We start from the raw sequence: 115,343 nt of genomic DNA, 5'->3' as shown, positions 1-115,343 counted from the left end.
ACTTTCAGGCACATCAGTTTCAATATACATATTACTCAAATTAATGATACGCATTAATTGAGATTGGCCAGGAGAAACCACCGTTCCTTGGTTGGTTATAATATCATCAATAATACCATCGAAAGGTGCTTTAATTAATGTTTTTGCTATTTGTTCTTCAAGCTGAATAATTGCTTTTTGCTGAGCTTCATAAGTAGATTTTGCTTGAAGATATTGCATTTCAGAACCAATTTTTTGATTCCATAAACGCGCCTGACGTTCAAAGGTAGTTTTAGCTAATTCTAGTTGAATATTTAATTGCGATAATTGTTGACTTAAACCACCATCATCAATTCTTGCTAAAATTTGCCCTTTTTTAACACTCTGTCCCTCAACAACATTTACTTCTTTTAAGATTCCTGCATATTCAGGGAAAATAACCAAATTACTTTTTGTTGTAACATTTCCTTGTAAATCTATATAATGCTTAAAAACACTTTCTTTAGCTGTAATAATTGTAGTTAAAGGGATTTTTTTGTTTGGTTGTAGTTCAGCAATTTTTTCATCAATTAAAAGTAGCTGCGCTGCAATTTCTTTTTGTTTTGTGGCAATTTCTGCTCTTTTAGATTTAATAGCTGCAATATCACCAGACTGAAGTATGGTGTCTAAATTTTGGTTTGTATCATGTCCTCCGCAAGAGGTAAATAAAAACGTTATTGCTAATATGGTGTAAAAATATTTCATTTTGATTGTTTTTTTAGTTGCTTATTGGTGTGTTTAATGCTTTATCTAAACCAGCTTTAGCAGCAATAACATTTAGCATTGCTTGTAAGTAGTTTTGTTGCATTGTGTATAATTGATTTTGTGCATTTGTTAAGTCGAAACTTGTTGAAATTCCTTCAAAAAATTTAATTTCTTGTTTCTTTTCAATACGTTCAGCTAATGCTAAATTTTGTTTAGAAGTTTCAAATTCTTCAACAGAATATTGATACGTTACCTTGGCAGTTTCTAATTCTAATAATATTTTTTGACTAGTTTCTTCAAAACTAGTTTTTGCTTTGTCGTATTCAACTTTTGCTTGTTGGGTTCTGGCACTTCTTGCTAAACCACTAAAAATAGGAACACTTAAATTAACGCCCAATAAAGAAGAGTCAAACCATTCTTGTTGACTTTCATGAAATGAAAAAGTATCACTGTAGCCTTGATAACCGAAATTTACAAAAGAGTTTAAGGTTGGCAATGCTTTGCTTTTTTCTAATTTTACCACAGCTTCTTTTCCTTCTACCTGATTTTCAGCGATTCTAAAATCAATATGGTCTTCAATATTAAAATCGTTTGATAGTAAACTAAATTGAATGTTTTCTTTTGTTAATTCGTCTAAATTATCAGTTAAAGTCGTGTTGGTGTTTATATCGGCGCCAATAGTAATATTAAACATTTTGTAATTGATGTTTTTTAACTTTTGACTTTTATTTAATGTTGTTTTTAATGAAGCTAATGTTAATTTAAGTTGCTCTACACTTTCTTCTTCAGCAAAACCATTTAAATAAATTTGATTGGTTTCAGTTAAGTTTTTTTCAAGTGTTTCAACGTTTTTTTTGAGTATTGAAATTCCTTCTTCAGTAAATAGTACATTTCCGTAGGCGTTAATAACAGCTTCTCTAATTGCTAGTTCTGTTTTTTCTTTAGAGTCTCTTGAAATTTGCATGTAGGTGTCAAGATACTTTAGACCAACAATATAAGAGCCGTCAAATATTACCTGCGATAATGTTGCTGATGCTGATAAACTATTTTTTGTTCCAAAAACAATTTCAATAAAATCACCTGAATTTCCACCTCCAAATTCAGCTGGGATTAACGAGACTTGTTGTTTTATCCAGTGCTGGTAATCAAAATTAGCATTAATTTGTGGCAATCCAAATGCAACAGTTTCCTTGTTTTTTTGTTTTGATAATTCAAGATCTCTAGTAGCATTTATGCTAGCGTAGCTATTTTCTAGGGCATAAGCAATGGCATCATCAAGCGATAAAGACAAGCTTTCCTGTGCATTTAATTGAATAGTTGCTATCCCTAATAATAGGATGAGGTATTTTTTCATTTTAAATATTGTTTAATTTTAATTGTTCTTCTAAAATCTTTATTCCTTTTTCAGTAGCAATTGCTCTTGTGTGGTATTCTAATACATTTAATTCTAACTTGTTAATGGTGTTTTTACTATAGGTGTATAAATTGGAATCATGCACGCTCATAATAAGTGAAAAGTAAAATTTTGTAACTTGATCTATCATTATTTCTTTTCTATATAACCCTTCTTTAATTCCCTTTTCAATATTACTTAGTAAACAATCCTTAAACAAACAGTATTCCTGAGACATTATTTTTTGGTGCGTTTCAGGATAGTATTTTTGTAATTGATATAGTGGCGAATCATCCAAATTTTGCATAAAGCCTTTAAAAACTTTATTTACTTCAAAATTTTCTTGAATGGCATTATAACCCAAATTATAGATCTTTAACGCTTCTTTATGCATTGCTTCGTGCATGTAAAACGTTGTTTCATCAACTAAATCGGCTTTGTTTTTAAAGTACTTATAAATTGTTTTTTTTGAAATACCTAATTCATTGGCAATATCATCCATTGTAACACTCTTAAAACCAAGTTTTAAAAATGTGTCTCCCGCTTTTTTTAAAATGACTTCCTTCATAAAATCTTGTTTTTTTATCAGATTTTGGCTGCAAATATATAAAAGGAAACTTTAGAAACAAAAAAAGTTTCCGTAGTTTAATAATTTGATAACATTATATTTTTACGATTTGTTTATAATATTTGTTGAAAGATGTATTTTTACATAAAATTTTATTGAATGATTAGCATTAATACTTATAAAGAAGATTTTTTATCTTATTTAAATGAACAAATTGAGGTAAAAGAGCCTTTAAATTTATACGAACCAATCCATTATATTTTACAATTAGGAGGAAAGCGTTTACGACCAATTTTAGCAATAATGACCTGTGATCTTTTTGGAGGTGATGCTAAAAAGGCTTTTGATGCTGCATTGGCTATTGAAGTATTTCATAATTTCACCTTAATTCATGACGATATTATGGATAGCGCCCCAATTAGAAGAGGTAAAGAGACCGTGCATATAAAATGGAATGAAAATACGGGAATTTTATCAGGTGATGCAATGATGATTATGGCTTACAAATGTCTTGAAAATTACGAACCAGTTATTTATAAGAAATTAATGTTGTTGTTTAATAAAACAGCTTTAGAGGTTTGTGAAGGACAACAATTAGATATAGATTTTGAAACTAGAAATGATGTTTCTATTCCTGAATATATAACAATGATAACTAATAAAACATCTGTTTTAGTTGCTGCAGCTATGAAAATGGGCGCTGATATTGCTGGAGTAGATGAAAAAGAAACTGAAAAAATATATAATTTTGGATTGAATTTAGGGTTGGCATTTCAGTTACAAGATGATTATTTAGATACGTTTGGAGATCAAGCAACATTTGGGAAACAAATAGGAGGTGATATAATTGAAGATAAAAAAACGTTTTTATACTTAAAAGCTTTGGAAGTTTGTAATGAAGTAGATAAACAACGATTATTAGAAATGTATAATTCAAATGATACTTCAAAAGAAAAAGTAGCAGAGGTTACTCATTTATTTAAGAGGAATAAAATTGAAGAAATCACTAAAGCTGAAATTGAAAAGTATTCTAACCAAGCTTTTGATGTTTTAAAGGAGTTAGCTATTTCAGAAGAAAAGAAAGCTGCACTACGGAATTTTGGATTCGATTTAATGAAAAGAACCATTTAATGTTGCAAGCAAATAATAGTGTTGAATTATTAACAAAACTTCAATCTGAAGATTTATATGTGCAGTTAATTCAGCAATTAAATAAAGATTTACACCTGTCTAACATTAATTTTGAATTTCAAGAGACGTTAACTTCATTAGAATTAAAGAGTTTGTTAATCGAATTTTTAATGAATTTAATAACCAATAATTACGACGATTATTTGAATTTGTTGTACAGGGTTGATGTTTCAGAGCGATCATTAATAAAACTAGCTTCGGAACGTTTACGGGACTCTATAGAACAAGTTGCTTTTTTAGTTTTAAAACGGGAAGCTCAAAAAGTTTGGCTGAAACAAAATTTTGGAAAGTAATTAAATTCCAATTTACAGGCTTAATTATTCGCTCTTAGAAAGTTAGGTTTGGTTTGATAAAACACAATAAATTAAATAAAGAAATATTTAGTAAAAAGTTCACAAAAGTATTGCTCATATAAAAAATAGTAGTAATTTTGCACCCAGTTTTAGGTCCCATAGCTCAGCTGGTTAGAGCATCTGACTCATAATCAGAGGGTCCTTGGTTCGAGCCCAAGTGGGACCACTTTTAAAACTCGTAAAGCCTTGCAGAAATGTAAGGCTTTTTTTATGCTGTTTTATTAGTAAGTTTTATATTAATATATAAAACATGCCCTTTTATTGTGTAAAAGTGTTTCGTTGTTTAATAAACGTAGTCAATTATCAAAGTTTTTTATATAAATATTAGGATATAATTTAAAATAGTATATTTGCAAGGTAAGTATATTAATACTATATTTTAAATTGAAACCCCAAAATATGAACATTAAGATTAACAGTGTATTGCTATCACTTTTTTTTATGCTCTTTACTTTTGTAGCATACGCTAAAGACCCACCTCTTCCAGGTCCACCGCCACCTCCTGGTAATCCAATTGATGGAGGCTTATCCTTTTTAATTATTTCAGGTGTTGCTTTTGGAGTATATAAACTTCGCAAAAAAAGCTAATTATTTTTCTAATAATTTAGCAACATATTTTCCAATTACATCAAATTCTAAATTTACAACTGTTCCTTTTTCAAAAGTATGGAAATTGGTATACTCATAAGTATAAGGAATAATAGCTACAGAAAAGCTATTCTTTTTTGAGTTAACAACAGTTAAACTGGTTCCGTTTACAGTAACAGATCCTTTTTCAATAGTTACATTGTTCAAGCTACTGTCGTATTCAAAATCAAAAACCCAACTACCATCTTCTTCTTTTACATTAGTACAAGTAGCAGTTTGATCAACATGACCTTGTACAATATGTCCGTCTAAGCGAGCTCCTAAAATCATGGCGCGTTCCAAGTTTATTTTATCGCCAATTTTTAAATGTTTAAAATTAGATTTATCTAAAGTTTCTTTAATAGCTGTAACAGTGTATTCATTTCCGTTAATTGCTACTGTTGTTAAGCATACGCCATTATGAGCTACACTTTGATCTATTTTTAACTCTGAAGTAAAATCACTTTCAATGGTAATATGAAAATTTTCACCTTCTTTAACTATATTTTTAACAATACCTAAAGTTTCTATTATACCTGTAAACATCTTTTTGTTAATTTATTTGATTACTTTTGAAGTCTCAAAATTAAGAATAATAAACCTGATTCATGAACAATTCTGAAAAAATAAAATTAGGAATTTCGATAGGAGATTTTAATGGTATTGGAATAGAAATTATATTAAAAACGTTTTTAGATAAAAGAATGCTAGATTTTTGTACTCCTGTAATATTTGGAAGCACAAAATTACTTTCAGCATATAAAAAATCAATGAATATTAATACACCGTTTAATGGGGTTAAGCAGATAGATAAAACAGTTCCAGGTAAATTAAATATTATAAATTTATGGAACGATGATATAAATGTTGAGTTAGGTAAGCATACAGAAATTGCGGGTAAATACGCATTTTTATCTTTGGAAGCAGCAACAAATTCTTTAATAAATAATGAAATTGATGTATTGGTAACCGCGCCAATTAATAAAGATAATATTCAATCTGAAGAATTTGTTTTCCCAGGACATACAGAATATTTAGAATCAAAATTAACAGGAGAGTCATTAATGATTTTAATGGCAGGTAATCTAAGAATAGGGTTGATTACGGGACATATTCCAGTTTCTGAAATTTCAAAAACCATTACTCCAGAATTAATTCAGCAGAAAGTTAGTATTATGCATAATACGTTAATACAAGATTTTGCTATTTCAAAACCAAAAATTGCAATTTTAGGGTTAAATCCACATTGTGGAGATAATGGAGTAATAGGTAAAGAAGATGATGATATTATAAGACCTACAATCGCTGAAATTCAAAAAGAAGGGAAGTTAGTGTACGGTCCTTATGCTGCAGATAGTTTTTTTGGTTCTGAGAATTATAAAAATTTTGACGCTATTTTAGCAATGTATCATGATCAAGGTTTAGCGCCATTTAAAACCCTTTCTTTTGGTGAGGGAGTTAATTTTACAGCTGGTTTAGATAAAGTTAGAACATCGCCAGATCACGGTACTGCTTATGAATTGGCAGGAAAAGGAAAAGCAAATATAAATTCTTTTAAAGAAGCGGTTTTTAGTGCTATTCAAGTATTTAAAAGTCGTGAAGAGTATAAGAGTTTGACTAAAAACACTTTAAAAAAACGCAGATAATAGCAAAACAATAAAAATTCAAAATTAATTTTATAATTAATAGAGATTATTTTATATCTTTGCACGCTCAAATTGAAGTTCTAAATGAAAGATTTAAAAGAGTTTGATATTTCTTTTATGGGTTTAAAAGATGGAATGCATCAATTTGAATATGAAATTGATAGCGAGTTCTTTGATTTTTTTGACTATGAAGAATTTAACAATTCGAACGTAAAAGTGGTTTTATCTTTTTTGAAAAAACCAACAATGTTTGAGTTAAATTTTAAATGCAACGGTTGGGTTGAAGTGCATTGCGATGTTACGGGTGAATTATTTCACCAACCAATTGATGCTAATTTAGATTTAATTGTAAAGTTTGGAAATGAATATAATGATGATAATGAAGAATTATTAATTATTCCCCATTCAGAATTTAAAATAAATGTAGCGCAATACATTTATGAGGAAATTGTTTTGGCAGTTCCTATTAAAAGAATTCATCCAGGGGTAGCTGATGGCTCATTAAAGTCAGAAGTTTTAGACAAGTTAAAAGAATTTGAGATAAAAGTTGAAGAACAACAAGAAGAAGAACAAAGCACTGATAAGGAAGTTGATCCTAGGTGGAATAAATTAAAGAATATACTAATAGAAAAAAATAAAAGTAATGGCACATCCTAAAAGAAAGATATCCAAAACAAGAAGAGATAAAAGAAGAACTCATTACAAAGCAGTAGCTCCTCAGGTTGCTGTTGATCCAACAACTGGTGAAGCTCACTTATATCACAGAGCACACTGGCATGAAGGAAAATTATATTACAGAGGTCAAATTGTTATTGATTCTGAAGAAGTTCAGGCGTAATATAAAAAAGTAAAAAATATATAAAAAACTCTCATTTTGAGGGTTTTTTGTGTTTTTTAGAGTCAAAATTGTTAATTTAGAACGATTTTAAGTCAAGAATTAAAATAATTTTCATTTCTTTGGCTCTCTTTTTTATCAAAAGATAAGAATAAATATGGCAAAAATTACTGCAGCGATAACAGCCGTTGGAAAATATCTTCCAGATTATATTTTAACAAATAAAATGTTAGAAGAAATGGTAGATACTAATGATGAATGGGTAACAGCAAGAACAGGTATTAAGGAGCGAAGAATTCTTAAAGGAGAAGGAAAGGGAACTTCATACATGGCAATTAAAGCAGCCCAAGAATTAATCGATAAAAAAGGGTTAGATCCTAAGGAAATTGATTTAGTATTAGTTGCAACAGCAACACCAGATATGCAAGCAGCAGCAACAGCAGCTTACGTGGCTTCTGAAATTGGAGCAACAAATGCTTTTGGTTTTGATATGGATGCAGCTTGTTCTAGTTTTTTATTCGGAATGTCTGTAGCTGCTCGTTACATCGAGTCAGGTAAGTACAAAAAGGTATTATTAATAGGTGCAGACAAATGCTCATCTATGATTGATTATACAGATAGAGCAACCTGTATAATTTTTGGAGATGGAGCAGGAGCTGTATTGTTTGAGCCTAATGAAGAAGAATTAGGGGTGCAAGATGAATATTTGAGAAGTGATGGTGTAGGAAGAGAATTTTTAGGAGCAAAAGCAGGAGGTTCGGCTTATCCTATTTCAGAAGATACTTTTGAAAAAGGAGAACATTTTGTGTATCAAGAAGGAAAAACAGTGTTTAAAAATGCAGTTTTTAATATGGCTGATGTTGCAGAGAAAATTTTGGTTAGAAATAACTTGAAAAAAGAGGATATTAATTGGCTTGCAGCGCATCAAGCAAATAAGCGTATTATTGAAGCTACAGCTAATAGAATTAAATTAGATAGTTCAAAGGTAATGATGAATATCCAAAAATACGGAAATACAACTTCAGCTACCTTGCCTTTGCTTTTAGCCGACTATGAAAAAGTACTTAAAAAAGGAGATAAAATAATTTTTGCTGCATTTGGAGGTGGATTCACATGGGGATCTATTTACCTAAAATGGGCATATAATTCATAAAATATTAACAACCAAAACTAAATGAATATGGAATTAAAGGATATTCAAAACCTGATAAAATTCGTTGCCAAATCTGGCGCAAGTGAAGTGAAGTTAGAAATGGAAGATATTAAAATCACCATTAAAACTGGATCTGAAAAAACAGAAACTACTATTTTGCAACAAGCACCAATGGGAATGCAGCAAATTCCTATGGCAGCAGCTGCTCCTGCTTCAGCTACTGAGGCTCCAAGTGCAGCTCCGGTTGCAACTGATGAGACTTCAAAATATATTGAAATAACATCACCAATTATTGGTACTTTTTATAGAAAACCTTCACCAGACAAACCAGTATTTGTTGAAGTAGGTGATACTGTAAGTGAAGATACTGTTGTTTGTATTGTTGAAGCTATGAAACTATTTAATGAAATAGAATCTGAAGTTTCAGGAAGAATAGTAAAAGTATTAGTAGAACATGGAACACCAGTTGAGTTTGGTCAGCCATTGTATTTAGTAGATCCATCGTAAAGTTTAACCCAAATTCAATTTAATTATTTCAATCAGCCATGGGTGAAATAAATAACATTGAATTTTTAACATCAAAAAGGTATGTTTAAAAAAATATTGATTGCCAATAGAGGGGAAATAGCATTACGAATTATTAGAACTTGTAAGGAAATTGGAATAAAAACTGTGGCGGTTTATTCTACTGCTGATGCTGAAAGTTTACATGTACGTTTTGCAGATGAAGCAGTATGTATAGGTCCACCACCAAGTACTGATTCTTATTTGAAAATGTCCGCAATTTTAGCTGCAGCTGAAATTACAAATGCTGACGCAATTCATCCCGGTTATGGATTTTTAGCCGAAAACGCTAAATTTTCAAAATTATGTGAAGAGCACGGTATAAAGTTTATTGGAGCTTCTGCCGAAATGATTAGTAGAATGGGAGATAAAGCTTCTGCTCGTGCTACTATGAAAGCTGCAGGTGTACCTACAATTCCAGGTTCTGACGGTTTATTAGAAACTTTTGAAGAAACTGAAGTTCTTGCAGACGAAATGGGGTACCCTGTTATGTTGAAAGCTACTGCAGGTGGTGGCGGTAAAGGAATGCGTGCTGTTTGGAAAAAAGAAAACCTAAAAGAATCTTGGGATTCTGCTCGTCAAGAAGCTTTTGCTTGTTTTGGAAACGACGGAATGTATATGGAGAAATTAATTGAAGAGCCTCGTCATATTGAAATTCAAATTATTGGAGATTCATTTGGTAAAGCTTGTCATTTATCAGAGAGAGATTGCTCTGTACAACGTCGTCATCAAAAATTAACTGAAGAAGCTCCTTCTCCATTTATGACTCCTCAATTAAGAAAAAAAATGGGAGAAGCTGCAGTAAAAGCTGCTGAATATATTGCTTATGAGGGTGCTGGTACAGTTGAATTTTTAGTTGATAAGCATAAGAATTTCTATTTTATGGAAATGAATACGCGTATTCAAGTAGAACATCCAATTACAGAGCAAGTTATAGACTACGATTTAATTTACGAACAAATTAAAGTAGCTTCAGGAATTCCTATTACGGGTAAAAATTACTTACCGAAATTACATTCTATTGAATGTCGAATTAATGCTGAAGACCCTTTTAATGATTTTAGGCCTTCACCAGGGAAAATTACAACATTGCATATTCCAGGTGGTCATGGAATTAGAGTTGATACACATGTGTATGCAGGTTACTCAATTCCGCCAAATTACGATTCAATGATTGCTAAATTAATTACGACGGCACAAACACGAGAAGAAGCTATTGCTAAAATGAAAAGAGCTTTAGATGAATTTGTGATTGAAGGAGTGAAAACAACTATTCCGTTTCATCGTCAATTAATGCAACACCCAGATTATTTAGCAGGTAATTATACAACTAAATTTATGGAAGATTTTGTTATTAAACCTGAAGAGGATTAATAAACTTTCAAATTATAATAAAAAATAAAGGATATGAGAAATCATATCCTTTATTTTTTATATTTACTTTCAAATTTAATGAGATGAAAGAAAAAGAGTTGCGTATTGATGGTATTGACAAGGTTATTTTGAAACATTTAATAAATGATGCCAGAACTCCTATTCTAAGTATTGCTCGAGAAATTGGTATTTCAGGAGCGGCAATTCATCAAAGGTTGCGAAAGTTAGAGGCTTCAGGTTTAGTTGCAGGTTCTAAATTTATGATAAATCCTAAAGTTTTAGGTTATGAAACACTAGCTTTTGTTGGAGTTCATTTGGATACAGCAAGTAAATATTCAGAAGTGATTAAACGATTAAATGAAATTTCAGAGGTAGTTGAAAGTCATTATACAACAGGAAATTGGGCGATTTTAATAAAAGTACTTTGTAAAAATAATGAACATTTATTAAGCTTGTTGAGTGATAAAGTTCAACAAATAAAAGGCATTTCAAAAACAGAAACATTTCTATCTTTAGATCAACATATAAATCGTCAAATAAAGTTATAAATAAAAGAGGCTGTTTTAAAAGTGAGTTTTTCGTCAAGATGAACTTGAATAGCTTTGCAGAACCTTAGATTTCAAAATGACGGATTTATGACTTTTTAGACAGCCTCTATGATGATATTAATCTCTATTGCCAAGAACTCTTAACCCCCAATATAATAGCATAGCTAAAGAAGATAGGGCGGCAACTAAATAAGTTCGAGCAGCCCATTTTAATGCGTCTTTAGCGCCATCTTGCTCACTATTGGTAAGCATATTGTTTGTTTTTAACCAAGCTAAAGCTCTATTACTTGCATCATATTCAACAGGTAAGGTTACAAAACTAAATAAGGTTGCAATAGCCATCATTCCTAATCCAATAACTGCAATTGTAAAGCCAATACCCGTATTTCCAGATGCGGCACCTAATATTAAACCTCCAATTACCAGCCATTGCGAAAATTTCGAAGAAATGCCCACAACTGGAACTAACTTAGATCGCATTGTTAACCATTCATAAGCAGTTGCGTGTTGTACTGCATGACCGCATTCATGCGCCGCAACAGCAGCGGCTGAAGCATTTGCTTGGTTATAGACAGACTCGCTTAAATTAACGGTTTTATTAATAGGATTGTAGTGGTCTGTTAATTGCCCAGGAGTTGAAATAACTTTTACATCATAAATACCATTATCTGCTAACATTTTTTGAGCAATTTCTCTTCCACTTAAACCATTTTGCAATCTAATTTTTGAATAGTATGTAAACTTATTCTTTAAACGTTGACTTACCAACCAACTTACAAGTGATATAACACCAATTAAAATATAAAATTCCATATATATCTTTTTTTAATACTGTATTTTTGTTTCCCTAGAATATAGCATAAATTATTCCAATTTTAAGTTTCAGACAAAATGACAAAAAAACCACACATACTTTTAATTTATACAGGGGGTACAATTGGAATGGTTAAAGATTTTAAAACAGGGGCTTTGAAAGCATTTAATTTTGATAAATTATTGAATCATATTCCCGAATTAAATCATTTAAATTGTTCAATTGAAACGGTTTCTTTTGAAGAACCTATAGACTCTTCTAATATGAATCCAGAAAAATGGGTAGCTTTAGTTGAAATAGTTGAAGATAATTATGAGCTGTTTGATGGTTTTGTAGTACTACATGGTTCAGATACAATGTCATACACATCTTCAGTAATTAGTTTTATGATAGAAAACTTATCGAAACCAATTATTTTTACAGGATCTCAATTACCAATTGGAGATTTAAGAACAGATGCTAAAGAAAATTTAATTACATCAATTGAAATTGCAGCAGCAAATGAAAATGGAAATCCAATAATTTCAGAAGTTTGTTTGTATTTTGAATACAAATTATATAGGGCCAATAGAACAAGTAAAATTAATGCAGAACACTTTCAGGCATTCACATCGTTTAATTTTCCACCTTTAGCAGAGAGTGGTGTGCACTTAAAATTTTTTAAAAATAATTTTCTTAGCCGTATAACGGATAATAAGTTTTTTACTCAAAAGAGTTTAGATGCCAACATTGTAGTACTTAAAATATTCCCTGGAATTACAAAACAAGTTGTTGAAAGTGTTTTGAAAATAAAAGGTCTTAAAGGAGTGGTTTTGGAAACTTTTGGATCTGGAAATGCACCTTCAGAAAGATGGTTTTTAGATTTATTAGAACAAGCAATAAATTCAGGAATACACATAGTAAATGTTTCGCAATGTGCAGGTGGGGGTGTTATTATGGGGCATTATGAAACAAGTATTATGCTTGAAAAAATGGGGGTAATTAGCGGGAAAGATAGCACAACAGAATCAGCTTTAGCTAAACTCATGTGCTTGATAGGACAAAATACTCCGAAAAGTGAATTTAAATTAATTTTTGAATCTTCATTACGTGGTGAAATTACAGTTGATTAATTTAGTTTATGATAATAAATAAATGAAAATTTAAAATATATTGAAATAATTAACAATTTTAGGAATAATTATAGACGATATATTAGATAATTTTAAAAAATCAAAAATTTGAGTTTTAGTCCACTTAAAATTTTCAGAATTCAACAATTTTTTGTTACTTGCGATTCGCAAATCGTAACAAATACGTTGAGTTATGTCTGAGTCAAAGACAATAAAATCTTTCTCTTCGCTGGGATTGTTTGTTTTGTGAAAATTATAATATATATTTAACCAGTAAAAAATTAATAAATTAACTATTACACGATGAAAAGAGTATTTACTATCCTTGCAATTACAGGATTATTGTTATTTGGAGCAGCACCTAAAGCAATTGCACAAGATGCAGCAAAAACTGAACAAGTTGCAGACGCAACAGAAGCAAAAACATTTCACCAAGAATTAAAACAACGTTTTATTGAAGGTGGACCATTCTTTATGGGAATTGTATTGGTAGCCTTAATTTTAGGTTTAGCAATTGCTATTGAAAGAATTATCTATCTTAATATGGCTACAACTAATACTAAGAAATTAGTAGCTAAAGTTGATGAGGCATTAAATTCAGGTGGAGTTGAAGCAGCTAAGGAAGTTTGTAGAAATACAAAAGGACCTGTAGCTTCTATTTTCTATCAAGGTTTAGATAGAATGGATGAAGGTGTTGAAGCAGCTGAAAAAGCAGTTGTTGGATACGGTGGAGTTCAAATGGGATTATTAGAGAAAAATATCTCTTGGTTATCATTATTTATTGCCTTAGCACCAATGCTTGGTTTCATGGGGACTGTAATTGGTATGATTAGTGCATTTGACTCTATTCAAGCTGCAGGAGATATTTCTCCAACGGTTGTTGCCGGAGGTATTAAAGTGGCATTATTAACTACTGTATTTGGTTTAGTAGTAGCAATTATTCTTCAAATTTTTTATAACTATATTATTTCTAAAGTAGATAGTATTGTTAACAATATGGAAGATGCTTCAATTTCACTTGTAGATCTATTAGTTAGATACAAAAAATAATTAGGACGATGAATAAGAAATTATCAGGAATATTAACAATTGTAGCTGGGATTATAGGGTTTGTAGCCTTCTATTTTTTCATTAGAATTGTTATGGAAGGAGATGATCCTATAGTAGAAAGTGCAGACTTGCAAGCTAGCATAGTTTCACCATTTATTAGTTTTGCTACATTTATTTTAATAGCAACAGCAGTAATAGCAGTTGTATTCTCAATTTGGAATTTAATTAAGAATCCAGAAGTTTTAAAAACATCATTGTTAGGTATTGGTGTAATGGTAGTACTTTTAGTAGTATCTTACGTTTTAGCCTCTGATGGAGCTGTTACTGATGGTATTGGGAATATTTTACCAGAAGGAGAAGCAGGAAGTGTTTCAAAATGGGTAAGTACATTAATTAACTATAGTTTTATATTAGGAGCAATTGGTTTAGTATTTGTTCTATTAGACTTTGTTAAAGGACTTGTAAAATAAGATAACTATGGCAAGAAGAGAAAATGCGGAGATTAATGCAGGATCAATGGCAGACATTGCGTTCTTGCTTTTAATATTTTTCTTAGTAACAACTACCATGGATGTTGACTCGGGTATTTCTCGTAAATTACCTGAAAAATCAGAAGATACTCCAGAAGTAACCATTAAAGAAAAAAATGTACTAGACATTACTGTAAACCGTTCAAATCAAATTTTGATTGAAGGTACAGATTTTGTTCAAGTTACAGATATTAAAGATATAGCAATGGCTTTTATTGATAATGGTGGTGGTGTTAGTGCTCCAAAAGGAGAACAACCAGGCGAACCTTGTGATTATTGTCAAGGAGCTAAAGATCCAGCATCATCAGATCATCCATCTAAAGCTATTATCTCTTTGCAAAGTGATAGAGGAACAACTTATGGAATGTACGTTTCAATTCAAAATGAAATTGAGTCAGCATATAATGAGTTAAGAAATAAACTAGCTTTGCAAAAATATGATAGAACTTATAACGATTTATTAAAAGATTATAAGGATAGTGGAAGTGCTGCTGTTAAAGAAAAAATTGATTTTTTGAAGGATAGCTATCCTCAAATTATCTCTGAACCAGAACCATTAAAATAGTATTACGATATGAGTAAGTTTAAAAAGAAGAAAAAAGGTTTACCAGCCATTTCTACGGCATCTTTACCTGATATTGTATTTATGTTACTATTCTTTTTCATGGTGTCAACTACAATGAGGGAAACTGATTTGTTAATTGCAAAACCTACCCTTCCACAAGCTACGGAAGTTAAGAAGTTAGAAATGAAAAGTTTGGTAAGTACTATTTATGTGGGTAAATCAAAAGATAAAAGAATTGGTGGAGATAAAATTCAGGTGAATGATAAAATTATTGACGTGAATGATGTACCTAGTTTTATATTTGCTGAAAGAGCTTTAAGAAAAGAAGAAGAGGTTAAATATATGACTACTTCTATTAAAGCTGACAAAGAGGCGAGTGTAGGTACAATTCTAGATATTAAAGAGCAATTAAGAGATATTAATGCTTTAAAAGTTAGTTTTTCTACAACTAAAGGAAGTGACTTAAAAAGTAATTATTAATATTTAATAGTTTCTAAAAAAATTAAATGGCAATCAAATTTATTTGATTGCCATTTTTGGTATAATAAAGTATATTTGTTCATATGAAAAAACTATGGTTAACTCTTATTTTTCTTATTTGTGTCTTTAGTTTAAGTGCACAAGTAGAGAATGACACCATTGACGCTCGTTATAGAGAGGATCATATATACGTTTCATTAAGTTATAATTTACTTAATAATAAACCAGATTCGGAAAGGAGTTCCCTTTTTTCTGGAGGTTTTTCATTAGGATATATATATGATATGCCAATTAATGAAAGACGAAATGTTGGAATAGGAGTAGGTTTTGGTTACGCATATAATTCATACAGCAGTAGTTTTTTATTGGATATTGAAGAAGAACGAAATTTATATGAAACTTCCCGGTTTAAAACACAATTAGTTGAAATTCCTATTGAATTTCGTTGGCGAACTTCTACAGCCTCAGATTATAGTTTTTGGAGAATTTATGGAGGTGTAAAAATATCTTATCTTTTTCACTCCAAATCAATTTTTATGTTTGAAGATGAAACTATTGAATTAAAAAACATATCAGAACTAGAAAAATTTCAATATGGCTTAATTCTATCAGCAGGATATGGAAGTTGGAATGTTTTTATTTATTACGGATTAAATCCTTTATTTAATAATGTTATTGTTGACAATAAAAAACTTAATTTAAAAGATTTTAGTTTAGGCTTGAAGTTCTATATACTTTAAATAAGTACCATACACAAGTAATTGCGTGGCTATACCTAAAATGTACCCTAAAACTACTTCAGCCATACTGTGAGCCTTTAATTCAAGTCTAGCGGTTGCTATGATACCGCTGAATATTAAAAACCCAATTAATAAGAGTATTAAATTAATCTTATAGTGGTAGCTAAAAAAAAGTAAAAAACCTATAAAACCACCAATTGCTGCTGTATGTAAACTTATTTTTTTATTAAAGTTAAGGAATATATAGGTAGTGATTAAGCATAGCCCAAATCCTATATAGTAAAGTGCTAATAAATTTACCACAGATGTTTTATAGAGCCATTGGCCAATAAAAATAGAGATTGAAATAAATAATAGGGTTGGAAATTTTCGTTCTTCAATTGTATTTAAATGATAGCTATTTATTAATTTAAATTGCTTCATTAAATACAATAGAAGTAAAGGGAAAATATAAGTTCCTATAAAAATTATCAATAAAATGATATACTCTTGTTCCTTAAAAATATATTTTGGGACAAATAAAAAATAGATTACAGCACCTATAATAGCAAAATTGATAGGGTGAAAAAAATAAGAGATAAATTTTGAAAATTTCATAGCTTTTTTAAAGGTGATTTTGCTAAATCTCTTTTCGTAATCTAGCAACGGGGATATCTAATTGTTCTCTATATTTTGCTACAGTTCTTCTTGCAATAGGGTACCCTTTTTCTTTTAATATTAAAGATAATTTATCATCAGTCAAAGGTTTTCTTTTGCTTTCTTCTTTAATTACTGTAGCTAATATATTTTTAATTTCTTTAGTTGAAACATCTTCTCCCTGAACATTTTTCATAGATTCTGAGAAAAAATCTTTAATTAATTTTGTTCCGTAAGGAGTAGTAACGTATTTACTGCTTGCAACTCTAGATACTGTAGAAACATCCATATTAATAACATCAGCTATGTCTTTTAGTATCATAGGTTTTAACTTACGTTCATCACCTGTTAAAAAGTATTCTTTTTGATGTTGCATAATAGCGTTCATATTCAACAATAAAGTTTGTTGGCGTTGTACTATAGCATCAATAAACCATTTTGCAGCATCTAATTTTTGTTTAATAAACATTACTGCATCTTTTTGAGATTTGGTTTTATCTTTAGAATCTTTATATCCTTTTAATAAATTGTTATACTCATTTGAAATATGTAGTTCTGGAGCGTTTCTAGCGTTTAAAGTAAGCTCTAGTTCACCTTCAATAATTCTTATAGTAAAATCAGGTACAATTTGTTCTGCAATTTTATTATTTCCAACAAACGAACCACCAGGTTTAGGATTTAATTTTTCAATTTCTTTGATAGCATCTTTTAACTCATCTTCTGAAATGTGAAATTTAAGTAATAGTTTAGCGTAATGTTTTTTTACAAAATGATCGAAAGAGTTTTCTAAAATGTCAATAGCTAAAAGAACACTTTTCTTCTCTTTTTTTCGCTTTAATTGCAATACAAGACATTCTTTTAAATCTCGAGCACCTACGCCTGCAGGATCTAAATGCTGTACTAATTTAAGTAGGCGTTCAAGTTCTTCAATATTGGTGAAAATGTTTTGTGTAAAAGCTAAATCATCTAAAACATCTAATAAATCTCGTCGTAAATAACCACTTTCATCAATACTTCCAATCAAAAAATCTGTGATTAATTCTTCTTCTTCGGTAAGTCTGTAAGTATTTATTTGATTTTTTAGCGTTTGTGTGAATGAAGTTCCTGAAGCATAAGGAATTTGTTTTTCCTCATCATCAGGAGAATAGTTATTGGCCTGTGTTTTATAACTTGGAATTTCATCATCACTTAAATACTCATCAATATTTATGTCATCAGCATTAATGTTTTCATTTCCAGTATCATCATATTCATCTTCAGAACTTTGGTACTCATCAGTATTTTCTTTGCCGCTTTCTAATGCAGGATTTTCTTCTAACTCTTGTTTTAATTTTTGTTCAAATGCTTGCGTAGGAAGTTGAATTAACTTCATCAACTGAATTTGTTGTGGAGATAATTTTTGTAATAATTTAAAATTTAAACTTTGTTTTAACATAGACTATTTGCAATAGCTTTTTATAAAAATACAAAAAAAACATATTACAGTAGCAATATGTTTTTCAAATTTATTATTTAAAATTCTGCATTTTGAGGTGTTCTAGGATACGGAATTACATCCCTAATATTCCCCATACCTGTGGTAAATTGTACTAAGCGTTCAAAACCTAATCCAAATCCGCTATGCACGGCCGTGCCAAATCTTCTCGTATCTAAATACCACCACAATTCTTTTTCATCAATATTTAACTCTTTTATTTTTTGTTGAAGCACTTCTAAACGTTCTTCACGTTGGCTACCTCCAACAATTTCACCAATACCAGGGAACAATACATCCATTGCCCTTACTGTTTTCCCGTCTTCATTTAAACGCATATAAAATGCTTTAATATTTGCAGGGTAATCAAATAAAATTACAGGACATTTAAAGTGTTTTTCAACCAAAAAACGTTCGTGTTCACTTTGTAAATCGGCACCCCATTCGTTTATAATGTATTGAAATTTTTTCTTTTTATTAGGTTTACAATTTCTTAAAATATCAATTGCTTCTGTATAGCTAACACGTTTAAAATTGTTTTCAACAATAAAGTTTAACCTTTCTATTAATGTCATTTCACTACGTTCAATGGCAGGTTTTCTTTTGTCTTCTTGTATTAATCTGTCATTTAAAAAAGCAATATCATCTTTACAATTAGCAAGTACATATGAAATAACCGATTTTATAAAATCTTCAGCCAAATCCATATTGTCATCTAAATTGTTAAATGCAACTTCCGGTTCAATCATCCAAAATTCAGCTAAATGACGTGTGGTATTTGAGTTTTCGGCTCTAAATGTTGGTCCAAAAGTATACACTTTACCCAAGGCCATTGCATAAGTTTCAGCTTCTAATTGCCCAGATACAGTTAAGTTTGTTTCTTTTCCGAAGAAATTTTGAGAATAATCAATAGTTCCATCTTCTTTTTTTGGAGGATTAAGTGGGTCTAATGTTGAAACATTAAACATTTCACCGGCACCTTCAGCATCAGATCCTGTAATAATTGGCGCGTGGAAATTGTAAAATCCGTTTTCTGTAAAATATTTATGCACTGCAAATGATAATGCTGAACGTAATCTCATTACAGCTCCAAAAGTATTTGTTCTAATTCTTAAATGTGCATTTTCACGTAAAAATTCAAAACTATGTTTTTTAGGTTGAATTGGGTATTCATCAGGGTTTGAATCTCCTAATATTTTAAGTGAAGTAACTTTAACTTCAACTTTTTGCCCCTTACCTAAGCTTTCTTCCAAAGTACCCGTAACAGAAATTGCAGCTCCTGTTGTAATGCGTTTTAAAGTAGCCTCATCCATCTTTTCAAAGTCTACAACGCATTGTATATTATTTATGGTAGAACCATCGTTTAAAGCAATAAATCTATTTGCTCTAAAAGTTCTTACCCATCCGTTTAAGGTTATTTCTTGTAAAAAATTATCTGAACCTAAAAGTTCAGCTACATTACTTTTAATCATATTGTAAAATTTAAGCAATACAAATATACATGAACTAATGAAAGATGGAAACCTAAATGAAGGTTTGGTGTTAAAATTAAGAGTTATTTATCTCCGTTTTGGTCTTCAGGTGTTAAAATGTCAAGAACAGGCTCTTTTAACGTTTCTTTATTTGCAATACTTCTTTCTAATGAAAGTAATAAAGCAGGTAACAACAATAAATTTGAAACCATAGCAAATAACAGTGTTACAGAAACTAAACCTCCTAATGCAATTGTTCCTCCAAAACTTGAAACGGTAAATACTAAAAATCCAAAAAATAATACGATGGAAGTATAAAACATACTTACACCAGTTTCTCTAAGTGCAGCATATACTGAAGGTTTAATTCTCCAGTTATTGGCAATTAATTCTTGGCGGTATTTTGCTAAAAAGTGAATCGTATCATCTACTGAAATACCAAATGCAATACTAAAAACTAAGATGGTGGAAGGCTTTATAGGAATGCCTAAATATCCCATTAAACCTGCGGTAATTAATAGTGGAAATATATTTGGAATTAATGAAATAACAATCATTCTAAACGAACGAAACATAAATGCCATAAAAAAGGCAATTAATAAAATAGCTAAAGAAAGAGAAACAACTAAGTTGTTTACTAAAAAGTTAGTACCCTTTAAGAAAACTAACGCTTTCCCAGTCATTGTAGTATTATATTTATCTTTTGGAAATTCTTTGTCAAGCTTTTGCTGTAAACGGTCTTCAATAATTTGCATTTTATCAGTTCCAATATCTTTCATGAATGTAGTAATACGGGCATAACGTCCAGTAGAATCTACAAAATTATCCATCAATTTTATATTAGATGTTGAATTTTTAGCGTAAGATAAAATCCAGTTCTTTTCTTGATTATTTGGTAATTGATAATATTTTGGTTTTCCGCTATAAAAAGCTTGTTTTGAATATTTAACAATATTTAAAACAGATATAGGTTTTGATAACTCAGGAATTTCTTCAATGGTTTCATCAATTTTTTCCATCTTTTTTAAAGTGGAAAGTTTCATAACTCCTTTATCTTGTTTGGTGTCAATTATAATTTCTAGAGGCATAATACCTCCGAATTCTTCTTCAAAAAACACAATATCTTTATAAAATTGTTTACCTTTTGGCATGTCTTCAATTAAACTACCAGATACTTTAATCATATAAATACCTATCATGCTTGCAATAATTAAAACTATCGTAGTGGCATATACTGATACTCTATGGTGTCTTACAACGTACTCCATCCAATTTACAATACCATCAATCCATCTTCTTTCTAAATGTTTAAGGTGTTTTTCCTTCGGAAGTGCTAAAAAGCTGTATATAATTGGAATAATTAGCAGGGCTAAAACAAAAATTGCTATAATGTTTATGGAAGCAATAATACCAAACTCTCTTAACAATTGACTTTTAGTAAAAATAAATGTTGCAAAACCAGAGGCAGTTGTAATGTTAGTCATTAAAGTAGCATTTCCAATTTTTGAAATTACACGTTGTAACGATTTAGCCTGATTTCCGTGTTTTTTTACTTCTTGTTGGTATTTATTTATTAAAAAGATCGCATTTGGAACCCCAATTACAATAATTAATGGTGGAATTAAAGCCATTAATACGGAAATTTCATACCTGAATAGTCCAATAAAACCAAAAGCCCAAACCACACCAATACTTACAACTAAAAGTGTAATAAACGTAGCTCTAATTGAACGAAAAAAGAAAAAGAAAATTAATGCTGTAACTCCCAATGCAAGACCAACAAAAAGTCCTATCTCATCTATAATATTTTGAGCATTCATGGTACGTATATATGGCATACCACTTATACGAACATCTATATTATGGTCTTTTTCAAATTTTTCAATTAATGGATTTAATTCGTCGAATACAAAGTCTTTTCTGGCAGCAGTATTGACTATGTTTTTATCCATATACACAACTGTTCTAATAACTTTAGACTCCTTGCTGTACAAGAAATTATCAAAAAATGGAAGGTTCTCAAAAAGTTCTTTTTTAATAGCTAAAACTTCTTCAGTAGTTTGTGGCTCTTTTTCATAAAGAGGTTCTAAGTCAAACGATTTTGTTTCACTATTTTTAACTAATTTTTTAATATCTCCAACAGCAATAGTAAAGTCAACTTGACTAAATGAATCTAATTTTTTAGAAAGCTTGTTCCAATCATTAAATTTTTCAGGAGTAAAAAGTGAAAGGTCTTCAACGGCTAAAATAACAAGGTTTCCTTCTTCACCAAAGAGGTCTAAAAAATGATCGTACTCAATATTTACTGGATGATCTTTTGGAAGCAAATTAGCTTCGGTATATGAAAATCGCATATATTGCATTTGAGAAGCCAAAAAATAAGTGGCAGCTGCAATAAGAAATAAGATAAAATATCTTTTAGTTAAAATAAATCTGGAAACTCGAGCCCAAAAACCCATAAAAAAAATTTTTGCAAAGGTATGAAAATAGTTGGGCTAATTAAGTGAAATCTTTTAAAATCCTAAGTGGATATTGTAGGTGATTTTAACAGCTAAATTATCACTCCATTCAGGTTTAATATATGATCCATACCGGTAAAAGGCACTTACTCCAAAACCTTTAAATAAAGAGTTAAATTCTAAACCACTTTCAAAATAACCTTTACTTAGTTTGCTGAAAGAAATCTCTTGATGGTATTCAGCTTTTTCTATGTCACCTAAAGCAAATCTAGTAACTAGTGTTAATCGAGGTTTAAAACGTTTGTTAAATTTAAAAACTCTAAATTCATGTTTTAAATGTAATGCTACAAACCTATCAGATATAAATTCGTTATAACTCATCGTTTCAAAGCTGTTTTTACCTGCAAAAGTAATTCGTTTTATCCACGGGTTTTTATAGGTGTAGTTTGGAGTAGCATTGTATAAATGAGAAATAGGTGTTTCACCAAAAACAATTCCACCTTCTAACAGAAAACTTGTGGTAGCTCTTCTTAAACGTTCAATTTTATAATTTGCACGAATATTGACTTGTGTGAAGCCAAAATCGCTATCTAACACATTTTTTAAACTTTGAATTAATTGAAATGAAAATTGAGGATATCCATTTTTTACTTTAATTTTTCCTAAAGGCGAATTCATATATTCATTTCTAGGCGTGTAATTAATCCCAATAACGGCATTTGTAAGCTTATATTCTTTTACGTTAATATTTGGAGAACTGTATTTGTAATTAAACAATGCTTTGTATTTACCGCTGCTAAATCTAAGTTTAGCTTCTATATTAGGTTGAATATCATGATATAAAAGCGCGCTAATAGTTTTATAATTATAAAATTTATCAATGTTTAAGTTTCTTGGGTTTATAGGGGAAAATGAAGTGTTTTCAGCAATAAAATCAAGCGAAGCTGCTTCTTTAATATCATTGGTGTATTTTAAGCCAAACCAAGTATTAGCCTCTTTATTTAAACGAACTGCGCCACCAAAACTATATTTAAAATTAGTGTCTTTTGTTCCATAAGCTGCGTAGGCTTCAACCTTAAATTTTTGAGAAAAATGGGTATTGGTAATTCCACCAAAACCTACTCTAAATCCTTCATGGTTGTTTAAATTTAAAATTTTACCAAGATCAAGATTAATATATGTTGTAGGGTAGTAACCTTTTAATAGGTTTCTTGCTAAATTTATTTTTTTCTCTACACCTTCTTTTTCCGAAATACTATCAAGGTATGTATAAGTATTTAACCCTCTTTTTGTTAATGAATCCGGTCGGTGTTTGTTCCAAAAACCAGATGTTTTATTTGCAGCATCATCGTTAAATAGTATTGTTGATGAACCCCTTTTAACGTTTAAAGGTGTGTTAATTTGAATGTTTGAGTTTTTAGAAGTCGAAATAAAATAAACAACATCTTCAGGTTTATTTTTTGAAGTACTTACTATTGAATCCTGACTCTTATTTTTACTAAATTTAATTAATCCGCCAAGTAAAGAAACATGCTCTTTAATAGCCCCTTTCTTTATAATTACACTTTTGTCTTTTGGAAACCAATTATTAAATTTGGTATTAAACGAATAATTTTGAACCGCTTTTACACTAACAATTCCTTTTAATTCAGCAACAGCTTTTGTAATAGCAAAATTTTCAGTGTCAATATATAAAACTCCCTCAATTCCTAAGTATTCTTTCTTTTTTTTAGGTTTGAAGTGGATTATATAGGATGTTCCGTGCCCATTATTAACGGTATCTAAAATTTTATAATGGTATTGTTTTATGGCGTTTTTTGAAACAGGGTTGGTGTAATTGGTTCCTGCAATTGTGTAAATTTCATTATAAAATGAGAACCCTTGGAATGATAGAGCAAAAAGTTCATAAATAGGTTGCTTTAAACCCGCCATTCGCGATGCTAAAATAACTTCTTTCTTCTTTTTGCCTTTTTCAAAAATAAATTCAGAAATTTTTTCAGAAATATATAAATGCTGATTATCTATTTCTTTTTTGAAATTATAATTAGTCGAATCAATTTTTTTGAATGATTTTATTCCTTTTTGAACTGTATAAACAGAATCTAATTTTCCATTGATTGAATCAGGATTTGCAGTTATTAGCACTTTATTGTAGGCATTAAATTTGAAGGAGTTTAATGCTTTTTCAATATTATTTTTCGATTTGTTTTCAATGGTATTTCGTATAATTTGAAGTGCAGGGTTTTCACTAGCTGTTATTAAAACTTCGTTTAAATTTTCAACGGTAGTTTTTAATTTTACTGAAATAAATTTAGTGGTTGCTTTTATTTGGATTTTTATTGATGAGTAACCTATGTATGAAATAGTAATTTCATTAAAATTGTTGGTTGTTTTTAAACTAAACTTTCCGTCAATATCAGTCAATACTCTAATAGTTGTATTGGTTGTTACAGATGCAAAAGATAGCGGCTTTTTTGTGTTTGCATCTACAACAGTTCCTTGTAGGAGTGTTTGAGAAAAAGTGAGAAAGGGAATTAATAAAAAAAATAAAAATTTTTTCATTGTTTAAATTATCACAAACACGTAAATATAAATTAATAAAAGAGACTGTCTGAAAAGTTCCAAAAATCCGTTATTCTGAATCTATCTCAGGTTCAGGTTGACGAACAGCTTACTTTTTAGAGAGCCTCTTATTTTATATGAAATTTTAACTCTAAGTAACTAAACTTTCATGATTTCTTCATCTTTTACCTTGTAATGAGAATCAACTTCAGTAATAAATTTATCTGTTAATTTTTGAACATCAGCTTCAGCATTTGCTTTCATATCCTCAGAAGCTTCAGCTTTTTTAATTTCTTGCATAGCTTCTCTTCTATCATTTCTGATACTTACTTTTGCATGTTCAGCTTCCGCTTTAGCTTGTTTGGAAAGTTCTTTACGTCTTTCTTCAGTTAATACAGGAACATTAATAATGATGATTTCACCATTATTCATAGGGTTGAAGCCTAAATTAGCAATCATTATTGCTTTTTCAATTTCATGAAGCATATGTTTTTCCCAAGGTTGCACCGTAATTGTATGGGCATCCATGGTACTAACATTGGCTACTTGTGTTAGCGGTGTTTGTGAACCGTAGTAATCAACGGTTACACTTCCAATCATCGCTGGGCTAGCTTTTCCAGCTCTAATATTTCTGAATTCTTTTTCTAAATGCGTAATAGCATTTTGCATTAATTCTTTTGTACTATCTATTATAAAGTCTAATTCTTCATTCATAATTGAAAAATGTTAATGATTTATTTATCAACAAGTGTTCCTATGTTCTTACCTGCGATTACTTTTTCAAGGTTTCCTTGAGTATTCATGTCAAAAACAATGATAGGTAAATTATTTTCCTGACTTAAGGCAAATGCGGTCATGTCCATAATTTTTAAACCTTTATTCATAACATCTTTATATGTTATGGTGTCAAACTTAATGGCATCTTCATGCTTTTCTGGATCTACATTGTAAATTCCATCAACGCGAGTTCCTTTTAAAATAACTTCAGCACCAATTTCAATAGCTCTTAAAACCGCAGCTGTGTCAGTTGTAAAGTAAGGGTTTCCTGTTCCACACCCAAAAATTACTACACGTCCTTTTTCTAAATGACGTACAGCTCTTCTTTTAATAAAAGGTTCTGCAACTTGTTCCATTTTAATAGCAGTAAGTAATCGAGTTTTAATACCTGCAGCTTCAATAGCGCTTTGTAATGCTAAACCATTTATTGCAGTAGCAAGCATTCCCATATAATCACCTTGAACCCTGTCAATACCATTACTAGCGCCTGCAACACCTCTAAAAATGTTACCACCACCAATAACAATAGCAACTTCAATACCTTGATTTACAATGGTTTTAATTTCTTCAGCATATTCAGCTAAACGTTTTGGGTCTATACCGTGTTGGCGATCACCCATTAATGCTTCACCACTTAATTTTAATAGAATTCTTTTATAAGCCATAATCATTTTAAAAAGTTATGCAAATATATGAAATAGTTTATAAGTTTAGGTGTAAACTGTAAATGGGATATTCTTTTTTTAACAAAAAAAACCTCGCAATAAGCGAGGTTTTTAAATTATTTAAGCTTGTGAATTAAGCAATTGAAACTCTTTTAAAGTCTACTACGGCAACATCTTCACCAAGTGTTTTTACATACTCAGCAACTGTTTTCTTTTCGTCTTTAATAAATACTTGGTCTAAAAGACATTGTTCAGTATCTAAAGTTGTATTGTCAGAAATAAATCTTTCAATTTTACCAGGAATAATTCTATCCCAAATAGCTTCTGGTTTTCCTTCAGCTTTTAATTGTTCTTGTAATCTTACTCTTTCTTGCTCAATAACTTCATCAGTTAATTGTGCTCTAGAAATATAAGTAGGAACATTTTTAAGTGTTTTACCTAATCTTCCTAATTCAATATTATCTTTTTCAATTACAGCAATTCTTGCTTCAGTTTCAGAAGCAATGTAAGCAGGATCAAAATCTTTGTAAGATAAAATTGAAGCTCCCATTGCAGCAGCTTGCATAGAAAGGTCTTTTGCAACTTCTGCAGCACCTTCAATGTTAGTGTTTAATGCAGTTACAGCAGCAATTTTGTTTCCAACGTGAATGTAAGAACCAACAAAGTCACCAGTAACTTTTTCAAAAGCGCCAATTTCTAATTTTTCACCAATAACTCCAGTTTGCTCAATTAATTTTTCAGCAACTGTTAATCCTCCAAAATCAGCAGCTAAAAAGTCTTCTTTTGAGTCATAGTCTAACGCAATTGTAGCAAATTTAGTTGCAAGCGCAACAAAATCGTCATTTTTAGCAACAAAATCAGTTTCACAGTTTAATGAAATAATAGCACCTTTAGTGTTATCAGCATTAACTTTAGCTATAACAGCACCTTCAGAAGTATCTCTGTCAGCTCTTTTATCAGCTACTTTTTGTCCTTTTTTACGTAAAATATCCACTGCTTTGTCAAAATCTCCTTCTGCTTCAACAAGTGCGTTTTTACAGTCCATCATACCAGCTCCGGTAGATTTTCTTAATTTATTTACTTCAGCGGCTGTAATTTTTGCCATAATATTATAATTTTTGTTGAATTTTTAAATTCAACTATTTTACATTAATTATTTAGTTTCTTCTGCTTTTACTTCAGCAACTTTGTCTTTCCCTGCTTTTCTTTCAGATAAACCTTCAGCAATAGCATCAGTAATATAACCGAATACTTTGTTGATAGATTTAGAAGCATCATCATTTGAAGGAATAACGTAGTCAATACCTCTTGGATCAGAGTTTGTATCAACCATTGCAAAAATTGGAATGTTTAATTTTTGAGCTTCAGCAATAGCAATGTGCTCTTTTTTAACATCAACTACAAAAATAGCACCTGGTAAACGTGTCATATCTGTAATTGAACCTAAGTTCTTTTCTAGTTTTTCACGTTGGCGGTTAATTTGTAATTTTTCTCTTTTTGAAAGTGCTTCAAAAGATCCATCTTGCTTCATTCTATCAATAGTAGCCATTTTTTTAACAGCTTTTCTGATAGTTATAAAGTTAGTTAACATACCACCTGGCCATCTTTCAGTGATGTAAGGCATGTTTACGCTTTTAGCTTTGTCAGAAATAATTTCTTTTGCTTGTTTTTTTGTAGCTACAAAAAGGATTTTACGTCCTGAGATTGCAATTTTGTTTAAAGCTTCAGAAGCTTCTTCAATTTTTGCTGCAGTTTTGTAAAGGTCAATAATATGCACTCCATTACGTTCTCCGTAAATGTATGGTGCCATATTTGGACTCCACTTTCTTGTTAGGTGACCAAAGTGTACACCTGCGTCTAATAATTCTTTAATTTCAATATTTGCCATTTGTATGTAGTTTACGTTCCGTTGAGACTTAGCAATAGGGAAGTAGCGGCTATGCGATCTTCCCTATTTGGATGCTAAACTTTTTACAGTCATTGACTGATCAACGACAACTTTGTTTTTAATTTCAATGAAACACCAAATAATTTGGTGTACCAATCTAATAAAACGATTAACGTTTCGAGAATTGGAATTTTTTTCTTGCTTTCTTTTGACCGAATTTTTTACGTTCAACCATTCTTGGGTCTCTTGTAAGTAATCCTTCTGGTTTAAGAATTGTTCTGTTTTCGGGATTTAGTTCAACTAAAACTCTAGAAATTCCTAAACGAATAGCTTCTGCTTGTCCTGTTATACCACCACCAAATACATTAACTTTAATATCAAATGCTTCAGCATTATCAGTTAAGTTTAAAGCTTGCATAATTTTATATTGCAAGTGAGGTGTAGTAAAGTAATCTTTATAGTCTTTTTTGTTAACCACAATATTTCCTTTTCCTTCAGAAACATAAACACGGGCAACAGCTGTTTTTCTTCTACCTATTTTGTGTATTGTATCCATGATTATTTAAGATCGTTAAGGTTAATAGCTTTTGGAGCTTGTGCAGTTTGATTATGTTCAGCACCAGCATAAACATATAAATTTCTGAACAAAGCACTACCTAAAATGTTTTTAGGTAACATTCCTTTTACTGCTTTTTCAACCAAACGAGTTGGTTCTTTTTCAAACATTTCTGTTGCAGTTAATGATCTTTGACCACCTGGATAACCTGTGTGACGAATGTAAGATTTGTCAGTCCACTTTTTACCAGTTAAATTGATTTTTTCTGCGTTGATAACCACTACATTGTCTCCACAATCTACGTGAGGAGTGTAATTTGGCTTGTATTTACCTCTAATTAGCATCGCTATTTTAGAAGCTAGACGACCCAACGTTTGGCCGTCTGCATCAACTAATACCCACTCTTTAGTAACGGTATTTTTGTTAGCTGATACTGTTTTGTAACTTAATTTACTCACAATTAAATTCTTTGTTATAATTAAACATTATTTTTTGTCCCTAAAAAGGGAGTGCAAATGTACAAACTATTATTTATAATTCAAACAGTAAATTGTTTATATTTTAAATGTGGTATTTTTAGCTATGATTTTGATTTTCAATTTTTTAAAAATACAATGATTTAGTGTGCTTCTAACCAGTTTTTTCCTTCGCCTAAATCAACCGTTAATGGAACTGAAAGTTTAAAGGCATGTTCCATTTCATTTTTAATGCGTGTTTTTAAAGATTCTATTTCACTATTATGCATGTCAAAAACCAATTCATCATGCACTTGTAATAGCATTTTAGACTTGTAATTTCCTTCATTTAGTAGTTGTTGAATTTTAATCATGGCTATTTTAATAATATCGGCTGCACTACCTTGAATAGGTGCATTTACGGCATTTCGTTCGTCTGCTGATCTAACTATGGCATTTTGTGAATTGATGTTTTTTAAATACCTACGTCGGTTTAAAATAGTTTCTACATAGCCGTTTTCTCGTGCAAATTCTATTTGGTTTGCAATGTATTGCTTTAGCTTTGGGAAAGTTTTGTAATAATTGTCAATAAGTTCTTTTGCTTCACCACGTGATTTGTTTAATTGTTGTGCTAACGTAAATGCGCCTTGCCCATAAATAATACCAAAGTTTACAGCTTTTGCATCTCCACGTTGCTCACGAGTTACTTCATTTAAATTTATTCTGAAGATTTTAGCTGCCGTTGCCGCGTGAATATCTTCACCACGGCTAAAAGACTCTATCAAGCTTTCATCTTCACTTAGCGCAGCTATGATACGTAATTCAATTTGAGAATAATCGGCAGCTACTAGGGTGTATTCTTCATTTCTTGGTACAAATGCTTTTCTAACTTGTCTGCCTCGCTCAGTTCTAATAGGTATATTTTGAAGATTGGGGTTGTTAGAACTTAATCTTCCAGTTGCTGCAACCGATTGACTATAGGTTGTGTGTATTCTTCCAGTGATTGGATTTACTTCTTTTGGTAATGCATCAACATAGGTGTTTTTTAGTTTGACTAAACTTCTCCATTCTAAAATATCTTTAACGATTTGATGTTTAGGAGCTAACTTTGATAAGATTTCTTCTCCTGTAGCATATTGACCTGTTTTCGTTTTTTTAGGTTTTTCAACCAATTTTAGATGTTCAAAAAGCACATCGCCTAATTGCTTTGGTGAAGCTAAGTTGAATTCAATATCAGCTTCTTTATAGATGGTTTCTTCTAATTTTTTAATATCACTTGTTAAATCGTCTGCCAATGAATTCAAAAATACATCATCTAATTTAATACCTTCTAATTCCATTGCAGCCAACACACGAAGTACTGGTAGTTCAATTTCAGTGTATAATTTGGTTAAATTATTTTGTTCTAGCTCTTTTTCAAAAATTTGCTTTAATTGAAATGAAATATCTGCTATTTCAATAGCGTAGTTAGCTTGTTTTGAAAGTTCAATTTGTGGAAGTGAAAGTTGATTTTTCCCTGTTTTACCAATTAAGGACTCTAAAGTTAACGGGCGATAGTTTAAATAGGTTTCTGCTAGTACGCTAATATCATGGCGCATATCAGGATGTAATAAGTAATGCGCAAGCCTTGTGTCAAAAAGTTTTCCTTTTAATTCAATATTAAATTTGTGCAATATTTTGATAAAATATTTACTATCAGTTGTTGTTTTTTCAATGGTTGAATTTTCAAAAAACACTTTAAATTCATTTAAAATTTCAGTTTGTTTTTCTGTATTTATGGTAACAAAGTAGCCCTTGCCTTTTTCATACGAAAATGAAATGCCAATAATTGCGGCGTCAAAACAATTGGCGCCTATAGTTTCAATATGAAAAGCTACGGATGGTTGTTCTGTTAATTTCTGTAAAAGTAATTTTCTTGAAAAAGCTGTGTCTACATACTGATATAACTGATTATTATTTTCAATAGTCTGATATCCAGAAACAATCTCAGTTGCAGTGCTTGGTGCTGAAAATAAATCGAATTGATGTGATTCTGATGTTGGTGCTGTTTGGGTAGTGTTTTTAGTATTTTCAACTTTTAACTCAATTTTTTCTCCGTCAATTGTTGGGAACGATTTAAAAATGGTTGGTAAGCTGTCTGCGATTCTTCTAAACTCTAGCTCTTTAAAAATCTCATTAGTTTTCTCTAAGTCGGGGTGATTTAATAAATAATCTTCTTCATGAAATTCAACAGGGCAGTCTAACATTATTGTAGCTAATTCTTTAGATAGCAAGCCAAGTTCTTTGTTGGCTTCAACCTTCTCTCTCATTTTACCTTTTAGTTCATGAGTGTGTTCAAATAAGTTTTCCATGGTTCCGTATGCTTTCAAAAACTTTTTGGCAGTTTTATCTCCAACACCAGGTAATCCGGGGATATTATCAACGGCATCTCCCATCATACCTAAATAGTCTATCACTTGTTCTGGTCGTTCAACTTCAAATTTCGCTTGTACTTCTGGGATTCCCCAAATTTCAATACCATTACCCATACGTGAGGGTTTGTACATAAATATGTTTTCAGAAACTAATTGTGCAAAATCCTTGTCAGGTGTTACCATAAAAGTTTGGTATCCAGCTTTTTCAGCTTGTTTTGAAAGCGTGCCAATTAAATCATCGGCTTCAAAACCTTCTTTTTCAATAATAGGAATATGCATTGCCTTTAAAATTTCTTGAATATAAGGTACTGCAATTTTAATAGCTTCAGGTGTTTCTTGTCGGTTTGATTTGTATTCTGGAAATGCTTCAGAGCGAATATGAGAGCCGCCTTTATCAAAGGCAACAGCCAAGTGGTCTGGGTTTTCACGTTTGATAACATCTAAAAGTGAATTGGTAAAACCTAATATGGCAGATGTATCTAGCCCTTTAGAATTAATTCTTGGATTTTTAATAAGTGCATAATAACCGCGGAATATCAATGCATAAGCATCTAAAAGAAAAAGACGTTTTTGTTTCATAATTGTTAATCTGTTTTTGTTTTAAACACTCTATAATTTACCATTTATTATAATAATTGTGTTTTTTATTGCGTATTTCGTGTATTTTATTTAAATTTGAGTGTGGGTAATTAAATAACAAAGTTATGAAACAAAACTACTTTATTTTAGTTTGTTTGTTTTTAATTTGTCGAACTAGCCTTTTTTCTCAGATTGTTAACGAAGGTATTATACAAATTAAGTCTGGCACTGAAGTGTATTTTGGAGAAGAATATACAAATAAATCAGGTGCTAACCATAATAATGACGGAGATTTATATTTAAACCATAACTTCAATAATAATGGTATAACTTCCGCTGTGTCGGGTACTACTTTTTTTAAAAGTACTACAAATGCTATTCAAACCATTTCAGGCTCAACTAAAGAAATTAATTTTTTTAATTTAGAAGTTGATAATTCAACAACAGGTGTTTTAGTTGAAGATAATTTTGGGCTATTTGTTACAAATACACTTACCTTAACTAGTGGTGATTTACGTTTGGTTGACGAGGCGCAATTAATTCAAGTAAATAATGTTGCTAACTCTGGTTCAGGGAATTTATTAAGAGATCAACAAGGTATTTCTACAATTTATGGTTTTAATTATTGGTCGTCACCCGTACATATAGATGGAGTTTTTAAGTTAAGTACAGGCTTATTTGATGGTACAGATGCAGCATCTAATCCATTCAGTACCCCTTCAATAAATTATGCAACCGCATTAGATGGTGCTGCTACTTCTCCAATAACTATAAGTACCAGATGGTTGTATACCTATGCGCCTAATAGTGCTGGTTATTCTGGGTGGATTAAAAGAGATCATAATAGTGAAATTGCTATTGCAACAGGTTATAGTATAAAAGGTACAGGAGCAGCCAATCAAAATTATATTTTTAAGGGAACTCCTAACAATGGTACCTATACATTTACTGTAAATAATGGTGAGTCAGTTTTGTTGGGAAATCCCTACCCTTCAGCTTTAGATATTACAAAATTTATAGAAGATAATGATGATACAGGTATTGTGAATCAAATTTATTTTTGGGTTGACGGAGGCTCTGATTCACATGTTTTAGCTAATTATAAAGGGGGGTATGCTACTCGGAATATAACTGCGGGTGTTGCGCCTACATTAATACCTGGAACTAGTGGTTTAGGAGATGCTGCAGGAAAAATTCCTGGGCAATATCTTGCTGTTGGACAAGGTTTTTTTGTAGATGCAACTGCTAGTGGAACAATAACTTTTAACAATGCTCAAAGAGATTTTGTAACAGAAGCAGGTGATTCAGAGTTTCTAAAATCAGCTCAAAAAGCAAGTATTGCCGAAACTGGGACAGATCTTTCTAAAAATAGTATTATAAGAATAGGTTATAGAGATCCAAAGGGATATCATAGGCAAATAGTATTGGGGTTTGTACCAAATTCTCCTGCTGATATTAATTTCAATCCAGGCTATGATGCTTTGATGGCAGACCCAAGAATTAACGAGTTGTTTTTTATAATTGAAAATGATTTAACTAGAAAATATGTAATTGAAGGTGTGGGAAGTTATGATGATTCAATTGAAATTCCTTTGGGTTTATTAATGGCTGAAGAAGGGCAGCATACCATTATGCTTGATGCTGTTGAGAACTTTGCAGAAACAGTGTATATAAAAGATAATTTATTAAATACAACACATAGTTTATGCGATGCTAGTTTTAACTTGAATATTAGCACAGGTAATTATTTAGATCGGTTTTCTATTGTATTTAAACCTAGTACAAATCAAACCTTAGCTGTTGATGATGAGAATATAGCTGATGAAAAAATTGTTGCTTTTTACGATAAAAATAATAGTATCATAGTAAAAAATACAGGGTCTAAAGAAATTAAAAACATTACAATTTTTAATTTATTAGGTCAACAAATAGTGAAAGTTAATAAGAATTCATATACAAATGCTGAAGTAAGCATTCCATTTTATTTTAAAGAAGGTGTGTATGTAATTGTTGTTGATACCAATTTAGGGAGGGAAACTTTTAAAATTGTAAATTAAAGATTCAAATTAAAAATAGCCAAATCATGAGAAATTTAAACCTAAAACTGTTTTTTATAGTACTTGTTATTCTGTTTTTTACAGCAATTAATACCTTTGCCCAAGTTGGTATAGGTACAACAACTCCAAATGCCTCATCAATGTTGGATATTACTTCATCAGAAAAAGGATTTCTACCTCCAAGAATGGATACGTCAGCTAGAGACCTTATTGGAGCTCCTGCAGCAGGATTGTTAATTTACAATATCACTACTAATAAATTAAATTATTACAATGGAACCTCATGGCAAGTTGTAGAAACTGGGGCTGGAAGTTATGTAGATTTAACAACAAATCAAACAATTGCAGGAGATAAAACTTTTACAGGAACTCTTACAGCAGTAGGACGGTTGATGTTGCCAATGGGGGAGATTAGTTATTTTGAAACAGCAGGGTTTAATTTAACAATTCCTTCTGTAGCTACTGGAAATTCAGGGTTGATAACCAATGATAATATGAATAAAATTAATCCTGGCACTGCAAATACTAACTTTGTAAATGATATGTTTGGAACAGGTGCAGATAGCCGTTTGACTTATGAAGGAACTGTAGGGCGGTATTTTCATATAGCACTTAGTTTTAGTTACTCTCCAGAAATTTCAAAAGATGTGTTTATTTTTGCTGTAGGTAAAAATGGATTGGTTCAAGATTCTTCAAAATTATTTATTACTACTGGGAATACTTCTGAATATCAAAGTACAGCTATGCATGTGCTGTTATGGTTAGACCCAACGGATTATATTGAATTTTTCGTTGGGAATTTAACTTCGGCTAATAAATATGTTAACATTAAATCCTTTAATTTTGTAGCTATAGGAATGTAACTAATATTCTTAAAAATATAAATTATAAACTTAATTATGAAAAATCTAAAATTATATATTACAACTTTAATTATTGTACTTTTTGTAACAATTAATTCTACAGCCCAAGTAGGTATAGGAACTACAACACCACACGCTTCATCTATGTTGGATATACAGTCACCAGATAATAATAAGGGGGTTTTAGTGCCAAGGATGAATTCAACATTAAGAGCTGCAATACCATCACCTGCAAATGGACTCTTGGTGTTTGATACTGAAACAAAGAGTTTTTGGTATTACAATGTAGATACTTGGAAAGAGTTAGTTGGTGAAGCAACATTGTCTGACACTGATGGCGATACTAAAATTGAAGTTGAAAATGTTACAGATACCGATCCTAATGGTGATGAAATAAATTTTACTACACGAGGTGCAGAGCGCATGAAAATTGATGCCAATGGTGTTGTTTTTATGGGAGATAGCATCAGTGGAAATTATACAAAGGTAACAACAGACGGTTCATTAAGTTATATTGGGAATGCCACTAGATGGGATGATTTAAAAGTGCCTGTAAACTCTGTTAAAATAAAAAACACAACTGAGGGGGCTGCTTGGGGGTCATTTTTAGGGAACACGCTTCTTCTTTGGTTTAAAAATCAATCGGACCAAAATAAAGAAAGTGATATTGTTTTTACAGTACAAATGCCACATGGATGGAAAGAAGGAACTAAGATTTATCCGCATGTGCATTGGACAACAAAAGATGGTGCTCCTATGGCAACTCGAGTTGCTTGGGGTTTAGAATATACTTGGGTTAAGGTTGGAGAGGTATTTGGGGCAACTACTACAATTACGGGAAATACTGTTGCTGCTCCAAACACAGGTGATATTGCGAATTATGAACATGTAATTACACGTATTGGAACTGATGGTATTAATGGAGATGGGAAAACATTGTCTAGTATGTTGGTATGTAGACTTTTTAGAAATTCTTCTGATTCAGCTAATGATACTTATACGGGAGAGGCTGGTTTATTAGAAATAGATTTTCATTACCAAATAGACAGTGATGGGAGTAATGAAGAATATACTAAATATTAATTTTATAGTTAAAACCTTCTTAATTTTAAATAGCATTTTGTAGTTTATCATAAAATAAATTTAGATTTGTTTTTATGATAAGATGGGTTTTATTTATTGCGTTTGTTCTTTTTGTTGATTTTTATGCGTTTCAAGGTGTAAAAACAAGTACTAAAAGTAAGTTTGTTTATGCATTTTATTGGCTTTTTTCAATAGGTGTTTTAGCAAATGTTATTTACCAATTAACAACATTTAACAGGTCAACGGGGATGTCGCAGGCGGTAATGTTTGCCTTTGGTTTGGTAATTTTATCAATCACACCAAAAATTATAGCATTATTAATCTTATTTTCAGAAGATGTTTTTAGAATAGTAAAAGGTGTTTTCAACTATTTTTCAAGCAATTCTAGTTCCAAAGTTTTTTTAGAAGACCGAAGAGTGTTTGTAAGTAAAGTGGCGTTAGGTTTAGCTGCAATACCATTTTTTTCTGTTATTTACGGAATGGCGCGCGGGAAATACAACTACCAAGTAATTGAACATACCCTGTTTTTCGATGATTTACCAACTGCTTTTGACGGATTTAAAATTACGCATATTTCAGATATTCATAGTGGTAGTTTTGATGATGCTGAAAAAATAAGTGCAGGTATCGATTTGATAAATGAACAAGCTTCTGATGTAATTTTGTTTACAGGCGATATTGTAAACAATACGGCTGATGAAATGGAACCTTGGATCCCTTATTTCAAAAAGTTAGAAGCGAAAGACGGAAAATATTCTGTATTGGGAAATCATGATTACGGAGAATATGCCCGTTGGAAGTCTTCAGATGAAAAAGAAGCTAATTTCCAAGCAATAAAAGATATTCACCCAAAAATAGGGTTTAATTTATTGTTAAATAATAGTGTTTATTTAGAAAAAGGAACTGATAAAATTGCATTAATTGGTGTTGAAAATTGGGGAACTCGTTTTAAAAAAGCAGGAGATTTAAAGTTGGCATCTTCTAAAATAGCGAAGGAAGATTTTAAAATATTAATGAGTCACGATCCTTCGCATTGGAATACAGAAGTAAAAGTAGATGAACATAATTACCATTTAACCTTAAGTGGTCATACACACGGAATGCAGTTTGGAATAGAGATACCAGGTATAAAATGGAGTCCTGTTCAGTATGTTTATGAGCAATGGGCAGGCATTTACTCTGCCTTTGGAAGATATATTAATGTGAATCGTGGTTTTGGGTTTTTAGCATTCCCAGGAAGAGTTGGAATTTGGCCAGAAATAACGGTAATTACCTTGAGAAATAGGTAGATAAGGATTTTTTAATTAAAAATGTTACATTTGTATATGTATAGGTATTCATTTTTTGAGTTTTTGTTGAAAAAAAACACATAAGTTATGACAAAGTTTGGCGAATTAATAAGTTCAGAAATTCCTGTTTTAATTGATTTTTATGCAGAGTGGGAAGCAGATTCTGATAATTTTCATGCAACGTTGCGTGATGTTGCTGCGGCGTTAGGCGATAGTGCCAAAGTGATTAAAATTGATGTTGAAAAAAATGAGATTTTAGCAAACGCATTAAGAATTAAAGGAAATCCAACATTTATTATTTATAAAGATGGTGAAATGAAATGGCGCCAATCTGGGGATCAAGATGCAAATACGTTAATTAATTTAGTGCAACAATACGTTTAATTTATAGCATTAAAAGTATAGCCTTTAGCTTTGTAAAATTCTAATATTTTAGGTAATACAAATTTTAATTTTTCACTAGCTTTTACGCTATCATGAAAAACAATAATACTTCCATTTTTTACATTTTTAATAACATTGGCTAAACATTCTTCAGAAGTGATTTTAGTATCAAAATCGGCACTTAAAACATCCCACATAACTATTTTGTAACCTTTTTTTCTAATTTGTTCAGCTTGTGAAAGTTTTAGTTTTCCGTATGGTGGTCTAAAAAGGTTTAATTTTTCTCCTGAGTTTTCTTCTGAAAGGTCAATGTTTTCAAGATAAGTTGTAGCAGTTGTTTTATAGCCATTTAAATGGTTGTTTGTGTGGTTTCCTACAGTATGATTTTGAGCTTTAATTTTCTCGTAAATTTCAGGATATTTAGCAATGTTTTTTCCAATGCAAAAAAAAGTGGCTTTTGCATTGTGCTCCTTAAGTGTGTTTAAAGTCCAGTTTGTTATTTCAGGAGTAGGTCCGTCATCAAAAGTTAAATACAATGTTTTTTCTTTTGAAGAGAAACTCCAAACCCAATTGTTGAAAAACAATTTAACTAGGCTTGGAGTTTTTATAATGTATTTTTTCATTGTTATTCGCTCATTAAAAACTCATAGAGTTTTATATAAGTAATATATTCGTCTTTCAATGTTTTTGCATAATCCTCATCGTCAAACTGAATCACTGTTTTTAATACTTGATCGTACATTAATAGATTGCGTTCAATTTCATCAAAAATCCCTTCTATATCAGCTTGGTTAAATTGGCTGTAGTAGGTCAGTTTTTCTTGAAAAACAGTTTTTAATTCAGTAACTAATTTACGTGCATCTTCTTTTTCATTTATAAGGTAGAATAAATCAATATAAGAAATTAACATGCTGTAATGTCCAAATTTGTGAACAGGCATTTTTTCTAACGAAATACGTAAAATTTCTTTTGCTTTATCGGTTTTACCTTCTTTAATTAAAGTGCGTGCCAAACGCTCCATATTGTTTCTGTAGGTTACAGAGTTTTTTCTAGTTTCAGGATCTAAATAAATGTTGTCATCTGTAATGTTTCTCCAGTCCCAATTGCTCACATTTTCATACATAATATCTGTATTAATGCGTCCCATTTCAAAGAAATTACTTTTGTTTGGGGTGTAAATTGGTACTAATTTAAAAGTCATTCCATCTAATTGTAAATAGTCTTTTAGCCATATATATTCTTCATCAGCTTGAGCGCCACCCGTAAAATAAATTGGTTTTTCCCAATTGTTATTTGCTAATATATCAAGCATTAAAATTCGGTTTTTAGTAAGATTGCTACCAAAATTAATATCAATATAAGGCACAATTAAATCCGCATCTTTTTGGGCTACAATACCGTTTCTTAATACAGCTTTTTTGTCAACAGGAATTCTAATTTTATTACTTGGTAGTACTTTTTCAGGAATACCATCATCATCTAAATCGTACTGAGTTCTAGGACTGTCGCTTTCAACCCATTTCATGAAAGAGTCTATATCAATCACAGAATCTTTTAACTGAGGAAATAATTCTTCAAAATAATAAGCAACATCTAAAGTTCCCCATTTGTACTTGTCATGAGTTAATTGAGAAGGAATAGCGTCTGCTTTATATGTTTTGCGTTTCATTTGGTCAATATACCAGTCGGTAGCAAATAAACTAGTGTTTATAAGCTTCATATCTGTTCTGTAGTTTTCAACCTCTTGAAGGTACCAAAGCGGGAATGTATCATTATCTCCAATGGTAAATAGAATAGCATTTGGATCACATGAATCTAAATAAGCTTTTGCGTTTAAATGAGATGTATAGCGGTTAGACCTATCGTGATCATCCCAGTTTTCACTAGCCATTAAAGTTGGTACTGCCAACAATGCTATTGCGGAAACTGCAATAGCAACGGTATTTTGATTGGCGTAGTTTTTCAGCTTTTCAAATAGTGCTAACACTCCAAATCCTACCCAAATTGCAAAAATATAAAACGATCCTACAACGGCGTAATCTCGTTCACGTGGTTCAAATGGTTTTGGATTTGTGTAAAAAATAATTGCCAAACCTGTGAAAGCAAAGAATAAGAACAATACATAAAAATCGTTTTTATCTTTTTTCAAATGAAATAAAACTCCAATAATCCCTAAAATTAAAGGAAGGAAGTAATAAGTATTTCGACCTTTGTTATTTTTAACATCTGAAGGTAAGTTAGATTGTGGGCCTAAGCGCATTTCATCAATAAATTTAATTCCACTTAGCCAGTTTCCGTTTTGAATGTCTAATTGCCCTTGTACATCATTTTGCCTTCCTACAAAATTCCACATAAAATAGCGGCCATACATATATCCAAATTGGAAATCGACCATAAAAGTTAGGTTTTCTAAAAATGTAGGTCTCCTTTTACTGTTTTGAGGAATGCCAGCAATGGCTTTGTAATTTTTAATAACACTACCACTGGTGCTCACCATTCTTGGAATAAAACCTTTGTGTTTGCTGCTCCAATTTGGTAGCGCATCTTTGTAATTGTTTACAATAATGTATTTTCCGGTTGTTTCATCTTTTTCATATTTAGGTTTGTCATCCCTGCTAGGGTTTTCACGGTCTTGTTCTCTGTTGTAAATTAACGAGTAATAAGTGTCGTAAAAAACATTGGCATCACCATATTGCTCACGATCGTAATAAGCTAAAAGTTCACGTGCACTTGATGGATTGTTTTCATTAATAGTAGTATTGGCATTTGCTCTAATAGGCAGCATTAACCACGATGAAAATCCGATAATGATAAATAATACAGAAAGGATAATTGTATTGGCTCTTACCAAATGCTTTTTATGTGTATAACGAATTCCGAAGTAAAAGAATGCAATTAATAAAATTCCAGCGATAATACTTCCTGTGTCAAAAGGCAATCCAATTGAGTTTACAAAGAATAATTCTAAAGCACTAAAATACTTTAGTGTATAAGGAAATAGCATTTTAAATACAAAAACCAATACTAAGATAGATGCTAAGTTGGCTATTATAAATTGTTTGTAATTTAAATTACCGTATTTTTTGTAGATGTATAAAAATACAATTGATGGAATAACTAAAAGTGATAATATGTGAACACCAAAAGATAAACCTACCACAAAACTTATTAATAAAAGCCATTTATTTCCTTGTGGTTTGTCCATTTCTGCTTCCCATCGTAAACCTAACCAAAATAGTAATGCCATTAAAAAAGATGACATGGCATACACTTCACCTTCTACGGCACTAAACCAAAAGCTATCAGAGAATGTATAGGTTAAAGCACCTACAACTCCACTTCCTAAAATAGCAATGTATGAACTGGTATTTAATTCGTACGATTTTTCTATCAACTTTTTACCTAAAGCTGTGATGGTCCAAAACATAAAAAGTATGGTAAAAGCACTTGCTAGCGCAGACATGAAATTTACCATTTTAGCAATTTCCATAACATCAGTTGTAAACATAGCAAAGAAAGCTCCTAACATTTGAAATAAAGGGGCTCCTGGTGGATGTCCAACTTCTAATTTAACAGCTGTTGAAATATATTCTCCACAATCCCAGTAACTAACTGTAGGTTCTAAAGTTAAAGTGTATGTTATTAACGCTATGGCAAAAGTAGCCCACCCAATTAGAGTGTTCCATTTAGAAAAATTAAATGAATTCATATAAAATTTTTTATCGTGGCGAATTTAACAAAAATTAATCTTAAATAGTATAAGTATGTGTAATAAGGTGTGTTAATAAAGCCTTAAAGCTTCAAAGTGTATTTTTTTTAAAAAAAAATGTAAAAATGTTTGCGGATTTCAAACTTTGCCTTAAATTTGCACCCGCAAAATGACCTATGGTGTAATGGTAGCACTCCGGTTTTTGGTATCGTCAGTCAAGGTTCGAGTCCTTGTAGGTCAACAAGCATTTTGAAACAATCCCTTTAAACATTGCGTTTAGAGGGATTTTGTTTTTACAGTGTGTCACTTTTTGTGTCACTTCGTTAAAAGGTGTTATAAATCCATTAATACTCATCAACTAATATTTAACGATTCTAACGAATTAAAATCTCACATCAAATTGAGGGGTGTGGGGAGAAAAAATGACTTCTTCAATATTTAGGACGGGGGTAGGTTGAGAGCTGTATAAAATTAACATTTTAAATTTATGTATATCCGTTCTTTATCGGATAATTGAAATGTTCTAATTTGTAATAAAAAATAATCGTTTGATTCAAACTTGTTTAAAACCTCAAGTATTTTATCCTAATTTACTTGGAAGTTGTAGGTCTTATATTGTCTAATCTAAACTACAATTTACCCTTGTTTAACAGTTTGCAAAACTTTTTCTAACTTTACAACGAGTATCGTTTTTTATAATAGTATATCTAACTAACGTTATCTTAATCTAATTAAGCTAGTGTTATAAAACGTTAAGCAATTTCAAGTGTATGAAAAAAGGCTCTCCTTTGTTATTAATTCTTAATTAATTCCTTTATATTTACTCTTTTCTAGTTTGAAAATGGAGAAATATTAAAATCGTACATTTTCATACTTTCTTATTTACTACACATTCTTAAAAACAACGTACTGAAATGAAAATAAAGTATTTAAGCATAGTAATAGTTTACCTACTTTTTAGTTGCAATGAAAAGAAAGAAATTAGCTCTATACATTCTGAAAATTGGTCAAAACGTGCAATTAATCTAGAATCCAAGGATTCACTTGAATTTGGAAAATCGTATCTATCAGTTTATTCTCAAATATATAGTATGACTGAACATAGAACTCACAACCTAACTTCAATGATAAGTATGAGAAATACCAGTGATTTAGATACTATCTACCTTTTAAGAGTTGAATATTATGATACTTACGGAAAATCTGTAAGAATATATGTTGACTCACCAATTTTTTTAGCACCAATGGAAACAACAGAAATAATAATAGATGAGATTGATGTTTCTGGTGGAACTGGTTCAAATTTTATTTTTGAATGGCAAGTGCCAAAAGGCTCTTCAGAACCCCTTTTTGAGGGAATAATGACTTCTACTATGGGACAACAAGGTTTATCTTTCACAACTCAAGCTAAACGTATTAAGTAAAATGGTTGAGGTTTTAACAACAATATTTTTCGTTTTTGCTGTAATTGACCCAATTGGAACAATTCCTGTATATCTTGAGGCTACTAAAGAATTTGATTTACGCCATAAAAAGAAAATTGCAATCCGAGCATCTGTAATAGCTTTTTTGATACTTTTATTTTTCATCGTAATTGGACAACTTATTTTAGAAGGAATGTCAGTATCTCTTGACGCTTTCCAAATTTCAGGTGGTGTAATTCTATTTTTATTTGCATTAACAATGATATTCGGAGATGGAAAACCTGAACTGGAAAAAAATCGAATTACAGACTTCAAACATGTAACAATATTTCCAATCGCTATTCCTTCCATAGCATCACCAGGAGCAATTATGGCAGTTGTTTTAATGACGGATAATCACATTTATACAATTCAACAACAATTAATCACAATGGGAATAGTTTTACTAGTTATTGGAATTACCTGTCTAATTCTTTTGGGAGCAAATCACTTACAAAAGAGAATTGGGGATTATGGGATTACGGTAATAAGTAAAATTATGGGACTGATTTTAGCTTCGTATGCTGTGCAAAGTATTTTAAGCGGAATTAGTAGTTACTTTGGGAATATATAAAAAACGTATAGTAACACCAGTAATAGTTCGAGGTACTAAAATAGATAACACACTTCTAATAATACAAAATAAACTCAATAATAGCCCGCGGAAAATTATTGGTTATAAAATTCCTAAAGAAATAATGGATTTTGAACTGAAATTTGTAGCTTAGAATCTCTAAAAAAAAGAAACATTTGTTACGTTACAACCTTGAATGCAGTATATCTTTTAAATAGTGGATATCGTGAACAGAAGCTTGTGATAAATCAAAATTTTCAATCGCAATCACTTTATTTTAAAAGGATTTCGATTTTTTTATATCTTAATTTGCGCTAAACTCTGTTTATATAAAAAACCCCATTAAGTTTAACTCAATAAGGTTTTTTATATAAACAGTAAATTTTAATAATTCTTCTGTTAAATTTTAAAAGTCAATACCGGTAGTTTTGCGTGGTTAGCTAAATCTTCACCAATGCTTCCTGTAAATAAATGTGCTAGTCCACGTCGTCCATGAGTGTTTAATAAAATAATATCAGCATCAATCACTTTTGCAAAATTAAGTACTCCTGCTTCTACAGAAACATCGTTGTAAATATTAAGTGTATAATTGTTTAGATCAAAATCATTTATAAAATTTCTAATAGCGTCACTTGATTCTTTAGTCGTTTCAAAATTATGAATGGTGTTTATTTTAAGTAAATGTATTTGAGCATCAAATATAGCTGAGAAATCTAATATTTTTTGAAAAGATTTACGAGCGTCCGAATTAAAATTTGAAGCAAAAACAATATTTTCAATCTTAAAATTTTCAATTTCTTGCTTTATAACTAAAACAGGGATGTCTGAATTTCTAACTACCTTTTCAGTATTTGAACCAACTAGCATTTCTTCTAACCCTGAAGTGCCCTTTGAACCCATTACTATTAAATCAATGTCATTTTTCACACTTTCATCAATAATTCCGTCATAGGCTTTGTGAAATAACACCGAATCTTCTATTTTAATACCGTCAAAAAAAGATAGTTTTTTAAATTTCTCAAATTTTTCATAGGCTCTTTTTAAAAATAATAAAGCGGTAGGAGTGTTGCTAGAGGTTCCGTAACTAGAAGGGTCAATAACCCCTGTAGGAAGTTCAAGCATATGTAATAAGTAAATTTTCGCATTGGTTAGTTTAGCAATACTAACAGCTACTTTTGCTGCATATTCTGCTTGTACCGAAAAATCTATGGGAACTAGTATTTTTTTCATAAAACCGTGTAATAATAGATGAGATTTAAGGTAAAGTTAACACTTTTATATTAAAAAAAAGAATGAATTTTTATCATTTCCAAAAAATGTTAGTATATTTGCACGGAATTTGAAACAGTAAAGAAGATAGGAGGGGACGGTAAGTCCCCTCTTTTTATACTATAATGAATAAAGAAAAAGTTATAAATTTGTTAAACAATGCGCTGGAAGAAAACCCAGAATTGTTTTTAATTGAATTAAAATTTTTGCCAGACAATAAAATTTATGTTGAAGTTGATGGCGATAAAGGTATTTCTTTAAAAGAATGTATCAGAATAAATCGTGAAATTGAACATAACTTAGACAGGGAGGAAGAAGATTTTTCTTTAGAAGTTACTTCACCTGATGTTTCAAACCCCTTAAAAGTAAATAGGCAGTACCAAAAAAATATCAATCGTATTTTAGAAGTTACGCTAAAAGATCACACTAAGGTTGAAGGTTTGTTAAAAACTGTAAATGAAAATTCTATTGAGTTAGAGTGGAAAGCAAGAGAGCCAAAACCTATAGGAAAAGGAAAAGTTACCGTTGTAAAAAATGCAACATTACTTTTTTCAACTATTTTAGAAGCAAAAGTGAAAATAATATTTTAATTAGTAGAGTGCATGGAAAATATAGCATTAATTGAGTCATTTTCAGAGTTTAAAGGAGATAAAAATATTGATAGAGTAACGCTTATGGCGATACTTGAAGAGGTTTTTAGAGCTGCTTTAAAAAGAAAATTTGGATCTGATGATAACTTCGATATTATTATAAATCCTGATAAAGGAGATTTAGAAATATGGCGAAATAGAGTTGTTGTCGCCGATGGTATGTCGGAAGATGATAATGAAGAGATTGAACTTGCTGAAGCACGTAAGATAGAACCTGATTTTGAAATAGGGGAAGATGTATCAGAAGAAGTAAAATTAATTGATTTAGGTAGAAGAGCAATTTTAGCTTTGCGTCAAAACTTAATATCAAAAATTTACGAACACGATAGTACAAACACATTTAAGCATTTTAAAGAGTTAGAAGGAGATATATACAGCGCAGAAGTTCATCATATTCGTCATAATGCAGTAATATTATTAGACGATGAAGGAAACGAGTTAGTGTTGCCTAAAAGTGAACAAATTAGATCAGATTATTTCCGTAAAGGAGATTCAGTTCGCGGAATTATTAAAACAGTTGAGTTACGCGGTAACAAACCTGTAATTATTATGTCAAGAACAGCTCCTGAATTCTTAGTGAAATTATTTGAACAAGAAATTCCTGAGGTTTTTGATGGTTTAATTACTATTGAAGGCGTTGCTAGAATACCAGGTGAAAAAGCAAAAGTAGCTGTTGATTCTTATGATGATAGAATTGATCCAGTAGGGGCTTGTGTTGGTATGAAGGGATCTAGAATTCACGGTATAGTTCGTGAATTAGGAAATGAAAACATTGATGTGTTAAATTTTACAAAAAATACTCAGTTATTTATTGCTCGAGCTTTAAGTCCTGCGAAAGTGGTTTCTATGAAAATCCACGAAGAAGAAGGGCGAGAAGATGGTAAAAAAGGTAGAGTTGATGTATTTTTACAACCAGAAGAGGTTTCAAAAGCCATTGGTAAAAACGGGGTAAACATTCGTTTAGCATCTCAATTAACAGGATATGAATTAGACGTTCAACGTGAAGGTGTTGAAATGGAAGATGATGTTGAATTAACTGAGTTTTCTGATGAAATAGAAGCTTGGGTAATTCAAGAATTTAAAAACATAGGTTTAGATACAGCGCGTAGCGTTCTTGAAAAAGATGTAGCTGAACTTGTAAAGCGAACTGATTTAGAAGAGGAAACTATTTTAGAGGTTCAAAAAATATTAAAAGATGAATTTGAAGATTAATTTTTCAAAGATTCAAAAATAATAGGCTAAAAATTGATTATATGGCTGAAAACAAGACATTGAGACTAAACAAAGTATTACGAGAATTAAACATTTCGTTAGATAGAGCTGTTGAACATTTGGCGACCAAAGGCTTCGAGGTTGAAGCACGCCCAACAACTAAAATATCTAGTGAAGAGTACGAAATATTATTGGATGGTTTTCAAACTGATAGAAACAAAAGAGCGGCTTCAAAAGAAGTAAGTGAAGAAAAGCGAAAAGAAAAAGAAGCGCTTAGAATTGCTGCAGAAGAAAAAGCCGAAAAAAGTCGTCTAGAAGATGAAGCCAAAAAAGAAGTTGTAAGAGCCAAAGCTGAAAAACTTGAATTGAAAACTGTAGGTAAAATTGATATTGAACCTAAAAAAGCAGAGGTTCAAGAACCAGTTGTAGAAAAAGAGCCTGTTGCTGAAACGCCAGTTGTTGTTGAAGAAGAAAAGCCAGCAGTTGTTGAAAAGCCAGCAGCTATTGTAGAATCTGAGCAACCAAAAAAGGAAGAACCAATTATTGAAGCTAAACAACCTGAGGTTGAAAAAGAAGTTGTAGTAGTTGAGAAGAAGGTAGAAGAGCCGGTAAAAAAGGAGAAGAAGCCTGTTGAAGTTGTTAAGGAAGAACCAAAAGCAGCAGAGAAGAAGGTGGTTGAAAAACCTGTTGAAGTAGTGAAGGAAACTCCAAAAGAAGCTGAAGTTACACCTACTGTTAGTTCTGATGAAAAGCCTGCAGAAGAATCTAGCGAGCCTCAATCAATTCAAACTAAATATCAAAAATTATCTGGTCCAAAAATTACAGGTGTCAAAATTGACTTAAAGCAATTTGAGAAAAAACCAAAAGCTAAGAAAGTTGACCCTGCTAAAAAAGATACAGCTTCTGATGCAAATAAAAAGAAACGTCGAAGAATTAAAAAAGCACCAGTACCAGGAGAAAAAAGAGTTGTTAGACCAGCGCAGCATAGAGGAGGTCCAGGAGCAAATAGAGGTCCACAACGTGGAGGTCCTAGAAAACCAATTGTAAAAGAGGAACCTACTGAAGCTGACGTTCAAAAACAAGTTAGAGAAACCTTAGAGAAATTACAGGGGAAATCTAAAAAAGGTAAAGGAGCAAAATATAGAAGAGATAAAAGAGATCAACACCGTCAACAAACCGAGATTGATCAAGAATTAGAGGCTATTGAAAGTAAAGTTCTAAAAGTAACTGAATTTGTTACGGTTAGTGAAATTGCTACAATGATGAACATTCCTGTAACAAATATTATATCAACATGTATGTCTTTAGGGATGATGGTGACAATGAATCAGCGTTTAGACGCAGAAACATTAACTATAGTTGCTGAAGAGTTTGATTATACGGTTAATTTTATTGGTGCTGAAGTTGAAGAATCAATCGAAGAACATGTAGATACTGTTGAAGAATTAGAACTAAGAGCACCTGTTATTACGGTAATGGGACACGTTGATCACGGTAAAACATCTTTATTAGATCATATTCGTGAAGAAAATGTAATTGCTGGTGAATCAGGAGGAATAACGCAACATATTGGTGCGTATGGTGTTCAACTTAAAAGTGGTCAAAAAATTGCTTTCTTAGATACACCTGGTCACGAGGCTTTTACAGCAATGCGTGCACGTGGTGGACAAGTTGCAGATATTGTAATTATTGTGGTAGCGGCTGATGATGATGTAATGCCTCAAACAAAAGAAGCTATTAGTCATGCTCAAGCAGCTGGTGTTCCAATTGTATTTGCAATTAATAAAATTGATAAACCACACGCAAACCCTGATAAAATTAAAGAGCAACTTTCAGCAATGAATTTGTTGGTTGAAGATTGGGGGGGGGAAATTCAATCACACAATATTTCTGCAAAAACAGGAGAAGGTGTTGATGAATTATTAGAGAAGGTATTGCTTGAAGCAGAAATGCTTGATTTAAAAGCAAATCCAAATAAAAACTCTGTTGGAACCGTTGTTGAAGCATTATTAGATAAAGGACGTGGATATGTATCTACAATTTTAGTTCAAGAAGGAACATTGAAAATTGGAGATTATATGTTAGCAGGTAAACATAGTGGTAAAGTAAAAGCTATGTTTGATGAAAGAGGAAATAATATGAAGGCTGCTGGACCTTCTACACCAGTATCTATATTAGGTTTAGACGGAGCACCTCAAGCGGGTGATAGATTCCACGTATTTGAAGATGAAAAAGAGGCGAAACAAATTGCAGCTAAACGTTCTCAATTACAACGTGAGCAATCTGTAAGAACACAACGTCATATTACACTAGATGAAATAGGAAGAAGAATTGCATTAGGAGACTTTAAAGAGTTGAATATTATATTGAAAGGTGATGTTGATGGTTCTGTTGAAGCGTTAACTGATTCATTCCAAAAATTATCTACTGATGAAATTCAAGTGAATATTATTCATAAAGGAGTAGGAGCTATTACTGAATCTGATGTATTATTAGCTTCAGCATCTGATGCTATTATTGTTGGATTTAATGTAAGGCCATCTGGTAATGCAAGGTTGCTTGCTGATAATGAGGAAATAGATGTAAGAACATACTCTATTATTTATGATGCAATCAACGATTTGCGTGATGCAATGGAAGGAATGTTATCTGCAGAAATCAAAGAGGAAGTAACAGGTAATGTTGAAATCAGAGAGATTTATAAAATTTCTAAAGTTGGTAACATTGCAGGTTGTATGGTAGTAAGTGGGAAGATAATGCGATCATCTAAAATTAGAATTATTAGAGACAGCGTTGTAATTCATTCAGGTGAATTAACTGCCTTAAAACGTTTTAAAGATGATGCCAAAGAAGTAACTAAGGGATACGATTGTGGTATACAAATTAAAAACTTTAACAATATAGAAATAGGAGATATAATTGAAGCTTACCATGAAGTTGAAGTTAAGAAAAAACTAAAATAATTTAGTTATACTCATAAAAAAAGGCTGTCTGAAACGAAATTTTTAGACAGCCTTTTTTTTGTTTTAAGGGGCTTGATTTTAAGTCTTAAAAACTACTTTTTTATTCATTTCCATGAAATTAAACAAATTGTAGCTTTTTTTCAAAAAAAAGACAACCTTTTCAGACAGCCTCTTTTTATTATGTTATAGTTTAAATTTTATCTTCTAAAACTATAGCAGCTGTAAATTCTTCCTTAATTATTATGGCAACTCTATCAGCATCTAAACGAGTTTTAAACTTATTTACTTGTGTTTTCCATTCAGGTTTATCATAAACAACTTCTGCATGGTAATCAGGAAAACTAGTGTTAAAATCTTCCTTTATTTTATAAGCTTCTGTTTCATTACCATTATATAATTGAATTTTAAAGACGGTAGAGTTCTTATTTTTTTTGTTATAACTAATCTTTTGATCAATTAAGTTATTTATTTTCTCATTTTCACTTTGTGAGCGCGCATTGGCGATACCTATAAAAAGGATGATAAACAGACTTAAAAAGGTGCTTTTGGTTGATTTTGTCATTATTCTTTTTGTTTTTGAGCAAATTTATAGTTTTCAATTAAACCACATGTTAAATCAGTCTTATTTAGAATGAATATAAATTAAGTATTACCTAATATTACTTTTTGTGATTTACATTTTAATAGTACTTTTGTTAAATCGTTTAAATATGATTTAAGTCATAATTTTTTAAATGAAATAATTGTACCAAACAAGAAAGAAAATATTTTTTTTAAGTATGAAAAGTGTGAAACAACACAGTGCATTATCAAGATTAATCAGAAGTAGTCTTGCTTTCCTTTTTATTTTTTCACTTAATTTATCTGCGCAAGAAGGCGATGCAGCTAATGGAGAAAAACTCTTCAAATCTGTATGTGCTGCTTGCCATAGATTAGACAAGAAGTTAGTAGGCCCTGCTTTAAAGGGAATTACTGAAAAAAGAGAACAAGATTGGTTAATTGCTTGGATTAAAGATAGTCCAGGAATGATTAAGTCCGGAGACAAATTAGCAATTCAAGTTTTTGAAGAAAACAACAAATTGCCAATGACAGCTAACCCTCAATTATCTGATCAAGATGTAATTGATATTTTAGCGTACACAAAAGGTGAACCTGCAGCACCTAAAACTGTAGCAACTCAAGAAATTGATCCGGGTGTCGAGCGTGGGAAAACTATTTTTAAAGCTAATTGTGCAGCATGTCACAAATTAGAAGGGAAGTTAATAGGTCCTGAACTTTTAAAAATTACCGACAAGCGTGAGGCTGATTGGTTAATAGCTTGGATTAAAGATAACAATGCTTTAGTAGCTTCAGGAGATAAGTTAGCGAAAGAGGTGCAAGACAGCAATCCTGCTGCAATGACTCCTTTCCCGCAGCTTTCAGATGAGGATATTGAAGATGTGTTAAAATACTTAGCAGTTGGTGATGTGAAAGTTACAGCTGTTGGAGGTGCAACTTCAGCAAAAGATCAAGAGGTTTTTGACAATCCTGGTTTTGGTGTGTTACCAACATTATTACTTACAATTTTAGCATTCTTAGCATTGTCATTAATTGTTGCCGCTACCACAAACAAAGTAGTTGTTGAAGGTGAAGAGCAAGAGCCAAGCATGTTGAAATCAATTATTTTCAATCCTTTCTTACGTTTCTTATTCGTGATATTTTGTGTAGTTGGAGGAGCATGGTTATTGTTTGGATGGTTAATGCAAGTAGATTTAAATGAAGGTTATCAGCCAATTCAGCCAATAGCTTTTTCTCACACAGTGCACGCAGGTGATAATAAAATTGATTGTCAATACTGTCACTCTTCGGCAAAACACAGTAAAACTTCAGGAATACCAACAGCAAATGTTTGTATGAACTGTCATAAATCAATTTCAGAATATAACGGCGAATTATTTGGAGATTATTCTAAAGAAGATTTAGATAACGAGATTCAAAAAATTTACGACGCAGTAGGTTGGGATAAAGAAAATGTGCAATACATTGAAGGGTATGAACAAAAACCAATAGAGTGGGTTCGTATTCATAATTTAGCTGATTTTGCTTATTACAATCACTCACAACACGTTACAGTGGCAGGAGTAGCTTGTCAAAAATGTCACGGTCCTGTAGAAGAAATGCATGAAGTATACCAATATTCTCCATTAACAATGGATTGGTGTATTACTTGCCATAGAGAAACAGAAGTTGATATGACTGAAAATGGATATTACAAAAATATTCACGATCAATTAGCTAAAAAATACGGTGTAGAAAAGGTGACTGAGGCTCAAATGGGAGGTTTAGAATGTGGTAAATGTCACTATTAATATTAATTACGAAGTAAATAACAAGATATAAAATGGCATCAAACAAAAAATACTGGAAAAGTGTTGAAGAGCTTAAAGAGAATAGCTTGGTTGTTGATACGTTAAAAAATAACGAGTTTGTTGAAGAAATTCCAACAGATGATTTTTTAGGTGATAAAGAAAATCTAGAGGCTTCATCAACTACACGTAGAGACTTTTTAAAGTATGTTGGATTTACAACGGCAGCTGCTTCATTAGCTGCTTGTGAAGGTCCGGTGGTAAAATCAATTCCTTATGTAATTAAGCCAGATGATATTATTCCTGGTGTTGCAGAATATTACGCAACAACAATGGCTGATGGTTTTGATTTTGCAAATATATTAGTTAAAGTAAGAGAAGGACGTCCAATTAAAATTGAACCTAATAAAGAAGCTAACGGAAGTACAAATGCACGTGTGCAAGCTTCGGTACTTTCTTTATACGATAGTTTAAGGTTAAAAGGACCAAAAGCAAACGGAGAAGCTACATCTTGGGATAAGGCAAATGAAGAAATTATAGCAAAATTAAATGATGTAAAAACTGCTGGTTTACCAATTGCTATATTAACAGGTACTTGTGCTAGTCCTTCAACTAAAAAAATAGTAAATCAATTTAGTGAAACATTTGGAAATGTAAGTCACGTAGTTTACGATGCTGTTTCAGAATCAGCTGCATTAGATGCTTTTGAAACTGCTTACGGATTTAGAGCTTTACCAGATTATAATTTTGAAAAAGCAGAAGCAATTGTTTCTATTGGTGCAGATTTCTTAGGAGATTGGCAAGGTGGAGGCTTTGACGCGGGGTATGCAAAAGGACGTGTTCCAAGTAAAGGGAAAATGTCATACCATATGCATATTGAATCTAACATGACATTGTCTGGAGCAAATGCTGATAAGCGTGTTATGGTAAAACCATCAAAGCAAATTACTGCATTAGCAAGATTGTATTCAGTATTAAGTGGTGGCGCAGTTACTATGGAATTTACTCCTTTAACTCAAGCTATTGACATTGCAGCCAAGAAGCTTCAAGAAGCAGGAAGTAAGGCCGTTGTTGTTACTGGTATTCAAGATGAAAAGGCACAATTATTAGCTTTAGCAATTAATAAATTGTTAAACAGTGAAGTAATTGATACGGTTGCTACTAAAAATGTTAGACATGGTAATGATGCTACTGTAAAGCAATTAATAACAGATATGAATGCAGGTAAAATTGGAGCTGTTATTATTAACAATGCTAATCCTGTGTACTCTTTACCAAATTCAACTGAATTTGTTGAAGGATTGAAAAAAGTGAAATTATCTGTTGCATTTTCAATGCAAGATAATGAAACAGCAAACGCTGTTCAATATGCATTAGCTACACCTCATTATTTAGAGTCTTGGGGAGATGTTGTTATTAAAAAGGGACATTACAGCTTAATGCAACCAACAATTAAACCATTATTTGATACACGTCAATTTCAAGATACTTTGTTAACTTGGACAGGAAGTACTGCTTCTTACTATGACTTTATCAAAGAATTTTGGACTGCTGAAGTATTAAATGGTACTTCTTGGAATCAAGCTTTACACGATGGTATTTTTACTACTGAAGTAGTAGAAGAAGCTGAGTCAACTTTTGATTTCAGTACAGTAATGAAAGGAATGGAAATTCCTAAAACGGGCGATTTAGAACTGTCATTATATATCAAAACAGGTATGGGTGACGGTCAAATGGCTAACAACCCTTGGTTACAAGAGTTTCCTGACCCAATTTCAAGAACTTCTTGGGATAATTACTTAACAATGTCTAAAGCTGATGCTGCAGAACTTGGGGTAATGAATGAGAATGTTGCAAACGGAGCTTTAAACGGAAGTTTAGTTGAGTTAACTGTAAATGGAGTTTCTGAAGTTTTACCAGTATTAATTCAACCGGGCCAAGCTAAAGGTTCTTTAGGATTGTCAGTTGGTTACGGACGTACACAAGGTTTAAAAGAAGAAATGCAAACAGGAAAGAATGCTTTTAAATTTTATAAAGATTTCAATACTACGCAAACAGAAGTTTCTGTAAAAGTTGTTGGAGGTGTTCACGAGTTTGCTTGTGTGCAGTTGCATAATACATTAATGGGTAGAGGTGATATTATCAAAGAAACTACTTTAGAAGATTTTAATTCAAAAGATTCAAAAGAGTGGAATAAAGTTCCTATGGTTTCAATGGATCACAAAGAAGTTGAAGCGACTTCAGTAGACCTTTGGGAATCTTTTGATAGATCTATTGGACATCACTTTAATTTATCTATAGACTTGAATGCTTGTACCGGTTGTGGTGCTTGTGTAATTGCTTGTCACGCTGAAAATAATGTTCCAGTTGTTGGTAAACAAGAAATAAGAAAATCAAGAGATATGCACTGGTTGCGTATTGATAGATATTATTCTCATGAAGAGGATTTTGCTGCTGATAATGAGAAAAAAGAAGCAGGTACAGGTGTTATGGGGTATAAAGATACTATGGCTGAATTAGAAGACCCTTCTGAAAACCCTTCAGTAGCTTTTCAACCAGTTATGTGTCAACACTGTAATCACGCACCTTGTGAAACAGTTTGTCCGGTTGCAGCAACTTCTCACGGTCGTCAAGGTCAAAATCAAATGGCTTACAATCGTTGTGTTGGTACTCGTTATTGTGCAAATAACTGTCCTTACAAAGTACGTAGATTCAACTGGTTTAAATATCCTGAAAATAGTGAGTTTGATTACTATATGAATGATGATTTAGGTAGAATGGTATTAAACCCAGACGTAACTGTTCGTTCACGTGGTGTAATGGAGAAATGTTCAATGTGTATTCAAATGACACAGGCAACTATTTTAAAAGCTAAAAAAGAAGGAAGACCAGTAAATACAAATGAGTTTGAAACAGCTTGTTCTAATGCTTGTAGTACTGGAGCAATGGTATTTGGAGATATTAATCATAAAGAAGATACTGTAGCAAGTTTAACTGAAGATAAGAGAGCCTATCATTTACTAGAACACGTTGGAACAAAACCTAACGTAGTTTACCACGTAAAAGTTAGAAATACTCAAGAAGCATAAATAATAATATTAATAGATAATAATTAAATAAGAATTATGTCGTCTCATTACGAAGCACCTATTAGAAGACCCTTAATTGTTGGAGATAAAAGCTACCATGACATTACTGTAGAGGTAGCAGCTCCTGTTGAAGGTAAAGCAAATAAATTATGGTGGACCGCTTTTACAATAGCACTTGTAGCTTTCCTTTGGGGACTAGGGTCAATTATTTACACCATTGGAACAGGAATTGGAGTTTGGGGATTAAATAAAACCGTAGGTTGGGCCTGGGATATTACCAACTTTGTATGGTGGGTAGGTATTGGTCACGCCGGTACATTAATTTCAGCAGTACTTTTATTATTCCGTCAAAAATGGAGAATGGGTATCAACCGTTCTGCGGAAGCAATGACAATTTTCTCTGTAGTTCAAGCAGGTTTGTTTCCAGTTATTCACATGGGGCGTGTTTGGGATGCTCACTTTGTATTACCTATTCCAAATCAATTTGGTTCACTTTGGACAAACTTTAATTCACCATTATTATGGGACGTTTTTGCAATTTCTACTTATTTATCGGTATCATTAGTTTTCTGGTGGACTGGTTTATTACCTGATTTTGCAATGTTACGTGATAGAGCTGTAAAACCTTTTCAAAAGAAAATTTATAGTTTACTAAGTTTTGGTTGGACAGGTAGAGCAAAAGATTGGCAACGTTTTGAAGAGGTATCTTTAGTGTTAGCTGGTTTAGCTACACCTTTAGTACTTTCAGTACATACAATTGTATCTTTTGATTTTGCTACATCGGTTATTCCAGGATGGCATACAACAATTTTCCCTCCTTACTTTGTGGCAGGAGCGGTATTCTCAGGATTTGCAATGGTAAACACCTTGTTAATTATTATGAGAAAAGTTTCTAACTTAGAAGCTTATATTACAAAACAACACATAGAATTAATGAACATTGTAATTATGATTACAGGTTCTATTGTTGGTTGTGCTTATATTACAGAGTTATTCATCGCTTGGTATTCAGGTGTTGAATATGAACAATACGCATTCTTAAATAGGGCAACTGGTCCTTATTGGTGGGCGTATTTGTTAATGATGAGTTGTAATGTATTCTCTCCACAATTTATGTGGTCTAAAAAATTAAGACAAAGTATTACCTTCTCTTTCATAATTTCAATTGTAGTAAACATTGGAATGTGGTTTGAAAGATTTGTAATTATTGTAACTTCATTACATAGAGATTATTTACCATCATCTTGGACTATGTTCTCACCTACATTTGTTGATATAGGTATTTATGTTGGAACCATCGGATTTTTCTTTGTATTATTCTTATTATATGCAAGAACATTCCCTGTAATAGCACAAGCAGAGGTGAAATCTATTTTGAAGTCATCAGGAGAAAATTTTAAAAAATTAAGAGACGGAAATCATGAGTAATAAAGTAGTACAAGCAATGTATAACGATGATGATATCCTAATGGATGCCGTAAAAGAAACACGTGCAGCCAATCATCATATTGAAGAAGTGTATACACCATTTCCTGTTCATGGTTTAGATAAAGCTATGGGATTAAAAGGTACAAGATTAGCAATTACAGCTTTTATGTATGGGTGTGTTGGTTTTTCTTTCGCCGTTTGGATGATGAATTATATGATGATAGAGCAATGGCCTCAAGATATTGGTGGTAAACCAAGTATGAGTTTTTTCTTAAACATGCCTGCCTTTGTTCCTATTATGTTTGAATTAAGTGTATTTTTTGCAGCGCATTTAATGGTTATTACTTTTTATATGCGTAGTAGACTTTGGCCTTTTAAAGAAGCTGAAAACCCAGACCCAAGAACTACTGATGATATGTTTGTTATGGAAGTAGCTGTTGAAGGAGATGAAGCTGCATTAGTTTCATTTTTAGAAAAAACGGGAACTGTAGAAATTAAAGTAACTGAAAAGCATTAATTAAAATGAAAAACATTTTAAAAATTACAATCGCATTGGTTTTTATAATGACTTTATCGTCTTGTTGGACAGATAAATCAAAGCCAAACTATCAATATATGCCTGATATGTATCATTCTGTTGGTTACGAAACGTATTCAACAAATCCGAATTATGCTAATGGTATGACAACGCAGTTACCTGCTGAAGGAACAATAGCTCGTGGTAAAGTACCTTATGATTATCCTAATTCAAATGAAGGATATGAAGATGCAAAATTAAATTCAAAAAACCCTTTGGAGGTGAATGAAGCTAATTTGGCAAATGGTAAAAAAATGTATGATATCTATTGTATTTCTTGCCATGGAAAAGCTGGTGCTGGTGACGGTGTTTTAGTACAACGTGATAAATTTTTAGGAGTACCTAATTATAAAGACAGAGCTATTACTGAAGGTAGTATTTACCATGTAATTATGCACGGTAGAAATTTGATGGGATCTCACTCATCTCAATTAACTGCTAAAGAACGTTGGCAAACTACCATGTATGTAGAGCAGTTAAGAACTGAATTATTAAAATAAGACTTTTACTAAGATAGAATTTTAAAATATGTATACCTTTTCAAGTAAATTAAAAACACTTTCTTTTGCCTTAATGATTATTGGCTTTTTAGGTGTTGCTTACGGTTTTTTATCTACACCAAGTACTGTTGAAGATGTGAAAGTAATGATGCAAGATAGTCATGATTCGCACGGAGCAGAAGCTTCAAATCATGAAGTTATTGCAGATGCACACGCTACTGCTGATGCTCATGATGCTGAACATTCTGATGATAGTCATGCAGAACACGTTTTACATTTATTAAAAAACAAGCCTTGGTCTGCATTATATGTAGCCTTGTTTTTCTTCTTTATGATTTCATTGGCAACTTTAGCTTTTTATGCCATTCAACACGCTTCACAAGCAGGTTGGCCAGTTGTATTATTTAGAGTTATGGAAGCAATAACAGGATATTTACCTGTTGGTGGAGTTTTACTGTTTGTTTTCTTTGTATTATCATCGTTACACCTAAATCATTTATTTGTATGGATGGATCCTGAAGTTGTAGCGCACGATGAATTAATTCAAAATAAGGCAGGTTACTTAAATGTACCTTTCTTTTTAATTAGAGCAGCAATTTATATTGCAGGATGGATTGTTTATAGACAATACGCAAGAAAATTAACATTGGCACAAGACAATGCTTCAGACTTAAAAAATTACTATAAATTATTTAAATCATCAGCTGCATTTTTAGTATTCTTCTTAGTTACAGAATCTATGATGTCTTGGGATTGGATCATGAGTTTAGATCCACACTGGTTTAGTACCTTATTTGGTTGGTATATTTTTGCAAGTATGATTGTTTCTGCAATTACAACAATTGCATTAGTTTCAATCTATTTAAAAGGAAAAGGATATTTAGAGTTTGTAAATAATAGTCATTTACATGATTTAGCTAAATTTATGTTCGGATTCAGTGTATTCTGGACGTACTTATGGTTTTCACAGTTCATGCTAATTTGGTATGCAAACATTCCAGAGGAGGTTACTTATTTTGCTACAAGATTTAATGATTATAAAATACCTTTCTTAGGAATGTTAGTGTTAAACTTCTTATTCCCTTTATTGGTATTAATGAATAGCGATTATAAACGTGTTCCTTGGTTTATTGTAACAACAGGTATTGTAATTTTAATAGGGCACTACATTGATATTTATGTTATGATTATGCCTGCTACTGTTGGTGACCAATGGTTTATTGGAATTTCAGAGATAAGTTCAGTATTATTAGTCTTAGGAATATTTATTTACGTGGTATTTACTACGTTAACTAAAGCACCTCTATTAGCTAAAGGAAGCCCTTTCTTAAAAGAAAGTGAACATTTTCACTACTAAAACTCAAAAAAAACATATTCAAAAGAATCCTGAATACAATTTATTCAGGATTTTTTTTATATTTGACAACTACTAAAAATAACTAACTAAAAAAATGACAGCAATACTTTACATTTTACTGGCAATAGTCATTGGCGTGGCTATATGGCAAATAGCGAGTATATTTAATTTAAAAGGCGTAATAGCAACTGAAAAAGACAACAACACACAAGGAATTCTCTTTGCTGTTTTTGGTGTCTTCTTTTATGGATTAATGATATTTTCTTTTTGGAAATATTCAGTAATTTTATTACCAGATGCAGCTTCAATAGAAGGTGAAAGTTACGATACTTTGTACCTAGTAACCATGTTGCTTATTTTATTTGTACAGGCTGTAACTCAATTCTTATTGTTTTTCTTTGCGTTTAAGTACCGAGGTATTAATAATAGAAAAGCATTGTTTTATGCAGATAGCCATAAATTAGAAATGATTTGGACAATTATTCCTGCTGTAGTTCTTTCAGGAATTGTATTGTATGGTCTTTCTGTTTGGAATAATGTTATGGATGCTTCAGATGCAGAAAATCCTTTAATTGTTGAAGTGTATGCAAAACAATTTCAATGGGAGGCTCGTTATGCTGGTGAAGATAATGAGTTAGGTTTAGCAAATGTTCGTAATATAAAAGGCATCAATACTATGGGTGTCGATATGACTGATAAAAATGCGATGGACGATGTTCCTGTTCGTGAATTGCATTTACCTAAAGGAAGAAAAGTCATTTTTAAATTTAGATCTCAAGATGTATTGCATTCTGCCTACATGCCTCACTTTAGAGCGCAAATGAACTGTGTGCCAGGAATGGTTACGCAATTTGCATTTACACCTAGTATGACTACTGAAGAAATGAGAATGAATGAAGAAACCATTGCAAAAGTTGCAGGTATTAATAAAATTAGAGCTGAAAAGGGTGAAGATCCTTATGAGTTTGATTATTTATTACTTTGTAACAAAATATGTGGTTCCTCACATTACAATATGCAAATGAAAATTGTTGTTGAAGAAGAAGCTGCTTTTAACACTTGGTTAAAAAGTAAACAAACAATGGCTCAAGTTGTAAAATAAAACGAACTACTACACTACTAACTAAAATATAAAATATGTCAGATCATCATCATAAAGAAACATTTGTAACTAAATACATTTTTAGTACGGATCATAAAATGATTTCTAAACAATACTTGGTAACAGGTATTTTTATGGGAATAATAGGTGTAATGATGTCTATGTTATTTCGTTTACAAATAGCGTGGCCAGATCATTCATTTAGTGTTATTGAAGCTTTTTTAGGTCGTCATCAAGACGGTGGAGTAATGTCTCCAGATATTTACTTAGCATTGGTAACAATTCACGGTACCATTATGGTATTTTTTGTACTTACAGCAGGTTTAAGTGGTACATTTAGTAACTTATTAATTCCCTTGCAAATTGGCGCAAGAGATATGGCATCAGGTTTTTTAAATATGGTGTCTTATTGGTTGTTCTTTTTATCAAGTGTAATCATGGTAATTTCATTGTTTGTTGAAGCAGGACCAGCATCAGCAGGTTGGACAATTTATCCGCCACTAAGTGCTTTACCACAAGCAATACCTGGTTCAGGTTTGGGTATGACGCTTTGGTTGGTTTCAATGGCTATTTTTATTGCTTCATCACTTATTGGAGCATTAAATTACATTGTTACCGTTTTAAATTTAAGAACTGTTGGAATGAAAATGACAAGATTACCATTAACAATATGGGCGTTCTTTGTAACAGCTATTATTGGAGTGGTTTCATTCCCTGTATTATTATCTGCTGCTTTATTATTAATTTTTGATAGAAGTTTTGGAACATCCTTCTTTTTATCAGATATTTTTATTCAAGGTGAGGTATTACATTACCAAGGTGGATCACCAGTTTTATTTGAACACTTATTTTGGTTCTTAGGTCACCCTGAAGTTTATATTGTATTATTACCTGCATTAGGTATTACTTCTGAAATTATTTCAACAAACTCAAGAAAACCAATTTTTGGATATAGAGCTATGATTGGTTCTATTATCGCTATTGCGTTTTTATCAACTATTGTATGGGGACACCATATGTTTGTATCGGGTATGAATCCTTTCTTGGGATCTGTATTTACATTTACAACCTTATTAATTGCAATTCCTTCCGCTGTAAAAGCTTTTAACTATATTACAACACTTTGGAAAGGAAATCTCCAAATGAATCCGGCAATGCTGTTTTCTATAGGATTGGTTTCAACATTTATTTCAGGAGGTTTAACAGGATTGGTATTGGGTGATAGTGCTTTAGATATCAATGTGCACGATACGTACTTTGTAGTTGCTCACTTTCACTTAGTAATGGGTGTATCTGCTATTTATGGAATGTTTGCTGGTGTATATCATTGGTTCCCTAAAATGTATGGTAGAATGATGAATAAAACTTTAGGTTACTGGCATTTTTGGATTACTGCTGTAGCTGCTTACGGAGTTTTCTTCCCAATGCACTTTATAGGTTTGGCAGGTTTACCACGTAGATATTATTCAAATACTGCATTTCCTTTATTTGATGATGTTGCTGATGTAAATATTGTAATTACATTGTTTGCTATTTTAGGTGGTGCTGCACAAATTATTTTCTTAGCAAATTTCTTTATTAGTATTTATAAAGGTAAAAAAGCAGAGCAAAACCCTTGGAAATCTAATACGTTGGAATGGACTACACCTGTAGAGCATATCCACGGAAACTGGCCAGGAGAAATTCCTCACGTTGAGCGTTGGGCTTATGATTATAGCAAACCAGGTTATGATGAGGATTTTGTGCCTCAAAATGTACCTTTAAAAGAAGGTGAAGAACCGTCTTAAACGGTCTTAAAAAATACTTAAAAAACTCAGCATAATTATTTAACCATTATGCTGAGTTTTTTTATGCTTGAAGTTCTTGAAACAAGATTGAATTTTTAGTTTTCAATTTTCAATTTTCAATTGCTAATTATTTATCTTTGTTTTTATGAATGAAAATTTGAATCCTGAAAAAGAAAATTTTTCGACAGAAGATTATGATGTTGAAAAAAAATTGAGACCCTTAAGTTTTGAAGATTTTACAGGACAAGAACAAGTTTTAGAAAACTTGAAAATTTTTGTTGAAGCCGCCAATCAAAGAGGGGAAGCATTGGATCATACATTATTTCATGGACCTCCAGGTTTAGGTAAAACTACGTTGGCACATATTCTTTCTAATGAATTAAATGCTGGCTTAAAAATAACTTCAGGTCCGGTTTTAGACAAACCAGGTGATTTAGCAGGTTTGCTTACAAACCTAAGTGAACGAGATGTGTTGTTTATTGATGAAATTCATCGATTAAGTCCTATTGTTGAAGAATATTTGTATTCAGCAATGGAAGATTACCGAATTGATATTATGATTGAGTCGGGGCCAAATGCACGAACTGTTCAAATAGATTTAGAACCTTTTACATTAATTGGTGCAACTACACGTTCAGGTTTGCTTACAGCGCCAATGCGAGCTCGTTTTGGGATTAGTAGCCGTTTACAATATTACAATACCGAATTATTAACAACTATAGTTCAACGAAGTGCTACTATTTTAAAAGTAACAATTTCTATGGAAGCAGCCATTGAGATTGCAGGAAGAAGTAGAGGAACACCTAGAATTGCAAACGCATTGCTACGTAGAGTGCGTGATTTTGCACAAATTAAAGGAAATGGCACAATTACTATTGAAATTGCTAAATATGCTTTAAACGCGTTAAATGTTGATGCGCACGGTTTAGATGAAATGGATAATAAAATACTAACAACTATCATCGATAAATTTAAAGGTGGCCCGGTTGGAATTAGTACGTTGGCAACTGCAGTAAGTGAAAATTCTGAAACAATTGAAGAAGTGTATGAACCTTTTTTAATTCAGCAAGGATTTATAATGCGAACGCCGAGAGGTAGAGAGGTTACCCATTTGGCTTATGAACATTTAGGAAAATCGAAAGGTAAAAATCAAGGAGAGTTATTTTAATTCGTAATTGTGATATAAATCACAAATCTAAATATTATGCACAGTACTTTTGTTGTGTATTACAGAAACTTATAAAATGAGTTTAAAAACAATATTTCCATTTTTAAGTTGGCTTCCATTTATAAAAACTACGTGGAAAGACGACTTAATTGCTGGAGTTACAGGTACAATTATTGTAATTCCACAAGCTGTTGCATTTGCTATGATTGCCGGCTTACCACCAGTTTATGGTTTTTATACAGCAATGGTTTCACCTATAATTGCAGCTTTATTCGGGTCATCTCATCATTTAATTTCTGGCCCTACAACTACAGGTTCTATTGTAGTATTTGCAGTTATTAGCAAATTTGTAACTCCTGAATCAGATTTACAAGCATTTATTTCTTTAACCATCTTATTGTCTTTTATGGCAGGTGTTATTAAGTTGGTCATGGGGTTTGCTAAAATGGGTAAATTAGTGAATTTTGTTTCTTATTCTGTGGTTATTGGGTTTTCAGCCGGTGCAGGAACATTAATTGCATTTAAACAATTAAAACATGTTTTTGGTATTAACGTACCACAAGGGAGTTCGTTTTATAAAATTATTTCATACATAATTTCACATATTGAAGAAACAAATATACACGTTTTAGGTGTTGCAGTAGCAACACTCTTATTAGCAATCATCATAAAAAAAATAAAATACATTTCTAAGTTAAACATGCTGTTGGCAATGATTTTAGGAAGTGCATTGGCTGTTTTTTTGAGTAGATATACCCAAGGAATAGAAACCATAGGAAATGTGCCTTCAGATTTACCACCATTTAAAATTCCTGATTTTAATTTTGAAAACATGCGAATGTTAACTTCAGGAGCAATTATTTTAGCTTTAATAGGTTTGGTTGAAGCGGTTTCAATTTCAAGAGTTATTGCATTACAATCGCATCAAAAGTTAAATAGCAATCAAGAATTTATTGGACAAGGTTTGTCTAATGTAATCTCCAGTTTTTTTTCATCGTATGTAAGCTCAGGTTCATTTTCTCGTTCTGGAGTCAATTATCAAGCAGGTGCAAAAACACCTTTAGCAGGTATCATAGCTTCCATAGGTTTGTTGTTAGTTGTGTTGTTTTTTGCTAATTATGCTGAGTATTTAGCAAAACCAGCAATGGGTGGAATTATTTTATTAGTAGGTTATAATTTAATTGATTTTTCGAGAATAAAAGAAATTATAAAAAGTAGTAAGCGCGAATTTGTTGTACTAAGTGTTACCTTGTTAGGTACACTTTTTTTAGAATTAGAAACCGCTTTGTTTTTAGGAATATTAATTTCATTATTTTTTTATTTAGAAAGAACTTCAAAACCAAATATTGCGGTGTTTGGAAAAAATAAGGACGATAAATTTATCAACATTATTAGAGATGAAAGCACAAAGGAATGTCCTCAACTTAAAATGATAAGAATTGATGGCTCTATTTATTTTGGTGCTGTAGAAGGTATCTCTAATTTTTTCTCAGATTTGTATGACGAAGACAAAGAGAAACATTTGTTAATTATAGCAAATGGTGTAAATTTTATTGATTTGGCAGGTGCAGAGTGGTTGTCTGAAGAAGCTTTAAAATGGAAAAATAGAGGAGGCGGGATTTACTTTGTTGGTTTAAAAATAATTAGTCAAGACGTGTTAAGAAAAGGTGGCTTTGTTGATAAAATAGGTCCACATAATTTCTTTAAAGATAAGAATTCAGCGATTTCAACAATTTATAAAAAATTAGAAAAAGAACAATGTGCTAATTGTGAGATTATGCTATTTAAAGAATGTAAGGAGTGATGCTAAAAAATATAGTTCCTATTTTAGAATGGTTACCAGGTTATAAAAAAGCTTGGATAAAAGGTGATATTGGTGCAGGTTTAACCGTAGGAATTATGTTAATTCCTCAAGGTATTGCCTATGCTATGATTGCCGGTTTACCTCCAATTTACGGATTGTATACCGCTATGATTCCGCAATTAGTGTATGCTGTTTTTGGAACATCACGTCAGTTAGCGGTTGGGCCTGTAGCTATGGATTCTTTAATAGTAGCTTCAGGAGTAGGAGCAATTGCAGCCGTTGGATCAGAATATTTTATTTTTCTAGCTATTTTATTGGCATTTATGATGGGAGTCATTCAACTCCTTTTCGGTGTTTTTAGGTTGGGTTTTTTAGTTAATTTTTTGTCTAAACCTGTAATTAGTGGTTTTACTTCTGCAGCAGCTTTAATTATTGGTTTAAATCAGTTAAAATATTTATTTGGTGTTCAAATGCCTCGAAGTAATCAGTTACAACTAATTATTTATGAAGCGTTCAAACAAATTCAACATATAAATTGGCCTACATTTTTAATTGGTGCTATCGGCATTATTTTAATTATATTTTTGAAGAAAAGATTTAATAAAATACCAGGTTCTTTAGTTGTTGTTGTATTGGGTATTTTGGTAGTTCGGTTATTTCATTTAGAACAATATGGAGTTAGCATTGTTGGAGAAATTCCACAAGGACTTCCGTCTTTTAAAATCCCTCAATTTTCTTGGGAAATTATGGAGCAACTAGCTCCTTTAGGCTTAACACTGGCTTTAATTGGTTTTATGGAAGCTATTTCAGTAGCAAAATCAATTGAAGCACAGCATAGCGATTATAAAGTTGATGCCAATAAAGAGTTAATAGCCTTGGGTTTAGGAAATATTGTAGGTTCTTTCTTCCAAAGTTATTCTTCAACAGGTGGCTTTTCTAGAACAGCTGTAAATAATAGTAATGGAGCCAAAACACCTTTAGCTGCTATATTTTCAGCACTAGTAGTCGCATTTACCTTATTATTTTTAACGCCATTATTTTATTATTTGCCAAAAGCAATTATTGCATCCATAATTATGGTGGCAGTTTTTGGCTTGTTAGATTTTAAGGTGCCAAATCAATTATGGAAATATACCAAACGAGATTTAATTATATTAAATGTAACCTTAATTGTTACGGCCACCATTGGAATTAAAGAAGGAATTATGACAGGTGTTATTCTGTCATTAGTTATGTTAATTTACAAAACAACAAAGCCGCATGTGGCAATTTTAGGAAGAGTTCCTGGGACAAAAATGTACCGAAATATTGATAGGTTTGACGATTTAGAAGTAAGGGATGATGTATTGGTTATTCGTTTTGATGCACAATTACATTTTGCAAACAGCACCTATTTTAAAGACACACTTATTTCTGAATCTATAAATAAAGGACCTAATTTAAGGTTGGTAATTATCAACGGAAAAAGTTTGAATAGTTTAGATAGTAGTGGTATTTATGTGTTAAAAGAAGTGATAGATTATTTTAAATCTAAAAATATTAAACTTTATTTTTGTGGCCTAAATGGTCCTGTACGAGATACTCTGTACAAGTCTGAAATTATTTCAGACATAGGCCAAGAGCTTTGCTTTTTAAAAACGCAAGATGCAATTGATGCCTATGAAGAAAACAAAAATAGTGAAGAAATAAATGTTGAAAATTTTAAATACGTTAAACAAACAAATAGTTAAAATTTTCTAAATAGCTTATTCAGTGTGATATAGGTTACAAAGAACAAAAAAGTAACTCTTAATTTTGATATACCTCAAGATAAGTTTAACAAAATTAAATTCAGATAATTATGAAAGTAGAACAATTGTTTACGGGCTGTTTGGCCGAAATGGCTTATTACATCCATTCAAATGGAGAGGCAGCAATAATTGATCCTTTAAGAGAAACTGAACCATATATTGAGATGGCCAAAGCTGATGGGGCAAAAATCAAATACGTATTTTTAACTCATTTTCATGCAGATTTCGTATCTGGTCAAGTAGATCTTGCTAAAAAAACGGGCGCAACCATTGTGTTTGGTCCAAATGCAAATCCGCAGTATGATATTCACCAAGGAAAAGATGGAGAAGAATTTAAAATTGGAGATTTAACACTTCAATTATTGCATACTCCAGGACATACCATGGAATCTTCTTCTTATTTATTAATTGACGAAAAAGGGAATAAACCTTATGTATTTACAGGAGATTGTTTATTTATAGGAGATGTTGGTCGTCCAGATTTAGCAGTGAAATCTGATTTAACACAAGCCGATTTAGCAGGGCATTTATTTGATTCACTTCGAAATAAAATAATGGTGTTACCAGATGATATTATTGTGTATCCAAATCACGGAGCTGGTTCTGCTTGTGGTAAAAATATGAGTTCAGAAACTTTTGATACCTTAGGAAATCAAAAGAAAACAAATTATGCCTTAAGAGCTGATATGACTAAAGAAGAATTTATTGTAGAAGTAACTACAGGTTTAAAACCACCACCACAATATTTTGGCAATAATGTAAGAATGAATAAGGGAGTTAACACAAGTATTGATGAAGTAATTCACCAAGGAACAACGCCTATTGATGCCGATACTTTTAAAGAAATGAGTGAACAGAATGATATATTAGTTTTAGACACGCGAGCTAAAGATATTTATGCTGAAGAAGGTACGGTTCCTGGAGCTTGGTATATTGGGGTTGAAGGAGGTTTTGCACCTTGGGTAGGAGCTTTGGTTAAAGATATCAATCAAAAAATAATTTTTATTGCTGAAGAAGGAAGAGAGCACGAAGTTGTAGTTCGTCTTTCTCGAGTAGGTTATGATAATACTTTGGGATATTTACGCGGTGGAATTCATTCTTGGAAAGCAGCGGGACACGAAGTTGATAAAATTGGTTCAATTTCTTCGGTTCAGTTTGCAAATAAATTAAAAGAAGGTACTATAGAAAATCCGTTAGATGTTCGTAAAGAATCAGAATATCAATCAGAACATGTGGTTGGAGTTGAGAATTTTCCTTTAGATAATATTCACGAAAATTTTGCTCAAATAGATTCAAATAAAGAATATTTTTTACATTGTGCAAGCGGATACCGCTCCTTAATTGCTGCTTCTATTTTTCAAGCCAACGGAGTTAAAAAGGTTACAGATGTGAGAGGTGGATTTAAAGATATTAAAGATACCGGAGTTGAATTAACAGAGTATGTTTGTCCAACAACCTTATTATAAAGCATTTTAAATTAACATAATTATAAAGGGAGTTTGAAAAAACTCCTTTTTTTGTGTTAAAAAAGTAACTTTGGTTACAGCTAACACTTAAATGTAAATTACATTTGTGTAAAAATCAAAAATAATAACTAGTAACACATGAAAAAAATATTAAAAACAGTAGTATTTATTTTTTTAACCATTTCAATTATTGGGTGTAACAATAAAAAACCTTCAAAAACAATTACTGAAAATGGAGAAATAAATGTTGTTACTGCTGCAGAATTTAAAGAGAAATCGGCAAATCAAATAATTATAGATATAAGAACTCCAGAGGAATTTGCAAGTGGCCATATTGAAGGAGCTATAAATATCAATCTTTTCGATAAAACATTTGTAACCGAGCTATCAAAATTAGATAAAAGTAAACCAATTTTTATGTATTGCAGGTCTGGAAGTAGAACTTCTTCCGCAGTAAAAAAAGCGTCGAATTTAGGTTTTGAAAAAATATACGATTTACAAGGCGGAATTATAAATTGGGCAAGAAATAACTATGAAATAACTAAATAAGATGTTTAAAAAGATTTTAATTTTAGCAATAGCCGTAAACTTTATAGCGTGTTCTTCGGGGTTTTCTGAAAAAGAAAAACAAGAGTATACTGTAAAAGGGCAAGAAATTGCACAGGCTACTTTTAAAGAATTAAGTGCAAATTTAATGGCGCAAATGAAAGCAGGTGGTCCGTCGCAAGCTATTCCTTTTTGCAATCAACAAGCTTCGCCTATAACGGAAGCACTTTCAAAAAAATACGATGTGGTTATTAAAAGAACCTCAAATAAATTAAGAAGTTGTAACAATGAGCCTTCAGAGCGTGAAATTGAAATTATTGATAGCTATCAGCAATTAATGCTAAAAAATAAAGAGTTAAAACCAATTGTTGAAATTGATAAAGATCAAAAAAAACATTTTTATGCACCAATTAAAATACAAGCAAATTGTTTGGTTTGCCACGGAAAATTAAATGAAACTATGACTGTACAAACCGATTCAATTATAAAATCTATTTACCAGTTTGATATTGCAACGGGTTATAGCGAAGGAGATTTAAGAGGTCTTTGGAGTATTACATTTAATAAATAATAGTATGAGTTTTTGAGTTGCTATTTTATAATTCAGCTATTTATTTTTTTTGAATTAAATTTGAAATAATAAAAAGTTGTAAAGTAAGCTAGGTAAAAACGACTAACAAAATAAAAAAAATGACAACATTAGAAATATTAAATTTGAAATGTGGCGGATGTGCCAACTCAATAAAAAAAGGAATTTTAACTATTGAAGGAGTTGATGAAGTTTCTGTAGACTTGGAAACTTCAAAAGTAACAGTAAATACTGTTGATGAACAATTGGTTTTAAAAGTAAAAGAAAAATTATCAAGCATGGGATACCCTGAAGTTGGGGATGCAAATACAGTATTGCACAAAGCAAAATCTTTTGTGAGTTGTGCTACAGGTAGAATAACAAAAGAAGAATAAGCTTATAGAAATTTAAGACATATAATAATTTCATAAAAAGAGTGCAACATGTTAAACATGTTGCATTTTTCTAGTTTATATACCTTAAATTTGCCGCTTAAAAAATATCAGATGGATGATGCTCTTTTTTACGATAGAATGCAGTTTGCATTTACTATCACATTCCATTATTTGTTTCCGCAACTAACAATGGGATTATCTTTAATTATTATTTATTTTAAAGGTAAATTTTTAAAAACACAACTTGATAAATACAATGATGCTGCTCATTTTTGGATGAAAATATTCGCCATTAATTTTGCAATGGGCGTTGTTACCGGTATTCCAATGGAGTTTCAATTTGGAACCAATTGGGCTAAATTCTCAGAATTAACAGGAGGTATTATTGGTCAAACACTGGCTATGGAAGGGATGTTTTCTTTCTTTTTAGAATCCAGTTTTTTAGGTTTATTTCTCTTTGGGGAAAAATTGCTGGGTCATAAACTTCATTTTTTAACTGGGTTTTTAGTGTTTCTTGGTTCTTGGGCAAGTGGGTATTTAATTATAGCCACACATTCTTGGATGCAATACCCTGTAGGTTACGAGATTTTAGAAAACGGAAAATTTGTGTTGACTAATTTTTCAGCGTTGTTTAGTAATCCTTGGTTTTTACCTTCTTACTTACACAATCAGGCGGCTTCAATGGTAACAAGTTCATTTGTTGTTGCAGGTATTGGTGCATTTTATGTGCTGAATAAAAAACACTTGGAGTTTGGTAAATTATTTTTAAAAACGGGTGTTGTTTTTGGATTGATTTCAAGCATATTAGTTGCTGTTCCAACAGGAGATTTAGTTGCAAAAAATGTAGCAAAATATCAACCAGTTTCTTTTGCAGCAATGGAAGGTTTATTTGATACAGAAGAAGGAGCTGAAATTGTCTTAATTGGTCAACCAAATATTAAAGAAAAACGATTAGATAATAAAATTGCAGTGCCAAATATTTTGAGTTTTTTAACCTATAATAACTGGAATGCTGAAGTAAAAGGATTGAATGAATTTGATGAAAGTTTGTATCCTACTAATATCCCTGGATTGTATTATGCGTACCATATTATGGTTGGTTTAGGTACAGTTTTTATAGGGGTGTTATTAATAGCTTCATTTTTATTATACTATAAAAAATTATATGTAAAAAAATGGATTTTATGGAGTATCTTGTTTTTAATACCTTTTCCATATATAGCTAATATTACTGGGTGGTACACTGCAGAATTAGGTCGTCAACCTTGGCTAGTTTACAATTTGTTAAAAGTATCAGAAGGCGCTTCACCAACAGTTTCAGCAGGTAATACTCTATTTACACTACTTGGGTTTATAGGTTTATACTTGTTATTAGGAATGTTGTTTCTAATATTAGTTGGAAAAATAATTTATAAAGGACCAAACACATTAAAAGCTTAGATTATGGAATTATTTTGGTACATCGTTTTAATGTTTATGTTGGGGGTTTATGTAATTCTTGATGGTTACGATTTTGGTGCAGGAATCATTCATTTGTTTTTTGCAAAAACAGAGGAGGATAAATCAGCTATAACTAAAAGTATTGGCCCTTTTTGGGATGCAAATGAAGTTTGGTTAATTGCCTCAGGAGGTATCTTGTTTTTTGCGTTTCCAACGCTGTATGCAAGTTCTTTTAGTGGGTTTTACTTACCCTTAATAATGATTTTATGGTTGCTGATTTTTAGAGCTACAGGTTTAGAGTTACGAAGCCAAGTTAATAATGTAATGTGGCATAAAATATGGGACAAAGCCTTTGGAATTTCAAGTTTGTTATTAGCCTTATTTTTTGGATTGGCATTAGGAAACGTTGTTAGAGGTGTTAATTTAGGGATTGTAGAAAATGGCGTGTCAACACAAGAAGCGATCTATTTTTTTGTACCTCTTTGGAATGCTGAATTTTCACCATTTTCTGAGCGCTTAGGAATTATTGATTGGTTTACAATTTTATTAGGCTTACTAGCAGTTGTAGCATTAACTATTCACGGAGCAAATTGGGTTATTTTTAAAACAAATAGTTCAATCAATAAAAAGCTAAAAGGTATCATTTTTAAATTGAACATTGTACTTTGTGTTTTAGTGTTGGTATCCGTTGTAGTTTGGGGTAAAGTAAGTGAAAATTCATTGCAAAATTTCATCAATCATCCTTGGTTGTTTGTATTTCCTTTCATAGGTTTAATAGGCTTATTAAATTTATTCAGAATAAAAAAAATGAAAAAAGATGGACTTGGTTTTTTAAGTTCAAGTCTATTTTTATTTGGTGCTTTTGCGTCAACAGCTGCAGCATTGTTTCCTGTTTTATTGCCCTCAACAAATACGGTAAATCCTTCGCTAACCATTTATAACACAGCAGCAGATGCTTACGGTTTATCAGTAGGTGTGTATTGGTGGGTAATTGCATTTATATTGGTAATTGTATATTTAATTGTACAATTTAGAGTATTTAAGGGTAAAATGGATAATGTTCCTTATGGGCATCATTAATTTTTTTTGTATATTTAAGAAACAAATTTTTAATTTTTTATTATGAAAAAAACTGTTGGCAGTACTGATAAAATTATCAGGGTACTTTTAGCATTGGCAATTGGTTATTTTGCATATTCAACTAGTTTTGATGCGTCATGGATACAAATAGTTCTTTATGTTGTTACAGCAATTTTATTGGTAACAACTTTTACTGGAATTTGCCCGTTGTATGCTGTTTTTAAGATAAATACATGTAAATTAGATAAGTAATAGTTATAATTTTTTACTAGAAATGCTCTTTGTGATTTTTATCACGTAGGAGTGTTTTATTAGTAATTTTCTTAATTATATGAACTTCAAAAAATTACTATGTCTAAACATTTTCAAGTATTAGTTATAGGTTGAGGAACCGCGGGTATTATGGTTGCTTCTATGTTAAAAAGGAAAATTCAGCCATTCAACTAGCAATAATTGAACCAGCTGAAACACATTATTATCAACCCGCTTGGACATTGGTTGGGGCAAATACTAATAGTTTTGATAATACAGGAAAGCCTATGTCTTCTTTAATTCCTAAGGGAGTAGAATGGATTAAAGAATTTGTTGATACTTTTGAACCTGAAAATAATAAGGTCTAGACTTCCTAGTATTTTCGTCATAATTTGTGGGTTTTAAGCGAAAAATAAATACAATACTAACCAAACGTGACAAAAGTCAATTTAGGATAATATGTATGTACACATAAACTAAAAAAGTTTTATTTCTAAATTAGGGAATTAGGATTTTTTTAAGCTACAATTTATAGTAAATTTATGCTATGGTAGAATCAAATAATAAAATTCATATTTCATTTCAGGAAGGGTATGCTGAAAATTATATAAGTGGAATCCAAGAGGGTTTTGGAGGTGAATTGTATGATAACACTTTTATTGTTGATAAAGGCCCTGTAAAGCTTAAAATGTCATTTTATTCAATAGAAGGAGTTGAATTTAATTTTTCTGAGATTGCAGCAACTAAACCTATTGTGTTTACGCGTTTTCCTGATGAAAATCCTGAATTATTACACTTAAATATTATGAAAGAAGGAAACTTTTCTCATAAATATAATAAGGAAAATACACAAATGGAAGCAGGTTTATTAGGAGGTGTTTTTTTGTACAATGGGATGTTTCCTATTGAGGCTGAATTTCCACCTAATACTACGGTGAAATGGTTGAGCTTTAAATTTAATTTAACTAAAATGGGTGCTATTTACGATGATTTACCAGCGCTTTTTAGTCAATTATTTGAAGGTAATAATGCTATTGCTTTTAGATCGAATTTGTCTCGTGAAAATGAAAAGTTAGTAGCTGATTTGTTTGCATTTCAAGATTTACCTAATGGGAAAATTGCACTCATTTCTTCAAGAGCGCTAGAAATATTTGCCAATGCAGCTTTACATTTTAAAAAGGAAGTAGATGCTGATAAAACGTATGGATTACATGAATCAGATTTCAAGTTGTTAATGGCTGTGAAAAATAAAATAATAAACAATATTCAAGCGGCTTTTACAATTGATGAATTATCAAAAGAATTTGGAGTAAGTTCAACAAAACTTAAAAACGATTTTAAGCAATTGTTTGGAGCATCAATTTATAAATTTTACAATCAAGCTAGAATGGATGAGGCTTATAGAAGACTAAAAACGGGTAAGTTTTCTGTTTCTGAAGTGGGTTATGACTTAGGGTATTCAAACTTATCAAAATTTAGTACCATGTTTAAAAAAATAAAAGGATTACTACCTACAGAAGTTGTTCAAACAAAGTAAACTATTATCTAAAAAGATAATAGTTTACAACATAATTGAAAAATTGAAAAAAAATAGGCTGCGAAATTTTCAGCAGCCTATTTTTTTATTTAATCAACAAATGGCATTGGGTATTCTCTCAATTCATTTGGGTCAAAAGGTAAGTCCTCTTTATTAAATGGAGCGTGGTATAATTTTTCCGTTTCAGGTCTCACATTCTCAATTCCTGTTAATGGAATTCCTGGAGTAGCATCTGGTCTGTTTGGATATTTTTCCATCCAAAACTCGTGACGTTCTTTTTGACGGTTAAACATACTTTTAGTGTGAAACATTGATATCATTTCAGGGTTATTTTCCCTTGGGTCTGTGTATAAATCGTAGAATTCAGCACCTGATAAACCTGGCTCAGCATTTTTATGATCTTTTTTAAATCGTCCTTTAACACCAGCAGCTAAATTTGGGCCTTGATAAATCATGACATAATCTCTTCTGCTATATCCGTCTCCATTCACAAAAAGGGAAGTTTGATCTACACCATCAATAATTCTATCTCTAGGAATAAAATCCGTTGCACCAGCTATACGAGCAAAAGTTGTATATAAATCTGTAATATGAAGAATATCTCCAATTACGTTATCTTCACCTTCAAACATTCCTGGCCATTGTGCAATACAAGGAACTCTTACGCCACCTTCAGTAAGGTCACCTTTTCCTCCTGTATATAAAGTTTCAACCATTCCTCTTGGTCCGTGGTGTGTAAAAGGTCCGTTGTCAGCCATTACAATTACTAAAGTATTTTCTGAAATACCTAACTCTTCTAATTCTTTTAGCAATTCACCAATAAAAGCATCAACTTTTACCAATCCTTCTTGTAAAACATTTTTATTTGCTGTAAGTTTTTCAGGGTTTCTAGCATCTGGAATAAAAGAAGTTACAGTTGGCCAATAAGCAGCATAAAATGGTTTTTTCGCTTTGGCATTTCTTCTGATGAAATCCATGGTGCGTTTTTCACATTCTTTGTCAATATCCCAAAAATTAGGTACTGCTGGAGGTGCTCCCCATTCGTACGTTTTACCACCTTTAGTTCCTTCTAAAGTCCAAACATATCCAATTGGTTGCCAAGAGTTGTCAACATCATAAATATCTTCTCCGTAAAGATCAGGATATAAGCCTGTTACAACGTTATTTGCTTCAGCCTCACGAACCCACATACTTGGTACTTGGTTGTATGGTGTAAAGAAAGCCTCATCAAAACCTTGGTTGTGAGCGTAACTAGATTCGGTATCCCCTAAGTGCCATTTACCATAAAAAGCAGTTGAGTATCCTGCGTCAGATAAAACTTCAGCAATTGTTACTTCATCAGCATCTAAACCTGAGTTTTCAATAGGGAAACTTACTGTATGCATTCCTGTTCTAACAGCGTATCTTCCAGTCATTGCATCAGCTCTTGTAGGTGTACAAGAAGGTTCTGTATACATACGCATAAAATTCATCCCTTCTTTTGCCATATCGTTCATTACAGGAGTTTCAAAACCTCTTACTTTTTGAATTTCTGGAATTCCAACTTCACCAACGGCGGTGTCATCCCACATAATGTGAATAATATTTGGCTTGGTACCATGTTTTTTTTCTAAAGCTTTCAATTTTTTATCGATTACTTTATCTTCGTTTTCCCACTTGTCTCCATGTTGTTTTAACAATACATAGTGTTCAGCATCATGGATAATTTCTTGTCCTATAACATTTGTTGTGACTATACAAAAAAGTGTTATCAATGTTAATTTTAAATTTTTCATTTTTTTCATTTTTACTATTAATTATGATGCAAAGATGCGGGAAAAGAGGAGTGGGCTTTATCCCGAAAAGACAAAACGATAGCCCTAAAAGATAAAATGTATTTTTTGCCTATAATTTCTTTCCTGATAGGGAAGATTATTTAACTATAATGATTTCAAAGTTACCTATAAATGATGTTTTTGCTATAGCACTTGATACTGAACTAAACTTACGAGATACTGGAAATAGAAATTATTGGATTAATTTAATTGATGAAATAAGAATACCTTTTTCAGGTAAATTGACTAGAAATAAATATTATTTACATTATACAATTGTGTTGACTAACGAGTACTAAAATGGCAAGCATAAATGAGACATAATTAATTATACAACTTTACCCGTTGTGCATTTTAAATAATGTTAATTTCAATACTATTAATATTTCTACCAAATATAAACTTATTGATATATTGAATAGTTTTTAAAGCGGTTATCTTAGCTACTATTCTAGTTTTAAAACCTTCAAAAGTTTTAGCATAATTACGTCTTATCATAAATTGCTTACACGGTTGTGAAAATAATGTTTCTATCCTTTTCATCCTTTTTCTAAATACATAAGGTGGGTACTTTGTAATTTTTTTGATTGCTTCTCATATGTGTATTTAGGGTTATATTGCAGTTTTAAAACAAGTTAAGTTGTATTTCTGTTGATGAATAGATTCTGTAACCAATTAATGTACAGTCCTTTATTTGCATCTTAATATCTTTAAGATAATTAATATTGTGTACAGAAGCTGGACTCAAATTGATACTTTTAAAACCCCATTTACAGAACAAACAGCGTGCAGTTTATAACCGTAATAATTAGAACTTTGAGCTGCACAATAACCTTTATCTGGAAATACATAAGTGTTTTCTTTACAAATCTTTGAACGAGAACTGCGTGATAATTTATAAACTTCTAAGGGCATACTATCTACTACAAAATAATTTTCAAATTTATTAAAATGGGAAGCTAAACTTAACCTGATACTGTTGAGGTTATTAACTAATTTTCGTCTTCTTCTATTGTAGACACTTCTCTCTATTTTTGATAATATGGAATCTGGAAGTTTTCTAAAAAGGTCATTTTCACTATCTATTCCCATAAATTCGGCAGTAAGACTCAAGCTGATAAGTTCTAAATCACTAAGCTTTGGTTGTCGTCTTTGATAACTTAAAAGTTGTTCTTTCGATATTTTTTCACAACAAGTATTTTAACCATTCATTGTCAATAACTTACAATTAAATTAATTTACTAATTTTTAGTACGATGAGCAACTTTTTTCTTTTAAATCATAATGCACAACGGGTTAACTTAATACTTTTACAGTAAACATCTTTTTTAACAAGCGGTAACTTATAAATGTATCTCATTTATAAGTTACCGCTTATTTTCCTTTTGGGCTATCGTTTTGTCTTTTAGGGGTGAAATAGCTTCTCTTATTCTCGCATCTTTGCAGTATAAATCTTAAATAATTTAAAAATGAAAAAAACAATTTTAACACTAATAGTTGGTTTAACACTAATAAGTTGTTCAACCCAAAACACAGTAAAAGAAGAAGGAACTAAAGTTATAGAAAAGTTTATTACAGCAGTTGAAGATTTAGATATTGAATCTCTTGAGAATTTGCTCGATGATAATTACATCAATACAGGTCCAAACTTTGGAGATTCCGTAGAAAAAACGGCAACACTCGAAAATTGGAAATTCAATATCGATAACCTTTATAAAAGTATTGATTTTAATAAATCCCAAATAGTTACTCTTCAAATACCAAAAGGGGAAAATAAAGGAGAATGGATTTCAAACTTAGCGGAATTAAATATTGTTTATAAAAATGGAGAGCAAGCCTGTGTTTGGACAAATACAATCTACCAAATTGAAAATAATAAAATTACTAAAAGTATTACTTTTTATAATGAAGGTGATGTTTACCAACAACTTGGTTACATGTTAGTAAAAGAAGAAATATTCAGTTAATCTAAAAATAAATAAAATGAAAAATATAAAAATAATATTATCAGTTATCATTGCAAGTATTGGAATAAATGAGTTGTCCGCTCAAAATTCAGGGATCTCTAGTAGTTTGGGGTTGTATATATTCCCATCAAATAATCAAGATGCGCAAACACAAGAAGCAGATGAAGCAGCTTGCTTTGCCTGGGCAAAAGAACAAACGGGGTATGACCCTTTAAATCCACCTACAGTAACAGCAGCCCCTGTTGATAAATCTGCTGATGGAACCGCAGTAAAAAACACAGCTATAGGTGCCGCTGGTGGAGCCGCCGTTGGAGCAATTGCAGGTGATGCCGGAAAAGGCGCAGCTATAGGTTCAGTTGTTGGTGGTGTAAGAGGTTTAAGAGCAAAAAAAGGGTCTGAAAATGCTCAAGAACAAGCAAATCAACAAGCTGCAGCAAATCACAGCACCAACCTCTTAAACGATTATAAGAAAGCCTATTCAGTTTGTATGGAGGGTAAGGGTTATACTATAAAATAATAAAATATAAGGTTAAGACTTAGAACTGTTTTTCAAAATACAACGTGATAGGTCTTAACTTAATAAAGCCGTAAAAATTTTTGATAAAAGTATTGCAGCTATAGTAGTGTGAAATACCGTATTTGTTAACAAATAAATTAATAACATTATTAAAAATATATTTATATCATTTGTAATAATAATATTGGGTTTATTTAACTATAATGCTTTTTCACAAACAGAAAATGAGCAAGACTTGTTAGGTTTGTAATATTCCCCTTTTTAAGAGACCTTTAGAATTGACTTTTTATTAGTATTTGAAATTTTTTGATAGTGGCTTTTGGTGGTGGGTTTTTGCATATAAATGCACACAAATGCATATATTTGCATTTCTATTTTTTCCTTGTAAGAAATAGAAAGTTTAATAAAACCAGTATTAACAAGGAACGGGGATGTAGCTCAGCTGGTTAGAGCGCTTGACTGGCAGTCAAGAGGTCGTGGGTTCGACTCCCATCTTCTCCACTTTTAAACAACCAAAAAACAACAAAACCCTATAAGCTCAATGTTTATAGGGTTTTTTAATTTTACTAATTCTTCCAAATAACCAATAAAACACAATAAAAACTAAATAAAAGGGGGCTTATTCGGGGTCACTAAAAAATTAGACATCAACTGACCCCGAATAGCGCTGTAGAGCTATAAAAATATAGGTCTCCAAAATATTTTTTGATTTATTTTTTGTATATTTATACTTTAAAATTGCAAAAAAAACTATGAATAATTCCATCTCACTACTATTTTACATCAAAAGAGTAAAAGCTGACAGCAACGGAAAGGCAAACATTTACCTAAGAATTACGGTTAATGGAAAGCGTTCGGAATTCAGTATTCAGAGAAAGGTTCCAGTCGACAAATGGAACCCGAGCGCTAACAGAGTAAGAGGTTTTTCAAAAGAGGCGCAAGAAATAAATCAATATATTGATTTGATTTCGAACAAAATCAATAAAATTCATCAACAGTTTATCGAACAGAATAAGTCTTTCTCGGCAATTCAAATACGAGATACGTATCTTGGAAAAAATGAAAAAAACAAAATGGTTTTAAAGTTGTTTCAAGAACACAATGACCAAGTAGATAAATTAGTAGGAAAAGAATTTGTGCCACTAACAGCTTTAAGGTATAAAACCGCGAGAACACGACTTGAACAATATATCAAAAAGGAATATAAAGTAGATGACATCCCAATTAAAGATGTAGATCATAAATTCATTACCGGATATGAGTATTTTTTAAAAACGGAACGAAATTGCGCTCATAATACAGCAGTTAAGTACATTACCAATTTCAAAAAAATAGTTCGTATAGCTTATGCTAACGACTGGATTAGCAAGGACCCATTCTTTAATTGGAAAGCTCGATTAAAAACTGTTGATAGAGAGTTTTTGATGGAAAATGAAATTCAAAAAATTATAAAGAAAGATATTACTATTTCAAGATTGGGATTAGTAAAAGATATATTTATTTTTAGTTGTTACACTGGGTTGTCCTATGTGGATGTGAAAAAATTAAAGAAAGATCATATCGTTATTGGGATTGATGGAGCTAGATGGATAAAGACGAAAAGGACTAAAACAGATACGAGAAGTAATATTCCAATATTACCAATGGCGCAAATTATCTTGGATAAATACTCAGAGCATCCAGACATTCTAAATAGTGATAGTTTACTTCCAATATTAAGCAATCAAAGAATGAATTCATATTTAAAAGAAATTGCTGATTTATGCGGAATCACCAAAAACCTAACATTTCACTTGGCCAGACATACTTTTGCTACTACAGTAACACTAACCAATGGAGTTCCAATAGAATCTGTAAGTAAAATGCTAGGGCACAAATCGCTAAAAACCACACAGCATTACGCAAAGATTTTAGACCGAAAAGTAAGTGACGATATGAGTATCTTAAAAGAAAAATTAAATTCTTTAGAAAACAAAAGTACCACCGGAGACAAAAAATCCGGTTAAAAATCACTATTACTAAGCTTAATGTGATTAAAGTTACCGTATTGACTATTTGTTATTTTTACAACCTATATATTTTATATTTAATACATTTTATCAATATTTTAGAGGTGAAGAGTCATATTTTGGCACTCAATATTTTCTGCGAAAAAATAAAAGCATTCGAATACAATTTGATTGCTCTGGCTCATTTATCGATGATGAATTCTCAACAAGTCTAGATTCAACTTTTGCCAATTTTATAGGCTATGAATCATTGATTGAGTATTGTCAAAATGAAATTGAAATCCTTTTATTGAAAACCAACCTAGAACAAGGATTAACAATTGTGAATTCAAAATTAAAATGGACGGCAACTAAAATTGCTTTAATAGAACTTATTTACGCATTAGACAGTTTAAAGGTTTTTAATAACGGTGATGCAGATATCAAACAAATTGCTGCTACTTTTGAAACCATTTTTAATATTGACTTAGGTGATTACTACAGAGCCTTTTTAGAAATAAAAGATAGAAGAAAGAATAACACGAAGTTTTTAGACAGCTTAAAGAACGCTTTACTGAATCGCATACTAAAATTTAACCAATAAAACACCCAAGTTGGGTAAAAAAAATTTAAAATATATTTTGAGGTGTTTTGTTATTTCAACATCATTTTCACATTGTTCAAAATATCAAATAAAACCAAACAGTATCAAGAAAAATGTTTTAAAAAAACACCCCAACTTGTGATTTTTAGTGAGTTATACTTCACATATTTGTAATATGAAAGAGAAACAAAAAGATGTTTTCTTAATTATTAATTCAAAAATTGCAAAATATGGCTGCAAAAATTATTACACCTGAAGACTTAGATGAATTCAAAGACGATTTACTAAGCAACATTAAAAACTTGATTGGAGATAAATCCAAAACAACAACCAAAAAATGGTTGAAATCTCCAGAAGTAAGAAAGCTACTTGGCTTATCAACTGGAACACTTCAAAACCTTAGAATCAATGGAACCTTGCCCTACACAAAAATAGGCGGAATCATTTATTACGATTATGAAAAAATTATGCAAGTTTTGGAAGAAAACACCGTAAACAACAACGACTAACAGCTACGGCCCTTGAAAATTATTCAAGGGCTTTTAAATTTTACATAACGTTAAAAAACACACAGTATTTAAGTTTTTAAATACGCTGTGCAGAAGACAACACACTAATTTTAAAACCTATGAACTACATCAAACACCTGAATGGAGTCTATATTCAATTCCGTAAAGATAATCGCTTAAATCCAACACATATAAGCCTGTATATTGCCTTATTTCAATTATGGAATTACAATCGCTTTCCAACAGAATTTCATATAAGCAGAGAAGAAATTATGAAGCTATCAAAAATTGGATCAACTGCAACATACCACAAGTGTATTAAAGAGTTAAGTCATTGGAAATATATCGTTTACAGCCCATCTCACAACCCTTTCAAAGGCAGTAAAGTAAAGCTGTTTAATTTTGAATCAAGCTATAAAGAAGATGTGAATTTAGACCGTTCGTTTAATGAACAAGCACTGATACCTAATATAAACATTAATAAACATAATATAAACTTTATTAAACTAGAGGCAATCGCAAAAGAAAAATTGATTTTAGATTTTTTTAAAAAAGAAAAATACCCTGAATTGGAAGCCAAAAAATTCTTCAACCATTACCAGGGAATTGGATGGAAAGTTGGAGGGAAATCAAAAATTACCGATTGGCAAGCCACAGCCAAAAGTTGGATGCTAAAAGCCAATGAAATGAAATTAGCAACTCGTGTGAAATCGAAAGCAAACGATCCAAACGCTTTACCACTTGACCATTTTTACGACAACCTCCACGTCAACGAAAACAAACGATACGATGAACCTCTTTAGATACTCATTAAAAATTCTTTTTCGCAAGAATATATTCTTAAAAGCTTCGAGATTCAGGAACGCAGTGACGCGAAGTTTTAAGAATGGTTCTGCAAAACAGAAATTCATACGAAAAAGTGTCCTTTTTTGATTCGTTTTTTGGACAAGCAACTGCGAAGCACATCACGATTTCCAATAAAAAATAAGAAAGGGATGAGTAAAAAATGAATAAGAATAATTAAATAACCAAAAAAACCACTATGAACTCAACACCACACATAAAAACCGAAGGCACTTCCAAATTCCAAATCGGAGAAATCCGAAACAACACAGTACACTACGATTTCGAAAAAATAAAAACCTACCTCAACATCAAAGGCCATATGTTATTCGGAAAAAACTTCAGAATCTACAAAGAAGATGAAGCGCCGCTCTTCAAACTATGCTCATACTTCATTCAAGACCACCACAGCTGCGCACAAATGGGAATCGACACCAGCAAAGGAATATTATTATCAGGTCCTGTAGGGTGCGGTAAAACATCGCTAATGCAATTACTACTGCACTTAGCACCACACAAAACAACCTACGAAATCATTCCAACACGTAACATCGTATTCAGCTTCAATGCATCCGGATTTGAAACCCTGGAACAATACAACCAAACAAGAAACTACTGTTTCGACGATTTAGGAGTAGAACCAACTGGCAGTCATTACGCCAAAGATTGCAATGTTATGGGGGAAATTCTACTCTCTCGTTATAATTTATCTTGTCATCCTAAAGATGTCATACAGAGTTTGTCGAAGTATGGTACAGGATCTTATCACACAAAGTTTAGAGTCACAACCCATATCACAACCAATCTCAATGCCCAAGAACTCGAAAAAAGATATGGAAATAGAGTTCGTAGCTGTATTAGAGCAATGTTTAATTTGATTAGCTTTGATGAAGCTTCAGTTGATAAAAGAAAGTGAAATTAACTTCCTAGGGTTACCAAAAAATATATTATATATGAGTAAATGTTACCCTTATAAGGCTTGGACGTTACAACGGTAGACAGAGGTAGGTCCTTGAATATCCACAAAATCAAATGAAGCTGAAATGTATAATATTAGAATATGTTAATGAAAAGACTTAATTGAAAATGAGAATAGTTGAAATTAATTTTATTTAATGATATTGACTAGAACCAGTGACCTTGAGGTTACGAGCCCCAAGACTTCCATTTAAAAAACTATTTCACGGGGCTTCGACGCTATGAATTTGTAGAAATGTGTTCAATAACGTGTTCAGTTTTATATTCACTTTTTATACAAAAATTTGAAATAAGGAAATTATATATATCCCTTATATATATTTCTATACATTGATGTTTTTTTCTAATTATCCTATTTTATATTTTTTAATACCAGATTCTAGAAGAGAATAAGTTATGAGTATTTTTTAACTATTTAAATAGGCATAAACTTAGGTTAAAAAACTTCCTCTTACAAAGAAAGATACTTTTATTACAGTAGGGATCTTGCCATTTCAAACAAACACAATTTTATTTTATTTAGTCTCTATTTTACTGTAAAATAATCTTCACTTTAATTATTGGTAAAGTGTGTTTTTTAATTTTTACAATATTCAAAGTATAACCCTTATAATTTAATAAAGAACAATCTTTCAACTTATAGTTATTGAATATCTCGACAAAAATTAACCAGCTTTTGAAATATAAATATGCCTTTATGTTAGTTCTCGACGAATATCTTTATGTCTCTTAAAATTAACATTTAATATAACAAATAAACTATCATGAAAGTATTTTTCACTCTTATTTCAACAATTCTAATCAGCACATTAGTTACGGCGCAAACAGAAATACCCGTTATAAATAGTTCTATTGAAAACACAACACCTTTTTATCAAAACAAGAGAAATGGAGATAAATGGTCTTTAGAAGGTTTTTGGTTCAATGAAAATAGTACCCAAAGCAAATTTGATGCTGCTAATAGTGGCCTAGCTCCAGGAGAAGGTATCGATGACTCACAAGCTGTCAAATCAAAAGTAATTAATGGCAATGGCGCTGCATCTGAAGTAACGCTTGTTTTTGGCGATAATGACATAAGCTCTTATGGCCCTGGAATTTACACATTTACTTTTCATGTTAAAGCGTTGAAACCCGTATCATCAAGACCATTCTGGATTGTTTTGAATACATTAGATAGGGATAAAAAAGTTGTGTCTGCTCCTGAAGTAACTACTGTAGATAATGGAGGGACTGTTTCATGGAGAGGTTTGGAAAATGGCTACTTATCTCAGTCAATTACGGTTAAAATTGCTGATAATACCGAAGGTAAAAACATCAAGTATTTACGCTTACAAATACAGCATGCTATTTTTACCAATACTTATTGGTTTGATAATTTTAAATTAACCAAAGAGTAAATGTATTTTCTTGTTTAATTTATCAGATTATATTAAAAAATCTATCCTGAACAATAATCTCCCATATTATGAACTAAATAGAGACAATGTTAATGTACTCTTATTAATAAGTTTGTAGCTATAAATATATTAACCCAATTAAAACTAAAGACATTATGAAAAAAAAATTTACTCTGACTTTGGCCTTTATGGCTTTTTTCTTCTCCTATGGACAATATAATGTTCCATTAACTAATGCTGATCTTGAATCCAGTACTCCTATGACAACTACAGACGACGTAAAATATACTATTGATGGTATGTATATTAATGAAGCAGTGGACGGTGCTTTTGACGAGACATCAAGTGGCTTAGCGCCAGATGAGGGTGTAGGAGGCTCTCAAGCTTTTAAAATTGTGACTCAAGATAGTGGGTCTACCCTAAGCTGGCACACTCAGTTTTATACGGACAGAGTGGATATAAGTGGTTATGGCATGGGGGATTTTACTTTTTCATTTAAAATGAAGGCGGCTACTGTACCTGAGGGATACCCAATTTGGATGATTATCAATACTTATGATGAAGATGGAGCGAAAATTTCTGGCGAAACACTTTATAACTATACAAATGGTGGTGCTGCGCAGTATTGGCTAATGGCAGACGACTACCAAGAAGCTTCAATACCATTTTCAATTCAAGCAAACTCTGGTGGAGGCAAAAATGCAAAGTTTGTTGAATTGGCGGTCCAAATGTCGAAATATACTAATACATACTGGATAGATGATTTGTCCTTGGCTTCATCAATGTCGCTATCTTTAAAAGAATTCAAAAATATTGGGCTTAGTATGTATCCAAATCCGGCTACCAATTTTACTACTATTAAGAGTGTGACAACAATAAACAATATTTCGGTATATTCCGTAACGGGTAAAATTATATTTAATAAGACAATTGATAAAAGAGAGTATAACCTCGATGTTAGTTCTTTTTCAAAAGGAATGTATTTGTTAAGCGTTTCTAATGATAAGGGGAAATCAACAACGAAACTTATAGTTGATTAACTCTAGAAATGGTTTTAATATACCTAGCACATATGCATATGTTAAATGAAATAAAGATAGATGCTTTTTACAAAGCATCTATCTTTTTAACGAATAAACTTGTTATTGTATGAAATATTGGTTTCCCATATTTTCGAGAGGCAAATTGTTAATTTTAATTCTAGTAATTCAAACAACCTTTACTTATACACAAGAAAATTTTGTAAAAAATTTGGATGATCACTATCTTTATTGGGGATCATATCATAAAACACCTATTTCTGATATACAAAATCCTAAATGGGTTCCAAAAGAGACTGTTATTGAGGGTTGGGATTGGTTACTTCCTGAATCTGTAAAACCTTCTAAACTTTCCAATCTTTGCATTGCGCGTAATTTTGGTCTTGATAACAGAAAAATAGAGCAATTACCCGAGGTGAATTTTAAGACTAATCCTGTCATTTCGCATTGGGTTAAATGGAGAGAATTAGAGCCTATTGAAGGAGAAATAAACTTCGAGCCTCTAATTGAAAATATTAAGAACGCTTCTGAGAAGGGTTATGGATCAATTATACGCATTCATTTTTCGGCAACAGACTTTGCACCTGAATGGGTAAAAAAATATAACATTCCCATTCGAAAAGAACAGAAAGAAAATTCACAAAAGCGAAATTACGAAGTTAGTCATCCTGAATTTCACGAGCGCTACTTAAAATTTGTAAAGGCTTTGGGTGAAAGTGGTATTCCGAAAATGAAAGAAGTAAAAGGCCTGTTTCTAGGTTACGCCTCACCATCCAATGGAGATGAAGGTATTGGTCCTTATCCAGAAGGAAACGTCAATGCCAATGATACTATTCAGCATGTAAGAGAGCGAATAGATGCTTGGGCAAATGCCTGCAAAGGTGTGGAACAAAAGGTATTCATGGGAGGCATGGCAAATTATGGTTTCAACAAAGGTTTTGGTATAAGACGAGGTTTTGTAGAAATGTATCTTTATCATATCCCCGATGAACATATTGGACAAGAAATAGATGCTAATGGCTACTTAATTGTAGAGGAGTCCAATAATATCATTAATAAAAATTTGTTTCATGGTGAAGAAAATGAAGAGTATGAGGAAAAATGGGCAACAACCGAGAGGGGCTTTCGCTTCGGAATAAATACCGAGCCTTACCCTTACCGCTATTTTACAGCTAACCTTAGGTTATTGCAAATGCGTTGTAACTATTTATTAAATAACGAGTTTTCGTTACTGCCCGAAATGCTGTCTTGGGTTAGCCTAGAATTAGGAAAAACAATAGAGGATGCTCCAGATGCTTGGTGCTTTTTACGTGAAAGTTATTTAAAAGGTAACAAGGCGCGTCCTGTAAAAAACTTTGAACGATGGGTGTATCAGCGGGACTATCCAGGTTATGAAACAAAACCAGTTGCAAAAATAGATCATCCCATTAAAATGTGGATGGTTCAACCCGATATGTATTATGATTATGTTGCCAGAAAAGGTAATAAAATTGGTTTCGATGTTGACGATAATTTCCTTTCGGCTAATCGCAAATTTGCAGTTAAAATATCTTACATGGATGTAGGTCATGGAAATTGGTCTTTGGTATTTCAAGGAGAAAAGAGGCTTGAAGAAAGAAAGTTAAAGAGTGAAAACTCCGGAAAAATAAAAACAGCTACTTTATTCATCACGGCTGATTTTAAAAATAAAACACTTCCTTTTGATCTCGAAATACATGGAGAAGGTGATTTTGAACCTACCATAAGTTTTTTAAGAGTTATAAAGGTATAAGAAGATGAGAAAATTAATATTAACAATAATCTTATTAGCTATTACCATTGCTTGTACCTCGGCTGAGAAACCAAATGAATCTAAAAATAAAAAAAAGGTATTTTTATTTGCAGGACAATCCAATATGGATGGCAGAGCTAACGGCGGTGACCTTAGTGAAGACGATTTGGCACGATTGGAAAAAGTAGCCAATAGAATTGTTTTTTATTACAATCACAAACCTGTAACACCGCTACAATTAACCTCAGCCAGTAAATTCATAAAAAATAAATTTGGGTTTAATGAAATTTTTGGGCCAGAGCTGTTTTTTGGAATCGAGATGGCAGAAAAATATCCTAATGATGAATTTATTTTTATAAAACGTTCAGTGGGAGGAACATCCCTTTATGGTTGTTGGAATCCTGACTGGACTTATGAAAAAGCAAACCAAATGAATGAAGCAGACAAACCAAAACTGTATTCTGATTTTATCGAATACACAAAGAGTATTCTTGCATCCATGAACGAAAATGAGTATGAAATTGCAGGGATGCATTGGGTTCAAGGAGAAGCAGACAGCAATATCAAAAATTATGGAGAAGAACCTGCTATTACTTATGGAAAAAATCTTAAAAATCTTGTAGAAAGTGTCCGCGAAGATCTAAAAGTACAGCACATGCCATTTACCATATTTCAAGTTGGAAAAGGAAAGGTTATTGAAGGTATGGAAGAAGTTGCTAACAATGATGATAATGTATATCTAATTCCACAATCAAATGATGAAACCTCAGCTGATTACTATGAACAGTATCCTAAACCACTTGGCCATTATACAACTAAAAGCATGAAAATAATTGGAGTAAATTTCTTTAAAATTTATGACAAAATCTATAAATAAAAGTGCAAACACAATTTCTAAAAAACATATAAACACAAAACTATTAGAACTATGAAATTACTAAAAATTTTAAGTTTAACCTTGTTATTCCTTTCTTCAACTTCATTTATTTATCATGTTAAAACGAAAGAAAAAGTAAGAATACTTTTAATCGGTGACAGTACAACTATTGGAGGTAAAGGTGTTTTTGAAACCACCATTGAAGAAATCATCAATAAAGACTTAGAAACGCCTTCAGTTGAAGTTATTAATTCTGCAAAAGGAGGAGAAACAGCCTTTTCTGTTGTTGAAAGTGGTCGATACGATAATGATATCAAACCTTTAGATAACATTGACTATATATTTGTGAGATATGGCATCAATGATTCTTTTAAAAGAAAACCTGTTGAAGAAAATTTCCCTGAAGACTATAAAAAGCTTATTTCTAAATTAAGATCTGATTTCCCTTCTGCAAAAATTATTCTAACTACGATTATTCCTTTCTTTAAAAATGAAGACGACTCAATAATCATAAATAATATGGTTAAACAGTTAGCTGAAGAAGAAAAATTAGAATTATTTGACGTTTATCCAGTATACAAACAAGCATTGGAAATACATGGTGAAAATTCTATGAATGTAAGGTTTTTTCCTCTTTCCGACATTCCAGAGGTTTATAAAGAAGTAGCCTTACCCTATTCTTCATATGTTGAATGGAAAGAAACAGATATGGTTAGAGTTTTAACTACTGAGTTAGACCCTGTTTTCGGCAATTTAGAAGGATGGTACAACGATGGTCATCCCAACCCAATGGGATATAGATTACTAGCGTTGGAAACAGTAAAATACCTACTTCCAAAATTAAAAAGTAATCCAAATTCATTACCGTTGTCAAAAAAAGAAGCAGAAAGTTTCAGGGATAAAATATATGAGTTTACTGCACCAAAAGAATTTAAAGCTGGCGAAAAAATAAAAGTAAATGTTAAATATGCTGCCAGCCAAAAAAGAGATTTAGCTGTTTTTATTCAATTAAATAAAGATCCATGGATTACTGTATCTGCAACTTTAAAAGGTGTTGACCTTGGTTCTGGGACCGAAGAATTTAACATTCTAATTCCCAAAGACATAAAATCAGGATCTGACTATAAAATTGTAGTTAATATTTTACCTAAGGGAAAAGGATGGCCAGATAGATTAGATGAGCGATCACAAGCTAATGTGAGTATCAGTAATTAATTTCATTAAATAAATAACAAAATGAAGAAAATCAAATATGTATTGTATGTAATGTTTTTTACAGCATCACTTTATAGTTGCAAGAATGAAAGGAACAGTAAAAACGAGATACAACCAGAAGAAGAAAAACAAATACAGCCAAACATTATTTACATATTGGCAGACGATCTTGGTTACGCAGATGTTGGTGTTTATGGTCAAACAAAATTTGATACTCCGAACATAGATAAACTAGCAAAAGAAGGCATGTTGTTCACACAGCATTACGCAGGTAGCACGGTATGCGCACCTTCGCGAAGTGTGTTGTTATCAGGTAAACATACTGGACATACCTCCATTCGAGGTAATAAAGAACTTATTCCTGAAGGACAACACCCGTTGGATGCTGAAACTTACACTATTGCTGAAATGCTAAAGGATGCGGGCTATAGCACTGGTGCTTATGGCAAGTGGGGACTGGGATTTGTCGGCTCGGAAGGAGACCCTAACAAGCAAGGCTTTGATGAGTTTTATGGTTATTATTGCCAGCGTCAGGCACACCGTTATTATCCAGAACATTTATGGCATAATAATGAAAAAATTGCTTTAGAAGGAAATGAGGGTTTTAAAAACACAAACACTTATTCTGGTTATTTAATCCATGAAAAAGCATTAAACTTTATAGAAACAAACAAAGACAAACCGTTTTTCTTGTTTTATCCCAATGTAGCACCTCATGCTGAACTTATTGTTCCAGAAACTGAGCTAGAAAAATTTAGAGGTGAATTTGAAGAAAAACCTTTTATAAATAATGACGCAGGCGCTAACTATGGGGATGAAAACTTTGAAGTTAAATACTATACGTCACAACCTGAGCCAAGAGCTACTTTTGCTGCAATGGTAGCTTTACTAGATCAACAAGTAGGTGATATTATGGTTAAACTAAAAGAATTAGGATTGGATGAGAACACCATAATTATATTTTCTTCTGATAATGGGCCACATAAAGAGGGCGGTGCCGACCCAGATTTCTTCCGTAGTAATGGGGATTTAAAAGGATATAAGAGAGATCTTTATGAAGGTGGAGTAAGAGTTCCTATGATTGTTCGCTGGCCAACTAAAATAAAGAGCGGCTCTGAGTCAGACCATATTTCTGCTTTTTGGGATATCATGCCAACATTGGCTGATGCCACTGGAGCACAAGCTTCTGAAAATATTGACGGTATTTCCTTTTTACCAGAATTGTTAGGAAAAGAGCAAAAGAAACATGATTTCTTATACTGGGAATTTCATGAACAGGGAGGCAAAATGGCCGTTAGAAAAGGCATATGGAAAGCTGTAAAATTAAACTGTTTTAACGAAGCTAAAACAAAAGTAGAATTGTATAACTTAAGTGTTGATGTAGGTGAAGAAAACAACATAGCTTCTCAACATCCAGAAATTGTAAAAGAGCTAGTTGAAATTATGGAAAGAGAGCATATAGAAAACGAAGATTTTCCCTTCAGAGCTAATGTGGCCAATAATTACTAAAAAATCTAAATTATATTTACAATGAAATTTTTGAAATTATTTTTTACGGTAATCTTATTTTCTTGTTCCTCACAATTATTAAGAGCCGAAGTTAGCTTGGCTGATATTTTTTCGGATCACATGGTCTTACAACGTAACATGGATTTAAAAATATGGGGTACTGCCGATTCTGAAGAAGAATTAACACTCAGTTTTAATGGGCAAAACGTCAAAACAAAAGCTAACAATAAAGGTGAATGGTCTTTAGTACTTAAGCCCATGTCTGAAGGAGGGCCTTTTGTTATGACCGTTGAAGGAAAGAACAAAGTAGTACTTAAAGATATTTTAATTGGTGATGTTTGGGTATGCTCAGGACAATCCAATATGGGTTGGACTGTAAAACAATCGAATAATGCAGAGGAAGAAATTTCAAATGCCAAATATCCTAATATTAGACTATTTAGTGTACCTCATAATGTTAGTAATATTCCGTTAACAGAAATTCCCAATAGATCTTGGCAAATTTGTTCGCCTCAAACAATCAGGGATTTCACAGCGGTAGGGTATTTCTTTGGTAGAAATTTACATCTCGAAATAGGTGTGCCTATAGGATTGATTAACTCAAGCTATGGTGGAACCTGCGTTGAAACCTGGACTTCAAAAGAATCAATCGCCAAACTACCTAATTACGAGGGTTTTGATAAAAAGATTGAAGCTTTCGATATAGAGGAAGAAAGAAATAAAAAAAGAAATAAGTTACGTTCCGTACTCGGTGAATTGCCTAAAAATGAAACAGGCATGGCAGATAAATGGATGCTACCAGATACAGATCGTAGTGATTGGTCTAGTATGCAACTTCCAAACGAATGGGAAAACCAGGGATATGGAGATTTAGATGGTGTTGTTTGGTTTAGCCATGATGTGGATTTAAATTTTGACAATACTGCAGATAAAATAGAGCTTCACTTGGGCATAATCGATGATTCGGATATTGTTTGGGTAAACGGAGTTAAAGTTGGTGAAACAAATTGGGGTTTTAATACAAAACGTATTTACAGCATTCCACAAGAAGCTATCAAATCAGGGAAAAATAATATCACTATTAGAGTACAAGACAGAAGAAACAAAGGTGGATTTTTAGCACCAAAGACAGATTTTTATATAAATCTTGGAAATGATAAAGTGTCCTTAAGTGGTAAATGGAAGTTTAAAGTTGATAAAGTTTATGACAATTTTGATATTTCCCCAAACGCTCAACCAAGTTTACTTTACAATGCCATGATTCATCCTTTAATTCCATATGGTATAAAAGGGGTTATTTGGTATCAAGGAGAAAACAATGCACCTAGGGGAATGGAATACAGAATAACTTTTCCCAACATGATTAACAATTGGCGACAAGACTGGAAACAAGGAGATTTTCCGTTTCTATTTGTACAATTAGCAAATTTTGGAGCACCTAATAATATGCCTAGTAACTCTAACTGGGCAGAGTTACGGGAATCTCAAACAAAAGCCTTAAAACTTGAAAATACGGGAATGGCTCTTGCCATAGATTTAGGAGAAGCTTTCAATATTCATCCAAAAAACAAGCAGGATGTTGGTGAAAGATTAGCCTTGGCAGTACAAAAAATAGCCTACAATAAAAATATTGTACACTCAGGACCTCAATATAAATCCATAAAAATAAAAGGCAATAAAGCTATTATAAGTTTTGATTATGTTGGCTCTGGTCTTGAAGTAAAAAATAAGAACGATCAATTAAAAGAATTTGAAATAGCTGGTAAGGATCAAAGATTTTATAAGGCAGTGGCAAAAATAGAAGGAGACAACATAATTGTTTGGTCTGAAAAAGTTAGCAATCCGGTTGCTGTACGTTTCGCCTGGGCAAATAATCCTGCAGAGTTTAATTTTTATAATAAAGAAGGTCTGCCAGCTTTACCTTTTAGAACAGATGATTGGAAAGGAGTTACTGATGGAAAGTCATTTGACAATTTATAAACCAACAAAAACAATGAATTTATTATTATGAAAAAACTACTTTACGCTTATTTTTTGGTATTGTTATTATTCTCTTTTAATAATCTGCCTGCTCAAGAACTAATCGTTTTTGAAGATATTCCAGGTCGCACAATATCAGATCATTATCAGTGTAGAATTAAGTTTGAAAGTGAAAGCGATAACGAATGGCAAGAAGCACATGTGCTTCAGACTAGAGCAAAAGAAAAGTCTGAAGATGCAGAAAATGCTTATTATGATATTCTAAGAGGATTTACAGCTTCTTGGATTGCTTTTGAATCTGATTTTGAAGGAGATAATGTTATTGTTGAAATCTCCAAAAAAGATGGTTCACCAATAACAAAAGCCATGGTTAGACCAGTTGGAGATGCTTCACCTGCAAAAATCTCTAATGGAAAGGCATACATTACTTTTTCAGAACCAGCTAACGTCAATGTAGATATAAACGGGCAAATGGAAGATAATTACACAGGTTTTGGTTACAAAGGTCCTAAAGTTCATACCATAACTTTATTTGCAAATCCAGTATTTCCAAAACCAGACCTCAACGACCCAACTGTAAAGGTTCTGCAACCTGATGAGGATATTAATACTCTAGATCGTTCTACTTGGCAAACCCTTGTTTTTGCTCCTGGTGTTCACGACATAGGATTGGGGTTTCAAATTCTTAGTGATGAAACCATTTACATTCCCGGTGATGCTGTTGTAAAAGGAACTATTCATCCATTAAATAAATGGGGAAATGATGCTTCCAAAAATTTTAAAATATATGGCTCTGGGACTTTGAGCAGTGAGCATATTGTAAGGCATCCAGATGATGATGATAACAAATCGGTTAAACCCTTTACCTATCAGGCAGAAGGTGCTCACCTAGAAGGCTTCGTAATTGCAGACCCGGCATTTCATACCCTCAATATGAATCACTCAGGTGGCAATGCAACTAATCTTAATATTTATAAAAATCTTAAAATTTTAGCGTGGAGAAAGAATAGTGATGGGATAAACGCCTTTCGAGACTCTGAAGTTTCAGATTGTTTTTTCAGGATACAAGACGATGCCTTTTATCTGGGTAGCAGTAATGTAAATCAACATGACAATGTAGTTTGGACGGATGCGAACGGAGCTGTTTTATTCCTACAAAACATTAAAGATGGAAGTACATGTAAATTTAATAATATAAAAGTCATTTATCAACGCTCACAATGGCATTGGTGGCATGGAGGGCGAATAATAAGTTTTCGGTCTTTGCGTCCAGGAAACATCCTTACTAACATTCATATAAAAAATATCATTGTTGAGGACCCCTTACCTGCTTTTCCTCCATTTTATGGAAGAATGGAGTCTAAAAGCAACTCAAGCGAAAGTATAACAATTAAAAATCTTGTTTTTGAAAATATTCATCAGGAACATGATGGTGTATCTACTAGTATGGATGAGAATAAAGGAAAACCTAGAAACACCTTAGATGGATTAGATAATGATAGAAAATTTGAAAACATCACTTTTAAAAACTGTTATTTTAATGGTAAGCCCCTAACAAATTTTGAAGAAGGTAATTTTCATAAAGAGTTTGTTGATTTAAAGACGGTTAAGTTTATTGAAAACTCTAAATAATTATGAAACTGATTAACTTTTATTTTGACATTGAAATTATATGAAAGCCAAAAAAATATTTATTTTTATTAGTATAGTTTCGCTAAGCTTGTTTATTCATAGTCAAAACAATACAACCAAGAATAATTATCCTTTTTGGCCAATTTATCAGCATTTAGAAATTAAAGCCCTCGATACCATAAAAGCCCAAACGTGGTATGAAAACGATTATGTAATAAATGGATGGGATTGGTCATTTCCAAAATTTGTAAAACCTTCTAAGAATTCATTTGTAGGGCTACAACGCAATATTGGTTTGAAGAAAAAATTTCAACCATTAGATTTACAATTTAAAATAAATTCTGTTGGTATTCTTTGGGTAAAATGGCGAGATATAGAACCTACAAAAGGTAGCTATAATTTTCAACCTATTATTGATCGTATTAAGCAAGCTAACAGCGTTGGTTCAGACATAATCTTAAGAATTCTTTGCCATTCTAAATCAAGAGGTATTGGCCCAAAAGCGTTAGAAAATGGAGATGCTCCTCTTTGGTTAGATAATCTTGGTGTAAATCTATTATCAAAAAAGTCACCAAAACACAATCTTAATTTTGATCCTTCTCATCCTGAATTCCACAGGCACTACCTTAAGCTTGTATATGAGCTCTCTAAAACCAACATACCAAAAATGGTAAAAGCAGCTTATGTAGGTTACGCTTCACATAGTTTTGGTGACGAAGGTATTGGTCCTTACTCAGAAAATGAAGGAAGTGCCAATGATACTGTACAACATGTTCGACAAAGATTAGATGCGTGGCAAAATACGTTTAATGGAATGGAACATAAAGTGTTTATGGGTGGTCCTATTGAGTATGGTTTTCAAAAAGGATTTGGAGTTCGTCGCGGTTTTGTTGAAATGTATATGTACAGAATACCCAATGAAGACCTAGGCCAATATGTAGATAATAACGGTTATCTTTTAGTAGATGAAGAAGCACCTATTTTAAAATACAACTGTTTTAATGGAGAAGTTAATGAAGAATATGAAGATAAATGGGCAACAGCAGATCGAGATTTTAGATTCGGCAAAACTACAGAATCCTTTCCTTATCGTTATTTCACAAGTTCATTACGAGCATTGCAAATGCGATGTACTTACATACACACAACTGGGCACTTGATTCCTAAAATGCTACCTTTTATTGCACAAGAATTGGGTAGAACTATTGAAGACACACCAGATGTTTGGACTTTTTTAAGAACTAGCTACATCAAATCAAACTTTTATAAGAAAAATGATTATAAAAATAGACCAATAACTTTAAAAGAACAGAGAGAAGGTATAGAAACCAAAAATTTTGAACGCTGGCTTTACCAACGTGATGCTCCAGGCTATGAGACAACCCCTGCGATTAGGATTGGACATCCAATTAAAATGTGGATGATTCAGAATGATAAAGACTATGACTTTATTGCTAGAAAAGGATTTAAAATAGGTTTTAACATAGATGACAGATGGGATGGACAAAATCAGGAAAAGCAATTAGCAATCAAGATTACTTATTTTGATAATGAAGCGGGTAAATTATGCCTTCGTTATAAAACAACCAAAAAAACTTTTGTCAAAGAGCAACTTTTAAAAAATGATGGATCTATGAAAACAGTTACTTTTTTTATAGATGGATTGTTAAATAATAATGCCGACGATGGATTTGATTTTATCATTGAAAATGACAATCCTCATAAGAAAATTACAGTTGCAATGGTAAGAATTGTAAAAGCTAAACCGAATAAATAAAAATTCTTACAAATAAATTTTAAACTTATTTAATCATTATAATTATTAAGATAACAACTACTTATGCGAACAACTGTTTATTTTTTTAGAATAGTCATTTTTTTGTTCTCATTTAAAATACTATGTGCACAAGAACTAGTTGTTTTTAACAATATTCCAGACCGATCTGCCTCAGATCATTATCTATGTAGGGTTAAACTTGAAAGCGAAGATAATACGGCCTGGCGCAATGCTTTCGTTCTGCAAACCCGAGGCAAGGAAGAATCAGAAGATCCGGAAGGTGCCTATTACAATGTTATAAGAGGCTTTACTGCTTCCTGGATTGCCTTCGAGTCCGATTTCAATGGAAACAATGTCATAGTTGAAATCTCTAAAAAAGATGGCTCTTCAATTACCAAAGCTATGGTTAGGCCTGTAGGTGATGCTTCTCCAGCGTCTATTATTGATGGCAAAGCTTATGTAACTTTTTCTGAACCTGCCAATGTAAATGTCGATATAAATGGACAGTTAGAAGATAATTATACGGGGTATGGGTACACTGGCCCTAACGTACATACAATAACTCTATTTGCAAATCCAATATTTCCAAAACCAGATATTAACAATTCCTCTGTTAGAGTTTTATATCCCAATGAAGATATTAACACATTGAATAGAAACGATTGGCAAACTATAGTTTTTGCTCCTGGTGTTCACGATATTGGTCTTGGTTTTGAAATCCTCAGCAACGAAACATTGTACATACCGGGTGATGCTGTTGTGCACGGTACTATTCATCCACCAAACTTATGGGGAAATTCAGCATCCAAAAACTTCAAAGTATTTGGATCAGGAACTATAAGTGGAGAAAATATTGTAAGACACCCCAGTGATGATGCTAATTTATTAACTAAACCCTTTACGCATCAGGCAGAGGGGTCACATTTAGAAGGTTTCGTGGTTGCTGATCCTGCTTTTCACACCTTTAATATGAATCATTCAAGTGGCAACGTAGCTAATCCTAATATTTATAAAAATCTTAAAATTTTGGCGTGGAGAATTAATAGCGATGGAATAAATGCTTTTAGATGTTCTGAGGTATCCGATTGTTTTTTTAGGACACAAGATGACGCTTTTTATTACGGTGCGCAACATGTGAACCAGCATGATAATGTGGTTTGGAATGATGCTAATGGAGCAGTTTTATTTTTGCAGAATGTTGTGGATGGTAGTACCTCAACTTTTCGAGATGTTAAAGTTATATACCATCGTGCCAATTGGCATTGGTGGGATGGAGGTAGAATTGTAAGTTTTCGCCAAAGGCCATCAGGAGTCACCATTTCAAACGTTACAGTACAAAATATTCTTATAGAAGACCCATTACCAGCATTTCCACCGTTTTATGGCACCATGATTGATGATTCTGCCGGGGTAAATATTACGCTTAATAACATTGTGATTGAAAATGTGCATCAAGAACATGATGGGGTAAGCACTAGCGGGGATGCGCAAAGAGGAAAGCCACAAAATACTTTGATAGGTGTATCAAGTCAAGTGTGGGAAAATATTTGGTTTAAAAACTGCTATTTTAATGGGGAAATATTGACCAGCTTTGAGGATGGCAATTTTTACACCGAATATGTAGACCCCAATACCGTAATTTTTAATGACCCAACTTTATCGACAGAAAAACGAATCGATTTTGAAGTAAAAATATATCCCAATCCTGTTGAAAATCATTTACATCTTGAATTTACTAACAAAACGTCGAGAAACATTCGTTTGTACGACATTGTTGGGAAATTATTATATAAAGCAGATTACAATACAGACAAAATTCAAATTGATGTAGATCAACTTAAACTTTCGGGAATTATATATGTTCAGGTGCAATCTGGGGAAATAATAGCGAATTATAAGGTCCTAGTTCGTTAATCAATAAAAATTCATTTTCCGTATTCAACCATTTGCATTTCGATAAAAAAAAAAACCAGAATAAAGCTGAAAATTTTATGCTGGTTTTTATTTTTAACTGATAATTTGAAACTGTTTTTAAAATCTTAATATGAGTTATTGTTAATTCATATAAATGACGTTAAACTCTGTAATAGAAGGTGGTGCTATTGCCTCAAGAACACTAAACCTAAGTTTGGAGGTTCGATAAGAATAGGGGAATTTAATAACCTTACAGTCGCCCATTGGTTCGTCCCCTATATATATGGTTTTCCAGACATCATTTTCTAAAATATCTATTTTGTAAGATTGAATCCTATTGGTTCTGTAATTTGAAAAGGTATCTCCTTCATCTTTAAGAGTATCTTGATATTCGAAGATCGAAATTTTATTAAACTCCTTTTTTGGATTCAAAAAAATTTCCATAATAGCTAAAGTGTCTTGCGCAACCCATCGTGTTTGCATTCCTCCGTCTAAAGCTAGTTGAGCTCCATAATGTTTTATATCGTTATTTTTCACTGAGGATACCTTAATTTTAGCATTTAAAGAAATGAACTCTCCATTTTTAGGTAGTTTTTTGCCTTTTTCTAATTGCAGACGCTTTCCAAGGGCAACGATGGTATTTGCTTCATGCTCTCTAATCAACCCTTGTTCATCAGGAGGCACATTTACCACCAAAGTATTATTATTATCGGTACACCAATAAAACAGCTCTTCCAATTCATCCAGATCACGGACAGGTCTTAAATCTTTTTTTTGAAACCAATTCCACCTTTTGCTTAAACATATCGTATTTTCATATGGAAGATAATAAGATTGACCTTGCTGTAAGTACTGCTTTTTATCAAACTTATGTGCTATTTTGGGGTCCCACAGACGGAAATCGCTTGGAAAATACTGAAAAGTATATTGGTTATTTACGGTCATAGAATCTGGTAACGCAAATTTTCTGGAACCCGGTTTTAACTCAATAGTATGGTTTACTCCAACAGCGCACTGAGGTTGTAATTTTTTTATATGTCGATAAACACGTTCTAAATTCCAATCTGAGACTTCTCGATCCCAACCACCATCAAACCACAACTCGCAAATGGTCCCATAATTAGTAAATAATTCTGTAAGTTGATTAACCATATAATCAACATATTTTTTAGGGTTCTTATCTTTATAAGATGGGTGATTACGATCCCAAAGTGAATAATACAGTCCTAGTTCAATACCATATTTTTTACACGCTTTAGCCACTTCTCCAACTACATCTGTTTTAACAAGGGAAGACCCTACATCATATTTGGTGTATTGACTATCCCATAAGCAAAAACCATCGTGATGCTTAGTAACAAGTAGGATATAACGGAAGCCTGCATCACGAGCAACACGAACCCATTGATCACAATCCAATTTGGTAGGATTATAAATTGAAACTGGAAGTGTTCCATCTGACCACTCTACGTTTGCAAAAGTATTAACTCCAAAATGTACAAACATGCCATAGCCCCGTTCAATTAGTAATTTCTGGGTTTGATTTGGGCTGGTTGAGGGTTCTATTATCTGAGCTAATATTGGATAACTAATAAATAGAAAAACGAAAACCAATTTTACAGAAACCTTCATATATAACTAATATTTAATTTTAATATCTGAGTAAAAATTCTTTTTAAGGGTTTTATTCATAGTCTGACAAATTCATTTTTTCTAGATCGCTAGGATTTACCCAATTAGTATCTTCCATAGTGAATTCTCCAGCCATAAAACGTTCGTAATAATTCCAACCTTCGTCATTAGAATATTTGTAAGTATTAAAAATGTCTCCATTACCAAACATCCGAGGATCATTTTGTTTTTTCAGCATCGTCTCCATCCTATTCTTCATTTTATTCTTAATATCATCGAACTTCGAAACATTTGCTAAGTTATTCATGCACTCCATGTCGTTGGCTGTATGATACAATTCCTCATTTACATTTCGTTTTCCCATAGACCATTGCCAATATTTGTCTTCTTCACCACTTCGGAAAAGTCTTAATATTTCTGTTTTAGTTGGAGAACCATCAATATCTAAATACCCTATTTCGGGATTTCCTGCAGGCCAAAGCGTTATGTCATAATTATACAGATACATAAAATCGTTAGAAACAATACCACGTATGGGATAGCCTTGATTCTTTGGGCGACTATAGTCGTGTCTTTCCTTTCCTATTAGAACAATGTCCCTATCCGGATTAACCTGACCTTCTTTTTCAGAAAATAAAATATCCGTCAAACTCTTTCCTGGTGAGCTATGCATACCTGAATCCTCATATTTTATTCCTGCTAGTTCTAAAAATGTAGGTGCAAAATCTATGAAACTAACCATGTCATTTACTGTTCGACCTGGATTATTAAGCCCTTTAGGCCACATAATAGCCAAGGGAACGCGATTAGAGTACATATACTCTTGAGCCTTACACCTTGGGAATGGCATACCATGATCTGATGTAAATACTACTATTGTATTATCTAATAATCCTCTTTTTTCTAGATTATTTATCATACGCTCTAGGTGAGAATCTGCATACTCAATCTCTAAAGCGTAATCCAGCATATCAGTTCTAATCACTTCATTATCTGGCCAGAATGAGGGAACTGAATCAATATCGGTAATTTTTTTTTCTCTGACCTTATTACCAGAACCAAATTCGTAATCACGATGAGGTTCCCTAGCACCGTACCAAAAAAACCAAGGCTCACTTTCCTTGGTATCATTCAAAAACACATCAAAGTTAGAAGCGTAATCTTCAGTACTCATTCTATTAGCCCATGGTCTAGTTTTAATATCATTATATGATTTTCCAATCAGCAGTCTAGATTTACCTTCTACCATACCGGAATCACCCGGGCCCCATCCTTTTCCTGTTTTTCCTGTTTTATATCCTTTCTCTCTAAGAACCTCTGGAAAAGTTTTAAACTTAACAGGAAAATTATTAACATGATTTGCACCTTCTTCCAATTGCCATGAATTACGACCTGTAATAAGAGAGGCTCTGGAAGGAGCACATTTCGCATTTGGAGTATACGCGTTAGTGAAAAGAATACCTTTTTCGGCAAGTTTATCAAATGCTGGTGTATTTACCCATTTATACCCATAGGCGCTCATATGAGGAGATGCATCATCCATTATGCAGAACAAGATATTAGGTTTACCTAACTTTTTAGTAGACTGTTTTTTACAACCGAATAAAACTAAAATAGATACTAGTAAAATAATATACTTATTCATAAACAATTTTTTAATTATTTCAGACACGTGTAAAAGGCTTTGTTTTTGTTAAAAATTAATCACGCACCTTATTGAGAACTGTATTTTAGAAAGATTACACCATTTTGGTTTATTTCAAAGTTTAATTTATTAACTTCTGTTTTATTCCAAATATCGTAGATATGGTATTTATTTTTTCCTTCTTCTAAGTTTAAATCACTCATTGAGATTGAAAATGATTTATAAGATTCTGATCGATTAAATAAACCAATCCACCCTCCATCATTGCCTTTCTGTGGTGTTTTCCATATTTCAACATCCTTATCTTCATAAATTAATTTCCCCATAATACCGTTTTGATTGCAATCCAAAACATCCTTATGAGTAATTAATTCTAATGAAAAATCATCCAAAGTTGGGAGATTTCCACCCATCATTAATGGAGAAGCAGATAAAGCCCTAAGCGTAATAAAGGTATACATCTGGTCTTTAGTAAATTTACTCTGACGGGCCCATCCTTTACCAGCCAAGAGTTCGACATTGCTTAATTCTCCGGATTCTATTTTTTTTGCTATATCTTTTTTTGTTTCATTACCAACTACTCCTTCTGGTTTTGGAGACATGAGTTGCAATTTCCCAAAAGGAATCATATCCATATCAATCCAGAAACCTGATTCTTCTTTACCCTGCCATTTTCGCCATGCATCAAAACTTTGGTTTAAGCCAACTTGATCGTCCCATATATCATGTGTTACTCTTAACATATTCGCTCGTTTAAATGACTTAATTGCATTTACATCTACATCTCCACCAGGACTAAGACTGTAAACAATTGGTCTTCCACATTGTTCAATAGCATTTGCAATAGCTTCTACCTCATCAGGAAAAGGAACTAAGTCATCATATTTTAAAAAATCAACACCCCATTCTGCCATTTGATTAATCAGGGAGTTATAAAACTCCTGGGCTCCTGGCTTTGACATATCAACCCCATAATTTTGATGATTCCATTCACAAATACTTGTAGTATCTGCAATATCCCTTGCAAAATATTCTGTACCTTTTACTTTGGTGTTTTTTTCAACGGCAACTCTTGGAATTCCTCTCATTAAATGAATTCCAAATTTTATTCCCAATTCATGACATCTATCAATAATAGGTCTTAATCCATTAGGAAAATATGTTTTTGAAGGTTGAAGAAGGCCATATTCATCAATATTTAATTCAGACGCATGCTTCTCTGCTGGGTATAAGGTGCCTTCTTGTAATTTAAATTCACCAAACCATCCAGCATCGATAACGAAATATTCATATCCATGTGGTTTAAGTTTTTTCGCAAATGCCTCAAGATTGGCAAATGCTGCTTCTTCATATAAATAAACTCCATAGCTATCAAAACTATTCCATCCCATTGGTGGGGTTTGAGCTAATTGTCTTACATCATTTATTGAACCTTGTGTGGCACCATTTTTAACCTTAAATCTTAGCCCAAGTATGCAACCGAGCAAAACGATCAAACTAATTATACTTATACTCTTTATATTCATGTTATTTAGAATATTTAAAAAATCTAATTATTATTTTATCTTCTTAAAATATGGCAAACGTTTTAAGGGTACATCTATAGTAATAACCTTTTCACCTCCTCTATATTTCTTACCTTGTTCATCAATCCATTGACCCTTAGGTAAGACTACATTTCTCGTTCGAGCCCCCTTTTCTATAACTGGAGCCACAATGATGTCGTTCCCTAAAACAAATTGATCTTTAATAGTTTCATATCCATTTCCTGGAAATGCTAACTCCATGGGCTTAACAATAGGATTACCCGTAACGGATGCTTCTTTGGCCAATTTCAAGATATGTGAACCAAATTCTTTGTGGAGATTCGCCATATCGTGGCATATCCGTTCATTAGTTTTGTTTAACACGCGCCAAGGTGCTACGGAAAATTGCATCATAGGCATTAATGCATGTACTTGTGCAGATCTAACAATCAATTCTTCATCTATAGAGGACGCGTTAAGAAAAGATTGGTATTCACCACCACCTATCATATCTGGACAGGTATAAGCATATCCCATTACGCTTTGCGACATTTGATCGGGTATTAATTTTTCTAAATCTTCCCAACGATGGCCCTTATCTCGCAAACGTTGTGCTAGTGGTAAGCCAGCCATTTTCCAAGATGCTCTGTACTCATTTAAAGGGTAATCCAATCCTAGTTCTGCAAAATATTGGGTATGATCATTAGGTGAAGATTCATTAAAGGATACCAATCCTCCTTTATAAAACTGTGCATCACCAGCATCAAACTTGAAACCATCAACACCATACTCATCCATTAGGTAATCCAATCTTCCTTTAAACCATTCTTTAGTTTTTGGATTACTTAAATCTAAGCATGCACTGGCTCCATTCCACCAACGAATAATAGCTGCTTTATTTCTAGTATTTGCCCATAAAACTTCCTGGGTTTTACCCGCATCAAGAAGCAATAATCCATCTGCTGCCAACTTTCTAAAAACCTGCGAGTCGGCACTAACAAAAGGACATACCCACAACATGACTTTAAAACCCATATCATGTAGCTTTTTCATCATTCTCTTGGGATCATTAAACCTGCGCGATGAAAATTCCCAAGTTCCATAATCCTCTTGCCAATTATCATCAATCATTAAAACTCCCGGTGGATACCCATTATCAATGATACTTTGAGCATATTCAATAATATCATCCTCATTTTGGTCATACATTAATTCTATCCAAGTATTGTATTGAGGATTCGTAAACAATAATTCATCTGGTATTTTACTATTGGATGGAAAATAATTCTGAGACACATATTTATATGCTGATTGTAGATTACTTCCAGAAGTACCTGAGTGGATTTTACCCTGATTAGAAGAAACAGACAAAATGCCATTAGAAATACTATATTTAACAGGGCTCTCACACCAAACATACCGTCCCTTACTAGACACTAAAAGTGGCTGAGCTTGATTACCGTGATTATCTCCAAATAGATTTACAGTAACCTCTGAATTATTATTATATGGGGTTTCATACCCTAAAGAACTTAAACCTCCCCACCAATACTCATCATTTTCTATTACTAAATCAATTGATTCTTTTTCCTGAGAAAAAGAAGATATATTCATTAAGAATATTGCAATACTGACAATTATATATTTCATGTTAAAATAAATACAAAAACTCCCTGCCCTTAGGCAAATACACCAACAGGGAGTTAAATAAAATTAAACTAATTACTAATAAATTAAGTCTCCTAATTAGGGTTGAACGGTAATAATTAATTCTCTAATTGTACGATTTATATCATACTCATCACCCGATGAAGTCCTATCATCTTGATATCCAGAACCTGAATATTGTTTATTACTAAGATTGGAGGCTATTAAGGTAACCACATACATTCCTGGAGTGGTATAGGTATATTCAAATGTTTTTTCATATCTATTAATTGCAAATCCAGTAGAAAAACCTCCCTCAGGAGCTAACAATGTGCTTTTATCTTCATAAAACATATCGACAATATCTTTAGTAACTTGACCTTGTAATTGAGTCATATACTCCCAAATTATATAAGCTGCTGTCAGCTTATTTGTATATTCTAGACCTACTTGTGTAGCTATATTTGTTATTATCACATCTAAATCTAATTGGTCATTTTCGCCTGCATTTTCATTATGGCTATCAATATAAGGCTGAAGAAAATCTTTAATTTTCGGTAAACTATCAGTAGCCAAGACAACAAATTCTTTGTCTACGTCTATTCCTTCTGTAAGTACTAAATGGCTATTGGCAAAATCATGCGAAGTATCACCTGTGTAAAAAACATAGGTGTCAGCTCCTCCGGATATGTTAAATGTAATGGCTTCACCAACCTGTGGATTGGCATTGTCAACGTTGAAACTAACTTCCGGTTCGGGTGCATCTGTGCTACAACTTAGGAAAGCAAGAGCTACAGAATATATTAAAAAAGACTTTATATAATTTCTCATTATTCTATTCATTATTTGATTAATAAAATTAGTATCCAGGATTTTGGACCAAATTAGGATTTGATTGCATTTCGGTGTTAGGAATAGGTAATAAATTGTGATGCTCACCTACATTATTTGCTGTTATATTCCATCCACCTCCTTCTGCAGGAGATATATTCAGTGGAGCTTGGATTCTATCTACTAAATTCCCCCAACGAGTTAAATCGAACCAACGTTTCGCTTCCCCACCTAACTCACGAGCTCTTTCGAACATAATGTATTCTTTCATAGATGCATAATCTGGATAATCTGTAGAAGAAATATCTGGTAAAATACTTGAATCATATGTCAAATTTCTTGGTAAAATATCTGCATGTAAAAAATCTCGAGTACCATCTCCATTCACATTTCTTGCCCGTGCTCTAAGTTGATTTAGGGCATCAAAAACTTCTGCATTAGGACCATTATTTACTTCATTTAGTGCCTCAGCATAAATCAGTAAAACCTCTGCATATCTAAATACAGGCCAGTTGGTATCTGCATCCCTGAACTGATAATCAGACTTTCGGACCGGATAACGTCTAAATTTTCCTATTTTCCAAACTTGCCACCAGGGTAGGTCTAAACGCAAAGTCCCGTTACCAAGAACTGTTACATGAGGGGTTGTCCATTCTTGCCTAACCATATCCGTATCTTCATACATAGTATGAAAATAGGTTGTGGCGTGAATATTTCCCCAGCTTCCACCTAATTGTGGGTTTCCTTGAAGTCCCATTTGTGCTCCAATCCAGCTTCCTTCATCGATACCGCCACTTTTATATTGCACATCAAAAATGATTTCATCATTATTTTGATTTTCAATAATAAAAATATCTGGATAATAAGGCAAAAGTGTGTATTCACTACTAGAAATGACCTCTCTGGAAAGTGTAGCTGCCATTTGAAAGTCTGCAGAGCTATCACCGTTACCATCACGTTCCATCATACTTCCCCTTGTAAGATAAACCTTAGCAAGTGCAGTTTTAGCTGCACCAGCTGTAGCTCTCCCTACTTGGGTTATTTCTGCTTTAGTATCAAGATGATCTATGGCAAATTCTAAATCGGCAATAATTTTCTCATAAACCATTGAAGCAGGATCTCTTGGTACTTCTAAATTTTCAAGAGAGTTCGTTTCAGTTTCAAAATATGGAACATCACCGAAATAACGAACTAAATTAAAATACATCAAAGCTCTTAAAAACCGGGCTTCAGCGACTAATTCATTTCTTCTGTCTACGTCCATATCTACATTGGGAACATGCGTTATGGCTGCATTAACTTCATTAATACCCTGAAAATGATCTTTCCATAAAGGTAAAACTACTTGAACGTTATCAGCTGAAAAGGTATATGTACCAATACCTCCTGCAGTATTCCAGCTTGCAGTTCTAACAAGATCTGTTGTCATAAAATATTGAAGTGGTCCAAAAACACCATTTCGCTGCAAAGCGTTATATGCACCTACTACAGCTGATTCCGCTTGATTTGCTGTTTTATAATAATTCTCAGGAGATAACTGAGATGCTGGCTCTTCCTCTAAAAAATCTTGGCAACTAGCGAAGAATATTAAAGTAACTAGGATTAACAGATAATTTTTTATATTTATCATGGTTTAACTTTTTTATAATTTAATATTATAGATTTATTGATGCTCCTATTGTAAAAGTTACCGATCTTGGATATGAAGCAAAATCTACACCAGGTCCTACTTTTGCAACTGTTCCAAAACCAGAACTAACTTCTGGATCGAACCAACCGTATCTTGTTATCATAAATGGATTATTGACTCTTGCAAATAATCTCATTGATTTTATGTAAGATTTAGGCCATATATTTGATGGTAAAGTATATCCTAAAGTAATATAATCGCACTTTAAGTATGAACCATCTTCAATTAAATTACTCTTCATAAAGTTAGAATAAGTATCTGGGACTTGACCGTGTACAGTTCCATTTGGGTTAAGAGGCGAAAAGGCATTGTCAGCGAAACCTGCTAATGTATTCCAGTTTCCATTGCCTACTCTATCTAAAAATAGTGTATTTGCATTGATGACATCATTACCATAGCTCCATCTCAAAAAGAAGCTAAAGTCAAAGTTTTTATAGTTAATTTCACTGTTAAAACCACCAATAAAATCTGGTTGGGTATTTCCAATAATAACTCTATCGTTACTATCGATAACTCCATCACCGTTTACATCTTTAAATTTTACCTGACCAGGGATATTCTCTAAAAGTTGTGAATCGGGACTGTTAGCAATTTCGGTCTGACTATTAAGAACTTGGTCCTCAATATACCCAACAAACGTACCAACTTCTTCCCCAACACGCAGCAAAATTTCATCTCTAAAATTGTAATTAAATACTCTAGAGAAATACATTTCTTCTCTTTCTCCTAAATCTAAAACTTTGGTTTTATTGGTTGAGAAAGTAAAAGCAGTATTCCATCTAAAATCCTCAGTCTCAATATTAACGGTGTTTAGAGCCAATTCAAAACCTTTACTACTTATAGAACCTACATTCTTAACGGCAGTTTGAAACCCGGAAGTTAATGGTAATTGCACATCTAATAATAAATCATTCGTTTCTTTATAATAGGCATCTGCTGTTACTGAAATCCGATTATTTAAAAATGCTAAATCTAGACCTACATTATATTGTGTAGTAATTTCCCATTGTAAATCTGGGTTAGCTATACTTCCTGGTACTTGCCCTACCGCCAAAGCATCATCAAAAATATATCTTTGAGTATTTAATCTAGCCAAAGACTGGTAGGTTGGAATTTGACTATTTCCTGTTTCACCATAAGATATTCTCAACTTAAATAAATCGAAAGTATTTGAATCTTTCATAAATTTTTCTTCCGAAGCAATCCAGCCTAAGGCTATAGAAGGAAAATACCCCCACTTATTATTAGATCCAAAGCGTGAATCGGCATCTCCTCTAAAAGAAGCCGTTAACAAATATTTATTTGCATAGGAATAGCCTAACCTTGCTAAGTATGATGCTGCAGTTGTTTCTTCTGATAAATTTACTGGAAAATCTGCTTGTGATGCCGATGATAAATCGAAAAGTCCTAGTGACTGTTCCTCAAAATTTGATGCACCAAAAGTTTGTAAGTTTACGTTTTGTGTTCTTGCTTCAAATACAGCAGTAGCATTAAAACTGTGTTTATTTACACTTTTATTGTAGTTTAAACGTGTTTGAAAATTAGTATTCTCAGTATTACGCGTTCTGAATTTGGCAAAACCATTAGGGTCTTGACCTCTTCTAACTGTAGTAGGGTAAAATTGTGAATCTGAATTCCTAAATCTATTTATACCATAACTTGTCCACCATCTTAAATTATCAGTAAGCTTGTATTCGAAAAATAAATTACCTAAAGTTCTTTCTGTTTCAGAAAAATTTTGGACTTCATCTATAAATGTTAGCACATTTTCTGAATTAAAAATAAAGGTTGGATCGTCCACAGGGAATTCACTAATTTCAAAATCATCAGGCATAAAAGGGTTTAATTGGAAGACTGTTTTTAGCAGTGAGTTTTGATCCCAAACAGTAACTAATCCTTTTGTTTTTTTTAACGAATAAGTTATGTTAGAACCAATTTTTATATTTTTCCCTATTTTTTGTTGGATATTGGCGCTTAAGTTAGTACGATTAAGATCAGAGTTTTTAATAACACCTTCTTGCCCTAAATATCCTGCTGATAATCTGTATTTCATACCGTCAGAACCACCACTAAAGCTTATGTCCGCTTGATTTGTCAAGGCAGGTCTTGTAATTCTATCTATCCAAACGCTTCCTCGTTGACCAGAATTTTTTATGTCTATCCATTGTTGTTCTTTTGTTTGATTCCCGCTATTAAGGAAGTTTAATTGTGGGCCTCGTTCTATCTGCCAATTCAAATATTCCTGGTCATTTAATATGTTTGGTGTATTAGTCATAACAGAAACTCCACTATTGTATTGAAAATTAATTTGTGGTTTTCCTGTTTTTCCTAGCTTGGTAGTTATAAGAATCACCCCGTTAGCACCTAATGCCCCATAAACAGCTGTAGCAGAAGCATCTTTTAATACTTCAATAGACTCTATATCATTAGGATTTAGATCGGCTAATGGATTTTGAGAAGGATCGCTATCATCAGGGATGATAGGAAAATTATCAATTACATATAAAGGTTGATTCCCACCTGTTAGAGTAGAACCACCTCTTATTAAAATTCTCATACCTGCTCCTGGAGAGTTGTCTGTTTGAGATATTTGAACCCCTGCAACACGACCTGCCAAGGCACTTTGAACGGAGAGTGGTCTGCCTTTTTCAATGCTGGATCCTTTCACAGAAGCTACTGCACCTGTTACATCCCCCCTTCTGGCGGTTCCGTATCCTACTACTATAACTTCATCTAGATCTGTAGTTGCTTGTTTTAATGATACATTAATATTCTGCCTACCATTAACGGTAATGTTTTGGTCGGCATACCCTATATAACTAAAAATAAGTTCAGCATCCGTACTGCTTACTCTAATTGAGTAATTACCATCAAAATCTGATGTAGTCCCAGAATTTTCTCCTTTAATAAGTATTGTAACACCGGGTAAAGGTAGCCCGTCTTGAATGCTAACTACCATCCCCGATACCTCAAGTTCTTGAGCAAAAGTGACAAAGGGTAGAAAGCAACTTAATAAAAACATTAACAAATGTCTTTTTGATTTTAGTTGGTTTTTCATAAAAAATAAATTAATTAGTTTGAATTTAATAGTTGCAGAACGAATATATCCTGCAATATTTTCATATTTGAATTAAACAAAAATTACTATTTACAAATTAACACATTTTAACAGCGTACAAGTGATCTAAAAAATCCCATAGTGTAATACATATTCGTTCTTTATTAGGTGAAAATTGGTCTTTTTTTGGGTAATTATTGTGCTTCATTCAAAATTAGAATAAATTCAAGTTTATAGAGTATAATTATTTTGTATTATTGTTTTCATGCTTAAAATTATAAAATCAATCTTCTTTCTTTTATTACTTTTAGAAAGTACTAGTCTTTATTCACAGAATAAAAGATTTCATCATATCACATCAAAACATGGACTTTCTCAAAGCGAAGTTTATTGCTTTTTAGAAGATAGCAGGGGGTTTATGTGGTTTGGAACAGTTGATGGACTTAACCGGTTTGATGGGTATAGTATAAAAATATTCAATACAGAAAAAAACAACCCAAATTCATTAAGCAATAATACCGTTCATAGCCTTTCAGAAGATAAATTTGGAAGAATATGGATTGGTACTGATGATGGATTAAATATGTACGATCCAGGTACAGAATCTATACTTCAGGTTATTCCTAGTTCTTCTACCACTCAAAAATTAAACATCCACAGTCTTCTAATTTATGAAAATCACTTATTTCTTGGAACAGGAAATGGTTTATTTAGAATTAAACTTAAAAAAAAATATAATCAATCTGAAGATCTCGCTCCACAACTAATTATAATTGATTCCGATGATCAAGATTCAAATATCTCAATTATTAATTTAAAAGAATGTAAGCAAGGAGGTTTCTGGATGCAATCTAGCTCTATAGTAAATCAAATAGTTGTTGAACCTCATAATAATAAAGCAATTATAATTGATACAGTCATTCAAGGTTCAACCTACAACTTTTTTGACTTAGTTGAAGACAATTCTAATAACTTATGGATTTCATGTAGTAGAAATGGGCTTATAAGATACAACTTAACTACAGAAAAAATGGATGTTTTTCAACCAACATCTTCCAATAATGGTCCTTCTTCACTAAAATGTTCCGAAATATCCATAGATAATAAAGGAAACTTATGGTTCGGCACCCTGGATAAAGGTGTAAATTTTATCACATGCGAACAGCTAAACAAGTCAAAAATCCAATTTGAACATATTCAACATAATCCTTATGACCCATCGAGCTTAAATTCTAACTTAATTAGAACTTTATATGTAACTAAAGATGATTTATTGTGGGTTGGAACTATTGGAGCAGGCATTAACTGTTTTGATTCAGATCAAAAAAAATTTAATCACATAAAAATTAATACAGCAACAGATAATGGTTCTAGTTTTATACGTGCTATAAATATTGATAATAACGATAACATCTGGGCAGGCACACATAGCAATGGCTTATACCAAATTAATAGATATTCAAATAAAATAACTAAACTAGGACTAGAAAACAAAACTGTTTTTTACATTACCCATTATGAGAAAGATAAATATTTCATCTGTTGTGACGATGGTTTGTATTTAATTCAAAAGAAGTCTAAAAACACAATCAAAATATTAAATCACACACTAACAAATGCCTCCTTTTACATAATAAAAGGAGAAGAGGGGTATTATTGGCTCGCATCTTTTCGTGGTGTATTTCGCCTAAAAATAGTTAACAACAAAATAGTTATTGATAAAAACTATCCTTTAAAAACATATAATTCCAACTCTCCGCAAAATTGTAGAGTTCTTTTTTTAGATAAAAAAAACAATGAGCTATTAGTTGGCACAGAAGGTGGGGGTTTACATATTCTTTCTCTGAACAATAAACAAGAAGTGATAAAAGTTAAAAAACACAAGAATAATCCATCATTAGAGAATTCAATAAGCAATAATTATATTAGATCCATAGTACAGGATGACAAAGGAACTTTTTGGGTAGGCACCTATGAAGGTCTTAATAAAATGGTTAAATCTCATAACTCCAATGATGTTTCATTCAAAACCTATACCCGAAAAGATGGCCTTCCAAACAATATGATAAACTCAATTGTTGAAGACAACGCTGGTTATTTATGGGTAGGGACTAATAATGGACTTTCCAAGTTTAACCCTATAAATGGCCAGTTTATTAATTATTTTGAAACAGATGGTCTCCAAAGCAATGAGTTTTCAGAACATGCAGTATGCAAATCGAAGACGGGTGAAATTATGATAGGAGGGATTAATGGCATAACTACCTTTTATCCAAAAAAAATAACCAAAAGCGAAAGACAACCTCAAACTACAATTACCGATTTTTTCTTAAATGATATTCGTGTAAATCCTAATCAAAAAGTAGGTAAAAATATTCCCTTAAAAAAAGGAATAACTATATCAGATACTATTACATTGCTTCCAAAACAAAACAATATTGGGTTTGATTTTTCTTCAATGCTTTATCCAAATGCAAAAAATATCAAATATGCATTTATGCTTGATGGTTTTGATAAAAATTGGCAATACACAGAATACTCTAAGACACATGCTAATTACACCAATTTAGATTATGGTAAATTCACATTTAAGGTTAAGTCTACTAATGGTGATGGTATTTGGGAAAAACAGCCTCGAGAATTATATATAAATATAAAAACACCTTTTCAATATACTTGGTATGCCTATGCATTATACCTTATTGTAATTGCCTTAACTTTAGTATACTTCTCTTACTATTCAATTATTCGTTATACTACCAAAAACAAACTTCTATTGGATATAGAACATAATCGAAAAATCCAATCTTTAAACAAACTAAGAACACAATTTTTTATCAATATATCACATGACCTCAGAACACCTTTAACATTGATAAAAGGACCTCTTGAAAATATTCTACTAGAAAAAAATATTGATAAAGACACAAAAGGAAAATTGATACTAATAAAAAGAAATGTTAAACGACTTAATTTTTTAATAGAACAGCTATTAGATGTTAGACGTGCAGAAAGCGGAAAATTAGTAGCGCAATTACATGAACGAGATATTGTTCATTTTACCAAAAAAGAAATAGCCCATTTCTCTTATGCTATTCATAAAAAAGGTCTAACTTATAATGTGAATTGTTCCTCTAAAAAACTAATAATTGGTTTTGATGCAGATATGCTTTCCAAAGTTTATTTTAACATAATTTCAAACGCAGTTAAATACACAGATCGAGGTGAAATAAACATTTTGATTAAACAAGAACATAAACAGGATGATATTTTACTTAGAAACTCTAAGTATGAATCATTTGTTAAAGTTGAAGTAAGCGATTCAGGCAAGGGCATTTCACAAGAAAGATTATCCAAGGTTTTTGAACGTTTTTATCAAGAAAACACCACAAAAGAAAAAGGCTATGGCATAGGCTTATCACATACCTATCAACTAATTGAAGCTCATGATGGATATATAGTAGCTGAAAGTAAAGAAAAATATGGAACAACAATTTGTTTTTATATTCCGGATACAACCAGTTCGTTATCACCAAATTTAAAAATAACATCTAGTGAGGATGACATTTTTAGAGAAGAAAAAGATGATGTATTGATTGAAAAATCACAACCTCACAATGATTCTGCCAAAACCATATTAATAGTAGAAGATAACGCAGATATGAGATCGTATATAAAATCTGAATTAATCAACAATTACAACATCATGGAGGCAGAAGATGGAGTAATAGGAATTAAAATAGCTAAAAACCATGACATAGACTTAATAATAAGTGATGTTATGATGCCTAACATGGATGGCATAACCTATTGTAATTATATTAAAACGAATATTAAAACCAGCCATATTCCTGTTATTCTATTAACTGCTAAAACTGACAAACAATCAAAATATAAAGGTATTGAAACTGGCGCTGATGACTATATTTCCAAACCGTTTGAAATGCAATATTTAGTTTTGCGTATAAAGAATCTACTCCATTCTAGAGAGCAATTAAGAAAAGTATTTCAGAACAAAGATACTTTTTTAGAACCTTCCTCCGTTACTGTTAACTCAATTGATGAAGAGTTCTTAAAAACTTTAATGGAAGCTGTAGAGGAAGGAATTCCCGATGTCGATTTCAACATAACCTCTTTAGAAGAAAAACTTAGTATGAGCCACTCTAATTTTTACCGTAAAGTAAAAAGTTTAACAGGTCTATCAGGTAAAGAAATATTAAACGAAATGAGGATGAAAAGGGCTAAACAAATTCTTATTGAAAATAAAAACATACGAGTTGATGAAGTTGCTTATATGGTAGGGTTTTCTAATCCAAAATATTTTGGAAAAATTTTTAAAGAAAAATTTGGTGTTTCACCCACTGAAATGAAATCAAAAAACAATTCAAAAAATAATTAAAAGTTAGATATAAGCAGTATTTTTTATCATTAAAAATAGTTTTTAATATAAAATTTTCTATCTCAATATCACTAATATTAGGGAGTATCATTTTAGGTCTTTTTATTTTTACTATTTTTTTCAATATCACTAGTATCAATGTTCCCATGTGAAATCAAACTATTAAAAGCCAGTAATTTATATTTAATAAAGCCAACTAAATTTAAAGGCTTTTTTCGCTGTGGAATGGTTTTAAGGATTGGTATTTACTTTTTGCTTTTGCCGTCATTACGAAATTTTTGATAAAAAATTATGGAAATCTGTTTATATAATAATTCCAATTTTACTAAGTTTCCATAAGAATAGACACAACAAACCACAAACATCCGTGCAGGTAATAAGGTGTTCACAATACGCTCCATTTTGTTCCATAAAGTATAATTACAAGGGTATTTTGGTTAACTAAAATTAAAACTCCTCACCTTTTAAGGGGAGGTTCCAAAGGCGGAGGGGATAAATAACTCCCTTGTACTTACCATAAATTGCACTAATCGTCCACTGGACCTACAACAAAAAACTGTACAATTAATTGCGAGACTTAAGCCGCTACATTTTGATTATACATTTCTATTTCAAATTCATTAATAGTTTTAT

94 protein-coding genes, 3 tRNA genes and 2 pseudogenes (1 of these 99 running past the window's edge) are annotated in these 115,343 nt (G+C 32.0%); 69 read left to right on the top strand and 30 right to left on the bottom strand.

Going from position 1 to position 115,343, the window contains the following annotated elements:
- The 3 genes in view from CHB67_RS09815 to CHB67_RS09805 are tightly spaced (at most 13 nt apart) and all read right to left on the bottom strand, a layout consistent with a single transcriptional unit that may run on beyond the window.
- Nucleotides 1-723 carry the 5' portion of an efflux RND transporter periplasmic adaptor subunit gene (locus CHB67_RS09815; RefSeq protein ID WP_089381603.1) on the bottom strand. 450 nt of this gene lie to the left of the window's left edge, so only the first 723 of its 1,173 coding nucleotides appear in the window; the start codon lies at nucleotides 721-723; the stop codon falls past the left edge of the window.
- 13 nt (nucleotides 724-736) lie between these two features.
- Complete coding sequence (locus tag CHB67_RS09810) at nucleotides 737-2,077, bottom strand: TolC family protein (protein WP_089381602.1); 1,341 nt, start codon at nucleotides 2,075-2,077, stop codon at nucleotides 737-739.
- A 1-nt stretch (nucleotide 2,078) separates the two neighbouring features.
- Entirely contained in the window at nucleotides 2,079-2,684 is a 606-nt protein-coding gene (locus tag CHB67_RS09805; protein WP_089381601.1) for a TetR/AcrR family transcriptional regulator, read from the bottom strand.
- Nucleotides 2,685-2,843: 159 nt separating this feature from the next.
- On the opposite strand from CHB67_RS09805, the gene CHB67_RS09800 reads away from it, so the two are divergent.
- The 4 genes from CHB67_RS09800 (at nucleotide 2,844) to CHB67_RS09785 (ending at nucleotide 4,816) form a co-directional block, all read left to right on the top strand.
- Nucleotides 2,844-3,815, top strand: a complete 972-nt coding sequence (locus CHB67_RS09800; RefSeq protein WP_089381600.1) for a polyprenyl synthetase family protein — start codon at nucleotides 2,844-2,846, stop codon at nucleotides 3,813-3,815.
- The gene (locus tag CHB67_RS09795; protein WP_089381599.1) at nucleotides 3,815-4,168 is read left to right on the top strand and encodes a hypothetical protein; all 354 of its coding nucleotides are present in this window, start codon (nucleotides 3,815-3,817) and stop codon (nucleotides 4,166-4,168) included. The genes CHB67_RS09800 and CHB67_RS09795 overlap by 1 nt, the downstream gene beginning before the upstream one ends.
- 152 nt (nucleotides 4,169-4,320) lie before the next feature.
- Nucleotides 4,321-4,394: transfer RNA gene (locus tag CHB67_RS09790), tRNA-Ile, on the top strand.
- A 233-nt stretch (nucleotides 4,395-4,627) separates the two neighbouring features.
- A complete protein-coding gene (locus CHB67_RS09785) occupies nucleotides 4,628-4,816 on the top strand; it encodes a PID-CTERM protein-sorting domain-containing protein (RefSeq protein ID WP_089381598.1) in 189 nt (62 codons plus the stop codon).
- Here the strand turns inward: CHB67_RS09785 and CHB67_RS09780 are convergent, their stop codons facing one another.
- Complete coding sequence (locus CHB67_RS09780) at nucleotides 4,817-5,401, bottom strand: riboflavin synthase (RefSeq protein ID WP_089381597.1); 585 nt, start codon at nucleotides 5,399-5,401, stop codon at nucleotides 4,817-4,819. It abuts the gene before it with no gap.
- A gap of 62 nt (nucleotides 5,402-5,463) precedes the next feature.
- On the opposite strand from CHB67_RS09780, the gene pdxA reads away from it, so the two are divergent.
- From pdxA to CHB67_RS09745, 7 genes are all read left to right on the top strand, one after another.
- Nucleotides 5,464-6,501, top strand: a complete 1,038-nt coding sequence (gene pdxA / locus CHB67_RS09775; protein ID WP_089381596.1) for a 4-hydroxythreonine-4-phosphate dehydrogenase PdxA — start codon at nucleotides 5,464-5,466, stop codon at nucleotides 6,499-6,501.
- 84 nt (nucleotides 6,502-6,585) lie between these two features.
- Nucleotides 6,586-7,158, top strand: coding sequence for a YceD family protein (locus CHB67_RS09770; protein WP_089381595.1), 573 nt, complete (start codon nucleotides 6,586-6,588; stop codon nucleotides 7,156-7,158).
- Complete coding sequence (gene rpmF / locus CHB67_RS09765) at nucleotides 7,145-7,339, top strand: 50S ribosomal protein L32 (protein ID WP_089381594.1); 195 nt, start codon at nucleotides 7,145-7,147, stop codon at nucleotides 7,337-7,339. Before CHB67_RS09770 ends, rpmF begins: the two co-directional genes overlap by 14 nt.
- Nucleotides 7,340-7,493: 154 nt before the next feature.
- Nucleotides 7,494-8,489, top strand: coding sequence for a beta-ketoacyl-ACP synthase III (locus CHB67_RS09760; protein WP_089381593.1), 996 nt, complete (start codon nucleotides 7,494-7,496; stop codon nucleotides 8,487-8,489).
- A gap of 27 nt (nucleotides 8,490-8,516) precedes the next feature.
- Nucleotides 8,517-8,996, top strand: a complete 480-nt coding sequence (accB, locus tag CHB67_RS09755; RefSeq protein WP_089381592.1) for an acetyl-CoA carboxylase biotin carboxyl carrier protein — start codon at nucleotides 8,517-8,519, stop codon at nucleotides 8,994-8,996.
- An 81-nt stretch (nucleotides 8,997-9,077) separates the two neighbouring features.
- Nucleotides 9,078-10,427 (top strand): acetyl-CoA carboxylase biotin carboxylase subunit, encoded by a 1,350-nt coding sequence (gene accC, locus CHB67_RS09750; protein ID WP_089381591.1) that lies wholly within the window; start codon nucleotides 9,078-9,080, stop codon nucleotides 10,425-10,427.
- Between the two features lie 83 nt (nucleotides 10,428-10,510).
- Nucleotides 10,511-10,975 (top strand): Lrp/AsnC ligand binding domain-containing protein, encoded by a 465-nt coding sequence (locus CHB67_RS09745; protein WP_089381590.1) that lies wholly within the window; start codon nucleotides 10,511-10,513, stop codon nucleotides 10,973-10,975.
- A gap of 117 nt (nucleotides 10,976-11,092) precedes the next feature.
- On the opposite strand, the gene CHB67_RS09740 is transcribed toward CHB67_RS09745, so the two are convergent.
- The gene (locus CHB67_RS09740) at nucleotides 11,093-11,788 is read right to left on the bottom strand and encodes a zinc metallopeptidase (RefSeq protein ID WP_089381589.1); all 696 of its coding nucleotides are present in this window, start codon (nucleotides 11,786-11,788) and stop codon (nucleotides 11,093-11,095) included.
- Between the two features lie 78 nt (nucleotides 11,789-11,866).
- Here CHB67_RS09740 and CHB67_RS09735 point away from each other — a divergent pair, with 78 nt between their 5' ends.
- The 6 genes from CHB67_RS09735 to CHB67_RS09710 all read left to right on the top strand — a co-directional run bounded on the left by CHB67_RS09735 (nucleotide 11,867) and on the right by CHB67_RS09710 (nucleotide 16,266).
- Nucleotides 11,867-12,901 carry an asparaginase gene (locus CHB67_RS09735; RefSeq protein ID WP_089381588.1) on the top strand — a complete coding sequence of 345 codons (1,035 nt, stop codon included), beginning with the start codon at nucleotides 11,867-11,869 and terminating at the stop codon, nucleotides 12,899-12,901.
- A 303-nt stretch (nucleotides 12,902-13,204) separates the two neighbouring features.
- Complete coding sequence (locus CHB67_RS09730) at nucleotides 13,205-13,951, top strand: MotA/TolQ/ExbB proton channel family protein (RefSeq protein WP_089381587.1); 747 nt, start codon at nucleotides 13,205-13,207, stop codon at nucleotides 13,949-13,951.
- Between the two features lie 8 nt (nucleotides 13,952-13,959).
- Complete coding sequence (locus tag CHB67_RS09725) at nucleotides 13,960-14,421, top strand: hypothetical protein (protein ID WP_089381586.1); 462 nt, start codon at nucleotides 13,960-13,962, stop codon at nucleotides 14,419-14,421.
- A gap of 7 nt (nucleotides 14,422-14,428) precedes the next feature.
- Nucleotides 14,429-15,046 carry an ExbD/TolR family protein gene (locus tag CHB67_RS09720; protein WP_089381585.1) on the top strand — a complete coding sequence of 206 codons (618 nt, stop codon included), beginning with the start codon at nucleotides 14,429-14,431 and terminating at the stop codon, nucleotides 15,044-15,046.
- A gap of 9 nt (nucleotides 15,047-15,055) precedes the next feature.
- Nucleotides 15,056-15,526, top strand: a complete 471-nt coding sequence (locus CHB67_RS09715; protein ID WP_089381584.1) for an ExbD/TolR family protein — start codon at nucleotides 15,056-15,058, stop codon at nucleotides 15,524-15,526.
- Nucleotides 15,527-15,609: 83 nt separating this feature from the next.
- Nucleotides 15,610-16,266: a porin family protein gene (locus CHB67_RS09710; RefSeq protein WP_089381583.1), complete on the top strand. Its 657-nt coding sequence runs from the start codon at nucleotides 15,610-15,612 to the stop codon at nucleotides 16,264-16,266.
- On the opposite strand, the gene CHB67_RS09705 is transcribed toward CHB67_RS09710, so the two are convergent.
- The 12 genes from CHB67_RS09705 to polA all read right to left on the bottom strand — a co-directional run bounded on the left by CHB67_RS09705 (nucleotide 16,240) and on the right by polA (nucleotide 32,206).
- Entirely contained in the window at nucleotides 16,240-16,863 is a 624-nt protein-coding gene (locus CHB67_RS09705; RefSeq protein ID WP_089381582.1) for a hypothetical protein, read from the bottom strand. The genes CHB67_RS09710 and CHB67_RS09705 overlap by 27 nt on opposite strands.
- Before the next feature lie 22 nt (nucleotides 16,864-16,885).
- The gene (rpoN, locus tag CHB67_RS09700) at nucleotides 16,886-18,337 is read right to left on the bottom strand and encodes an RNA polymerase factor sigma-54 (RefSeq protein ID WP_089381581.1); all 1,452 of its coding nucleotides are present in this window, start codon (nucleotides 18,335-18,337) and stop codon (nucleotides 16,886-16,888) included.
- A 77-nt stretch (nucleotides 18,338-18,414) separates the two neighbouring features.
- Nucleotides 18,415-19,848, bottom strand: a complete 1,434-nt coding sequence (gene asnS, locus CHB67_RS09695; protein WP_089381580.1) for an asparagine--tRNA ligase — start codon at nucleotides 19,846-19,848, stop codon at nucleotides 18,415-18,417.
- Nucleotides 19,849-19,931: 83 nt separating this feature from the next.
- Nucleotides 19,932-22,307, bottom strand: a complete 2,376-nt coding sequence (locus CHB67_RS09690) for an efflux RND transporter permease subunit (RefSeq protein ID WP_089381579.1) — start codon at nucleotides 22,305-22,307, stop codon at nucleotides 19,932-19,934.
- A gap of 54 nt (nucleotides 22,308-22,361) precedes the next feature.
- Nucleotides 22,362-24,869: a DUF5686 and carboxypeptidase-like regulatory domain-containing protein gene (locus tag CHB67_RS09685; RefSeq protein ID WP_089381578.1), complete on the bottom strand. Its 2,508-nt coding sequence runs from the start codon at nucleotides 24,867-24,869 to the stop codon at nucleotides 22,362-22,364.
- Nucleotides 24,870-25,028: 159 nt separating this feature from the next.
- Nucleotides 25,029-25,583, bottom strand: coding sequence for a ribosome recycling factor (gene frr / locus CHB67_RS09680; protein WP_089381577.1), 555 nt, complete (start codon nucleotides 25,581-25,583; stop codon nucleotides 25,029-25,031).
- Nucleotides 25,584-25,603: 20 nt separating this feature from the next.
- Complete coding sequence (gene pyrH, locus CHB67_RS09675; RefSeq protein ID WP_089381576.1) at nucleotides 25,604-26,311, bottom strand: UMP kinase; 708 nt, start codon at nucleotides 26,309-26,311, stop codon at nucleotides 25,604-25,606.
- 133 nt (nucleotides 26,312-26,444) lie between these two features.
- A complete protein-coding gene (gene tsf, locus CHB67_RS09670; protein ID WP_089381575.1) occupies nucleotides 26,445-27,416 on the bottom strand; it encodes a translation elongation factor Ts in 972 nt (323 codons plus the stop codon).
- 48 nt (nucleotides 27,417-27,464) lie between these two features.
- Nucleotides 27,465-28,199, bottom strand: coding sequence for a 30S ribosomal protein S2 (rpsB, locus tag CHB67_RS09665; RefSeq protein WP_089381574.1), 735 nt, complete (start codon nucleotides 28,197-28,199; stop codon nucleotides 27,465-27,467).
- A 169-nt stretch (nucleotides 28,200-28,368) separates the two neighbouring features.
- The gene (gene rpsI, locus CHB67_RS09660) at nucleotides 28,369-28,755 is read right to left on the bottom strand and encodes a 30S ribosomal protein S9 (RefSeq protein WP_089381573.1); all 387 of its coding nucleotides are present in this window, start codon (nucleotides 28,753-28,755) and stop codon (nucleotides 28,369-28,371) included.
- A 2-nt stretch (nucleotides 28,756-28,757) separates the two neighbouring features.
- Complete coding sequence (gene rplM / locus CHB67_RS09655) at nucleotides 28,758-29,213, bottom strand: 50S ribosomal protein L13 (RefSeq protein WP_089381572.1); 456 nt, start codon at nucleotides 29,211-29,213, stop codon at nucleotides 28,758-28,760.
- 161 nt (nucleotides 29,214-29,374) lie between these two features.
- On the bottom strand, nucleotides 29,375-32,206 hold the full coding sequence (gene polA / locus CHB67_RS09650; RefSeq protein ID WP_089381571.1) for a DNA polymerase I: 2,832 nt from the start codon (nucleotides 32,204-32,206) through the stop codon (nucleotides 29,375-29,377).
- 122 nt (nucleotides 32,207-32,328) lie between these two features.
- Between polA and CHB67_RS09645 the strand changes: the two genes are divergently transcribed.
- The 5 genes from CHB67_RS09645 to CHB67_RS09625 all read left to right on the top strand — a co-directional run bounded on the left by CHB67_RS09645 (nucleotide 32,329) and on the right by CHB67_RS09625 (nucleotide 37,879).
- Nucleotides 32,329-34,260, top strand: coding sequence for a T9SS type A sorting domain-containing protein (locus CHB67_RS09645; RefSeq protein ID WP_089381570.1), 1,932 nt, complete (start codon nucleotides 32,329-32,331; stop codon nucleotides 34,258-34,260).
- A gap of 26 nt (nucleotides 34,261-34,286) precedes the next feature.
- Nucleotides 34,287-35,123: a hypothetical protein gene (locus CHB67_RS09640; protein ID WP_089381569.1), complete on the top strand. Its 837-nt coding sequence runs from the start codon at nucleotides 34,287-34,289 to the stop codon at nucleotides 35,121-35,123.
- Nucleotides 35,124-35,159: 36 nt separating this feature from the next.
- Nucleotides 35,160-36,206, top strand: a complete 1,047-nt coding sequence (locus CHB67_RS09635; RefSeq protein WP_089381568.1) for a hypothetical protein — start codon at nucleotides 35,160-35,162, stop codon at nucleotides 36,204-36,206.
- Nucleotides 36,207-36,280: 74 nt separating this feature from the next.
- Entirely contained in the window at nucleotides 36,281-37,495 is a 1,215-nt protein-coding gene (locus CHB67_RS09630) for a metallophosphoesterase (protein WP_089381567.1), read from the top strand.
- Between the two features lie 87 nt (nucleotides 37,496-37,582).
- A complete protein-coding gene (locus tag CHB67_RS09625; RefSeq protein WP_089381566.1) occupies nucleotides 37,583-37,879 on the top strand; it encodes a thioredoxin family protein in 297 nt (98 codons plus the stop codon).
- On the opposite strand, the gene CHB67_RS09620 is transcribed toward CHB67_RS09625, so the two are convergent.
- Complete coding sequence (locus CHB67_RS09620; RefSeq protein WP_089381565.1) at nucleotides 37,876-38,502, bottom strand: polysaccharide deacetylase family protein; 627 nt, start codon at nucleotides 38,500-38,502, stop codon at nucleotides 37,876-37,878. The two genes, CHB67_RS09625 and CHB67_RS09620, sit on opposite strands and share 4 nt — an antisense overlap.
- A gap of 2 nt (nucleotides 38,503-38,504) precedes the next feature.
- Nucleotides 38,505-41,588, bottom strand: coding sequence for a glycosyltransferase family 117 protein (locus tag CHB67_RS09615; RefSeq protein WP_089381564.1), 3,084 nt, complete (start codon nucleotides 41,586-41,588; stop codon nucleotides 38,505-38,507).
- 170 nt (nucleotides 41,589-41,758) lie between these two features.
- Here CHB67_RS09615 and CHB67_RS09610 point away from each other — a divergent pair.
- The 4 genes and pseudogenes from CHB67_RS09610 to CHB67_RS17520 all read left to right on the top strand — a co-directional run.
- A tRNA-Gln gene (locus CHB67_RS09610) sits at nucleotides 41,759-41,829 on the top strand.
- 673 nt (nucleotides 41,830-42,502) lie between these two features.
- On the top strand, nucleotides 42,503-43,012 hold the full coding sequence (locus CHB67_RS09605) for a DUF3124 domain-containing protein (RefSeq protein WP_089381563.1): 510 nt from the start codon (nucleotides 42,503-42,505) through the stop codon (nucleotides 43,010-43,012).
- 1 nt (nucleotide 43,013) lies between these two features.
- Nucleotides 43,014-43,625 (top strand): MarC family protein, encoded by a 612-nt coding sequence (locus CHB67_RS09600; RefSeq protein WP_089381562.1) that lies wholly within the window; start codon nucleotides 43,014-43,016, stop codon nucleotides 43,623-43,625.
- Nucleotides 43,626-43,668: 43 nt separating this feature from the next.
- Nucleotides 43,669-43,779: pseudogene (locus tag CHB67_RS17520) on the top strand (IS30 family transposase); the annotation flags it as partial.
- Nucleotides 43,780-44,024: 245 nt separating this feature from the next.
- On the opposite strand, the gene CHB67_RS09595 reads toward CHB67_RS17520, so the two are convergent.
- Nucleotides 44,025-44,855, bottom strand: coding sequence for a universal stress protein (locus tag CHB67_RS09595; RefSeq protein ID WP_089381561.1), 831 nt, complete (start codon nucleotides 44,853-44,855; stop codon nucleotides 44,025-44,027).
- Nucleotides 44,856-45,019: 164 nt separating this feature from the next.
- Here CHB67_RS09595 and rimP point away from each other — a divergent pair, with 164 nt between their 5' ends.
- The 3 genes from rimP to infB are packed head-to-tail and all read left to right on the top strand — an operon-like array spanning nucleotide 45,020 to nucleotide 49,719.
- A complete protein-coding gene (gene rimP, locus CHB67_RS09590; RefSeq protein ID WP_089381560.1) occupies nucleotides 45,020-45,484 on the top strand; it encodes a ribosome assembly cofactor RimP in 465 nt (154 codons plus the stop codon).
- A gap of 12 nt (nucleotides 45,485-45,496) precedes the next feature.
- Complete coding sequence (gene nusA / locus CHB67_RS09585) at nucleotides 45,497-46,756, top strand: transcription termination factor NusA (protein WP_089381559.1); 1,260 nt, start codon at nucleotides 45,497-45,499, stop codon at nucleotides 46,754-46,756.
- A 41-nt stretch (nucleotides 46,757-46,797) separates the two neighbouring features.
- Complete coding sequence (gene infB, locus CHB67_RS09580; protein ID WP_089381558.1) at nucleotides 46,798-49,719, top strand: translation initiation factor IF-2; 2,922 nt, start codon at nucleotides 46,798-46,800, stop codon at nucleotides 49,717-49,719.
- A 190-nt stretch (nucleotides 49,720-49,909) separates the two neighbouring features.
- Here the strand turns inward: infB and CHB67_RS09575 are convergent, their stop codons facing one another.
- Nucleotides 49,910-50,281: a hypothetical protein gene (locus CHB67_RS09575; RefSeq protein WP_089381557.1), complete on the bottom strand. Its 372-nt coding sequence runs from the start codon at nucleotides 50,279-50,281 to the stop codon at nucleotides 49,910-49,912.
- A gap of 217 nt (nucleotides 50,282-50,498) precedes the next feature.
- Between CHB67_RS09575 and CHB67_RS09570 the strand changes: the two genes are divergently transcribed.
- From CHB67_RS09570 to CHB67_RS09475, 20 genes are all read left to right on the top strand, one after another.
- Nucleotides 50,499-52,067, top strand: coding sequence for a c-type cytochrome (locus tag CHB67_RS09570; protein WP_245813501.1), 1,569 nt, complete (start codon nucleotides 50,499-50,501; stop codon nucleotides 52,065-52,067).
- Between the two features lie 32 nt (nucleotides 52,068-52,099).
- Nucleotides 52,100-55,153, top strand: coding sequence for a TAT-variant-translocated molybdopterin oxidoreductase (locus tag CHB67_RS09565; protein ID WP_089381556.1), 3,054 nt, complete (start codon nucleotides 52,100-52,102; stop codon nucleotides 55,151-55,153).
- Nucleotides 55,154-55,189: 36 nt separating this feature from the next.
- Entirely contained in the window at nucleotides 55,190-56,581 is a 1,392-nt protein-coding gene (gene nrfD, locus CHB67_RS09560) for an NrfD/PsrC family molybdoenzyme membrane anchor subunit (protein WP_089381555.1), read from the top strand.
- Nucleotides 56,574-57,098 (top strand): DUF3341 domain-containing protein, encoded by a 525-nt coding sequence (locus CHB67_RS09555; protein WP_089381554.1) that lies wholly within the window; start codon nucleotides 56,574-56,576, stop codon nucleotides 57,096-57,098. The genes nrfD and CHB67_RS09555 overlap by 8 nt, the downstream gene beginning before the upstream one ends.
- 5 nt (nucleotides 57,099-57,103) lie before the next feature.
- Nucleotides 57,104-57,658 (top strand): c-type cytochrome, encoded by a 555-nt coding sequence (locus tag CHB67_RS09550; RefSeq protein WP_089381553.1) that lies wholly within the window; start codon nucleotides 57,104-57,106, stop codon nucleotides 57,656-57,658.
- Nucleotides 57,659-57,686: 28 nt separating this feature from the next.
- A complete protein-coding gene (locus tag CHB67_RS09545) occupies nucleotides 57,687-59,015 on the top strand; it encodes a quinol:cytochrome C oxidoreductase (RefSeq protein WP_089381552.1) in 1,329 nt (442 codons plus the stop codon).
- Nucleotides 59,016-59,109: 94 nt separating this feature from the next.
- The gene (locus tag CHB67_RS09540; protein WP_089381551.1) at nucleotides 59,110-60,117 is read left to right on the top strand and encodes a cytochrome c oxidase subunit II; all 1,008 of its coding nucleotides are present in this window, start codon (nucleotides 59,110-59,112) and stop codon (nucleotides 60,115-60,117) included.
- A 35-nt stretch (nucleotides 60,118-60,152) separates the two neighbouring features.
- On the top strand, nucleotides 60,153-61,904 hold the full coding sequence (locus CHB67_RS09535) for a cytochrome c oxidase subunit I (protein ID WP_089381550.1): 1,752 nt from the start codon (nucleotides 60,153-60,155) through the stop codon (nucleotides 61,902-61,904).
- A gap of 145 nt (nucleotides 61,905-62,049) precedes the next feature.
- Nucleotides 62,050-63,072: a Holliday junction branch migration DNA helicase RuvB gene (gene ruvB / locus CHB67_RS09530; protein ID WP_089381549.1), complete on the top strand. Its 1,023-nt coding sequence runs from the start codon at nucleotides 62,050-62,052 to the stop codon at nucleotides 63,070-63,072.
- A 76-nt stretch (nucleotides 63,073-63,148) separates the two neighbouring features.
- Entirely contained in the window at nucleotides 63,149-64,876 is a 1,728-nt protein-coding gene (locus tag CHB67_RS09525) for a SulP family inorganic anion transporter (RefSeq protein ID WP_089381548.1), read from the top strand.
- On the top strand, nucleotides 64,876-66,606 hold the full coding sequence (locus CHB67_RS09520; RefSeq protein ID WP_089381547.1) for a SulP family inorganic anion transporter: 1,731 nt from the start codon (nucleotides 64,876-64,878) through the stop codon (nucleotides 66,604-66,606). Before CHB67_RS09525 ends, CHB67_RS09520 begins: the two co-directional genes overlap by 1 nt.
- Before the next feature lie 110 nt (nucleotides 66,607-66,716).
- Nucleotides 66,717-68,132, top strand: a complete 1,416-nt coding sequence (locus tag CHB67_RS09515; protein WP_089381546.1) for an MBL fold metallo-hydrolase — start codon at nucleotides 66,717-66,719, stop codon at nucleotides 68,130-68,132.
- Nucleotides 68,133-68,270: 138 nt separating this feature from the next.
- Nucleotides 68,271-68,681 carry a rhodanese-like domain-containing protein gene (locus tag CHB67_RS09510; protein WP_089381545.1) on the top strand — a complete coding sequence of 137 codons (411 nt, stop codon included), beginning with the start codon at nucleotides 68,271-68,273 and terminating at the stop codon, nucleotides 68,679-68,681.
- A gap of 1 nt (nucleotide 68,682) precedes the next feature.
- Nucleotides 68,683-69,249 (top strand): Tll0287-like domain-containing protein, encoded by a 567-nt coding sequence (locus CHB67_RS09505; protein WP_089381544.1) that lies wholly within the window; start codon nucleotides 68,683-68,685, stop codon nucleotides 69,247-69,249.
- 119 nt (nucleotides 69,250-69,368) lie between these two features.
- Nucleotides 69,369-69,641, top strand: a complete 273-nt coding sequence (locus CHB67_RS09500; protein ID WP_089381543.1) for a heavy-metal-associated domain-containing protein — start codon at nucleotides 69,369-69,371, stop codon at nucleotides 69,639-69,641.
- A 111-nt stretch (nucleotides 69,642-69,752) separates the two neighbouring features.
- The gene (locus tag CHB67_RS09495; RefSeq protein ID WP_089381542.1) at nucleotides 69,753-71,081 is read left to right on the top strand and encodes a cytochrome ubiquinol oxidase subunit I; all 1,329 of its coding nucleotides are present in this window, start codon (nucleotides 69,753-69,755) and stop codon (nucleotides 71,079-71,081) included.
- A gap of 3 nt (nucleotides 71,082-71,084) precedes the next feature.
- On the top strand, nucleotides 71,085-72,161 hold the full coding sequence (cydB, locus tag CHB67_RS09490) for a cytochrome d ubiquinol oxidase subunit II (RefSeq protein WP_089381541.1): 1,077 nt from the start codon (nucleotides 71,085-71,087) through the stop codon (nucleotides 72,159-72,161).
- A gap of 42 nt (nucleotides 72,162-72,203) precedes the next feature.
- Nucleotides 72,204-72,413, top strand: coding sequence for a YgaP family membrane protein (locus CHB67_RS09485; RefSeq protein WP_089381540.1), 210 nt, complete (start codon nucleotides 72,204-72,206; stop codon nucleotides 72,411-72,413).
- Nucleotides 72,414-72,544: 131 nt separating this feature from the next.
- A complete protein-coding gene (locus CHB67_RS09480; protein ID WP_089381539.1) occupies nucleotides 72,545-72,781 on the top strand; it encodes a hypothetical protein in 237 nt (78 codons plus the stop codon).
- Between the two features lie 179 nt (nucleotides 72,782-72,960).
- Nucleotides 72,961-73,950 carry a helix-turn-helix domain-containing protein gene (locus CHB67_RS09475; RefSeq protein WP_089381538.1) on the top strand — a complete coding sequence of 330 codons (990 nt, stop codon included), beginning with the start codon at nucleotides 72,961-72,963 and terminating at the stop codon, nucleotides 73,948-73,950.
- An 89-nt stretch (nucleotides 73,951-74,039) separates the two neighbouring features.
- Here CHB67_RS09475 and CHB67_RS09470 read toward each other — a convergent pair whose 3' ends face one another.
- A complete protein-coding gene (locus CHB67_RS09470) occupies nucleotides 74,040-75,725 on the bottom strand; it encodes a sulfatase-like hydrolase/transferase (RefSeq protein WP_176461252.1) in 1,686 nt (561 codons plus the stop codon).
- Between the two features lie 149 nt (nucleotides 75,726-75,874).
- On the opposite strand from CHB67_RS09470, the gene CHB67_RS09465 reads away from it, so the two are divergent.
- A complete protein-coding gene (locus CHB67_RS09465; protein ID WP_089381536.1) occupies nucleotides 75,875-76,063 on the top strand; it encodes a hypothetical protein in 189 nt (62 codons plus the stop codon).
- Nucleotides 76,064-76,118: 55 nt separating this feature from the next.
- Here the strand turns inward: CHB67_RS09465 and CHB67_RS09460 are convergent.
- Nucleotides 76,119-76,946, bottom strand: a pseudogene (locus tag CHB67_RS09460) (IS982 family transposase).
- Nucleotides 76,947-77,233: 287 nt separating this feature from the next.
- On the opposite strand from CHB67_RS09460, the gene CHB67_RS09455 reads away from it, so the two are divergent.
- The 18 genes from CHB67_RS09455 (at nucleotide 77,234) to CHB67_RS09370 (ending at nucleotide 98,282) form a co-directional block, all read left to right on the top strand.
- A complete protein-coding gene (locus CHB67_RS09455) occupies nucleotides 77,234-77,731 on the top strand; it encodes a hypothetical protein (RefSeq protein WP_089381535.1) in 498 nt (165 codons plus the stop codon).
- Between the two features lie 16 nt (nucleotides 77,732-77,747).
- Nucleotides 77,748-78,248, top strand: a complete 501-nt coding sequence (locus CHB67_RS09450) for a glycine zipper family protein (RefSeq protein WP_089381534.1) — start codon at nucleotides 77,748-77,750, stop codon at nucleotides 78,246-78,248.
- A gap of 427 nt (nucleotides 78,249-78,675) precedes the next feature.
- Nucleotides 78,676-78,749 (top strand) — tRNA-Ala (locus CHB67_RS09445).
- Nucleotides 78,750-79,000: 251 nt separating this feature from the next.
- The gene (locus CHB67_RS09440) at nucleotides 79,001-80,254 is read left to right on the top strand and encodes a site-specific integrase (RefSeq protein WP_089381533.1); all 1,254 of its coding nucleotides are present in this window, start codon (nucleotides 79,001-79,003) and stop codon (nucleotides 80,252-80,254) included.
- Between the two features lie 49 nt (nucleotides 80,255-80,303).
- Complete coding sequence (locus CHB67_RS09435) at nucleotides 80,304-80,840, top strand: RteC domain-containing protein (RefSeq protein WP_176461251.1); 537 nt, start codon at nucleotides 80,304-80,306, stop codon at nucleotides 80,838-80,840.
- Nucleotides 80,841-81,070: 230 nt separating this feature from the next.
- Nucleotides 81,071-81,349 (top strand): helix-turn-helix domain-containing protein, encoded by a 279-nt coding sequence (locus CHB67_RS09430; RefSeq protein WP_089381531.1) that lies wholly within the window; start codon nucleotides 81,071-81,073, stop codon nucleotides 81,347-81,349.
- Between the two features lie 119 nt (nucleotides 81,350-81,468).
- Nucleotides 81,469-82,152: a hypothetical protein gene (locus tag CHB67_RS09425; protein WP_089381530.1), complete on the top strand. Its 684-nt coding sequence runs from the start codon at nucleotides 81,469-81,471 to the stop codon at nucleotides 82,150-82,152.
- Between the two features lie 239 nt (nucleotides 82,153-82,391).
- A complete protein-coding gene (locus CHB67_RS09420; protein WP_089381529.1) occupies nucleotides 82,392-83,108 on the top strand; it encodes an ATP-binding cassette domain-containing protein in 717 nt (238 codons plus the stop codon).
- Between the two features lie 826 nt (nucleotides 83,109-83,934).
- Nucleotides 83,935-84,567: a hypothetical protein gene (locus CHB67_RS09415; protein ID WP_089381528.1), complete on the top strand. Its 633-nt coding sequence runs from the start codon at nucleotides 83,935-83,937 to the stop codon at nucleotides 84,565-84,567.
- A 155-nt stretch (nucleotides 84,568-84,722) separates the two neighbouring features.
- A complete protein-coding gene (locus CHB67_RS09410) occupies nucleotides 84,723-85,607 on the top strand; it encodes a T9SS type A sorting domain-containing protein (protein WP_089381527.1) in 885 nt (294 codons plus the stop codon).
- Nucleotides 85,608-85,716: 109 nt separating this feature from the next.
- Nucleotides 85,717-87,378, top strand: coding sequence for a beta-galactosidase (locus CHB67_RS09405; RefSeq protein WP_089381526.1), 1,662 nt, complete (start codon nucleotides 85,717-85,719; stop codon nucleotides 87,376-87,378).
- A gap of 4 nt (nucleotides 87,379-87,382) precedes the next feature.
- Entirely contained in the window at nucleotides 87,383-88,255 is an 873-nt protein-coding gene (locus CHB67_RS09400) for a sialate O-acetylesterase (protein ID WP_089381525.1), read from the top strand.
- A gap of 51 nt (nucleotides 88,256-88,306) precedes the next feature.
- Complete coding sequence (locus tag CHB67_RS09395) at nucleotides 88,307-89,470, top strand: SGNH/GDSL hydrolase family protein (RefSeq protein ID WP_089381524.1); 1,164 nt, start codon at nucleotides 88,307-88,309, stop codon at nucleotides 89,468-89,470.
- A gap of 21 nt (nucleotides 89,471-89,491) precedes the next feature.
- The gene (locus CHB67_RS09390) at nucleotides 89,492-90,979 is read left to right on the top strand and encodes an arylsulfatase (RefSeq protein WP_089381523.1); all 1,488 of its coding nucleotides are present in this window, start codon (nucleotides 89,492-89,494) and stop codon (nucleotides 90,977-90,979) included.
- A 21-nt stretch (nucleotides 90,980-91,000) separates the two neighbouring features.
- Nucleotides 91,001-92,959, top strand: a complete 1,959-nt coding sequence (locus CHB67_RS09385; protein ID WP_089381522.1) for a sialate O-acetylesterase — start codon at nucleotides 91,001-91,003, stop codon at nucleotides 92,957-92,959.
- A gap of 27 nt (nucleotides 92,960-92,986) precedes the next feature.
- Entirely contained in the window at nucleotides 92,987-94,591 is a 1,605-nt protein-coding gene (locus CHB67_RS09380; RefSeq protein ID WP_089381521.1) for a glycoside hydrolase family protein, read from the top strand.
- 40 nt (nucleotides 94,592-94,631) lie between these two features.
- A complete protein-coding gene (locus CHB67_RS09375) occupies nucleotides 94,632-96,368 on the top strand; it encodes a hypothetical protein (RefSeq protein WP_089381520.1) in 1,737 nt (578 codons plus the stop codon).
- A 402-nt stretch (nucleotides 96,369-96,770) separates the two neighbouring features.
- Complete coding sequence (locus tag CHB67_RS09370; RefSeq protein WP_176461250.1) at nucleotides 96,771-98,282, top strand: T9SS type A sorting domain-containing protein; 1,512 nt, start codon at nucleotides 96,771-96,773, stop codon at nucleotides 98,280-98,282.
- A 141-nt stretch (nucleotides 98,283-98,423) separates the two neighbouring features.
- Here the strand turns inward: CHB67_RS09370 and CHB67_RS09365 are convergent, their stop codons facing one another.
- The 7 genes from CHB67_RS09365 to CHB67_RS09335 all read right to left on the bottom strand — a co-directional run bounded on the left by CHB67_RS09365 (nucleotide 98,424) and on the right by CHB67_RS09335 (nucleotide 110,311).
- The gene (locus CHB67_RS09365) at nucleotides 98,424-99,914 is read right to left on the bottom strand and encodes an alpha-L-fucosidase (protein WP_089381518.1); all 1,491 of its coding nucleotides are present in this window, start codon (nucleotides 99,912-99,914) and stop codon (nucleotides 98,424-98,426) included.
- A 52-nt stretch (nucleotides 99,915-99,966) separates the two neighbouring features.
- Complete coding sequence (locus CHB67_RS09360; RefSeq protein ID WP_089381517.1) at nucleotides 99,967-101,559, bottom strand: sulfatase family protein; 1,593 nt, start codon at nucleotides 101,557-101,559, stop codon at nucleotides 99,967-99,969.
- A gap of 68 nt (nucleotides 101,560-101,627) precedes the next feature.
- Nucleotides 101,628-103,085, bottom strand: coding sequence for a glycoside hydrolase family 27 protein (locus tag CHB67_RS09355; RefSeq protein WP_089381516.1), 1,458 nt, complete (start codon nucleotides 103,083-103,085; stop codon nucleotides 101,628-101,630).
- A 30-nt stretch (nucleotides 103,086-103,115) separates the two neighbouring features.
- Nucleotides 103,116-104,735: a glycoside hydrolase family 31 protein gene (locus tag CHB67_RS09350; RefSeq protein ID WP_089381515.1), complete on the bottom strand. Its 1,620-nt coding sequence runs from the start codon at nucleotides 104,733-104,735 to the stop codon at nucleotides 103,116-103,118.
- Between the two features lie 96 nt (nucleotides 104,736-104,831).
- Nucleotides 104,832-105,575 (bottom strand): DUF5017 domain-containing protein, encoded by a 744-nt coding sequence (locus CHB67_RS09345; RefSeq protein WP_141119700.1) that lies wholly within the window; start codon nucleotides 105,573-105,575, stop codon nucleotides 104,832-104,834.
- 16 nt (nucleotides 105,576-105,591) lie between these two features.
- Nucleotides 105,592-107,193, bottom strand: coding sequence for a RagB/SusD family nutrient uptake outer membrane protein (locus tag CHB67_RS09340; RefSeq protein ID WP_089381513.1), 1,602 nt, complete (start codon nucleotides 107,191-107,193; stop codon nucleotides 105,592-105,594).
- Nucleotides 107,194-107,218: 25 nt separating this feature from the next.
- Entirely contained in the window at nucleotides 107,219-110,311 is a 3,093-nt protein-coding gene (locus CHB67_RS09335) for a SusC/RagA family TonB-linked outer membrane protein (protein ID WP_089381512.1), read from the bottom strand.
- A gap of 265 nt (nucleotides 110,312-110,576) precedes the next feature.
- Between CHB67_RS09335 and CHB67_RS09330 the strand changes: the two genes are divergently transcribed.
- The gene (locus tag CHB67_RS09330; RefSeq protein ID WP_089381511.1) at nucleotides 110,577-114,710 is read left to right on the top strand and encodes a hybrid sensor histidine kinase/response regulator transcription factor; all 4,134 of its coding nucleotides are present in this window, start codon (nucleotides 110,577-110,579) and stop codon (nucleotides 114,708-114,710) included.
- The last annotated feature ends 633 nt before the right edge of the window (nucleotides 114,711-115,343 follow it).

The sequence above is a fragment of the Lutibacter agarilyticus genome (assembly GCF_900188235.1).
Lineage (GTDB): Bacteria > Bacteroidota > Bacteroidia > Flavobacteriales > Flavobacteriaceae > Lutibacter > Lutibacter agarilyticus.
The sequence above is the reverse complement of the archived record's forward strand: the minus strand, read 5'-3'. Positions and strand labels throughout refer to the sequence as shown.

Excerpts from the sequence above, each read along its gene's own strand:
- cydB (WP_089381541.1), top strand. The coding sequence starts at position 71,085 with ATGGAATTATTTTGGTACATCGTTTTAATGTTTATGTTGGGGGTTTAT.
- CHB67_RS09345 (WP_141119700.1), bottom strand. The coding sequence starts at position 105,575 with ATGAATAGAATAATGAGAAATTATATAAAGTCTTTTTTAATATATTCT.
- CHB67_RS09555 (WP_089381554.1), top strand. The coding sequence starts at position 56,574 with ATGAGTAATAAAGTAGTACAAGCAATGTATAACGATGATGATATCCTA.
- rpoN (WP_089381581.1), bottom strand. The coding sequence starts at position 18,337 with ATGTTAAAACAAAGTTTAAATTTTAAATTATTACAAAAATTATCTCCA.
- CHB67_RS09705 (WP_089381582.1), bottom strand. The coding sequence starts at position 16,863 with ATGAAATTTTCAAAATTTATCTCTTATTTTTTTCACCCTATCAATTTT.
- CHB67_RS09385 (WP_089381522.1), top strand. The coding sequence starts at position 91,001 with ATGAAATTTTTGAAATTATTTTTTACGGTAATCTTATTTTCTTGTTCC.
- asnS (WP_089381580.1), bottom strand. The coding sequence starts at position 19,848 with ATGATTAAAAGTAATGTAGCTGAACTTTTAGGTTCAGATAATTTTTTA.
- CHB67_RS09375 (WP_089381520.1), top strand. The coding sequence starts at position 94,632 with ATGAAAGCCAAAAAAATATTTATTTTTATTAGTATAGTTTCGCTAAGC.
- CHB67_RS09420 (WP_089381529.1), top strand. The coding sequence starts at position 82,392 with ATGAACTCAACACCACACATAAAAACCGAAGGCACTTCCAAATTCCAA.
- rpmF (WP_089381594.1), top strand. The coding sequence starts at position 7,145 with ATGGCACATCCTAAAAGAAAGATATCCAAAACAAGAAGAGATAAAAGA.
- CHB67_RS09455 (WP_089381535.1), top strand. The coding sequence starts at position 77,234 with ATGAAAAAAACAATTTTAACACTAATAGTTGGTTTAACACTAATAAGT.
- CHB67_RS09805 (WP_089381601.1), bottom strand. The coding sequence starts at position 2,684 with ATGAAGGAAGTCATTTTAAAAAAAGCGGGAGACACATTTTTAAAACTT.
- CHB67_RS09410 (WP_089381527.1), top strand. The coding sequence starts at position 84,723 with ATGAAAAAAAAATTTACTCTGACTTTGGCCTTTATGGCTTTTTTCTTC.
- pyrH (WP_089381576.1), bottom strand. The coding sequence starts at position 26,311 with ATGGCTTATAAAAGAATTCTATTAAAATTAAGTGGTGAAGCATTAATG.
- CHB67_RS09450 (WP_089381534.1), top strand. The coding sequence starts at position 77,748 with ATGAAAAATATAAAAATAATATTATCAGTTATCATTGCAAGTATTGGA.
- CHB67_RS09565 (WP_089381556.1), top strand. The coding sequence starts at position 52,100 with ATGGCATCAAACAAAAAATACTGGAAAAGTGTTGAAGAGCTTAAAGAG.
- CHB67_RS09745 (WP_089381590.1), top strand. The coding sequence starts at position 10,511 with ATGAAAGAAAAAGAGTTGCGTATTGATGGTATTGACAAGGTTATTTTG.
- ruvB (WP_089381549.1), top strand. The coding sequence starts at position 62,050 with ATGAATGAAAATTTGAATCCTGAAAAAGAAAATTTTTCGACAGAAGAT.
- infB (WP_089381558.1), top strand. The coding sequence starts at position 46,798 with ATGGCTGAAAACAAGACATTGAGACTAAACAAAGTATTACGAGAATTA.
- CHB67_RS09570 (WP_245813501.1), top strand. The coding sequence starts at position 50,499 with ATGAAAAGTGTGAAACAACACAGTGCATTATCAAGATTAATCAGAAGT.
- CHB67_RS09505 (WP_089381544.1), top strand. The coding sequence starts at position 68,683 with ATGTTTAAAAAGATTTTAATTTTAGCAATAGCCGTAAACTTTATAGCG.
- CHB67_RS09545 (WP_089381552.1), top strand. The coding sequence starts at position 57,687 with ATGTATACCTTTTCAAGTAAATTAAAAACACTTTCTTTTGCCTTAATG.
- CHB67_RS09810 (WP_089381602.1), bottom strand. The coding sequence starts at position 2,077 with ATGAAAAAATACCTCATCCTATTATTAGGGATAGCAACTATTCAATTA.
- nrfD (WP_089381555.1), top strand. The coding sequence starts at position 55,190 with ATGTCGTCTCATTACGAAGCACCTATTAGAAGACCCTTAATTGTTGGA.
- CHB67_RS09550 (WP_089381553.1), top strand. The coding sequence starts at position 57,104 with ATGAAAAACATTTTAAAAATTACAATCGCATTGGTTTTTATAATGACT.
- tsf (WP_089381575.1), bottom strand. The coding sequence starts at position 27,416 with ATGGCAAAAATTACAGCCGCTGAAGTAAATAAATTAAGAAAATCTACC.
- CHB67_RS09615 (WP_089381564.1), bottom strand. The coding sequence starts at position 41,588 with ATGAATTCATTTAATTTTTCTAAATGGAACACTCTAATTGGGTGGGCT.
- CHB67_RS09485 (WP_089381540.1), top strand. The coding sequence starts at position 72,204 with ATGAAAAAAACTGTTGGCAGTACTGATAAAATTATCAGGGTACTTTTA.
- CHB67_RS09440 (WP_089381533.1), top strand. The coding sequence starts at position 79,001 with ATGAATAATTCCATCTCACTACTATTTTACATCAAAAGAGTAAAAGCT.
- CHB67_RS09395 (WP_089381524.1), top strand. The coding sequence starts at position 88,307 with ATGAAATTACTAAAAATTTTAAGTTTAACCTTGTTATTCCTTTCTTCA.
- pdxA (WP_089381596.1), top strand. The coding sequence starts at position 5,464 with ATGAACAATTCTGAAAAAATAAAATTAGGAATTTCGATAGGAGATTTT.
- CHB67_RS09405 (WP_089381526.1), top strand. The coding sequence starts at position 85,717 with ATGAAATATTGGTTTCCCATATTTTCGAGAGGCAAATTGTTAATTTTA.
- CHB67_RS09500 (WP_089381543.1), top strand. The coding sequence starts at position 69,369 with ATGACAACATTAGAAATATTAAATTTGAAATGTGGCGGATGTGCCAAC.
- CHB67_RS09380 (WP_089381521.1), top strand. The coding sequence starts at position 92,987 with ATGAAAAAACTACTTTACGCTTATTTTTTGGTATTGTTATTATTCTCT.
- CHB67_RS09620 (WP_089381565.1), bottom strand. The coding sequence starts at position 38,502 with ATGAAAAAATACATTATAAAAACTCCAAGCCTAGTTAAATTGTTTTTC.
- nusA (WP_089381559.1), top strand. The coding sequence starts at position 45,497 with ATGGAAAATATAGCATTAATTGAGTCATTTTCAGAGTTTAAAGGAGAT.
- CHB67_RS09510 (WP_089381545.1), top strand. The coding sequence starts at position 68,271 with ATGAAAAAAATATTAAAAACAGTAGTATTTATTTTTTTAACCATTTCA.
- CHB67_RS09415 (WP_089381528.1), top strand. The coding sequence starts at position 83,935 with ATGAAAGTATTTTTCACTCTTATTTCAACAATTCTAATCAGCACATTA.
- CHB67_RS09470 (WP_176461252.1), bottom strand. The coding sequence starts at position 75,725 with ATGAAAAATTTAAAATTAACATTGATAACACTTTTTTGTATAGTCACA.
- CHB67_RS09595 (WP_089381561.1), bottom strand. The coding sequence starts at position 44,855 with ATGAAAAAAATACTAGTTCCCATAGATTTTTCGGTACAAGCAGAATAT.
- CHB67_RS09710 (WP_089381583.1), top strand. The coding sequence starts at position 15,610 with ATGAAAAAACTATGGTTAACTCTTATTTTTCTTATTTGTGTCTTTAGT.
- CHB67_RS09330 (WP_089381511.1), top strand. The coding sequence starts at position 110,577 with ATGCTTAAAATTATAAAATCAATCTTCTTTCTTTTATTACTTTTAGAA.
- CHB67_RS09625 (WP_089381566.1), top strand. The coding sequence starts at position 37,583 with ATGACAAAGTTTGGCGAATTAATAAGTTCAGAAATTCCTGTTTTAATT.
- CHB67_RS09515 (WP_089381546.1), top strand. The coding sequence starts at position 66,717 with ATGAAAGTAGAACAATTGTTTACGGGCTGTTTGGCCGAAATGGCTTAT.
- CHB67_RS09365 (WP_089381518.1), bottom strand. The coding sequence starts at position 99,914 with ATGAAGGTTTCTGTAAAATTGGTTTTCGTTTTTCTATTTATTAGTTAT.
- CHB67_RS09640 (WP_089381569.1), top strand. The coding sequence starts at position 34,287 with ATGAGAAATTTAAACCTAAAACTGTTTTTTATAGTACTTGTTATTCTG.
- CHB67_RS09725 (WP_089381586.1), top strand. The coding sequence starts at position 13,960 with ATGAATAAGAAATTATCAGGAATATTAACAATTGTAGCTGGGATTATA.
- CHB67_RS09605 (WP_089381563.1), top strand. The coding sequence starts at position 42,503 with ATGAAAATAAAGTATTTAAGCATAGTAATAGTTTACCTACTTTTTAGT.
- CHB67_RS09720 (WP_089381585.1), top strand. The coding sequence starts at position 14,429 with ATGGCAAGAAGAGAAAATGCGGAGATTAATGCAGGATCAATGGCAGAC.
- CHB67_RS09795 (WP_089381599.1), top strand. The coding sequence starts at position 3,815 with ATGTTGCAAGCAAATAATAGTGTTGAATTATTAACAAAACTTCAATCT.
- CHB67_RS09735 (WP_089381588.1), top strand. The coding sequence starts at position 11,867 with ATGACAAAAAAACCACACATACTTTTAATTTATACAGGGGGTACAATT.
- accB (WP_089381592.1), top strand. The coding sequence starts at position 8,517 with ATGGAATTAAAGGATATTCAAAACCTGATAAAATTCGTTGCCAAATCT.
- rpsI (WP_089381573.1), bottom strand. The coding sequence starts at position 28,755 with ATGGATACAATACACAAAATAGGTAGAAGAAAAACAGCTGTTGCCCGT.
- CHB67_RS09370 (WP_176461250.1), top strand. The coding sequence starts at position 96,771 with ATGGTTAGGCCTGTAGGTGATGCTTCTCCAGCGTCTATTATTGATGGC.
- CHB67_RS09540 (WP_089381551.1), top strand. The coding sequence starts at position 59,110 with ATGACAGCAATACTTTACATTTTACTGGCAATAGTCATTGGCGTGGCT.
- CHB67_RS09535 (WP_089381550.1), top strand. The coding sequence starts at position 60,153 with ATGTCAGATCATCATCATAAAGAAACATTTGTAACTAAATACATTTTT.
- CHB67_RS09335 (WP_089381512.1), bottom strand. The coding sequence starts at position 110,311 with ATGAAAAACCAACTAAAATCAAAAAGACATTTGTTAATGTTTTTATTA.
- CHB67_RS09360 (WP_089381517.1), bottom strand. The coding sequence starts at position 101,559 with ATGAATAAGTATATTATTTTACTAGTATCTATTTTAGTTTTATTCGGT.
- accC (WP_089381591.1), top strand. The coding sequence starts at position 9,078 with ATGTTTAAAAAAATATTGATTGCCAATAGAGGGGAAATAGCATTACGA.
- CHB67_RS09520 (WP_089381547.1), top strand. The coding sequence starts at position 64,876 with ATGCTAAAAAATATAGTTCCTATTTTAGAATGGTTACCAGGTTATAAA.
- CHB67_RS09770 (WP_089381595.1), top strand. The coding sequence starts at position 6,586 with ATGAAAGATTTAAAAGAGTTTGATATTTCTTTTATGGGTTTAAAAGAT.
- CHB67_RS09760 (WP_089381593.1), top strand. The coding sequence starts at position 7,494 with ATGGCAAAAATTACTGCAGCGATAACAGCCGTTGGAAAATATCTTCCA.
- CHB67_RS09685 (WP_089381578.1), bottom strand. The coding sequence starts at position 24,869 with ATGAAAAAATTTTTATTTTTTTTATTAATTCCCTTTCTCACTTTTTCT.
- CHB67_RS09785 (WP_089381598.1), top strand. The coding sequence starts at position 4,628 with ATGAACATTAAGATTAACAGTGTATTGCTATCACTTTTTTTTATGCTC.
- CHB67_RS09630 (WP_089381567.1), top strand. The coding sequence starts at position 36,281 with ATGATAAGATGGGTTTTATTTATTGCGTTTGTTCTTTTTGTTGATTTT.
- CHB67_RS09430 (WP_089381531.1), top strand. The coding sequence starts at position 81,071 with ATGGCTGCAAAAATTATTACACCTGAAGACTTAGATGAATTCAAAGAC.
- CHB67_RS09800 (WP_089381600.1), top strand. The coding sequence starts at position 2,844 with ATGATTAGCATTAATACTTATAAAGAAGATTTTTTATCTTATTTAAAT.
- CHB67_RS09635 (WP_089381568.1), top strand. The coding sequence starts at position 35,160 with ATGAAAAATCTAAAATTATATATTACAACTTTAATTATTGTACTTTTT.
- CHB67_RS09400 (WP_089381525.1), top strand. The coding sequence starts at position 87,383 with ATGAGAAAATTAATATTAACAATAATCTTATTAGCTATTACCATTGCT.
- CHB67_RS09425 (WP_089381530.1), top strand. The coding sequence starts at position 81,469 with ATGAACTACATCAAACACCTGAATGGAGTCTATATTCAATTCCGTAAA.
- CHB67_RS09495 (WP_089381542.1), top strand. The coding sequence starts at position 69,753 with ATGGATGATGCTCTTTTTTACGATAGAATGCAGTTTGCATTTACTATC.
- CHB67_RS09715 (WP_089381584.1), top strand. The coding sequence starts at position 15,056 with ATGAGTAAGTTTAAAAAGAAGAAAAAAGGTTTACCAGCCATTTCTACG.
- CHB67_RS09340 (WP_089381513.1), bottom strand. The coding sequence starts at position 107,193 with ATGATAAATATAAAAAATTATCTGTTAATCCTAGTTACTTTAATATTC.
- CHB67_RS09690 (WP_089381579.1), bottom strand. The coding sequence starts at position 22,307 with ATGGGTTTTTGGGCTCGAGTTTCCAGATTTATTTTAACTAAAAGATAT.
- CHB67_RS09600 (WP_089381562.1), top strand. The coding sequence starts at position 43,014 with ATGGTTGAGGTTTTAACAACAATATTTTTCGTTTTTGCTGTAATTGAC.
- frr (WP_089381577.1), bottom strand. The coding sequence starts at position 25,583 with ATGAATGAAGAATTAGACTTTATAATAGATAGTACAAAAGAATTAATG.
- CHB67_RS09730 (WP_089381587.1), top strand. The coding sequence starts at position 13,205 with ATGAAAAGAGTATTTACTATCCTTGCAATTACAGGATTATTGTTATTT.
- CHB67_RS09645 (WP_089381570.1), top strand. The coding sequence starts at position 32,329 with ATGAAACAAAACTACTTTATTTTAGTTTGTTTGTTTTTAATTTGTCGA.
- CHB67_RS09355 (WP_089381516.1), bottom strand. The coding sequence starts at position 103,085 with ATGAATATAAAGAGTATAAGTATAATTAGTTTGATCGTTTTGCTCGGT.
- CHB67_RS09525 (WP_089381548.1), top strand. The coding sequence starts at position 63,149 with ATGAGTTTAAAAACAATATTTCCATTTTTAAGTTGGCTTCCATTTATA.
- CHB67_RS09350 (WP_089381515.1), bottom strand. The coding sequence starts at position 104,735 with ATGAAATATATAATTGTCAGTATTGCAATATTCTTAATGAATATATCT.
- CHB67_RS09780 (WP_089381597.1), bottom strand. The coding sequence starts at position 5,401 with ATGTTTACAGGTATAATAGAAACTTTAGGTATTGTTAAAAATATAGTT.
- CHB67_RS09475 (WP_089381538.1), top strand. The coding sequence starts at position 72,961 with ATGGTAGAATCAAATAATAAAATTCATATTTCATTTCAGGAAGGGTAT.
- CHB67_RS09390 (WP_089381523.1), top strand. The coding sequence starts at position 89,492 with ATGAAGAAAATCAAATATGTATTGTATGTAATGTTTTTTACAGCATCA.
- CHB67_RS09740 (WP_089381589.1), bottom strand. The coding sequence starts at position 11,788 with ATGGAATTTTATATTTTAATTGGTGTTATATCACTTGTAAGTTGGTTG.
- rimP (WP_089381560.1), top strand. The coding sequence starts at position 45,020 with ATGAATAAAGAAAAAGTTATAAATTTGTTAAACAATGCGCTGGAAGAA.
- rpsB (WP_089381574.1), bottom strand. The coding sequence starts at position 28,199 with ATGGCAAATATTGAAATTAAAGAATTATTAGACGCAGGTGTACACTTT.
- CHB67_RS09575 (WP_089381557.1), bottom strand. The coding sequence starts at position 50,281 with ATGACAAAATCAACCAAAAGCACCTTTTTAAGTCTGTTTATCATCCTT.
- CHB67_RS09465 (WP_089381536.1), top strand. The coding sequence starts at position 75,875 with ATGATTTCAAAGTTACCTATAAATGATGTTTTTGCTATAGCACTTGAT.